At 52.4% G+C, this 97,917-nt stretch carries 92 protein-coding genes, 5 tRNA genes and 2 pseudogenes (1 of these 99 running past the window's edge); 50 read left to right on the top strand and 49 right to left on the bottom strand.

Annotated features, from left to right (window positions below; translation table 11 throughout):
* Window positions 1-374 precede the first annotated feature (374 nt).
* Complete coding sequence (gene blaCAR / locus L2097_RS22350; protein ID WP_502799317.1) at window positions 375-1,367, bottom strand: CAR family subclass B3 metallo-beta-lactamase; 993 nt, start codon at window positions 1,365-1,367, stop codon at window positions 375-377.
* Window positions 1,368-1,480: 113 nt separating this feature from the next.
* Between blaCAR and L2097_RS22345 the strand changes: the two genes are divergently transcribed.
* Window positions 1,481-2,377 carry a LysR family transcriptional regulator gene (locus L2097_RS22345; RefSeq protein ID WP_250353698.1) on the top strand — a complete coding sequence of 299 codons (897 nt, stop codon included), beginning with the start codon at window positions 1,481-1,483 and terminating at the stop codon, window positions 2,375-2,377.
* 267 nt (window positions 2,378-2,644) lie between these two features.
* Here the strand turns inward: L2097_RS22345 and L2097_RS22340 are convergent, their stop codons facing one another.
* Both L2097_RS22340 and silR read right to left on the bottom strand, forming a co-directional pair.
* Window positions 2,645-4,120, bottom strand: a complete 1,476-nt coding sequence (locus L2097_RS22340; RefSeq protein WP_250353697.1) for a Cu(+)/Ag(+) sensor histidine kinase — start codon at window positions 4,118-4,120, stop codon at window positions 2,645-2,647.
* A complete protein-coding gene (gene silR / locus L2097_RS22335; protein ID WP_074779067.1) occupies window positions 4,113-4,793 on the bottom strand; it encodes a copper/silver response regulator transcription factor SilR in 681 nt (226 codons plus the stop codon). The genes L2097_RS22340 and silR overlap by 8 nt, the downstream gene beginning before the upstream one ends.
* Window positions 4,794-4,982: 189 nt before the next feature.
* Here silR and L2097_RS22330 point away from each other — a divergent pair, with 189 nt between their 5' ends.
* The 4 genes from L2097_RS22330 to silA all read left to right on the top strand — a co-directional run bounded on the left by L2097_RS22330 (window position 4,983) and on the right by silA (window position 11,310).
* Window positions 4,983-6,368: an efflux transporter outer membrane subunit gene (locus L2097_RS22330; RefSeq protein ID WP_250353696.1), complete on the top strand. Its 1,386-nt coding sequence runs from the start codon at window positions 4,983-4,985 to the stop codon at window positions 6,366-6,368.
* 29 nt (window positions 6,369-6,397) lie between these two features.
* Window positions 6,398-6,751 carry a cation efflux system protein CusF gene (cusF, locus tag L2097_RS22325; RefSeq protein ID WP_250353695.1) on the top strand — a complete coding sequence of 118 codons (354 nt, stop codon included), beginning with the start codon at window positions 6,398-6,400 and terminating at the stop codon, window positions 6,749-6,751.
* A gap of 112 nt (window positions 6,752-6,863) precedes the next feature.
* Window positions 6,864-8,153 carry an efflux RND transporter periplasmic adaptor subunit gene (locus L2097_RS22320; RefSeq protein WP_142516066.1) on the top strand — a complete coding sequence of 430 codons (1,290 nt, stop codon included), beginning with the start codon at window positions 6,864-6,866 and terminating at the stop codon, window positions 8,151-8,153.
* Window positions 8,154-8,163: 10 nt separating this feature from the next.
* Complete coding sequence (silA, locus tag L2097_RS22315; RefSeq protein WP_250353694.1) at window positions 8,164-11,310, top strand: Cu(+)/Ag(+) efflux RND transporter permease subunit SilA; 3,147 nt, start codon at window positions 8,164-8,166, stop codon at window positions 11,308-11,310.
* 210 nt (window positions 11,311-11,520) lie between these two features.
* Here the strand turns inward: silA and L2097_RS22310 are convergent.
* Window positions 11,521-11,819: pseudogene (locus L2097_RS22310) on the bottom strand (peptidoglycan DD-metalloendopeptidase family protein); the annotation flags it as partial.
* Between the two features lie 265 nt (window positions 11,820-12,084).
* On the opposite strand from L2097_RS22310, the gene L2097_RS22305 reads away from it, so the two are divergent.
* Window positions 12,085-12,516: a PcoE/SilE family metal-binding protein gene (locus L2097_RS22305; RefSeq protein ID WP_250353693.1), complete on the top strand. Its 432-nt coding sequence runs from the start codon at window positions 12,085-12,087 to the stop codon at window positions 12,514-12,516.
* A 131-nt stretch (window positions 12,517-12,647) separates the two neighbouring features.
* A complete protein-coding gene (locus tag L2097_RS22300) occupies window positions 12,648-13,178 on the top strand; it encodes a thiolase family protein (protein WP_350029013.1) in 531 nt (176 codons plus the stop codon).
* A gap of 98 nt (window positions 13,179-13,276) precedes the next feature.
* On the opposite strand, the gene L2097_RS22295 is transcribed toward L2097_RS22300, so the two are convergent.
* The 4 genes from L2097_RS22295 to L2097_RS22280 all read right to left on the bottom strand — a co-directional run bounded on the left by L2097_RS22295 (window position 13,277) and on the right by L2097_RS22280 (window position 16,347).
* A complete protein-coding gene (locus L2097_RS22295) occupies window positions 13,277-14,668 on the bottom strand; it encodes an NAD-dependent succinate-semialdehyde dehydrogenase (RefSeq protein WP_250353692.1) in 1,392 nt (463 codons plus the stop codon).
* A 78-nt stretch (window positions 14,669-14,746) separates the two neighbouring features.
* A complete protein-coding gene (locus L2097_RS22290; protein WP_250353691.1) occupies window positions 14,747-15,091 on the bottom strand; it encodes a YdgH/BhsA/McbA-like domain containing protein in 345 nt (114 codons plus the stop codon).
* Window positions 15,092-15,111: 20 nt separating this feature from the next.
* On the bottom strand, window positions 15,112-15,690 hold the full coding sequence (locus L2097_RS22285; RefSeq protein ID WP_250353690.1) for an ester cyclase: 579 nt from the start codon (window positions 15,688-15,690) through the stop codon (window positions 15,112-15,114).
* Window positions 15,691-15,723: 33 nt separating this feature from the next.
* Complete coding sequence (locus L2097_RS22280; protein WP_250353689.1) at window positions 15,724-16,347, bottom strand: NADPH-dependent F420 reductase; 624 nt, start codon at window positions 16,345-16,347, stop codon at window positions 15,724-15,726.
* A gap of 137 nt (window positions 16,348-16,484) precedes the next feature.
* Between L2097_RS22280 and L2097_RS22275 the strand changes: the two genes are divergently transcribed.
* Window positions 16,485-17,384, top strand: coding sequence for a LysR family transcriptional regulator (locus L2097_RS22275; RefSeq protein ID WP_085006920.1), 900 nt, complete (start codon window positions 16,485-16,487; stop codon window positions 17,382-17,384).
* Between the two features lie 120 nt (window positions 17,385-17,504).
* Here the strand turns inward: L2097_RS22275 and L2097_RS22270 are convergent.
* The 4 genes and pseudogenes from L2097_RS22270 to L2097_RS22255 all read right to left on the bottom strand — a co-directional run.
* Window positions 17,505-17,639 (bottom strand): annotated as a pseudogene (locus L2097_RS22270) (carboxymuconolactone decarboxylase family protein); the annotation flags it as partial.
* Between the two features lie 314 nt (window positions 17,640-17,953).
* Complete coding sequence (locus tag L2097_RS22265; protein WP_250353688.1) at window positions 17,954-18,718, bottom strand: DeoR/GlpR family DNA-binding transcription regulator; 765 nt, start codon at window positions 18,716-18,718, stop codon at window positions 17,954-17,956.
* A gap of 103 nt (window positions 18,719-18,821) precedes the next feature.
* Window positions 18,822-20,165: an aspartate aminotransferase family protein gene (locus tag L2097_RS22260; protein WP_250353687.1), complete on the bottom strand. Its 1,344-nt coding sequence runs from the start codon at window positions 20,163-20,165 to the stop codon at window positions 18,822-18,824.
* Window positions 20,162-21,190, bottom strand: coding sequence for a phosphotransferase enzyme family protein (locus L2097_RS22255; RefSeq protein ID WP_250353686.1), 1,029 nt, complete (start codon window positions 21,188-21,190; stop codon window positions 20,162-20,164). The genes L2097_RS22260 and L2097_RS22255 overlap by 4 nt, the downstream gene beginning before the upstream one ends.
* Before the next feature lie 448 nt (window positions 21,191-21,638).
* On the opposite strand from L2097_RS22255, the gene fabG reads away from it, so the two are divergent.
* From fabG to L2097_RS22235, 4 genes are read left to right on the top strand one after another with little or no spacing between them, the layout of a single operon-like run.
* Complete coding sequence (gene fabG / locus L2097_RS22250) at window positions 21,639-22,412, top strand: 3-oxoacyl-ACP reductase FabG (RefSeq protein ID WP_250353685.1); 774 nt, start codon at window positions 21,639-21,641, stop codon at window positions 22,410-22,412.
* Between the two features lie 15 nt (window positions 22,413-22,427).
* Window positions 22,428-23,960 carry an APC family permease gene (locus L2097_RS22245; RefSeq protein WP_250353684.1) on the top strand — a complete coding sequence of 511 codons (1,533 nt, stop codon included), beginning with the start codon at window positions 22,428-22,430 and terminating at the stop codon, window positions 23,958-23,960.
* A gap of 11 nt (window positions 23,961-23,971) precedes the next feature.
* Complete coding sequence (locus L2097_RS22240; protein WP_250353683.1) at window positions 23,972-25,444, top strand: amidase; 1,473 nt, start codon at window positions 23,972-23,974, stop codon at window positions 25,442-25,444.
* 24 nt (window positions 25,445-25,468) lie between these two features.
* Complete coding sequence (locus L2097_RS22235; protein ID WP_250353682.1) at window positions 25,469-26,737, top strand: MFS transporter; 1,269 nt, start codon at window positions 25,469-25,471, stop codon at window positions 26,735-26,737.
* Window positions 26,738-26,771: 34 nt separating this feature from the next.
* Here the strand turns inward: L2097_RS22235 and L2097_RS22230 are convergent, their stop codons facing one another.
* A complete protein-coding gene (locus L2097_RS22230) occupies window positions 26,772-27,008 on the bottom strand; it encodes a hypothetical protein (RefSeq protein WP_250353681.1) in 237 nt (78 codons plus the stop codon).
* A gap of 56 nt (window positions 27,009-27,064) precedes the next feature.
* Window positions 27,065-27,463 (bottom strand): VOC family protein, encoded by a 399-nt coding sequence (locus L2097_RS22225; RefSeq protein WP_085006912.1) that lies wholly within the window; start codon window positions 27,461-27,463, stop codon window positions 27,065-27,067.
* Window positions 27,464-27,550: 87 nt separating this feature from the next.
* Here L2097_RS22225 and L2097_RS22220 point away from each other — a divergent pair, with 87 nt between their 5' ends.
* Window positions 27,551-28,267, top strand: coding sequence for a helix-turn-helix transcriptional regulator (locus L2097_RS22220; protein ID WP_085006911.1), 717 nt, complete (start codon window positions 27,551-27,553; stop codon window positions 28,265-28,267).
* 104 nt (window positions 28,268-28,371) lie between these two features.
* Here L2097_RS22220 and pdxR read toward each other — a convergent pair whose 3' ends face one another.
* Window positions 28,372-29,781: a MocR-like pyridoxine biosynthesis transcription factor PdxR gene (pdxR, locus tag L2097_RS22215; protein ID WP_250353703.1), complete on the bottom strand. Its 1,410-nt coding sequence runs from the start codon at window positions 29,779-29,781 to the stop codon at window positions 28,372-28,374.
* A 100-nt stretch (window positions 29,782-29,881) separates the two neighbouring features.
* Between pdxR and L2097_RS22210 the strand changes: the two genes are divergently transcribed.
* From L2097_RS22210 to L2097_RS22190, 5 genes are all read left to right on the top strand, one after another.
* Window positions 29,882-30,316 carry a GNAT family N-acetyltransferase gene (locus tag L2097_RS22210; protein WP_250353680.1) on the top strand — a complete coding sequence of 145 codons (435 nt, stop codon included), beginning with the start codon at window positions 29,882-29,884 and terminating at the stop codon, window positions 30,314-30,316.
* A gap of 27 nt (window positions 30,317-30,343) precedes the next feature.
* Window positions 30,344-30,778 carry a carboxymuconolactone decarboxylase family protein gene (locus L2097_RS22205; protein ID WP_047369092.1) on the top strand — a complete coding sequence of 145 codons (435 nt, stop codon included), beginning with the start codon at window positions 30,344-30,346 and terminating at the stop codon, window positions 30,776-30,778.
* A gap of 22 nt (window positions 30,779-30,800) precedes the next feature.
* A complete protein-coding gene (locus L2097_RS22200) occupies window positions 30,801-31,241 on the top strand; it encodes a hypothetical protein (protein WP_502799316.1) in 441 nt (146 codons plus the stop codon).
* Between the two features lie 61 nt (window positions 31,242-31,302).
* On the top strand, window positions 31,303-31,866 hold the full coding sequence (locus L2097_RS22195; protein WP_250353679.1) for a helix-turn-helix domain-containing protein: 564 nt from the start codon (window positions 31,303-31,305) through the stop codon (window positions 31,864-31,866).
* Window positions 31,863-32,390 carry a GNAT family N-acetyltransferase gene (locus tag L2097_RS22190; RefSeq protein WP_250353678.1) on the top strand — a complete coding sequence of 176 codons (528 nt, stop codon included), beginning with the start codon at window positions 31,863-31,865 and terminating at the stop codon, window positions 32,388-32,390. Before L2097_RS22195 ends, L2097_RS22190 begins: the two co-directional genes overlap by 4 nt.
* 245 nt (window positions 32,391-32,635) lie before the next feature.
* Here the strand turns inward: L2097_RS22190 and L2097_RS22185 are convergent, their stop codons facing one another.
* Window positions 32,636-33,115 carry a hypothetical protein gene (locus L2097_RS22185; protein WP_250353677.1) on the bottom strand — a complete coding sequence of 160 codons (480 nt, stop codon included), beginning with the start codon at window positions 33,113-33,115 and terminating at the stop codon, window positions 32,636-32,638.
* 696 nt (window positions 33,116-33,811) lie between these two features.
* Here L2097_RS22185 and L2097_RS22180 point away from each other — a divergent pair.
* On the top strand, window positions 33,812-35,251 hold the full coding sequence (locus tag L2097_RS22180; RefSeq protein WP_250353702.1) for an MFS transporter: 1,440 nt from the start codon (window positions 33,812-33,814) through the stop codon (window positions 35,249-35,251).
* Window positions 35,252-35,309: 58 nt separating this feature from the next.
* On the top strand, window positions 35,310-36,989 hold the full coding sequence (locus L2097_RS22175; protein WP_047369097.1) for a glycoside hydrolase family 43 protein: 1,680 nt from the start codon (window positions 35,310-35,312) through the stop codon (window positions 36,987-36,989).
* A 141-nt stretch (window positions 36,990-37,130) separates the two neighbouring features.
* Here the strand turns inward: L2097_RS22175 and L2097_RS22170 are convergent, their stop codons facing one another.
* The 9 genes from L2097_RS22170 to L2097_RS22130 form a co-directional block, all read right to left on the bottom strand.
* On the bottom strand, window positions 37,131-38,063 hold the full coding sequence (locus L2097_RS22170; RefSeq protein ID WP_047369098.1) for a nucleoside recognition domain-containing protein: 933 nt from the start codon (window positions 38,061-38,063) through the stop codon (window positions 37,131-37,133).
* 370 nt (window positions 38,064-38,433) lie between these two features.
* Window positions 38,434-39,351 (bottom strand): bestrophin family protein, encoded by a 918-nt coding sequence (locus tag L2097_RS22165; protein WP_229222746.1) that lies wholly within the window; start codon window positions 39,349-39,351, stop codon window positions 38,434-38,436.
* A gap of 215 nt (window positions 39,352-39,566) precedes the next feature.
* Window positions 39,567-40,262: a response regulator gene (locus L2097_RS22160; RefSeq protein ID WP_250353676.1), complete on the bottom strand. Its 696-nt coding sequence runs from the start codon at window positions 40,260-40,262 to the stop codon at window positions 39,567-39,569.
* Between the two features lie 85 nt (window positions 40,263-40,347).
* Window positions 40,348-41,046 carry a GNAT family N-acetyltransferase gene (locus tag L2097_RS22155; protein ID WP_250353675.1) on the bottom strand — a complete coding sequence of 233 codons (699 nt, stop codon included), beginning with the start codon at window positions 41,044-41,046 and terminating at the stop codon, window positions 40,348-40,350.
* Between the two features lie 361 nt (window positions 41,047-41,407).
* Window positions 41,408-41,827: a hypothetical protein gene (locus L2097_RS22150; RefSeq protein WP_047369102.1), complete on the bottom strand. Its 420-nt coding sequence runs from the start codon at window positions 41,825-41,827 to the stop codon at window positions 41,408-41,410.
* A gap of 36 nt (window positions 41,828-41,863) precedes the next feature.
* A complete protein-coding gene (locus L2097_RS22145) occupies window positions 41,864-42,595 on the bottom strand; it encodes a proteasome-type protease (protein WP_085006902.1) in 732 nt (243 codons plus the stop codon).
* 18 nt (window positions 42,596-42,613) lie between these two features.
* Entirely contained in the window at window positions 42,614-43,432 is an 819-nt protein-coding gene (locus tag L2097_RS22140; protein WP_250353674.1) for a transglutaminase family protein, read from the bottom strand.
* The gene (locus L2097_RS22135) at window positions 43,429-44,358 is read right to left on the bottom strand and encodes an alpha-E domain-containing protein (protein WP_039077654.1); all 930 of its coding nucleotides are present in this window, start codon (window positions 44,356-44,358) and stop codon (window positions 43,429-43,431) included. Before L2097_RS22135 ends, L2097_RS22140 begins: the two co-directional genes overlap by 4 nt.
* The gene (locus tag L2097_RS22130; protein ID WP_085006901.1) at window positions 44,358-45,791 is read right to left on the bottom strand and encodes a circularly permuted type 2 ATP-grasp protein; all 1,434 of its coding nucleotides are present in this window, start codon (window positions 45,789-45,791) and stop codon (window positions 44,358-44,360) included. The genes L2097_RS22135 and L2097_RS22130 overlap by 1 nt, the downstream gene beginning before the upstream one ends.
* 513 nt (window positions 45,792-46,304) lie before the next feature.
* On the opposite strand from L2097_RS22130, the gene L2097_RS22125 reads away from it, so the two are divergent.
* The gene (locus L2097_RS22125) at window positions 46,305-46,649 is read left to right on the top strand and encodes a nitrous oxide-stimulated promoter family protein (RefSeq protein WP_085006900.1); all 345 of its coding nucleotides are present in this window, start codon (window positions 46,305-46,307) and stop codon (window positions 46,647-46,649) included.
* 29 nt (window positions 46,650-46,678) lie between these two features.
* On the opposite strand, the gene L2097_RS22120 is transcribed toward L2097_RS22125, so the two are convergent.
* From L2097_RS22120 to hypA, 6 genes are all read right to left on the bottom strand, one after another.
* On the bottom strand, window positions 46,679-47,107 hold the full coding sequence (locus L2097_RS22120; protein WP_250353673.1) for a TOBE domain-containing protein: 429 nt from the start codon (window positions 47,105-47,107) through the stop codon (window positions 46,679-46,681).
* A 128-nt stretch (window positions 47,108-47,235) separates the two neighbouring features.
* Complete coding sequence (gene hypE, locus L2097_RS22115) at window positions 47,236-48,246, bottom strand: hydrogenase expression/formation protein HypE (RefSeq protein WP_047369109.1); 1,011 nt, start codon at window positions 48,244-48,246, stop codon at window positions 47,236-47,238.
* On the bottom strand, window positions 48,243-49,364 hold the full coding sequence (gene hypD / locus L2097_RS22110) for a hydrogenase formation protein HypD (RefSeq protein WP_250353672.1): 1,122 nt from the start codon (window positions 49,362-49,364) through the stop codon (window positions 48,243-48,245). Before hypD ends, hypE begins: the two co-directional genes overlap by 4 nt.
* The gene (locus tag L2097_RS22105; RefSeq protein ID WP_039077647.1) at window positions 49,364-49,636 is read right to left on the bottom strand and encodes a HypC/HybG/HupF family hydrogenase formation chaperone; all 273 of its coding nucleotides are present in this window, start codon (window positions 49,634-49,636) and stop codon (window positions 49,364-49,366) included. Before L2097_RS22105 ends, hypD begins: the two co-directional genes overlap by 1 nt.
* Window positions 49,627-50,499, bottom strand: a complete 873-nt coding sequence (hypB, locus tag L2097_RS22100; RefSeq protein WP_047369112.1) for a hydrogenase nickel incorporation protein HypB — start codon at window positions 50,497-50,499, stop codon at window positions 49,627-49,629. The genes L2097_RS22105 and hypB overlap by 10 nt, the downstream gene beginning before the upstream one ends.
* Before the next feature lie 3 nt (window positions 50,500-50,502).
* On the bottom strand, window positions 50,503-50,850 hold the full coding sequence (gene hypA / locus L2097_RS22095) for a hydrogenase maturation nickel metallochaperone HypA (RefSeq protein WP_047369113.1): 348 nt from the start codon (window positions 50,848-50,850) through the stop codon (window positions 50,503-50,505).
* 236 nt (window positions 50,851-51,086) lie between these two features.
* Between hypA and hycI the strand changes: the two genes are divergently transcribed.
* Complete coding sequence (hycI, locus tag L2097_RS22090) at window positions 51,087-51,560, top strand: hydrogenase maturation peptidase HycI (RefSeq protein ID WP_229222758.1); 474 nt, start codon at window positions 51,087-51,089, stop codon at window positions 51,558-51,560.
* 568 nt (window positions 51,561-52,128) lie between these two features.
* On the opposite strand, the gene L2097_RS22085 is transcribed toward hycI, so the two are convergent.
* Window positions 52,129-53,553, bottom strand: coding sequence for a 6-phospho-beta-glucosidase (locus tag L2097_RS22085; RefSeq protein WP_085006895.1), 1,425 nt, complete (start codon window positions 53,551-53,553; stop codon window positions 52,129-52,131).
* A 12-nt stretch (window positions 53,554-53,565) separates the two neighbouring features.
* The gene (gene ascF, locus L2097_RS22080) at window positions 53,566-55,014 is read right to left on the bottom strand and encodes a PTS cellobiose/arbutin/salicin transporter subunit IIBC (RefSeq protein ID WP_103281305.1); all 1,449 of its coding nucleotides are present in this window, start codon (window positions 55,012-55,014) and stop codon (window positions 53,566-53,568) included.
* Between the two features lie 253 nt (window positions 55,015-55,267).
* Between ascF and L2097_RS22075 the strand changes: the two genes are divergently transcribed.
* The 4 genes from L2097_RS22075 to hypF all read left to right on the top strand — a co-directional run bounded on the left by L2097_RS22075 (window position 55,268) and on the right by hypF (window position 61,465).
* A complete protein-coding gene (locus tag L2097_RS22075; RefSeq protein ID WP_085006893.1) occupies window positions 55,268-56,281 on the top strand; it encodes a LacI family DNA-binding transcriptional regulator in 1,014 nt (337 codons plus the stop codon).
* 133 nt (window positions 56,282-56,414) lie between these two features.
* Window positions 56,415-56,960: an electron transport protein HydN gene (hydN, locus tag L2097_RS22070; protein ID WP_047369118.1), complete on the top strand. Its 546-nt coding sequence runs from the start codon at window positions 56,415-56,417 to the stop codon at window positions 56,958-56,960.
* 115 nt (window positions 56,961-57,075) lie between these two features.
* Window positions 57,076-59,226 carry a formate dehydrogenase subunit alpha gene (gene fdhF / locus L2097_RS22065; RefSeq protein ID WP_085006892.1) on the top strand — a complete coding sequence of 717 codons (2,151 nt, stop codon included), beginning with the start codon at window positions 57,076-57,078 and terminating at the stop codon, window positions 59,224-59,226.
* A gap of 7 nt (window positions 59,227-59,233) precedes the next feature.
* Window positions 59,234-61,465 (top strand): carbamoyltransferase HypF, encoded by a 2,232-nt coding sequence (gene hypF / locus L2097_RS22060; protein ID WP_250353671.1) that lies wholly within the window; start codon window positions 59,234-59,236, stop codon window positions 61,463-61,465.
* Window positions 61,466-62,022: 557 nt separating this feature from the next.
* Here the strand turns inward: hypF and norW are convergent.
* Together norW and norV are read right to left on the bottom strand one after the other, a co-directional pair.
* The gene (norW, locus tag L2097_RS22055; protein ID WP_250353670.1) at window positions 62,023-63,156 is read right to left on the bottom strand and encodes an NADH:flavorubredoxin reductase NorW; all 1,134 of its coding nucleotides are present in this window, start codon (window positions 63,154-63,156) and stop codon (window positions 62,023-62,025) included.
* Window positions 63,153-64,601, bottom strand: a complete 1,449-nt coding sequence (norV, locus tag L2097_RS22050; RefSeq protein WP_250353669.1) for an anaerobic nitric oxide reductase flavorubredoxin — start codon at window positions 64,599-64,601, stop codon at window positions 63,153-63,155. Before norV ends, norW begins: the two co-directional genes overlap by 4 nt.
* A gap of 179 nt (window positions 64,602-64,780) precedes the next feature.
* Between norV and norR the strand changes: the two genes are divergently transcribed.
* Window positions 64,781-66,298 (top strand): nitric oxide reductase transcriptional regulator NorR, encoded by a 1,518-nt coding sequence (norR, locus tag L2097_RS22045; RefSeq protein ID WP_250353701.1) that lies wholly within the window; start codon window positions 64,781-64,783, stop codon window positions 66,296-66,298.
* Here the strand turns inward: norR and gutQ are convergent.
* From gutQ to gutM, 3 genes are all read right to left on the bottom strand, one after another.
* Window positions 66,295-67,257, bottom strand: coding sequence for an arabinose-5-phosphate isomerase GutQ (gene gutQ / locus L2097_RS22040; RefSeq protein ID WP_047369124.1), 963 nt, complete (start codon window positions 67,255-67,257; stop codon window positions 66,295-66,297). The genes norR and gutQ overlap by 4 nt on opposite strands.
* On the bottom strand, window positions 67,250-68,023 hold the full coding sequence (gene srlR / locus L2097_RS22035; protein WP_047369125.1) for a glucitol operon DNA-binding transcriptional repressor SrlR: 774 nt from the start codon (window positions 68,021-68,023) through the stop codon (window positions 67,250-67,252). Before srlR ends, gutQ begins: the two co-directional genes overlap by 8 nt.
* Window positions 68,024-68,090: 67 nt before the next feature.
* A complete protein-coding gene (gene gutM / locus L2097_RS22030; protein WP_047369126.1) occupies window positions 68,091-68,450 on the bottom strand; it encodes a transcriptional regulator GutM in 360 nt (119 codons plus the stop codon).
* Between the two features lie 170 nt (window positions 68,451-68,620).
* On the opposite strand from gutM, the gene L2097_RS22025 reads away from it, so the two are divergent.
* Window positions 68,621-68,959: a hypothetical protein gene (locus tag L2097_RS22025; protein ID WP_250353668.1), complete on the top strand. Its 339-nt coding sequence runs from the start codon at window positions 68,621-68,623 to the stop codon at window positions 68,957-68,959.
* Window positions 68,960-69,224: 265 nt separating this feature from the next.
* On the opposite strand, the gene srlD is transcribed toward L2097_RS22025, so the two are convergent.
* Genes srlD through srlA form a run of 4 tightly spaced genes read right to left on the bottom strand, consistent with a single transcriptional unit; the run spans window position 69,225 to window position 71,926 of the window.
* Entirely contained in the window at window positions 69,225-70,004 is a 780-nt protein-coding gene (srlD, locus tag L2097_RS22020) for a sorbitol-6-phosphate dehydrogenase (RefSeq protein WP_047369127.1), read from the bottom strand.
* 17 nt (window positions 70,005-70,021) lie between these two features.
* Window positions 70,022-70,384, bottom strand: a complete 363-nt coding sequence (srlB, locus tag L2097_RS22015) for a PTS glucitol/sorbitol transporter subunit IIA (protein WP_047369128.1) — start codon at window positions 70,382-70,384, stop codon at window positions 70,022-70,024.
* A gap of 10 nt (window positions 70,385-70,394) precedes the next feature.
* The gene (gene srlE / locus L2097_RS22010) at window positions 70,395-71,366 is read right to left on the bottom strand and encodes a PTS glucitol/sorbitol transporter subunit IIB (protein ID WP_085007590.1); all 972 of its coding nucleotides are present in this window, start codon (window positions 71,364-71,366) and stop codon (window positions 70,395-70,397) included.
* A complete protein-coding gene (srlA, locus tag L2097_RS22005) occupies window positions 71,363-71,926 on the bottom strand; it encodes a PTS glucitol/sorbitol transporter subunit IIC (RefSeq protein ID WP_047369130.1) in 564 nt (187 codons plus the stop codon). Before srlA ends, srlE begins: the two co-directional genes overlap by 4 nt.
* Before the next feature lie 268 nt (window positions 71,927-72,194).
* On the opposite strand from srlA, the gene mltB reads away from it, so the two are divergent.
* The 20 genes from mltB (at window position 72,195) to L2097_RS21905 (ending at window position 87,437) form a co-directional block, all read left to right on the top strand.
* Window positions 72,195-73,292 carry a lytic murein transglycosylase B gene (mltB, locus tag L2097_RS22000; RefSeq protein ID WP_047369131.1) on the top strand — a complete coding sequence of 366 codons (1,098 nt, stop codon included), beginning with the start codon at window positions 72,195-72,197 and terminating at the stop codon, window positions 73,290-73,292.
* 227 nt (window positions 73,293-73,519) lie between these two features.
* On the top strand, window positions 73,520-74,197 hold the full coding sequence (locus tag L2097_RS21995) for a metal ABC transporter ATP-binding protein (RefSeq protein ID WP_085007589.1): 678 nt from the start codon (window positions 73,520-73,522) through the stop codon (window positions 74,195-74,197).
* Window positions 74,194-75,057, top strand: coding sequence for a metal ABC transporter permease (locus L2097_RS21990; RefSeq protein WP_229222105.1), 864 nt, complete (start codon window positions 74,194-74,196; stop codon window positions 75,055-75,057). The genes L2097_RS21995 and L2097_RS21990 overlap by 4 nt, the downstream gene beginning before the upstream one ends.
* Entirely contained in the window at window positions 75,057-75,935 is an 879-nt protein-coding gene (locus tag L2097_RS21985; RefSeq protein WP_250353667.1) for a metal ABC transporter substrate-binding protein, read from the top strand. Before L2097_RS21990 ends, L2097_RS21985 begins: the two co-directional genes overlap by 1 nt.
* Before the next feature lie 124 nt (window positions 75,936-76,059).
* Complete coding sequence (gene pncC, locus L2097_RS21980; protein WP_250353666.1) at window positions 76,060-76,557, top strand: nicotinamide-nucleotide amidase; 498 nt, start codon at window positions 76,060-76,062, stop codon at window positions 76,555-76,557.
* 89 nt (window positions 76,558-76,646) lie between these two features.
* Complete coding sequence (gene recA / locus L2097_RS21975; RefSeq protein WP_039077622.1) at window positions 76,647-77,711, top strand: recombinase RecA; 1,065 nt, start codon at window positions 76,647-76,649, stop codon at window positions 77,709-77,711.
* A 69-nt stretch (window positions 77,712-77,780) separates the two neighbouring features.
* Window positions 77,781-78,281, top strand: a complete 501-nt coding sequence (gene recX, locus L2097_RS21970) for a recombination regulator RecX (protein WP_142516098.1) — start codon at window positions 77,781-77,783, stop codon at window positions 78,279-78,281.
* 129 nt (window positions 78,282-78,410) lie between these two features.
* The gene (gene alaS / locus L2097_RS21965; RefSeq protein WP_250353665.1) at window positions 78,411-81,038 is read left to right on the top strand and encodes an alanine--tRNA ligase; all 2,628 of its coding nucleotides are present in this window, start codon (window positions 78,411-78,413) and stop codon (window positions 81,036-81,038) included.
* Between the two features lie 243 nt (window positions 81,039-81,281).
* Window positions 81,282-81,467 carry a carbon storage regulator CsrA gene (gene csrA, locus L2097_RS21960; RefSeq protein WP_000906486.1) on the top strand — a complete coding sequence of 62 codons (186 nt, stop codon included), beginning with the start codon at window positions 81,282-81,284 and terminating at the stop codon, window positions 81,465-81,467.
* Window positions 81,468-81,789: 322 nt separating this feature from the next.
* Window positions 81,790-81,882, top strand: a tRNA-Ser gene (locus L2097_RS21955).
* Between the two features lie 3 nt (window positions 81,883-81,885).
* A tRNA-Arg gene (locus L2097_RS21950) sits at window positions 81,886-81,962 on the top strand.
* Between the two features lie 63 nt (window positions 81,963-82,025).
* Window positions 82,026-82,102: transfer RNA gene (locus L2097_RS21945), tRNA-Arg, on the top strand.
* Between the two features lie 185 nt (window positions 82,103-82,287).
* Window positions 82,288-82,364, top strand: a tRNA-Arg gene (locus L2097_RS21940).
* 185 nt (window positions 82,365-82,549) lie between these two features.
* Window positions 82,550-82,626: transfer RNA gene (locus L2097_RS21935), tRNA-Arg, on the top strand.
* Window positions 82,627-82,895: 269 nt separating this feature from the next.
* Window positions 82,896-83,210 (top strand): BON domain-containing protein, encoded by a 315-nt coding sequence (locus L2097_RS21930; RefSeq protein WP_047369138.1) that lies wholly within the window; start codon window positions 82,896-82,898, stop codon window positions 83,208-83,210.
* Window positions 83,211-83,326: 116 nt separating this feature from the next.
* Complete coding sequence (gene yqaB, locus L2097_RS21925) at window positions 83,327-83,893, top strand: fructose-1-phosphate/6-phosphogluconate phosphatase (protein ID WP_250353664.1); 567 nt, start codon at window positions 83,327-83,329, stop codon at window positions 83,891-83,893.
* Window positions 83,890-84,318 (top strand): YqaA family protein, encoded by a 429-nt coding sequence (locus L2097_RS21920; protein ID WP_085006824.1) that lies wholly within the window; start codon window positions 83,890-83,892, stop codon window positions 84,316-84,318. The genes yqaB and L2097_RS21920 overlap by 4 nt, the downstream gene beginning before the upstream one ends.
* A gap of 80 nt (window positions 84,319-84,398) precedes the next feature.
* Entirely contained in the window at window positions 84,399-85,943 is a 1,545-nt protein-coding gene (gene gshA / locus L2097_RS21915) for a glutamate--cysteine ligase (protein WP_085006823.1), read from the top strand.
* Between the two features lie 152 nt (window positions 85,944-86,095).
* Window positions 86,096-86,611 (top strand): S-ribosylhomocysteine lyase, encoded by a 516-nt coding sequence (gene luxS, locus L2097_RS21910; protein WP_039077615.1) that lies wholly within the window; start codon window positions 86,096-86,098, stop codon window positions 86,609-86,611.
* A 52-nt stretch (window positions 86,612-86,663) separates the two neighbouring features.
* A complete protein-coding gene (locus L2097_RS21905) occupies window positions 86,664-87,437 on the top strand; it encodes an AraC family transcriptional regulator (RefSeq protein ID WP_229222101.1) in 774 nt (257 codons plus the stop codon).
* 2 nt (window positions 87,438-87,439) lie between these two features.
* On the opposite strand, the gene leuA is transcribed toward L2097_RS21905, so the two are convergent.
* Window positions 87,440-89,089: a 2-isopropylmalate synthase gene (leuA, locus tag L2097_RS21900; protein ID WP_047369142.1), complete on the bottom strand. Its 1,650-nt coding sequence runs from the start codon at window positions 89,087-89,089 to the stop codon at window positions 87,440-87,442.
* Between the two features lie 432 nt (window positions 89,090-89,521).
* Between leuA and L2097_RS21895 the strand changes: the two genes are divergently transcribed.
* Both L2097_RS21895 and L2097_RS21890 read left to right on the top strand, forming a co-directional pair.
* Window positions 89,522-89,857 carry a YuaE family lipoprotein gene (locus L2097_RS21895; protein ID WP_223883576.1) on the top strand — a complete coding sequence of 112 codons (336 nt, stop codon included), beginning with the start codon at window positions 89,522-89,524 and terminating at the stop codon, window positions 89,855-89,857.
* The gene (locus tag L2097_RS21890) at window positions 89,854-91,521 is read left to right on the top strand and encodes an FKBP-type peptidyl-prolyl cis-trans isomerase N-terminal domain-containing protein (protein WP_082137008.1); all 1,668 of its coding nucleotides are present in this window, start codon (window positions 89,854-89,856) and stop codon (window positions 91,519-91,521) included. The genes L2097_RS21895 and L2097_RS21890 overlap by 4 nt, the downstream gene beginning before the upstream one ends.
* A 37-nt stretch (window positions 91,522-91,558) precedes the next feature.
* Here L2097_RS21890 and L2097_RS21885 read toward each other — a convergent pair whose 3' ends face one another.
* The 6 genes from L2097_RS21885 to L2097_RS21855 all read right to left on the bottom strand — a co-directional run.
* On the bottom strand, window positions 91,559-92,674 hold the full coding sequence (locus L2097_RS21885) for an AAA family ATPase (protein WP_250353663.1): 1,116 nt from the start codon (window positions 92,672-92,674) through the stop codon (window positions 91,559-91,561).
* Window positions 92,671-93,378 (bottom strand): RNA ligase family protein, encoded by a 708-nt coding sequence (locus tag L2097_RS21880; protein WP_142516107.1) that lies wholly within the window; start codon window positions 93,376-93,378, stop codon window positions 92,671-92,673. The genes L2097_RS21885 and L2097_RS21880 overlap by 4 nt, the downstream gene beginning before the upstream one ends.
* Window positions 93,379-93,676: 298 nt before the next feature.
* Window positions 93,677-95,215, bottom strand: a complete 1,539-nt coding sequence (gene emrB, locus L2097_RS21875) for a multidrug efflux MFS transporter permease subunit EmrB (protein WP_047369146.1) — start codon at window positions 95,213-95,215, stop codon at window positions 93,677-93,679.
* 15 nt (window positions 95,216-95,230) lie between these two features.
* Entirely contained in the window at window positions 95,231-96,403 is a 1,173-nt protein-coding gene (gene emrA / locus L2097_RS21870) for a multidrug efflux MFS transporter periplasmic adaptor subunit EmrA (RefSeq protein WP_047369147.1), read from the bottom strand.
* 127 nt (window positions 96,404-96,530) lie between these two features.
* A complete protein-coding gene (gene mprA, locus L2097_RS21865) occupies window positions 96,531-97,061 on the bottom strand; it encodes a transcriptional repressor MprA (RefSeq protein WP_047369148.1) in 531 nt (176 codons plus the stop codon).
* Between the two features lie 546 nt (window positions 97,062-97,607).
* Window positions 97,608-97,917, bottom strand: the final stretch of a protein-coding gene (locus L2097_RS21855) for an MFS transporter (RefSeq protein WP_250353700.1). The gene runs 875 nt beyond the window's last position; 310 of the gene's 1,185 nt are visible here — the last part of the coding sequence; its start codon lies off the right edge, out of view; its stop codon occupies window positions 97,608-97,610.

The raw sequence follows: 97,917 nt of genomic DNA, 5'->3' as shown, positions 1-97,917 counted from the left end.
GGCTACAGGCAAAACCGCGGCCCGAATGAGGGATCGTAGCCCGGATAAGGTGCGGCAAGCACCGCATCCGGGACATTCCCCGGTGGCGCATGCGCTTACCGGGGCTACAGGCAAAACCGCGGCCCGAATGAGGGATCGTAGTCCGGATAAGGTGCGGCAAGCACCGCATCCGGGACATTCCCCGGTGGCGCTTGCGCTTACCGGGGCTACAGGCAAAACCGCGGCCCGAATGAGGGATCGTAGATGTAAGGAAGGATGACCTCCGAATGCGGACACCAAAGGTCAGTTAGAAATCCGGCCCGTACAGGTGGTAAGGGCCGGAACTTATCTGAACGTGGCAAACTGCATTACACCATGCGTGTCTATGTTCAGATTTACTTCGCTGTTTTGGCCTGCTCAACTTTCAGGCGCTCGCTGGCACCGAGACGGAGCTGGTCGAGTTGTTTGATAATCCCTGCGGCATCGTCCATGGGATGAGGCTGGCCAGGCTGACGCTCTTTAAGGCGGGCAACCGTTTCAATCATGCCGTTGCTGAAAGGGTGTGCAGTGAGATGTACCCTGATCGGATGGCGCGGATCGTTCACCATTTTTTTGATGCGATCAATACTGCTGATGTAAGCCTCAACCTGCTTTGGTCCGTCTATTGCGTTTAAGCCAAGACCACCCACGGTAATGGCTTTATAGGTTTGTTTACCATCCTTAACATCATACACATAGGATGCCGTGCCCCAGGTGTGTCCGGGCGTTGCAAACGCCTGAATGCGTGTATCGCCTACGGTCAGTATTTCGCCATCCTTGATCTCAAGGTCGGCGGCAGGCGGCATCGTCCATGCACCTGGCTTACCCTGCGATTTTTGGGCATCCTGACGTGCTTCGATCCAGCCTTCACGGGTCATGGCGATCTTTGCTTTGGTCAGTGCCTTGAGGCGGGATATGCCTCCGGCGTGGTCAAAATGGCCGTGCGTCACCAGAATCAGTTTGATATCAGCAGGGTCAAAACCGAGTTTTTTGATATTCTCAAGCAGCCTGTCGGTGTATGGCTCATACAACGTATCGATTAATACCAGGCCATCATTTGTTTTCAGCAGCCACGCCGATACCCAGCATATGCCGACATAGTAAACATTATCAAAAACCTTAAAGGGAGGAATTGACTGGATTTCACTGTTATTCAGCCATTTACCTAACTCCTCTGGCATTTTTCCGGTTCGTCCAAACTCTGTGAACAAAGCATTAATGGTTGATGACGGACCACAGCCTGCCATAGGCGTTACCTCTGCTGCGGCGGTTTGGGATATCTGCGCGTTCGCAGTCCCTCCGGCCATCAGCAGGATTAAGGCAAGTAAAAGAGAGCGGGTATTCAGCATGTTGCATTCCGTTGTGGGTTGACCAGGCTTTGTACTATAGTTGCTTCATTCGAACGAATATACGGCTAAAAAAGCAATGAAACGTTGCATAAAACGGACATCAGGGTGAAGAAATGGACCGACTGACCGCCATGAAAGTCTTCATTAATGTGGTCGAACTGGGGAGTCTGACTGCTGCTGCAAACAGGATGGAGATTTCCCGTGCTATGGCGACCCGCTACATTGCTTCGCTCGAAAGCGAGCTTCGGGTACGGTTGTTACACAGAACCAGCCGCTGCCTCGGCCCGACCAGTGACGGTTGCAATATTCTTTCTTTTTGCCGACAAATCATCGCGTTGAATGAAGATATTGAGTTAGCCACAGCGGGCAGACACACGGAACCTCAGGGGCTCATTCGCGTGGCCAGCAGTATATCGTTCGGGCAGTCTTATCTGGCGGGAGCGATCGCGCGCTATGCTGAGCGGTTTCCCAAAACGTCAGTTGAAATGGTGCTGGGAGATCACGCGGTAAACCTGAATGAGGGATCTGTCGATCTGGCAATCATTGTGGGGAGTGAACCGGCACAGGGTATGATTTCACGTTTACTGACTCGCTGCCCGTCTGTCGTTTGCGCGGCTCCGGCGTATCTCGACCGTTGCGGAGTGCCGGAACATCCTGATGACTTGCGCCAGCACAACTGCCTGAATCACACCCGTTTTGGAAACACGTGGCGCTTCTGTCCTTCATCGGAAGAGCCGGACATGCCTGTTATCGAAGTAGAGGTTTCAGGCAGCATCGCGGCTAATGATTCCATGGTATTGCTCTCTGCAGCGCTGAGCGGAAAAGGGATCGTACATTTACCAGCTTTCACATGTTCAGCGGATATTCAATCCGGAGCACTGGTAGCCTTGTTTCCTGACTACCAGTTACCTCAACTGGATGTATATGCCGCATATGCCTCGCGTAAGTATTTACCCGCAACCACCCGGTCGCTGCTTGATTTCCTGTTAACCGATATCATCCGTTCTTAGGGCGATTTTTGTAATCACAGTCAGCTGGCCCACGATCTTGCGAGGCTGGCTTAAATGCAGCGCGTATATCATTATTTTGGCCACACTCCATTGCTGAATAAATACTGTCCGGAGCTTATTTTTCGCACGGCAGGCGGTATATTCATCTCATGGTGTTACTGTTAGTGACCTGTATCGATGAAGTCATTCAGCCTTACTAATAGGTGATTATATCGAATGGTCTCTGTTTACCCCCTGACAACCTAATGACATTTTTATTCCTGAAAATCAGTGCTGACTTGCCGGGTTTACACTCCTCACTCCGGGTACGGATAATATGAAGCGTGTCGAATGAGCATCGGATTCCACATGAACTTTTCCGTGATGTGCGGCCACGATTGATTTCACAATGGCAAGGCCTATACCACTGCCTTCGCCTTTTCGTTGTCTGGAGGGATCCACCCGATAAAAGCGGTCAAACAGCCTTGATAAATGTTCTTCAGGGATAGGTTTTCCTGGATTTTCAACGATGAGGTCAAAATAGTTTTCCTGTTCTCTAATCGAGACGGTCACCGCGTGTCCCTCTGGTGTATAGCGCAAGGCATTGGATAACAGGTTATTGATTGCTCTTCTGAACATCTGTGGATCCCCTTCTATCAGACAGGGTATGCCGTTGAGTTTCAGCATGATGTTGCGCTCTTCCGCCCAGGCTTCGAAGAAATCAAAGACTTTAATGACCTCCGAACTCAAATCAAAGATTACCCGGTCAGAGATCAACTGATTATTGTCAGCCTGGGCAAGGAAAAGCATATCGCTGACCATCTTTGTCATCCGGTTGTACTCTTCAAGGCTGGAGTACAGGACATCCTCGAGCTCTTTCTGCGTGCGGTCCTGACTCAGCGCAATTTCCGTTTGCGTCACCAGATTGGTGATAGGGGTTCTGATTTCGTGCGCGATATCTGCAGAGAAATTGGCCTGGCGGGTAAAAACATCCTCAATTTTTTCAATCATATGATTGAAGGAGATGACCAGTTGTTCCAGCTCAATGGGAACCCGTGACGGTTCAAGCCGGGCATCAAGATTCTCCGAGGTGATATTTTTAATGGCATTGCTGACGTTGCGCAGGGGGAGATGCCCCTGACGAACGGCAATGCGAATAATAAGAATAATGAGCAGGCTGATGACAGCGGCAATGGCAACCAGATTCTTTTTAAGCGCATCAAGATAGTGAAGATGAAAATTAATGGAGAGTCCGATCAGCATGACGTAGTTCTGGTTTTTCCCCTGAAATGCCGTTACCCCTGATGAGGCGATTATCCTGTACGTTTCCATTGTCATATCAGGGGTGGAGGGCATCGATCGGACAGGCGTCTCCACCGTCCAGAGAAACACATCCCGCGCGCGGCTGTGCTCGTTAAAGTCTGCCCTATTCACGGCCGGGCGTAATGCTGCGCCTTGTGCCGAACTGAACAAGACCTCTCCCTGGGAATTAAGAAGCAGAACGGCAACGTTGCGGTAACTGGCTATCGATTCCTTGATTTTACTTATCTTTTTCTCATCGCTATCCGCCGGGGATTGCAATAAACGCTGCATCGTGGTGCTAATTTGTTGCAGATCGCTGACATCCTGCTCGGCAAAATGATTTTCAACGGAATGCAACATAAACCAGGTAAACGCGATAAACGCCATTATCGTGGACAGGCTGATAAAAAAAGTCAGCCTCAGGGCAAGGGAGAACGGGCGTCTGGCGGGCGTGTTACGCATCCGGGATCTCCAGCATATAACCCACGCCGCGGACTGTCTGGATCAGTTTCGGCTCGTAATCATTGTCTATTTTAGCCCGCAGCCGCTTTACGGCGACGTCAATCGCGTTAGTGTCGCTATCAAAATTCATGTCCCAGACCTGGGAGGCTATCAGGGAGCGGGGCAACACTTCTCCCTGATGACGAATGAAAAACTCCAGTAAACTGAACTCCTTACTGGTCAACAGAATACGGTTTCCTGCCCTGTTAACCTTTCTCGATACCAGATCCAGCGTCAGATCGGCAACCTTGAACTGGCTTTCCGATATGACGGTATTGCCACGACGCAGGAGGGTTCTGACACGAGCGAGAAGTTCGGCAAAGGCAAAGGGTTTAACCAGATAATCATCTGCACCCAGTTCAAGCCCCTTGACCCGATGTTCGATCGTTCCGAGGGCAGAGAGCAATAAGACCGGCATACCCTTACCCGCTGTACGAAGCATACGGATAATATCCCAGCCATTCACATCGGGGAGCATGATATCCAGAATCAGCAAATCATATTCTGCCGTCATGGCGAGATGATATCCGGTCAGACCGTTGTCGGCGTGATCAACCACGAACCCGGCCTCAGTAAGCCCCTTGCTGAGATACTCACCTGTTTTGATTTCATCTTCAACGATCAGTATTTTCATCTTCCCCCCTATAGGTCTTCCCCAGCCATTCTAGTGAGCGTAAGTCCGTTATCAACGACTTAAAGTAAAAATGACAACATTGTCATTATCTTGTCACCGGCCAAACAGAGTGCCTTCGTTAAAGTGGCCTTATCTTTTTTACGGATAACATTCGAACCCTTTATCAGGGCTGCCTGGATGAGAAACGACATGTTCAAATTAAAACGACTCAGTATCAGCACGATATTCATTCTGGCAGGGTGCGTTTCACTGGCACCGGAGTATCAGCGCCCGGCAGCACCGGTACCACAGCAGTTTTCCCTTTCCCGCAACAGCATGACGCCAGCGGTCAATGGCTATCAGGACACCGGATGGCGTAACTTTTTTGTCGATCCCCAGGTGACCCGCTTGATCACTGAGGCACTGGATAATAACCGTGATGTAAGAATGGCCGCCCTGAAGGTTGAAGAGGCCCGGGCTCAGTTCAACGTGACGAATGCGGATCGTTATCCCCAACTGAATGCATCGTCAGATATCACTTACAGTGGTGGTCTTAAAGGTGACAAGCCGACAACCCGACAGTACGAAGCTGGAGGGGATCTCAGCTATGAGCTCGATTTTTTCGGCAAACTCAGGAATATGAGCGAATCGGACAGACAGAACTATTTTGCCAGCGAAGAAGCCCGTCTTGCCGTACATATCCTGCTCGTTTCTAACGTTTCACAAAGCTATTTCAGCCAGCAACTGGCTTATGAGCAACTCCGTATCGCGCGGGAAACGCTGAAAAATTATCAACAGTCCCTGGCTTTCGTCGAGCAACAACTGGTCACCGGGAGTACGAATGTTCTGGCGCTTGAACAGGCACGGGGACAAATTGAAAGCACCCGCGCAGAGATTGCAAAAAGAGAAGGCGATCTGGCGCAGGCAAATAATGCGTTGCAGCTTGTTCTGGGAACGTATCGTGCGCTGCCGTCAGAAAAAGGGATGAATGACAACGATATCAAGCCAGTAAATCTGCCGCCCAATCTTTCATCACAAATTCTGCTTCAGCGCCCTGATATTATGGCGGCGGAATATCAACTGAAAGCGGCTGACGCCAATATTGGCGCTGCGCGTGCGGCCTTTTTTCCGTCCATTACCCTGACCAGCGGTCTTTCAGCAAGCAGTACGGAGTTGTCCAGCCTCTTCACGTCTGCTGGTGGAATGTGGAATTTTATTCCTAAAATTGAAATCCCCATATTTAATGGCGGCAGGAACAAAGCCAATCTGAAACTGGCTGAAATTCGCCAGCAACAGTCGGTTGTTAATTACGAACAAAAAATTCAGTCAGCATTTAAGGAGGTTGCCGACACGCTCGCGCTGCGAGATAGCATCAGTCGGCAACTTGCCTCTCAACAGCGTTATCTTGACTCGCTACAGATAACCCTTCAGCGGGCCAGAGGATTATATTCCAGCGGTGCCGTTAGTTATATTGAAGTGCTTGATGCGGAACGCTCACTGTTCGCAACACAGCAAGCCATTCTCGATCTTATTTATTCCCGACAGGTCAATGAAATTAATCTGTTCACCGCTTTGGGTGGTGGTTGGGTAGAGTAAATTTATTTAATCAATCAGGAGATTTAAAAATGCGTAATTCACTTAAAGCGATTCTATTTGGTGCTCTTTCCGTGATCTTCTCCGCTGGCCTCCAGGCTGAGGAACATCAGCACGGTGAAATGAATATGGCGGGTGATGCCTCGTCACAGCAAATTATCAAAGGGACGGGGATTGTAAAAGACATTGATCTTAATAGTAAAAAAATCACCATTTCTCATGAGGCTATCCCTGCGATCGGCTGGCCTGCAATGACCATGCGTTTCACTTTTATTAATGCTGATGAAAGTATTACTACCCTGAAAACTGGCAGCCATGTTGATTTTTCTTTTATTCAGCAAGGAAATATCTCTTTGCTCAAAAGCATTAAAGATACGCAGTCCTGATGACAGTCTGGAACAAATACATCCTGTGTGTCTGAATATTCATAAATGCTTCTCAATGGATTAATCATCAGGTGCATATGCCAGGGGTTTTGATTTTTTAGCGGGAAATTGTATGGCTTCTTTAAAGATAAAATATGCTGCAATGATTATCAGCAGCCTCATCGCAGGAGGGCTGATATCGGTTACTGCTTATCATTATGTAAACGCATCTGAAAAAATAGTGAAAACCGAAAAAACAGAAAAGACGCCCCCGGAACGAAAGGTGCTTTTCTGGTATGACCCTATGAAACCAGATACCAAATTTGATAAACCCGGTAAATCACCCTTTATGGATATGGATCTGATTCCAAAATATGCTGATGAAAACGGTGAGAAAAACAGTGACGGTATTCGTATTGATCCGACGCAGGTCCAGAACCTTGGATTAAAAACGCAAAAAGTTACACGCGGAACGCTGAATTATTCCCAGATGATCCCGGCCAACGTGAGTTATAACGAATATCAATTTGTCATTGTACAGGCACGTTCTGACGGCTTCGTTGAAAAAGTGTATCCGCTGACGATTGGCGATCATGTGAAAAAAGGTACCCCGCTTATCGATATCACCATTCCGGAATGGGTGGAGGCACAAAGTGAGTATCTTCTGTTATCGGGTACCGGAGGGACGTCCACGCAAATTAAAGGGGTACTGGAACGGCTTCGTCTGGCGGGTATGCCGGAAGAGGATATTCAGAGGCTGCGTTCAACCCGGAGTATCCAGACCCGCTTTACCATTAAGGCGCCTATAGATGGCGTCATTACCGCGTTTGACCTGCGTAGCGGAATGAATATTTCGAAAGATAAAGTGGTGGCGCAGATACAGGGGATGGATCCGGTCTGGATAAGCGCGGCAGTCCCTGAATCCATCGCATACCTGCTAAAAGACACGTCACAGTTTGAAATTTCGGTACCGGCTTATCCGGATAAAACGTTCCAGGTCGAGAAATGGAACATTCTGCCCAGCGTGGATCAGACAACCCGTACGCTGCAGGTACGTCTGCAGGTCACTAACAAAGACGAGCTTCTTAAGCCGGGTATGAATGCCTGGCTGAAACTGAATACCCAGAGCCAGGAAATGCTGCTGATACCGAGCCAGGCCGTGATTGATACCGGTAAAGAACAGCGCGTGATTACGGTCAATGATGAAGGCCGGTTTGTGCCAAAAATGATCCAGGTTCTGCATGAATCACAGCAACAGTCTGGTATCGGTGCTGGGCTGAATGAAGGGGATACCGTGGTAGTCAGTGGTCTGTTCCTGATTGACTCCGAAGCCAATATTACCGGAGCACTGGAGCGTATGCGCCATCCTGAAACGATGCCGGATATGACTGCCCAGCCTGCAAACGCACATTCCGGTCATTGAGGAGACGACGATGATTGAATGGATTATCCGGCGGTCAGTCGCCAATCGTTTCCTGGTGATGATGGGAGCCCTGTTTCTGAGCATCTGGGGAACCTGGACTATTATCAATACCCCTGTGGATGCGTTGCCCGATCTGTCTGATGTGCAGGTGATTATTAAAACCAGCTATCCGGGCCAGGCCCCGCAGATTGTTGAAAACCAGGTCACGTATCCGCTCACCACCACCATGCTGTCGGTACCGGGCGCGAAGACCGTGCGCGGTTTTTCCCAGTTTGGTGATTCCTATGTGTATGTCATTTTTGAAGACGGAACCGATCTCTACTGGGCCCGCTCGCGTGTGCTGGAATACCTTAATCAGGTACAGGGGAAACTGCCTGCCGGCGTGAGCTCTGAAATTGGCCCTGATGCCACTGGTGTGGGCTGGATATTTGAATATGCCCTGGTCGATCACAGCGGGAAACACGACCTGTCGGAACTGCGCTCGCTACAGGACTGGTTCCTGAAATTTGAACTGAAAACCATTCCGAACGTCGCAGAAGTTGCGTCGGTTGGCGGCGTGGTGAAGCAGTATCAGATCCAGGTGAATCCGGTAAAACTGGCCCAGTATGGTATCAGTCTGCCTGAGGTGAAACAGGCGCTTGAATCTTCCAACCAGGAAGCCGGTGGCTCATCCGTAGAAATCGCGGAAGCCGAGTATATGGTTCGCGCCAGTGGTTATCTCCAGAGCATTGAAGATTTCAATAATATCGTCCTGAAAACCGGAGAAAACGGCGTACCCGTTTATCTGCGTGATGTTGCCCGCGTGCAGACGGGGCCGGAAATGCGACGTGGTATTGCAGAGTTTAACGGCCAGGGTGAAGTTGCCGGTGGGGTTGTGATCCTGAGATCGGGCAAAAATGCGCGAGAGGTTATCACGGCCGTAAAAGATAAACTGGAGACGCTAAAGGCCAGCCTGCCTGAAGGTGTAGAGGTGGTGACAACCTATGATCGCAGCCAGTTAATCGATCGCGCCATTGATAATCTGAGTCATAAGCTTCTTGAAGAATTTATTGTGGTTGCCATCGTCTGTGCGTTGTTCCTCTGGCATGTGCGTTCTGCGCTGGTGGCGATTATTTCTCTGCCACTTGGTCTTTGTATCGCTTTTATTGTCATGCACTTCCAGGGCCTGAACGCCAATATTATGTCGCTGGGAGGGATAGCCATTGCTGTAGGGGCGATGGTGGATGCCGCGATTGTCATGATTGAAAATGCGCATAAACGGCTGGAAGAGTGGGACCATCAGCATCCGGGTGAGCAGATTGACAACGCCAGCCGCTGGAAAGTCATTACCAACGCCTCTGTAGAAGTTGGCCCCGCGCTGTTCATCAGTCTGCTGATCATCACCTTATCCTTCATTCCAATCTTTACCCTGGAGGGGCAGGAAGGGCGGCTGTTTGGCCCGCTGGCGTTCACGAAAACGTATTCCATGGCGGGAGCGGCCGCGCTGGCAATCATCGTCATTCCGATCCTGATGGGATTCTGGATCCGGGGGAAAATTCCTGCTGAGACCAGCAACCCCCTGAACCGACTGTTGATTAAAGCCTATCATCCGTTGCTGCTGCGGGTACTCCACTGGCCAAAAACAACCCTGCTGGTTGCGGCCTTATCCATCTTCACGGTTATCTGGCCATTGAGTCAGGTTGGCGGCGAGTTTCTGCCGAAGATCAATGAAGGTGACCTGCTTTACATGCCGTCGACATTGCCTGGCGTCTCTCCGGCAGAGGCTGCAGCGCTCCTGCAGACCACGGATAAATTAATCAAAACCGTTCCGGAAGTGGCTTCTGTTTTTGGCAAGACCGGTAAAGCAGAGACAGCAACAGATTCCGCACCGCTCGAAATGGTGGAAACCACGATCCAGCTTAAACCTGAAGATCAGTGGCGACCCGGTATGACGATTGACAAAATTATTGACGAACTCGACAAGACAGTCCGTTTACCCGGTCTGGCTAATCTCTGGGTGCCGCCAATTCGTAACCGTATTGATATGCTCTCAACGGGGATCAAAAGCCCGATAGGCATTAAGGTGTCAGGGACCGTTCTGTCGGATATTGATGTGACAGCACAGAGTATCGAAGCGGCAGCCAAAACCGTGCCAGGCGTGGTGTCTGTTCTGGCTGAACGTCTGGAGGGCGGGCGCTATATTGATGTAGATATCAACCGTGAAAAGGCCTCCCGGTATGGGATGACGGTGGGCGATGTCCAGTTGTTCGTCACCTCAGCCATCGGCGGCGCGACGGTCGGCGAAACGGTTGAAGGCGTGGCCCGATACCCAATCAATATCCGTTATCCGCAGGATTACCGAAACAGCCCTAATGCGTTGAAACAGATGCCAATCCTGACGCCGATGAAGCAACAGATCACGCTGGGTGATGTGGCTGACGTTAAAGTGGTTTCCGGGCCAACCATGCTGAAAACGGAAAATGCCCGGCCAGCCAGCTGGATTTACATTGATGCCCGCGGCAGGGACATGGTGTCGGTGGTAAACGACATTAAGTTGGCTATCAGTCAGAAAGTCAAACTGAGACCGGGGACGAGTGTGTCATTCTCCGGGCAGTTTGAATTACTTGAGCACGCCAACAAGAAGCTCAAACTGATGGTGCCGATGACTGTGATGATCATTTTCATTCTGTTGTACCTGGCGTTCCGCCGTGTTGATGAGGCCTTACTCATTCTGATGAGTCTACCGTTCGCACTGGTGGGTGGAATATGGTTCCTGTACTGGCAGGGCTTCCATATGTCTGTAGCGACCGGAACCGGATTTATCGCCCTGGCGGGGGTGGCGGCAGAGTTTGGCGTGGTCATGCTGATGTACTTGCGTCATGCCATAGAAGCGCATCCGGAGTTATCCCGCAAAGAGGTGTTCACACCGGAAAGCCTTGATGAAGCTCTCTATCACGGCGCCGTGTTGCGTGTCCGACCAAAAGCCATGACCGTGGCGGTCATTATTGCGGGTCTGTTGCCCATACTTTGGGGAACCGGCGCAGGCTCAGAAGTCATGAGCCGTATTGCGGCGCCTATGATTGGCGGGATGATCACGGCTCCGTTGCTCTCCCTGTTCATTATTCCTGCTGCCTACAAATTAATCTGGCTGCGCAGACATAAAAAAAGCGTGTCATAAGACGGTAAGGACATCCCGAGCGGGTGTCCTTCTGCATACATTCGCCCGAACATCAGGATTTGTCGCGAAATACACTTCTTATGCAGTATGTCCATATTGTCGGAAAAGAGATCCCGCTCTTCTTTCCCATGGTCATGGAGGTCATCAATATAATGGAGAGCAGGGTGATAAAAAATTACACCTCGCAAACGGAGCCGCAAAGCGGCCCTGTTATTCGTCCAGATATTGCTCCCAGGCCCTGGCATGAGCAAAAGCGTGTTGTTCGAGTTTATTATCCGTTGGGGCTGAGGCTCTGAACGCCAGCGAATTCACAGGCGTATTATTAACGACCAACTCATAATGTAGGTGAGGGCCAGAAAAGCGCCCGCTGTTGACGGACAGCGCCATCGCCGTTCCCCGGGAAACCTGATCGCCGTTTTTGATCAGTATTTTATTCAGGTGCAGATAGCGTGTTTTAATCCCCGCGTTACTTCAACAAAGTACCCCATCGTGTTGTTATATTCGTGCCTGCATCTAATAAGTTTCAGCGCCTGAGTTATTGGCATGCTTATTGATAAAAGGGGCATCGTTTGCACATTCAGTTCGTTATTGCAGGTGACAGAAATGTCATCATTCAGTCATGCATTAAACAGAGCTTACTTTTTATAATTCATCATAAGTCAGGAACACAGTGAGAAAACGTTTCACTTGAACTCTTGAATATATCAAACAGTCCTTATTATTCATGTTAACGCATCGATTATATGTGTTAATTATTTTGCCGGAGATCAAATCATGAAAAAAATTCTTTTATCACTTGCCGCTGTTATGGTTTTTGCTTCGTCTTCGTGGGCCGCTGAAACAACTAACATACATGAACAGGTAAATAATGCCCAGGCTCCAGCCCATCAGATGCAATCGTCCTCTGAGAAAAGCGACATTCAGGGGGACAGTATGAAAATGATGGACATGGACGAACATGAGCAAGCTGCCGCGTCGCATGAAATGATGAAAAATAATAAATCAGCCGCGCATCAGAGCATGGCGGAAATGCATAGGAAAATGAAGAAAACCAAACCAGCCGCGACCACTGATACAACTAAGCCATTCTCTGAGATGAATGAACATGAAAAAGCGGCTGTTGTGCATGAGAGTACAAATAATGGCAAGGCAAATGCACATCAACAACAAGCTGAAGAGCATAATAGCAAGATACCTCAGAATTAACCCGCAGCTCCACTTCTCAGCCTCCACCTGGCGTCACTTTGACTGGCTTACGCTCCTCAAAAGGGAGCGTTTTTTCAATAACTCGTCGTAACTGTCCATCATGGCAATCTCCTGACGTACCGGATGAATAAATAATCGGTGTCTCCGGACTCTTTTCTGCACATAAACCTGTAGCCATTATTCGCTGCTTCCGTCTGGCCGGTACTTCCGCCGTTGAACTGGCGAGAGCGACCATCAAGGATTGCCACTCTTCTCTGCCGCAGGGCCTGAAAATCGATGAGGTGATGCTGGTCAACATGCAGAGCGGTGGTTTGAGGCAAAACCCGGCGCACCAGGTGGGGCAGACCGTCAGGATCGGCAGCGAAACGTCCTCTTTTACCACGAGAACAGTATGCGGCTCAGGCCTGAAAGCGGTGGCGCTCGACGCGCAATCCATCGTGGCCGGCGATAATCAGGTGTGCATCACCGGTGGGATGGAAAACATGAGCGCCGCCCCTTATCTGCTGGAAAAAGCACGTCAGGGTTATCGCATGGGCGACGGCATACTCGTTGCCTCGATGATTAAAGATGGCCTGTGGTGCGCAGTGCCTGGTGCGATTTGGTTCTGGACCCGGAAAAAGTCAACGTCAACGGCGGCGGTCAGGGGATCGCTAAGATTATAGAACGCTGTTAAGCAGAAACAGCTGATAACAGGCCCGGTACGCTTTTGTACCGGGCTTTTTTTCTACCGGGGCTGCAGGCCTTAAGCAACCGTTGCCACTTAGAATTCAGCATCAATATCGACGACAGAAATTAATTTGTGATTCACAAATTCTTTTATTCCCAATCCCGTCAGTTCACGTCCATAACCCGAACGACGAACGCCTCCGAATGGCAGATCCGCTTTTACCCTGGTAGGGTGGTTGATATAAACCATACCTGTTGAAATACGTTTCGCTATTTCAGCACCTTTCGCCGTATCAGCAGTGAATACCGATCCCCCCAGACCGAATGGCGAATCGTTAGCGATGTTAACCGCATCATGTTCGTCTTTGGCGCGGAATATCATCGATACCGGGCCGAAAAACTCCATGTGATAAGCAGGATTATCCGGCGTGACTTCCGTCAGGATCGTTGGCTGGACGAAAGCGCCTTGCTGGGGAACGCGTGGGCCAACTTCCAGCGCAACGGCTCCATGAGAAATGGCTAACTGAATTTTTTGTTTTACCTCATCAGCCGCTTCCTGGGAAGACAATGGGGCGAGAGTCGTATCTTTATCGAACGGGTCACCCGCGCGAAGTGCTGCGACACCCTGTGTATAACGTTCCAAAAATTCATCGTAAACATTATCAATGATGATCATACGCTTGGAGGAAACGCAAACCTGCCCACCGTTCCAGTGGCGACCAAACACCGCCCATTTCGCTGTTTTTTCTAAATCAGCATCGGCCAGAACGATGAAAGCATCCGCACCGCCAAGTTCCAGCGTCGATTTCTTCAGGGCTTTTGCAGCCTGCTGGGCGACGGTCGCGCCTGCGCCTTCTGAACCGGTTAAGGCGACTCCCTGAACGCGCGGATCGTTCAGAATCATTTCAATGTGCTTACGGGTGGCATACAGATTGGTAAATCCCCCCTCCGGTAGCCCGGCCTCTTTCATCAGTTGTTCGAAGCGTGCAGCACTTTGCGGCACATTAGACGCGTGTTTCAGGAGAATAGTATTTCCTGCGGAAAGCTGAGGAGCGATGATGCGGGCAATCTGGTAATACGGGAAGTTCCACGGTTCGATAGCCAGCAGTACACCCAGCGGCTCATGAACAATGATGGCCGATGCTTCTCGAGGATTGGCAACGGGCAGTGTTTCTGGTTCAAGAAGGCGCTCGGCATTGTGAACATAATATTCAAATATTTGTGCAGACAATTCGATCTCTGCATAGGCTTCGCCCACTAATTTCCCCATTTCCAGTGTCAAGAGATGCGCAAATTCATCTTTCTGGGCCCGTAACAGATCGGCTGCTTTTTGTAGAATGCGTACGCGGGTTGCAAAGGACGTACTTTTCCAGTCAAGAAACGCATGATGAGCTTTTGAAATAGCGTCAGAGACGTGCGAGTCTGTCGCATCCGGAAATGTTTTTATGACTTCGCCAGTGAACGGATTGATAGTGGCATATCCCATAGCATAACTCCTGAATAAAATGGTTAAAGCATAGCGCTGAGAAGTTCCCCCTCGGAGAGGGGGAAGCCTGATATTTATTTAATTATAAAATTTACCGCTAAAGGTAATATTATCACCACCACCTGATGGAGCCATGCTTTCAATTACATAGTAAGCAGCCCCCAATTTGTCGGCTTTTTTTGCCAGAGCACTTGTACAGGTAGTCACAGTTCTTTCCGTAACGGTTGCTTGACCAATTTCTTTATATTTCTGTGCGTCTGCTTTTGAAATTTCAGTTGAAGCGAATACCGATGTACTGGCTATCAATAGCAGAGATAAGACTAATGAACGAGTTTTCATATAATCACCATTAATAATTGATAAGTTTAAAAGTACAAGTTTGCAGATGAATGAACATAGCGATCTAAAAATAAAGATTTTCATTGTTAACTTCTGATTTTAAATCAGTGCGTTAATCCAATTTGTTGCATAAAGGAGGCGTTATCCCAGAAAAGAAACTCCTCATCCATAACGCCGTCTTTTGTCCAGTGCCCAATTGTCGCCATAGTTAATTTGAATGACTTACCTGTAGGTGCGATAGTTTTATTGCCTCCAACAGGCATTGGTTTAGTAAACGTACCTTCCATAACACCGATGACGCCGGTCCATTCATTTGAACCAAAGCGAACCGGGTGAACATCGATATGGGTATTTGGAGCAAATATAAAGGTTTTCTTTAACTCATCAATGTGAGCAGATAATCCCCGGGTTGTATGACCATCGGGGTAATGCACAAGGATATTTTCAGCGTGACTTTCATGCAGACGATCCCATTTTTGATGAGTGTATACAACAAAATCTAAGGTATCGAATGTTTTAAGGTTATCATTAACTTGCTTTTCCGCTGACTGATATTTAGACAACTCTTGCATCATCGGGGGAATAGCATCATTAGCACTAGAGGGTTTGTCAGCAGAAAATACGCTGGTAGACGTAAATAAAAGTGCCAATGCTGATTTAAGAATATAACGGGATATATTCATAAAAATGAATTCCTTTTTTATGGCGGAGAGAGGTTATTTTACGAAAAGCCAGCTCGGAGCAATCGATGTTCCCAGACCAGCCCCATAGCCCAGATAGATATTCAGCCCACCGAGTGGTTCAAGATAACGAGCATTTTTTAAACCGCCCGCGTCAATAACATCGAAGCCCAGTGAATTAACTAACAGGGAAACCGTCCCTTTTGCTGTTTCATCATCAGTGGCGATAAAAACAGGAATGTTGCTTCCCGCCAATTTCGGTCCTTCCGCTAACACCTGGGCGAATATCGTATTAAAGGCTTTTACCAGCTTCACGCCAGGAAATGCCTGGGAAATCTCTTCTGCGGCAGAGGTGTTGTGGCCGATAGTGAGCGCCATGTAATCAGCGGTAACAGGGTTAGTTATATCTACGACCAATTTTCCGCTCAGATTGCCGAGCGAACGTAACGCGCTGACGGCCTCGGCGTAGGCCGTGGCCAAAATAATGATGTCAGCTTCCGAACCATGAAGGGGGGAAATGACTTTCGCACCATATTTTTTTGCCAGCGCGTCAGATTTTTCAGCATTGCGGCCAACAATCTGTACCAGGTGCCCGTTCTTAGTCAACTGCTTGACGAAACTTGTTGCCATGTTACCGGTGCCAACAACGGTTATTTTCATCTAATTTTCCCTTGTGAGTATGAAAATGATGGTTTCGCTGTGAAAAGCTAATTCGTACGTTAATCATCTTTAATGCTGGGAGAAATGGTGCTGGAGGAATATGATTATTACGCAATTGGTAATAATAAGGTGGCAGGATGGACGTTGTTAAGGCGATGTCAGTCTTTGTGACGGTTGTGGAAGAGGGCAGTTTTTCAAAGGCAGCGGATAAACTTGACACTTCAGGTGCGGCAATTTCACGCCAAATATCGGCACTTGAGAATTATTTGGGCGCGCTTTTGATTCAGCGAACCACGCGGCGTCTCTCATTAACTGAACCCGGTGAGGCGCTTTATGAACGTGGAAAACAGATACTGGTTAATATTGCTGAAACCGAGGCTGTGGTGGGGCAGTATGCCATACGTCTTTCCGGGGCGTTCCGTATCAGCGCACCACTATCATTTGGAATCCATCAGTTAGCGCCCGTGTTACCTGAATTTCACCGGCGCCATCCTGATTTGGTGTTTGATATAGACCTTTCAGATCGGATTGTTGATCTCATTCATGAAGGATTTGATCTGGCCATTCGTATCACGCATGAACCCAGCCCAAATTTAATTGCTCGCAAAATAGCGCCCGTTGAAATGATAGTTTGTGCCTCGCCAGACTACCTTGCTAAGCAGGGCATCCCCCGGACGCCAGATGAACTGACAGAGCACGAAACCCTGGGATACTCTTATCTTAACTCAAATGATAGCTGGGTATTTTATGATGCCAACGGAATGGAAACCTCGGTAAAAATTCAGCCCACCGTACATTCAACGAATGGTGATTTATTACGCCATCTGGCGTTAGCACATGGAGGTATCATGGCTCAACCTGATTTTATTGTAGGCGATGATATTGCCAACGGGACGCTGGTACGCATTCTTCCTGAGTGGACTTTCGGGAAATTCAACCTGTATGTGGTCTACATCAGCCGTAGGTTTTTACCTGCTAAGATGCGGGTATTTATTGATTATCTTGTCGAGGTATGGGGGGAGAAGTATTCCACATAGGTTTTTGTTGTCATGAAATCAATAGATTAATTAAACCTGAAGATAGGTGTCCGCTTCTGGCGTAATATCGCTTACAAATATGGTTTTTAAACATTCATATCTTAAATAAGCAAATGGCAAATGTGCTGCCAGGCAGTAATCACATCCCGATACTTCACTCACCACAAGATGAATGGCTTCAACTTCCTGTTTATTCAACAGGCCTTTAGCCAGCGTGGCGTTGTACTGCAGAGCCTGACCCGAGATGTCCGGGGCGATAGGGGAATGTCCGCTCCTGGCACAGAGCTGCTGTTGCAGCCCTGACAACCTTAGACTTCAATCGATTCAGAGATCTCTAACGCATCATCGACTTCAATGCCCAAATAATGGACTGTGCTTTCCAGTTCAAGTCGGATTCGGATCCCCCAGATATGAGATATCTGAAGTGGTCTTTTTTGGCCGATGATACGGTCTTTGTTCCGTCGGCTGCGGATAAGCATTGATATACAGACGATCACCAAATGTGACAAAAAATACGGTACAAAGCGCTAGCTGAGCCGCATTTCCTTCTTTCAGCCGCCAGCAACACTTCACTCACACAGGGAAATATCTACGTTTTCTTTTTTTAGGGTATTAAGTATGCGATCCGCGGGTGGACTGTCCGTAATAATACGGTCAATAGCCTGCCAGGAAGCGTAATTGGAAGGAAATACCATATCGAATTTTGAGTGATCCGCCACAATTATGCTCTTGTTCGACCGTTGAATCATGGTGTTATAAATAATCCCGCAATCAATCAACGCTTCGCTTGGACCGTCAGCCGTCACGCCACTGGCACCGAGGATGGCATAATCTGCCGAATACTGGTGCAGGAAGTTCAGCGTTTGCGCGCCTGTCATAGCCCCTTCGGAAGCGACATAATCTCCTGGGGCCACAATGACTCTGATTGTAGGATTCATCGACAGTACGGTAGCGACTCCGAACGAGTGGGTAATCACGGTGATATCCCGCAGATCGGTCGCCATACGCCTGGCCACGTGCACTGTTGTCGCCCCCGATCCAATCATAAATATTTTCCCATCGCCCAGATGACGCACTGCTTCCCGGGCAATGTGTTCACGCTCTTCGGTAAACAACCGGTGGCGTTCTGTCACGGTAGGTTCAGTGTTCATTGTTCGCACTGCGCCGCCATAGGTGCGGTTCAACAAACCTTTTTGAGTGAGTTCATCCAGATCACGTCGAATCGTTTCTGTGGAAACCTCATAAGCCCGCGCCAGATCGACAATACGTAAGCTGGGTGACTCACTGATTGCTCTGAGTATATTCTGCTGACGTACTGCTTTTCTTTTTGACATTAACTACCACCTCTCCTGAAAGAACATCGCCGGTGCCCCAGTATATCTGGCGGGGCGGTGCAACAAAATGCAAAGCGCTGATTGTTGCACCCGGACACACAGCTTAATGCTGATGGCACCGGCTCATAACAGCCGCTAGTTTATCGATAAAAAAGTCTGCATTACTGATGCTAAAACAAAGCGGAGGCCGGATCTTCAAACTGTTGCCATACGCACCTGCCGCGCCAATCAGGATGCCTTCGCTTTTCAGTTCATTGATCACCTGCTGCGTCAGTGCTGTATCCGGTTCCTTGCTGTCCGGCCGGCGGAATTCAACCGCATTGAACAGCCCTGCGCCACGTACATCGCTTATCGCCGGGTATTGCCCGGCAAGGCTGCGTAACCCGGCTCTGAGATAGTGACCACAGTGTCCGGCGTTGGCAATTAACTCTTCTTCCCGGATAACCTGTAACACTGCCAGGCCCACCGCCGCTGCAACAGGGTTACCACCAAAGGTATTAAAGTATTCCGTTTCCTGACTAAACCTTTCGAGCAGCGCTGGCCGTGTGACAACCGCAGCCATCGGAAAGCCATTCCCCATCGGTTTGCCCAGCGTGACAATATCCGGCACCAGTTCATGGCGCTGGAAGCACCAGTAATGCGTACCCGTGCGGCCAAAACCGGGCTGGACCTCATCGGCAATGAATAAACCACCTCCCGCCCGCACGCGTGCTACGGCCAGACCGAGAAATCCGGGGGGATCGGCGTACACACCATCGCTTGAAAAAATGGTGTCCACCAGTAAGGCTGCACAGCCAAAACCTTCTGCGGCCAGCGAATCCATCGCCAATTGCACGGCATCGGCAAATACCTCTTCCACCCGCTGGCCTGGCTGCAGTGCGCTGGCATCGGGGGCCGGAACCGTGCGGACATAAGGCGGTAACTGTTGCCGTTTATGCCCGGATGGCGAAACCTCCATCACTGCCGTTGTATTGCCATGATAGGCGCTCTCGGTCACGATAATTCCCTGCCTGCCCGTCGCCATTCTGGCAATACGCAGAGCAATATCATTGCTTTCGCTGCCCGTACAGGTGAACACCACATTGGTGAGCGGCGCGGGAAAGGTGGCCAGCAGGGTTTCTGAATAACGCTCCAGTACCGGGAACAAATAGCGGGTGTTCGTGTTGAGCAGGCCAGCCTGCCTGTACATGGCTTCAACCACCTTCGGATGGCAATGGCCAACGCTTGGCACGTTGTTATACATATCCAGATATTTGTTGCCTGCAGCGTCGTACATCCAGACGCCCTGAGCACTGACCATTTCAATCGGCTGCTGATAGAACAAAACCGAAGACGCGCCCTGGGTGGTTTGACGGCGAACTATCTGATTCGCCAGCCCGGCATCCAGGGCAACACTCTCATTTTTCTCAAAGCGGTTCAGGCCAAGAATTTGTTTTTTTTCTTTCATAGTAGATTCTCCTGCTGCACAGCCTGCGCGACGTTTATGGCATGTTCACGCAGATACTGCCTGGCCAGTGCCACGGTTCCTGCGGGGTAATTTTCAGCCAGTTGCTGCGCCGTCGGCGTTTCCGCATGGCTGGCTATCCAGGCGCTGAGCTGAAGGCGGCGCAACATTACCAACACGGGTAACATTGCCTCATCCTGCCGACTAAGCGGGCGTACGCTGTGATAACCTTCCAGCCACGCGGCCTGGTAATTACCCAATAACGGGTCGTCTTCAATAAAACTCACCGCCGTTGCGAAATCCCAGCCAAACCAACAAAGACCGCAGTCATCAAAGTCGATAACGGTCATTTGCTCACCGTCCACCAGCAGGTTCGCCAGCCGCATATCACAATGCACCAGCCCAAAGCGCTCCGGGGAGCAACCATATTCGTCGAGCTGAGCTTTGAGCAATGTCTCCGTTTGTTCCAAAAGCGCGATCTCTTCTGGTGCAAACTGACTTAGGCTACGCCAGTCTCCCCAGAGCGCCTGTTTGCCGATGATGGTGTCAAACGTCCAAACCTTGCGGGTGAAAGTAGACGGGCGTTGCCAACTGAGGCTGTGCAGATGCAGATGAGCGGCGGTTTGCCCGAGCCTGCGATACCAGCAGGACAAATCGGATGCGCTATCCGGCTCAGCGCCGGCAATGAATTCAAATGCAACCACAAAAGTCACGGACGACTCATCTTCCAGCCGTGCTACCCGCTCTCCATTAAGCTGTGGAATCGGTGCCGCCACGTTGATAACGCCGCTGGTTTTCAGGGAGAGCAACCAATCCAGCTCCGAAATAATCTCTGCATGACGACAATAATCCGGCCGATGAACGCGCAGCACTAAACGCCGTTTGGTTTCGGCTTCGGTTACCAGAAAAGTGGCGTTCTCTGAAAAAGTGAGCAACGACAGTTCCGATCTTTCGCTCAACCCCCACTGGGGCAGTGCAGCACGTAACAATCCGCCGATTTTCTCTATGTACCCATCGTGATAAAGCATCGCAAAACTCCAAAAATGACACGAGTACCAACATTTTTATGTTGGTGTTGTCTTTTTTGCAAGATGAAAGGTGAATTTATTTGTCTGCCGATGGTTTGATGATTTTTTATTGTTTAATTTCAATTAATTAAGTTAAATTTCCCAATAATAACAGCCAAATGCTCCGTAACAGGGCAAACTCTGTTATCAGAAGAAAATGCATCCAGTAAATGCCAATGAAATTATAATTATATATATAAATATCAATAAATTAATTGATTTATGCCTGCACCATAATCGCTCACCATAAAGAAGCATTTTATTTAGTGGAAAAACCAACAAAATAATGTTGATCATTCAACATTTTAGTGATTATTCTTTGTCGAAAATAGAGGCGCGTTTCCAGGCAGCATCGGCGAAAACTGATGCGCTGACGATTTATGGCATGGCGTAAGTGGGGGAGAAACTCATGTACCAGGATCTACAAGGTAAAAGCATACTGATCACCGGTGGCAGCAGCGGCATTGGGCTGGGGCTGGCACTAAATTTTGCGCGCAATGGCGGCAAAGTTGCGATCACCGCCCGAAATGCAGCCAGGCTGGAAGCTGCTATCACAATGGCCAGCGCACAAGGCTTGACAATAAAAGGCTACGTCTGTGACGTCAGCATTGCTCAACAGGTAAAAGAGACTGTCGCGTTTTGCGCGGAACAACTTGGCGGCCTGGACGTACTGTGCTGCAACGCGGGTGTCTTTCCTTCCGCCGCTTTGAGCGATATGACGGAAAGTGAATGGGATGAGGTGCATGCGGTAAACAGCAAAGGCACATTCCTGTGCGTACAGTCGGCTATCCCCTGGCTGAAACAAGCCAGTCACGGCCGCATTATCTTTACTTCTTCTATTACTGGCCCTGTCACGGGCTACCCCGGCTGGGCGCATTATGCGTCAAGCAAAGCGTCACAACTGGGTTTCATGCGCACCGCCGCCCTGGAGCTGGCTAAATACAACATCACCGTCAATGCCATTCTTCCGGGCAACATTATCACTGAAGGGCTGACGGATATGGGGGACGACTACATTGCCACCATGGCGAAATCTGTCCCGCTACAGCGCCTCGGCAGTGTTGACGATATTGCTGCCGCCGCACTGTTTTTTGCCTCTCAGGCGGCCGGGTATATCACCGGGCAAACACTGATTGTGGATGGTGGTCAGATCCTTCCCGAATCATCTTCCTGCATTTCCTGACGGAGCGGTAATCGTATGAGCGAACAGATTATTAAAAACCCTGCTGGAGGCGAAACCAGCACGTCGACGATCCAGCGCCTGCGCCCAAACGCGGTGGGGTTAACCGGCGTACTGTTCATGACAGTAGCGACCGCCGCTCCCATTACCGCCATGCTGGGAAATGTCCCCATCGCGGTAGGCAGCGGTAACGGGCAGTATGCGCCGGCGGGCTTCATGGTGGCGACCATCATCCTGGCGCTGTTTGCCATCGGGTATGCACAGATGGCGAAGTACATTACCGCTACTGGCGCATTTTATGGCTTCATCTCTCATGGTCTGGGGCGCGTCATCGGCATGGCGGCCGGGGTTGCGGTCACATTGACCTATATTGTGTTTGAGGCCGCACTCGTGGGTATTTTCGCCTTCTTCTGCGAAGACTTAATCCATGGGCTTTCCGGTATGCATATCCACTGGATTGTCTTTGCGCTGGGGATGCTGATTGCCAACGGCGTGCTGAGTTATTTTGATATTTCACTGACGTCGAAAGTGCTGGGCTGTTGTCTGGTGCTGGAAATTATCATTCTTACCGTGGTTGCTGGCGCAGTGCTGGTGCATGGTGGTGGGCCGCAGGGGTTTGTCCCTGAGTCGATCAACCCCTTGCATGCCTTTACTCCTGCTGCGGGCGTGCCGGGCGCTAACGCGGGCATTGGTCTGTTTTTCGCCTTTTGGTCGTGGGTAGGGTTTGAATCCTCGGCGATGTACGGTGAAGAGTCCAGGAATCCAAAGAAAATCATTCCGCTGGCGACATTACTGGCTGTGATTGGTATTGGGCTTTTCTATGTATTTATATCCTGGATGGCTATTGCCGGGACCGGGCCAGAGAAGGCCATCGCACTGGCACAAGATCCCAACAAGGCCGCAGAAATCTTCTATGGCCCGGCGCGCCAGTATCTGGGCGAATGGGCGGTTGCGGTATTCAAAATTCTGGTGATCACCGGTTCCTTCGCTTGCGGGATGGCGTTCCACAACTGTGCCGCACGCTATATCTATGCCCTGGGCCGGGAGAACCTGTTCCCCTTGTCGGGTAAAACGCTGGGACTTACCCATCCCAAACATGGTTCCCCCCACATCGCCTCAACGGTTCAGACCCTGATTGCCTGCGCGATCGTCGTTCTTTTCCTGCTGGCAGGAAAAGACCCTTATGCTGATATTTACACACTGCTGGCAATTCTCGGCACGATGGGAATTATGATCGTCCAGGCATTGTGCGCCTTTGCTGTGATTTTTTATTTCCACGCAAATGCAGAAAACCGTAAAAACAGCCACTGGTTTAAAACATTCCTGGCACCTTTAATGGGTGGAATAGGCATGGTGTACGTCGTCTATTTGCTTTTTGCCAATATGGATTTCGCGGCAGGTTCAGCGGCAAATACACTGTTCTATAAAGCCATACCGTGGATTGTATTAGCCAGTTTTGTCATTGGTGCGGCTATCGCAACCTGGTTCAAGCTTTTTGATAATAAAAAATTCCAGGTGATTGGTCGCATTGTATTGAATGAAGAAAAATAGAAGGCCAGGCTATGTCTGATAAAAAAAGCATTGTTCTTCTCGAGGCTAACCAACTTTCACGTCTGATCAGGAATAAAGAAATATCCTGCCGTGAAGTGATGGAAATTTACCTCGACCATATTGAATCTTTTAATCCACGCGTTAATGCCATTATCAGCATGCGGGATAAAAACTCGCTATTAAAAGAGGCTGATGAAAAGGATATCGCATTAGAAAAAGGGGAATATCAGGGATGGCTGCATGGAATACCTTTTGCTGTTAAAGATTTGGCATTAACACAAGGAATTACGACCACCCGTGGTTCACCCATTTTCGCTGATAATGTTCCCGACAAGGACGCATTAATAGTAGAAAGAATCAAAAAGGCTGGTGCCATCATTATTGGCAAAACAAACACCCCTGAATTTGGGCTGGGCTCCCAGACGTATAATTCGGTTTTTGGTGCTACGGGCAATGCGTATAACCACCAACTCACCGCCGGGGGCAGCAGCGGCGGTGCTGCCGCTGCCCTGGCGATGTATCTGCTGCCGGTAGCGGATGGCAGCGACATGATGGGTTCTTTACGCAATCCTGCCGCCTTCAATAACGTGATTGGGTTTCGTCCATCCCAGGGCCGTGTTCCACTAACGGAAAGTGATGAGTTGTTCATTAACCAGATGGCGTATGAAGGCCCAATGGGGCGCTGCGTCAAGGATGTTGCGCTGCTGTTAGCCACGCAGGCCGGTCGGGATGACCGGGCGCCTCTTTCGCTTAACGAGACAGGCGATCAATTTACTGAATCGCTTGTCATGGACTGTACTGACGTGCGAGTCGGCTGGCTGGGGGATCTCCAGGGCCATTTACCCTTCGAAGAAGGTATTCTTTCCCTGTGTGAGAAAGCGCGAAATACGTTTTCAGCGATCGGCTGTGAAGTTAACACGGTAGCCATCGATATTGATTTTGAAACGGTGTGGAATGCGTGGCGTACCCTCCGGCATATTTCCGTCGCGCACAGCCTTGAGCCTCTTTATTCTGACCCCGGGAAACGGAAATGGCTTAAGCCAGAAGCTCTCTGGGAAATAGAAAATGGCTTAGGGTTAAGCGCAATGCAACTTATGCAAGCCTCTGCGGTAAGGACGTTGTTGTATAAGAAAATTATTGCGCTTTTTGAGGAGGTGGATTACCTGATATTACCCAGCGCGCAGGTTTTCCCTTTCGATAAAAATAGTCATTGGCCTGAAACAATATCAGGCCGGGAAATGGATACCTATCACCGCTGGATGGAGGTAACAATATTAGGCAGTCTGACGGGCTGCCCCATTGCCAATGTCCCGGCCGGTTTTAATGAATCAGGGTTACCAACAGGCATCCAGATAATAGGACGGCCCCAGCGTGATATGGCCGTACTTCGGCTGGCTCATGCTTATGAAAAAGCCACGCAATGGATCGCGAAAAATAAACCGGATGCAATCAAAGAAAGCGAATTAATTCGCTATTTACTTTAATTTATTCACCTGAAGGGGATATAAATGAGCAGCCATAAGAAAATTATAGCGGGTACCATTGGTAATATACTCGAATGGTATGACTTCCTTATTTATGGTTTTTTCGCTGCCATTATCGCCAGGCAGTTTTTTCCGGCCAATGACGAATACAGTTCACTGCTGATCTCATTGGCGACATTTGGCGTTGGCTTTTTCACCCGACCAATCGGTGGATTAATCATTGGCGTATATGCGGATAAATATGGCAGAAAGAAAGCCCTGCAATTGATTATCTGGTTGATGTTTATTGCGGTGGCAATTTTTGTGGTCACACCGTCTTACCAGCAGATAGGTATCACAGCCCCCATATTGATCGTCATAGCGCGCCTTATCCAGGGGTTTGCTACCGGTGGCGAATATGCCAGCTCAACCTCATATTTGGTGGAAGGATCGGACGATAGCAAGAAAACGTTTTATGGTTCATGGCAGCTATTCGGCCAATGCCTGGCAGTGGTACTGGCTTCGGTTATCTCTATGCTTATTTTCAATGTGTTTAACGATAGCCTGGAAAGCTGGGGGTGGCGAATTGCGTTCGCGGTCGGCCTGGTTATTTGCCCGGTAGGGCTATGGATAAGAAGTAATCTCTCTGAATCCGATGAGTTTATTAGTCAACAAACCGAGAAAAAACTGCCTGGCAATAAAACCGGGCTGGATTTCAGAAAGATCATCCTTGGCTTCAGCCTGGTGGTGAGTGGAACGGTGGGCTTCTACGTTTTATTGATTAATATGCCTGGCTTTGCCAGTAAACAATTAGCAATGCCGATAACCAGCGTGCTGACGATCCAAATCTGTATCGTCAGCCTGATGGCCATTATCATTCCTCTGTTCGGGATGCTGGCAGATAAAATAGGGCGGAAGTTAGTCTTTCTTATCGCAACCATCGGCTATTTTGTATTGGTGTTGCCGCTCTTTACCTGGGTTATCCATTTCCCAACAATTAGCCATATGTTCGTTATGCAGTTAGTTCTTGGCCTGTGCCTGGCGGCGCAGTTTGCAACCATGCCGACCATGCTGACATTACTGTTCCCGGTTGAGAACAGGGTGACCTCTTTGTCCATTAGTTATAACCTGGCCACCATGACCTTCGGCGGTTTCTCTCCCTTTATTGTTGCCTGGTTATCGCATGGCTGGGGTGCCCCTGCACCGGCGTATTATATGTTTGCTGTTTCGGCAATCAGCCTGGCTGCGGCAATTTGTTTCCCCCGCGATGCAAAAAAAACGTTGTCATTAATGGCAAAGCAGCCGTCACGCTAAAGATTTCTGGCTCCTTTGCTGCCCAGGGAATCACTCACGCCGTGGCGGCGCTATAAACAACTTTTCTTCCCCAAAGAAGATCCTCCCAAGGGATCTTCTGCTTTATCCGCCAATATTGACCTGCTCCCCATTGACTAAGACAAACCGTGGTAACAACTTCCGCTTCTGGCACACAGAGGATTTGCACGAAGGCCAAGGTCTGCTGTGAGCGATCATCAGCCATTGGTGCGGCATATGTAGCAGCAATGGCTTTAGCACATAATAAAGCCATTGCTGATGGGTACCCTCGATCAGGCCAGTAAAATCATGTCAAAGTGGATATTATCTTCATCGTTTAAAACGGCTGATAGCAGCATCCGTCACAGGCGTAAAGAAGGACACCAGCGTACCTTCAGGATCGCGAATCTGCATGGTTCTGTTTCCCCATGGCATATTTTTGGGTTCATGCACAAACTCCAGGTTATATTCTTTTAATCTAATGAACTCGTTATCAATATCATTGACCATAAATTCAAGAATTGCTGACTGATTGGATGCGGGTCGTGCGCAATTTTCTTTAAACAATGCGACTGTTTCTTCGCTCCCAATTGCTACTACCGCCCCAGGTGTGATGATTTCTGCAAATACTGGCGCAAGCCATTCAGCCTGATATCCTGTTATTAATTCATAAAAATTAACAACCTTTTTGATGTCTTTTACAATAAGTCGTGTTGATACTAATTCCATAAACTACTCCTTAATGCTGCGCGATGTGCAGCTGACTAAGATAATCACCCAGCTCTGCTGACAGCATGGTGGCAACAGGAAAAAAATATGAGGCGGGCAGACCGACTTTTCCAGATTATTCAGATCCTCAGACGAACAAAACTTCCGGTAACGGCAGCCAGGTTAGCTGATGAGCTTGAAGTATCTAAGCGCACCGTGTATAGGGATCTTGCTGATTTAGCAGGACAAAGGGTTCCGGTTGAAGGTGAGGCTGGTTCGGGCTATAGACTTAGTGAATATTATGATTTTCCCCCTTTAATGTTCACCCCAGATGAGCTTGATGCGTTACTGCTTGGTGTTGAACTAGTGCAGCGCCTGCCGGATGCGACACTAGCCAACAATGCAAGGGATGTATTATCAAAAATATCGTCAGTGGTTCCGAGTAGGTTGCAAAGTGTTTTAAACCCATCTGCCGTTCTTTTAAAACCAGAAGAACCCGTAACCAATAACATTGACACCCGACAAATCAGGGCGGCAATCCGTGACGGTAAAAAACTTTTGATCGAGTACCGTTCCGCTGATGGAACTATCTCCAAAAGAGTCATCTGGCCGATCGTACTAGGCTATAATCAGACTCATTGTCTCCTCATATCCTGGTGTGAAAAAAGAGAGAGTTTTAGACATTTTCGTACCGACCGATTATTAGACATTTTGTTGTTAAACGAACACATAAATTCTGATAGAGAAGCTCTCAGATCAAGATGGGAAGAATGGCGAGAACGGGAATTATCACGATTCAGAGGGGGTAATTATCAGGAAGATTAGAACAATAAATAAGAAGTTTTATACAAATGTGTTTTGCCCGTACCAGCCCGTCGGTTGACGATGGTGACAACGCTTGATGTGTTTAGCCCTGCCTGGAGACTCGGTTAGGGCGATAGCAGTGCTGACAATCGTTTCACCGCCGCTTGTGCTTCTTCTGCACGGGTAAAATTGGTAAATCCCATCAATAGTCCGTTTTGCGGCGGGGTGCCTGCATCCCATTCACTGAGCGCCTTGACACCCAGCCCTGCCGCCTGAGCCGCCGTTGCCAGCGCTTTATCGGATTGGTGTTCATTCAGGTAAACCAGAACCTGTATTCCCCCGGCCTGTGGCTGGATGTGCAGAGATGAGCCGAAAACACGTTCAAGTGCCTCCACAAGGTAACCGCGCCTGACGGCGTACAACTGGCGCATTTTGCGCAAATGGCGGGCAAAATGCCCCTCTTGCATAAACGCTGCCACCATCGCTTGCGGCAGAATCGATCCCGGCCCCGGCCAGCGGTTAACCGCCTCGTGAAAGGTCGATTGCAGAGAGGGGGGGACCACCAGATAGGCCAGACGTAAGCCGGGAAAAAGGACTTTACTGAAAGTACCGGTATAAAGCACACGTTGCTCATGGTCGAGGCTTTTCAGGGCCGGAAGTGGGTGGCCGTGGTAGCGGAACTCACTGTCGTAGTCATCTTCTATGATCCAGGCGTCTTTTTGGTTCGCCCACGCCAGCAACGCCAGACGTCGGGGTAAGGACAGCGCGACGCCTGTGGGGCTTTGGTGGGAAGGGGTGACGACGGCAAAGCGTGCGTTCGGTGCCCGTTGCTCCCCGGTGGCAACCTGTAGCCCTTCGTTATCCACCGGAACGGGTGTCAACGTCATTCCCATCTGCTGCAAAAAATATCTGCCGGGAAAGTAACCCGGGTTTTCATACCAGCCACCGTCGCCTGCCTGTAAAACGGTGCGGCACAACAGCTCAAGCGCCCCCTGATAGCCGATGGTAATAAATACCTGCTCCGGCGTGCAGGCGATACCACGAGAAATCCCCAGATAGGTGGCGATGGCTTCCCGAAGCGGCGCATATCCGGCCGGGTCGGGTTGATTCATCACCGTAGTTTCAATCATGCGCAGCGTTTGTCCCGCCAGGCGAGACCATATTTTCCGGGGGAACGCGTCCAGCGCCGGTACACCTGGCTGAAACGGTAAAATAGTCCCCGTCAGGCGCGCCTGATAAGGCTGCGTAGCGGCGGTTTTGCGTCGTTGTGACGGATTACCGACATTCGGTAACCTCGCCAGTTGAGGGGAAACTCGGGTTCCTGCCGCCCCCTTCGTCACAAGATAGCCTTCACTGACCAGCATCTGGTAAGCCATTTCTACCGTTCCCCGTGCGACGTGAAGCTCGCTGGCGAGATTGCGTATTGACGGGACACGGTCCCCCGGGCGTAACCGACCGGAGGAAATGGCCTCGCGATATCGCTGATACAGCTGCAAATAGAGCGGCGTGTCGGGTTGCCAGTCAGGTTTTGACATCAGTGCTTTCACGTTCTTGTCCTGGTCATTCAGGTAATTCTTGTCACTGTAGCATAGGTCATTGCGGCGATATATTGCCGCCATCAGACAGGAGAAACGTATGGCGACATATGAAGTACACAGAATTGATAGTGAACAGGCGCTCTATGCTGCTTACCTGGTCATGCGGGAGTTGCGACCACACCTGACCGATGCAGAGAACTTTATAGCCCGTGTTCACCGTCAGGCTGAACAGGGTTATTGCCTGCAGGGTGTCTGGCAGGATCAAGCGCTACTGGCACTGGCGGGCTACCGAATTTCGGAAAATCTCATCTACGGGCGCTTTCTGTATGTTGATGATCTTGTGACTGCTCCCCATGCCCGCAGCCACGGTCTGGGCGCGAAATTAATCGATGCTCTGCGCGAAGAGGCACGCTGTCAGAAGTGTACTCACCTGGTGCTTGATACCGGTTTAGGTAATGCGCTGGGCCAACGTTTCTACTATCGACAAGGCTTGCTGGCGGCAGGCATGCACTTTCGCCAGTGCTTAGTATGACGTTTTTTAATAACCGGAGATAACCTGATGACCACCCCACAACGTTTACCCTATTACACCCTTTCCCCGGAAGCCTATAACGGGTTTGCTGCGACCAAAAAGGCGCTGAGTAAGAGCAGTCTCGGGAAAGCGCTGATTGAATTAGTCTGGCTGCGGATCTCCCAGATTAACGGCTGTGCATTTTGCCTTGAGATGCACGCCAAAGCTCTGCGTGCCGACGGTGAAAGCGCTGCGCGACTGGATAGCCTGGCGGGCTGGCGCGTCAGCGAATTATTCAGCGAACGTGAACGCGCCGCCCTCGCGTGGGCAGAGTCTTTGACGCACGTAGATAAAACGCATGCGCCGGATGAGGATTATACCCCTCTGGAGGCCCATTTCAGCGACGTTGAAATTTCCGACCTGACCTTTGCGATTGCCCTGATGAGCGCATTTAACCGACTGGCGATCGGCATGCGTCAGTAATCCCTGTATTCGGCTCAGGGACGTGCCGGAATATAAGTATCCTGCATATCAATTATCTATCGGAGAACAGCATGCTGTGACCTTTGCTGCGGGCCTTGCGGCTGAAAGCCTAAAGCCGATTGTCGCTATCTATTCAACTTTCCTTCAGCGCGCATACGACCCGCTTATCCATGCTGTTGCGTTACAGAATCTGCTTGTTGTCTTTGCTATCGATCGGGCAGGGATTGTGGGTGCCGATGGCGTACCACACCTGGGTTGCGATGGCTCCGCGTTGCTTCGTTGTATTCCCGGCATGATCGTTATGGCTGCGTCGAATGAAAACGAGTGCCGTCAAATGCTTTACACCGCCCAGCAACCAACATCACTCACCGTGGTGCGCTATCCCCTTCGACAAAGGGGAAGCACTCTGACATGCGTTCCAGACGTCAAAGATACGCATCGCGATTCGTGCAATAGCGCTTGACAGGACTTCAGTAATCGGTAATCTCGTTTTCGGGAATAAATTCTCACATATGAGATTTGCCATGAATAATGAAGGTTACAGAGTACGATTAGCAGCACGTCTGGCGGCACTACGCTTACAACAGAACTGGTCGCTTGATGAGCTCTCCGTTGCATCAGGCATCAGCAGGGCCTCGTTGTCACGGATTGAACGCAGTGAAGTCAGCCCGACAGCAGAGGTTCTTAACCAACTCTGCATTGTATATGGAATGACGATGTCCCGGCTTCTTAGCGAGGTTGAACAGACCGCAGATAATCTGTTCAGGGCCGATCAACAATCCCTGTGGCAGGATGAGCTTAATGGATTTGAGCGACGCATGTTAATACCACCTTCTCATCAGTTCAGATGCGAGATGGTAGAGGGAAAATTGCGCCCGGGTGCTTTCATTGAATATTCAAATCCTCCCGTCCAGGGACTTGAACAATATATATGGTTATATTCCGGTGAATTAACCATTACGATGAACAGTGAAAAATGGACCTTGAAAGAAGGTGACAGTTTGCGTTTTCATTTATCCGGCTCTTCATCATTTAGCGCGCATGAAAGCCTCGGTGCACATTATATTTTGGTGGTATGTAAATCATGATTGAATATGAACTTCTCAGTGCGACACAGGCGCATCAGTGCTTACCCGAATTAGGTGACGTGTTACAGTCTTGTGTAAAGGATGGGGCAAGCGTAGGCTTTACCGATCCCAATGATCGTCGGGCAATTGATAGTTTCTGGAAAGATAAAATTTATAGCCTTGCCAGTCACGATTGTGAGTTATTAATCGCCCGTGATAATGGTTTTTTGGCTGCAACCGTCATCATAAACTATTGCAGGACGCCTAATGGCCGCCATCGCGCTGAAATCTCTAAACTGCTCGTTCATCCGCAGGCGCGTCGTCAGGGGATTGCCAGAGCGTTAATGAATCGGGCAGAGGAAATGGCCTGGGAAAAAGGGATCTCCTTGCTTGTGCTTGATACCCGCAGTGGCGATGTGGCCAGCGAGTTATATCTTTCCCTGGGCTGGCAGATAGCCGGGAAAATTCCCTGTTATGCCAGCTCGATTGATAATACTCTTCATGCCACTACATTTATGTACAAAATTAATAATCCAGGTAGCTGATTTATATTGTCTGGCACGATTGGCATTATTATCGCTAGCCATTAGACAGTCTATGTTTGTGTGCGTAAAAATAAGGGGCGCAGGTCTGCTTCGGGTGAGGCTCGTCTGGCGCTGGCGAGCTATTTACTGTTTAACCTGAAAACGAACGTAACATGCGGACGAGTAACATCGTGCCCTGATTAAGCACGCGTAGCCCGAAAAATGTGCCTGCACCGCCATCCGGGAATACCTTGATGGCGGTATCTTTAACGACGACCGTCTGCACGTGCCGGCGCAGGACTGGCGGTAATTTTAATGTAATGCCTCAATGCCAGAGGGCGCGAAACGCCGCGTGGATCGCCGACAAAAGGCAGACTCATAAAGGGCGCCGCAGGTATTTCAACTCGCCATGTGGTATCACCGATAAAGCGAAATTCAACGGCATTCGCCAGGATATGCAAATCTGCAAACGACCCGGTGAGATATGCTCCACCCAGCGTCAGTATCTCCTTCACTCCAACATTCAGTTCAATCAATGCAATATTCAGCATTTCCTCAAAGGGAGTATCATCAGTAAGAAATAACAACAGCCGGCTGTTATCTACCTGAACAGCCGCTTCCAGCACCTGAACCGGAACGGTAATACCGGTCTTTTTTGCTGCCAGCAGAACTTCGTATTTTCCCATCGCTGTCGCTGTTGGTTCTTCTCGGATTTGAAGCGTAACGTTATCGAGCTGCCTGAACATAGTTAATCCGGGTATCCGCTTATTTGCCGTACTGCTATTGCACTGCCAGCATATGCGCCTGTCGCATCAATATGCAAACCCAAAGCGGCATTGACCTCATTGTGAGTCGGGGGATTCTCAGCGCGTCGCAATGACGCGGCGAGTCAGGAATAAAACGACAATATTTCACCGGCACCCTTTCCCCAGTAGCTGAACATAAGGTGGTGAGGCCGTGTATTTCTCGTTGAAGGTCGACGGTAATATCGCAAGCATGGCGTGGGTATGTACCGGACCACGCGAGAATAAATAAAGCGATTGCCGCATACATCCTGTATTCTCCCGAACGGTAGTTCAATTACGTTATTTCACTCGAAGGTTAAGAGAATGCTTAAATGTGAGCAGTATCGCAAAAATAATACATTAATGTATTCAGAGCGCAGATAACAATCTGGCGCAGTCGCTTTTACAAGCGAGTTCGCTGGAATAAATGCCAGATTGGTCGGGAACGTTCATCTGTTGCAGGTATTCGTTGTGAATTGCCAGTCAGCATCGGGCTTGTGCGGCTTGTATAAGTCCTTTGCTCTAATGATCACAGTAGTAAAAAAACATAATTACTTAATCCAAAAACGTAATGGATTTTGCGGGCTTACCTGTGTCAGAAAGTATTCCTCATTTATAAAACAAACCGGAGATGTGATTAAAATGAGTGAAAACTTAATACAAAATCGGCATGATGAGTATCATAAGTTAACTCGTGTGGAACGCATTGGTTATGGGATGGGCGACTTTGCTCAAAACCTTGTTTTTGGTACGATAGGTGGTTTCCTTGCTCTTCACATGTTAACTGTGAATACAATCAGTACAGCAACTGCAGGGTTTATATTTCTTTTTGTCCGTATTATCAATGTCCTTTGGGACCCGATGGTAGGAACATACGTTGACAAACGAAGTTCAAAAGCTGGCAAATATCGCCCCTGGCTTTTAAGAGCAGGTATTCCGCTCGTTATTCTTTCTGCTTTACTCTTTGCCCCTATTCCAGGGGTGAGAGGTTCAGTTCCATTTGCATTTATTATTTACCTTGCCCTGGATTTGGTCTATTCCGTGGTAAATATTCCTTATGGTTCTCTTAATGCTTCATTAACAAGAGATCCTGAATCCATTGATAAACTTACAAGCACACGCATGATGCTGGCCAATAGCGCCAATCTGCTTGTCTACACGCTTTTCCCCATGTTTGTACAAATGGCTGCGCCAGCAGATCGAAGCCTCAAGGATACGGGTTTTTTCGGACTTAAGCTCAATATGGGGAATTATACCGATCCCTCAGCTAACTACGCCTGGTTTGGTGTTTACTCCATTTATATGGTTATTGGGGCAATTGCTCTATTCGTCTGCTATAAATTAACCAAAGAGCGCGTGGTCGCCACTGAAGAACAAACAGCAAACGTAAAAACGACAGATCTCTTCCTGGAACTCAAAAATAACCGGCCGCTTGTTATTCTTGGATTATTTTTCATGCTGGCCTTTACGTTCATGTTTGTCATGAACACGGCTAATGGCTTTTTTAATCAGTTTGTTGTCGGTCACTCAGAATGGATGGGGGCGGTTGGTCTTGTAGCCTCAATTCCGGGCATTCTATTTCCAGTGTTTTGGCCAAAACTTAAGAAAATTTTTGGTAAAAAAGGATTTTTCCATCTATTCCTCGGCATGTTTATTGTTGGCGAATTTCTGACTTACATTTGGTCACTTGAGGGAATGCATGATGCCCTCTGGCTTGCCTACATCGCAACCTTTATTAAACAGTGGGGATTAACATCGGCTACTGGCTTTATGTGGGCGCTTGTTCCGGAAGTCATTGCCTATGGGGAATTAAAATCAGGTAAGCGAAATGCCGCAATCATTAACGCAATTATGGGGATTTTCTTCAAGATCGGCTTTACGATTGGTGGTGCGCTTCCGTTGTGGTTGCTGGCAGGTTATGGCTTTAACGAAACGAGTGTATATCAGCACGCCAATGCTATCGCTGGAATAAACATGACGGCTATCTGGATCCCGGTGGTGTTAGCCATTATGTCGATGGTTGCCATTCACTTCTATCCAATATCTGATGACAATGTCAATGATATCAACCGTCAACTTGATGAGATTCGCGTATAGTTCAATAAATTAAAAATGATAATAAATACAATATGGACAATTTAAAAAGGTAAACGATATGTCAATTATTCAAAACCCTATTTTGCCTGGTTTTAACCCAGACCCAAGTATTATCCGCGTAGACGACACGTACTATATCGCAAATTCCACCTTTGAGTGGTTTCCAGGCGTTCGTTTACATGAATCAAAAGACCTGGAACACTGGAATCTTCTGCCGGCGCCACTGTCAACAACCGCGCTGTTAGATATGAAAGGGAATCCTTCCTCCGGTGGGATTTGGGCACCGGATCTCTCGTATGCTGACGGCAAATTCTGGTTAGTGTATACGGATGTCAAAGTCACAGAAGGCGCCTTTAAAGACATGACAAACTACCTGACCACGGCAACCGATATTCGTGGCCCCTGGTCTGATCCCATTAAACTGAATGGCGTCGGTTTTGACGCGTCACTTTTCCATGACGAAGATGGTCGTAAATATTTAGTTCAACAAACCTGGGACCATCGGGAATACCATCACCCCTTTGATGGCATTACCTTGACGGAGTTTGATACCCGGACTTTAAAATTAAAACCAGAAACCGCGCGTACGCTTTATCGGGGCACTGCCGTTGCACTTGTTGAGGGGCCGCACCTCTACAAAATAAACGGATATTATTATCTTTTCGCCGCGCAAGGTGGCACCGTTTTTACTCATCAGGAGGTGGTTGCGCGTTCGAAAACCTTAGAGGCCAATAGTTTTGAAACAGAGCCAGGCGACGTTTTCTTAACGAACGTCGATACGCCGGACAGCTATATCCAAAAACAGGGGCATGGTGCGTTGGTTTCAACGCCCAAAGGCGAATGGTATTACGCCTCGCTCTGCGCCCGTCCATGGAATCGTGCCGGTGAGTCCGTCTATGATCCTCGCGGTTGGTCAACACTGGGCAGGGAAACGTCTATTCAGAAAGTGTTTTGGGATGAAGATGGCTGGCCACGTATTGCAGGTGGCCACGGGGGCAAAACGTTTGTTGAAGGCCCCGTCGATGCTATTTATACCGAAAGCGCCAAAGACCACAGCCAGTATGATGAATTTAAAACCGCAACGCTCGATCCTAACTGGAACACACTGCGTGTCCCGTTCAGCGAAAAAATGGGAACAACGGGTGAGGGGAAATTAACGTTAGTCGGGCAAGGTTCTTTAGCAAATACGCACGATCTCTCGCTGATTGCGCGGCGCTGGCAGGCTTTTTATTTTGATGCCCAGGTTAAAATAAAATTTAATCCGTTTAATTATCAACAAATGGCTGGGTTGACGAATTACTATAATGATCGCCACTGGAGCTTTGTTTTCATTACCTGGAATGAAATTAATGGGGCAGTCATCGAAATAGGCGAGAATAATCGTGGGAAATATACCTCGTATCTGAAAGATGAGGCCATCAAGATCCCGCAAGATGTTGAATATGTCTGGTTCCGCACCAAAGTTCGCAAAGAAAGTTATACCTATGAATACAGTTTTGATGGGGTGAAATTCACTGAAATCCCGGTCAAACTGGATGCCGCCATTCTCTCTGATGATTATGTACTGCAAAGTTATGGCGGGTTCTTTACCGGCGCGTTCGTGGGGCTGGCGGTCGTCGACTACTCTGGCTATGGTGCCAGCGCAGAGTTTTACCAGTTCGCTTATCAGGAACGGGGGGATTCGTTAGTCGCAAACGACGCATACAGCTGGAAAGCCAGTGAATCACGCTTTGGTTAAGGGCTAATCACCGATTCAGTTAAATTCCGGCCATATTTCTGCGAAAAGAAAAAGTGAGCGATGACCCTGAAAGGATTACTGGACAGTGGGGTGCCAGTAATCCTTTTTATTTATCTCGCCTGGTAAATGCGCCGTTTGGCTTTAATACAACAGGGTATGGATAATGCTGCGCACCGCGATCCCAACGATCACGCCGGGGATGACATAGCGAAAAAGCCTGACAAATCGGCTGGCGATCCCAAGGTAAATCCCGATACCTGGCAGATCGAAGGTCTGGATCAGAAAGCCCGCCGAAGCGTTCATCTGTTCTGGCGTCACCAGCCCTTTTCGCAGAAGCTCTGACATCACCCCGAAGTAGGCTGTTCCTCCCGCCAGACATTTGGTCAGCGTTGGCAACACATACACCTCGGGAAGGCTGAAATAAGCCATCATTGGCGAGAGTAGCCGGGTCAGAACATCTATCGCTCCCGCTTCTTTTAGTATGCCGACGATGGTCAGCGAGAGCAGCAACATAGGGAGCGAGCCCAGCGCCAGGCGTATCGCATCGGCACCCGCACCGTTAATGATGCCAATCAGGCTGGATGACGATTTATCGTTAAACGCATCGGCAGGTGCTGCGTTCTGGACGGCGTTGGAAAGCTTCATGCCGAACAGGTGATAAGTGACCGCCGCTGCGGCCAGCCCACCTAAAATGGAAATGATGATGGCGTTTCCCCAGTGCAGCCCGTAAGGGATCAAAGGGTAAAAGACATTGCCCTGGCCCATCGCAAATAACATCGCCAGCGCTGCGGCAAGCTGACGCTCTGAGGTGCCTCTTTTTTCCATAATGGCCAGCGCGGCAATAGGCGCGGCAAAGCTGACGAAATTGAGTTGTATCAGGGCGAAGATGGCGATCCCGGAAATACCGAACGGTTTGAGTACTGGCGCGGTCAGCCGAACAACGGCATCGACAACGCCTTTTGCTTCCAGGTATTTCATCACGATGAGCATGACAACCATGACGGGAATAAGCGTGTAAAGCGCAACATCAACAGACGTCTTTCCTGCTGACATAATGACATCAATAATATTCATTAAGCTATCCAGTGAAGATCCACGCAAGGCAATCTACACCTCCTGGACAGTAAGTAAAATCCATGTCGTGCTTTTATAATTTAGTCAGATGGAAGCGATGCTTTGTCGGTTGACGGCCATAAGGATAACGTCTGACGCGCTGGGAAATATCATGCCAGGTGAGGTGAGTGGGTAGTTTTTTATTTTTATTATCCAGCCTTGATTGAAGTTTTAATCGTTAAATCTCCTTTAATGCACTACGTTCAATAATATTACTTTGGTGAGGAGAGCGGATGAAACGACGATCTCTTTTCATGTTAACAAACCTGGCGTTAGCGGGATCAAGCGCGTCAATCCTGTCGCGACCCCGGTCAGGTCGCGATATCTGGCTTTAAATCAGGTTGAAACGCTTGTCCGGTACTGGCAATGCAGGCAGCGGGCTTTGCCCGGTAATATCCATCAGATTGCGTTCGATCGAGGTACAGATAGCGTTGAGCGCCAGGTTATTGGGGTGTGTGCCAAACGGATGCTCCATCTCTTCGGCAATAGAATCCCATGACAGGAAAGCGTAGGAGATAAACGCTGAAACAAACGGGGTCATCAGGTGAAGGTCGGACACCAGTGCCAGCGGCAAAAGTGTGCAGAACAGGTAGACCGTGCGCTGCAAAATTAATGAGTAAGCAAAGGGCACCGGCGTGTTGGCGATACGCTCACAGCCACCCAGGCAACGCGACAGTTCGTTAAGATTCTCGTCAATGTTCTGCCAGACAAAATCATTGATTTTGCCTTCCCGGCGTAAGTTTGCGTATTCCTTGCCAATAAAAATCAGGATGCGATTACAGGCTGAGGTACTTTTCATCACCTCAGCCGCCGCGTCCGCAGGCAGCAAACGTTGCATATCCAGCGTTGCATCTTGTTGGCGAAGCTGGTGGTTCAGGCACCAGCTAAACGCGGTCAGGTAATGGGAAAGCTTTTGCTGGGTTGCTGTATCTTCCGGCAAGGCGCTAACGGTCTGTCGCATCAGGCTACGCGAGGTGATGGTCACCGAACCCCAGAGCATTCTTGCTTCGGTGTAACGGCTGTAGCTGGCGTTATTGCGAAAACCAAGAAAGATAGCGATGGCGATACCCAGCAGGCTAAACGGGGCCACGGTCAGGTGAATGTTCAGGTTTTCGTAGTACGGCCAGGCAATGATCGCCACGATAGACATGAACAGGTTCAATCCCAGCCGGAAGATAATCATGGAAAGAACGGAGCCATGCCAGTTAAAGAGCCGGACAAACCAGTTCTGGGGCGGACGTATGATCATACGGATTCCTTTACGGTCTTTTGTTTTATTGTGTGCAGGTGGCCGGTGTAAATCCGGCGCGGGAATTGTAGCCTGATCGGATTTTCCCGCAAGCGGCGCGGCCGCATACCGCAGGGCTGATGCGAAGGGAAGGGGGATAAAATGAGGGCCCCGGCGCGGCCTCAACAAACATCATGCACCCGCAGACCGGGTGTGATAACCGACATCCTCTGGCGTTAGGGCTGGCGGAACCTGTAACCTATGCCACGCACGTTCAACAGCACCTCTGTGATCCCAGCGGATTCGAGTTTCTTACGCAGATTATAAATATGAGTATCCACGACGCGCTCAAGGGCATCGCTTTCCGGAAGGCATTGTTCAAGCAGTGAAAGGCGCGACCAGGCGCGAACGGGTGAGCGCATAAGTAACGTTAACAATGAAAATTCGGTGGGCGTCAGCTCAAGCAAAATCGGTTTTTGCTGGTCAATCGTTACCCTGGCGGTCATTGCAGTGGTATCGACTTCCAGGCCTTGCCAGCGCAGGATCTCTTGCGATTCAGCCTGAGGCTGGCAGCGTCTCAATACAGCCTGGACCCGTACAACCACCTCTTTGGGATCGTAGGGTTTGACGATGTAATCATCCGCACCGTAGCGCAGGGCGCCAATTTTATCGGGAAGATCGCCCATGGCCGAAATCATAATGACAGGCGTAAGCCCGTCCCGGCGTACCGCTGCCAGCACCTCGCTTCCGTTCATTGACGGCAGCATGATATCAAGCAGAATAAGGTCCGGTTTCCACTGCCGCGCCATCTCCAGCCCGATGCGTCCGTCGCCGGAAATGGCAATGTCGAAATTTTCCCGCTTAAGATATGCCTCAAGAACGCTCGCCGCATCGGCATCATCTTCAATAATCAGTACCCGACGTTGACCCATCACCTCTTCCTGTTGCACAGAACGTATTAAGCAGGATGATACCCTGGGCAACGGCTTTGTGATATCAGAGTCAGCAGTGATTGACTCAGCGGAAATCCTTGAGTTTTTTCAATTGTCGGCCCAGTCCGTCGAAATTATTTTCCCTCAGCCAGGCTTTAATGGGGATCTCTAAATCCTGCCATTCACTGGCGGTGATGGAGAACAGCGCGAGGTCTTCCGAATGGCCTTTGGTCACTTTTTTATCGCGCAACACCCCTTCTTTGCGAAAGCCGATGCGTTCGGCGGCTTTGATCGCCCCGTCATTAAAAATATTGGTACGCCATTCGCATCGACGGTAGTGGAGCGCATCAATAAAATAAGCCAACACTAAATAGATGGCCTCTGTACTGATCCGTGTTTTTTTTAATGCCGGCGTCCAGTTGATATCCGTAAGCTCGAATGTACCGTGTACTGGATTAATCCTTGTAATGCAAAAAATGCCTTTCACGGTGCCGTCATTTTTATCAATCACCGACATGTGCATGCCATTTTTTGCGCCGATAAGTTCGCGAAAATAGTTATAACACGCCTCTTTCGTGGCAGGGCGCTGTCCCGGTAAATAGGTCCAGTCACGATCATCATCAATACTTTGCCAGGCATGAAATAAATCTTCGGCATGATCGACAGACAGTGGCGTAACCATGCAATAATTTCCGCTAAGGGAGAATTTTTCAGGGGTGCTTCTGGGTGCCCAGTCTTGCATTTCCTGCCCCAGACACTGGCCGTAGCTGTTTCTGTATTGCATAACACTCCCCCTTAAATGAATGTAATTCAGACTGAATTAAAGACCATTTCATCGTAATGCTAATTATATCAACGGTTGCTTATCGATAATACGATCATGATCGTGTTTCCCTGTAATGGAATAAATTTACGGCGCGGTGGTTAATTATTTTTCATCCGTTTATTTCGTCCGCCTGGTATTTTTTAACGCCCATAAGATAAATTTCCGCAATAACGATGTGACAAATCACACAAGTGAATATTCTCTTGGAAATTGGTTTAATCGCTATTATTGCGCCAGTGTAGTGCTTGTTAACAATAGCGAAAAGGTAAGGCTGATGTTCGAACTCAGCGGCTTTCACCGCTGGGATCGAAGAGATGTATTACTGGCTGGTTAAATTCAGGCACTCTGCGGAGGCATACTGCGCGGCGCTCAGCGGCACATTATCCAGCGCCTTTTTAATAGCAGAAGAGGAGGAAAACTGGTTTACCGCATCCCTTTGCATGATCTCGAAACTTTTTTGAATATTCGCGGTGATATCGTCGCAATTTGCCCCCTGGTTGAGGCCGCCAATCACAACGTTATTGAGGCGTTCAGACATTTCGGCCCCCATTTTTTGGCCCATTTTGGCCGGGTCTGCTTTGCCTTCTTCCGGCATAGCGCCGGTAAGCAGCGCAGATTTATACAGCGCCTGGCCCAGGGTGACTTTCGCTGCCGCGACCGTCTCTTCGTTCGATGTTGATGCCAGCGCGGATGTTGACGCTGTAAGCAAAAATAGGGTGCTAATGACTGCCAGTCTCATTGAGGCGCTCTTCGTTTATTTCAGGTATCGGCCAACTTAGCCCTGTGCCGGAAAAGGCGGCAACTGGCGGAATGTGTTAACCAGACCTTCCGACCAGGCTTTGCGGATACCGGTAAAATAGGGATCGTTTTCCGTGATGCGCCGCTGTTCGCTGGCATCATAGGTATTCGCGCGATAAATCATGACATCCAGCGGCATACCGACAGACAGATTACTGCGTAACGTCGAATCGATGGAGATCAAGGCGCAGCACATAGCGTGCTCCAGAGGGGTATCAACCGTCAACACCCGATCGATAATCGGCTTGCCGTATTTACTCTCGCCAATCTGAAAGTAGGGGGTATCATTTGTCGCTTCAATGAAATTGCCCTCGGGATAGATATGAAACAGGCGCGGAACCTCGCTGCCAATCTGCCCACCGAGCAGCATATTGCAGCCAAAAATGGTGCTGCTGTTTTGTTGCGCCGCACTGTCGCGGTGAATCACTTCGCGCACCGTCTCCCCGACCAGCGTGGCGGCATCATACATCGTCCCCATCTGCATCAGGTTCGGCGTATGCTGGCCCTGTATCCGTTCGTTAAGCAGGCTGACAATGCTCTGTGTTGTGGCCAGGTTCCCCGCCGACTGGATCACCAGCACCCGTTCCCCCTCCTTGCTGAATACATGGAGTTTTTTAAACGTTGCGATGTGGTCGACTCCCGCATTGGTGCGGGAGTCAGAAGCAAAAACCAGTCCGTCGGAAAGACGCATGGCCACACAGTAAGTCATTAAAATACCTTTATTAATTCATTGTTGCTGCTGTATCTGTTGTTGTCGCTCAAACAGGCTTACCTCAGCGGCGGAAAACATCTCTTCACAGCCGCCGCCAAGGCGGCTACCCCGCACCGGGCAGGCATCCAGATAATCCATTCCGACCGCCAGGCGAAGATGTTGGTTCAGGTCGCGCGTGTTATTGGTGATATCGAAACTCTGCCAACGGCCATCAAGCCAGGCCTCTGCCCAGGCATGCATTGCCACATGATCGGTATCCCGGCTATAAACATAGCCGCTCACGTAACGAGCCGGAATGCGCAGGCTACGGCAGCAGGCCAGGAACACGTGGGTATGATCCTGGCATACCCCTTTCCCTTTGGCAAAAGCGACGGCGGCAGTGTCATGTACCTGTGTGGCGCCAGGCGTATACGGCATTTTCAGGCGTAATTCCGCCATCAATTCCCCCAGGCTGCCAACCGCATCTTCTTCCCGGTAATAGCGTCGGGCAAATTCGCGAATCGGCGCGTCCGGGTCGGTTAACGGGGTCGTACGCAGGAACACCAGCGGAGAGAGCGATTCGCTGGCCTCTTCCTCTTCTTGTGCATTATCGGCGATCTCAACCACACCTTGAGCATGAATGATGATCTCTTGATGAGGGTGATCCAGGGTTAAGACATGCATCAGATTACCGTACGCATCGGTCGTCGCTACCGCCGAGGCGGGCAGCAGCAGATTCCATTCCTTAATATACTGACGGCCGGAGGTTTGCGGCGTCAGACGCAGATACTGCGTACTGAACTTCACCTCTTCATCGTAGTGATAATGCGTCAGGTGATTAATGGTCAGTTTCATAACGCCTCCAGATAGGTCTGGCGGATACTGTCAGCCAGCTCGTTGATTTTGGTAAGAAAACGGTTTAACCACTCCTGAAGGTCGTCGGCCAGAGCATCATCAAGCGAGCCGAAACGCAGCTCCACATGCAACTGATGGGCAAGACGCAGCGGAACGCGCGCCCGCTCGCTGCCAATCATCTCCAGCTGTTGGACCAGGTCGCCGACGCAGGCATGCAGTGAACGCGGTACGTCATTGCGAAACACCAGCAATTCGGTGACGGTTTCCCGACTGATCGGCTGGCGATAAATGCTGTGGTAGGCTTCACGGGCGCTCACCGCACGCAACAGTGTGTCGAGGCGGTAATATTCGCGTACCGGATCCGGATCGTTGCTGAGTTGCTGATCTTTGAGTGCCAGCAATTGCGCGGTGGCGAACGCACGTTCAATCAGGGTGCCGATACGGATAAAGCATTGGGCGTCGTTACGCAGCAGGGTGCCGAACATGGCGCCGCGGAACAGATGCGCTCGCTCTTTCACCCAGTCAAAAAAGGCGTCGATACCAATCTTATCCACTCCGGTCTGGCGCAGGTTGCGGATATCGATACGAGTGGTATTGATGCACTCCCACACTTCCGACGAAAGACTACCGCGCACGGCATGGGCGTTATTCCAGGCCATTTCAATACAGCTATAGATACTGCTCGGGTTCTGTCCATCAAGGGCAAAGAAATTCAGCAGATTATTCATACTGAACCGGGCATAACGCTCCTGAAACAGCTCATGCCCGAATGTCAGATTGAGCGGCAGGGCTAAATCATGCTGTTGCTGGCTGTGGCGCGGCATCATTGATAATTTGTAGGTCACGTCAAGGACGCGGGCAAAGCTCTCTGCCCGTTCCAGATAACGGGCCATCCAGTACAGTTCGCTGGCGGTGCGGCTTAACATTATTCATCCTCCTCCATCACCCAGGTGTCTTTCGTGCCACCCCCTTGCGAGGAGTTCACCACCAGCGAGCCTTCGGTCAGCGCCACGCGGGTCAGCCCGCCTGGCACCAGCCTTATCTCTTCGCCGTACAGCGCAAACGGGCGCAGGTCAATATGGCGTGGGGCCAGCCCTTCCTCGACAAAGGTCGGGCAGGTTGAGAGCGCCAGCGTGTTTTGCGCAATGTAATTACCGGGGTTCGCCAGCAGACGCTGACGGAAGGCATCGATTTGCGCCCGGGTTGAGCGGGGGCCGACCAGCATGCCGTAGCCGCCCGCGCCGTGGACCTCTTTCACCACCATCTCATCCAGATGGCCCAGTACGTAACTCAAATCTTCGGCTTTGCGACACTGCCAGGTGGGAATGTTGCCGAGGATGGGTTCCTCAGAAAGGTAAAAGCGAATCATGTCCGGCACGTACGGATAGATGGATTTGTCATCCGCCACGCCGGTGCCAATCGCATTGGCCAGCACCACGCCGCCCGCACGATAGACCGACAGCAAACCCGGTACCCCCAGCATTGAATCGGAACGAAATGCCAGTGGGTCGAGGAAGGCATCGTCAATACGGCGATAGATAACATCGACCCGACACGGACCTTCGGTGGTGCGCATATAAACGCCGCCTTCTTTGACGAACAGGTCAGCGCTTTCAACCAACTCCACCCCCATCTGCTGGGCAAGAAAACTGTGTTCAAAGTAGGCGCTGTTAAAACGTCCGGGTGTGAGTACCACCACACAGGGGTCATCAACGTAAGTGCTTTCACGCAGGGTTTGTAGCAGGTAACTGGGATAGCGCTCAACCGGCGCGATATGCGAACTGGCGAACAGATCCGGGTACAGACGCATCATCATCTTGCGGTTTTCCAGCATGTAAGAGACGCCGGATGGGGTGCGCAGATTATCTTCCAGCACGTAGTAGCCGCCATCACTGTCGCGGACCATATCGATGCCAGTGATATGGGCATAAATATTGTTGTGCAGATCGACGCCCTGCATACAGGGTTGATATTGCTCGTTGGCGAGCACCTGCTCACGGGGGACTATACCAGCATTGAGAATATGCTGGTGGTGGTAGATATCATACAAGAACGCGTTGAGCGCTTTTACCCGCTGGCGTATTCCTGCATCAAGCATCCGCCATTCATGGGCCGGAATGATGCGTGGCACGCTGTCGAATGGAATTAAACGCTCCGTTCCTCCTTCTTCACCGTAAACATTAAACGTAATGCCGACGCGGTGAAACAGCAGTTCCGCCTGCTCTTTCTTCTGGTGAATGGCATGCTGGTCAGTTTGCTGTAACCACTGCCACCAGGCGTCATAATGCTGGCGTTGCCGACCTTCTGCGGTGAGCATTTCATCGTAGTAAGGCGCGCTCGGAAGCGTCATTTTTATCATTGTCATCCCCTGCATTCCGCTTGATGAAGATAGAGTTAAAATGCAGAAAACATGCCAGCGCATCAAAAGCGCGGCTTATCACGCCATCGCGAGGCAGTGTGCACCGTTATGAGGAGTTACGGGCATAAAAACGCACCAGGATGACCTGGAGGCGGTAGAAAAAGAGGAAAGTTGGTGCAAGTGTAAAGATGGCTGCACCAGGTGGAAAAGGGCTGAGGGATTCCCGGTCATATTATGTTTTCAGCGATGACACCGCGTAATGAGAATAAAACCGTGACAGCAATGACTGGGCCCGGCTGAAAATCGATGAGGCGTTGACGGTTGACCGGGGCCGCCCGCAGGGACGCTGTACCGCGCCAGCGGCGATTTTCCTGGCCGGGAGCCCGGGTTGCCAGGGTGAGGGGACCGATCGTGCTCGCATTTTTGTGGGGATTCCTCTCGGAAAAGGGGGAATAAAGAGTTCGCCTGACTTGCTTAAAGATGTAAAATAAATACCTCTTTAAGGAGGCCGTCATGACGGGAAAACGCATTAACCGCGAAAAACTGACCATTCGCAAGATGATTGCGCTTTACCAGCAACACTGTCCGCAGGCTGTGGCGGATGATGCGCACTATCAGGCGTTGAATGATTTCGCCGATAAACGGCTGGATAAATGTGTTTTTGGCGAAGAAAAACCAGCCTGCAAACAATGCCCTGTGCACTGTTACCCGCCTGCTAAACGTGAAGAGATGAAACAGATTATGCGCTGGGCAGGGCCGCGGATGCTGTGGCGACACCCTGTTTTGACCATCCGTCATCTGATTGATGACAAACGTCCTGTTCCCGAACTGCCGGAAAAATACCGCCCTAAAAAATAACGCCGTGGCGGGCACGGCGTTATGACCTTTCAGGCGCGTGTGGCAATAAGAATGGAGGAGGCTTTAATGAGAGCAATCACCCGTTTGCCGGGAGACAGCTCCAGTGCTTCACAACTTTCATTGGTCACCACCGCCACCAGTTCAAAACCGGCGTCTGTTTTCACCTGCACCGTCGCGTTTACTGCACCTTCGGTCACCGCGTTAACCGCGCCAGCGAACTGATTGCGGGCGGAAAATTTCAGGCCGCAGTCTTCGGTCGCCAGTGTGACCCACGGCGCTTTTATCAGCGCGATGGCTTCTTTCCCGGGATTCAGGCCCAACGCTTCTTTACTGCTGGATGTGACGATAGCGACAAGTTTTGCACCCCCGTCCAGTATTAACTCCACCTCATCGTTCACCGCGCCGTGTGCGGTTACACTGACTTTACCGACGAGTTGATTACGTGCTGAAACAGCCATATTGCCTCCAGAAGAGTGAGAAAGAGTCAGTTATCTCAGGTCAGGGCCGGTTTATCCATAACCATTTTCTTATCATGGGTATTGTCGTGGCGCCGAAGTCTTTCCGTTCCTCCGGCGCGGACACGACATTAACAAATCCGGGGCAGGGGCTCGGCGTGCGGTAAGTCGAGAATTCGTTTCACCCCATACAAGCCTGCCAGCCGCACACCTTTTCGTTCGACCACTTCGCCGATGATCGCGGCATCCTGGCCGAGGGGATGCGCCCGTAACCGGGCAAGAACCTGCTGTGCCGCCTGGCGCTGTACGGCAATCACCAGCTTGCCTTCATTAGCAAAGTTCAGCGCGTCCAGTCCCAATAACTCGCAGACGCCGCGCACCGCCGTTTTCACCGGCAGGTCACGCTCATTGAGTTCGATACCATAACCGCTGGCGGCGGCGAATTCATGCACCACGGCGTTGACGCCGCCGCGCGTGGCATCACGCAACGCCTTCACGCCGGGAATATCGCGCAACTGCTGAATCAACGGGGTTAACACCGCGCAGTCGCTGGTCAGTTCTCCGTCCAGCCCCAGCTGTTCGCGCAAATTGAGAATGGTCGCTCCGTGATCGCCGAGCGTACCGCTAACCAGCAGCACATCACCGGCCTCAAGGGTGCTGGCACCCCAGCGAATATTGGCTGGAATGGCGCCAATGCCTGCCGTATTGATAAACAGTTTATCCGCCGCCCCGCGCTGCACGACCTTAGTATCGCCGGTAACAATGGCGATATCCGCACGACGCGCCGTTGCCGCCATGCTGGTGACCACGGCTTTCAGGGTCTCCATCGACAGGCCTTCTTCAAGAATAAAGCCGCAGGAGAGATAGCGGGGAATGGCGCCGCTTACCGCCACATCGTTCGCCGTGCCGCAAACCGAGAGCTTGCCGATGTCGCCGCCGGGGAAGAACAGCGGGTCGATAACGTAGCTGTCGGTGGAAAAAGCCAGTCGATCGCCGCTGGCGGCGAGGGCCGCAAGGTCAAGGCGCGCCTGATCTTCCTGTTCACTGAGCCATGGATTTGCGAAGGCGTCGATAAAAAGCTGACTGATAAGCTGTTGCATCGCCTGACCGCCGCTGCCGTGTGCCAGTTGGACTTCATTCATACTTCGCACTCCTGAGCACGATATTGATACCAGGCGGCGCAGGCGCCCTCGGAGGAGACCATCAGTGCGCCAAACGCGGTTTGTGGATTACAGGTATTACCGAAAAGCGGGCACTGGTGCGGTTTGCATTTACCGGTCAGCACTTCGCCGCAACGTGCGCGCGGGTCATCACAGGTTTGCTGAGGCGCTGGGTTAAAGTGGGCTTCGGCGTCAAAGCGCTGGTACGGCGCGGTTAAGCGCACCCCGGAATCGCCAATCAGCCCCAGCCCGCGCCATTCGCTGTCGCCCTGGACTGCAAATACCTCGCTGATGGCCTGCTGCGCCAGGCGGTTGCCTTCGTCCGGCACCACGCGGCGGTACTGGTTTTCTACCTGATGACGGGCGCTGATTTTCTGCTCCACCAGCATTAATACGCCTTGCAACAGGTCGAGTGGTTCGAAACCGGCCACTACCAGAGGACGCTGGAATTCCCCGGCGATAAAACCATAGGCATCGGTGCCGATGACCATGCTGACGTGGCCCGGCGCAAGAAACGCATCGATACCATTATCCGGCTCCTCCAGCAGGCTGCGCAGGGTGGGGATAATGGTGATGTGCTGGCAGAAAAAGAAAAAGTTACTGACATTCTGCCGCTTTGCCTGTTGCAGCGTGATAGCGGTGGCAGGCATGGTGGTTTCGAAGCCGAGGCCAAAAAAGACCACTTTCCGTTGCGGATTCTGTTTTGCCAGGGTCAGCGCATCCAGCGGGGAATAGACGATACGCACGTCCGCCCCGCGTGCTTTCGCCTGTAACAGGGAGCCGTTTTTTCCCGGTACCCGCATCGCGTCGCCAAAGGTGCAGAAGATCACCTCCGGATGGCTGGCGATCTCCACGCACGTATCAATGCGTCCCATTGGCAGGACACACACCGGGCAGCCCGGACCGTGGATAAATTCGATGTTTTCCGGCAATAACTGGTCGAGTCCGAACTTAAAGATGGCATGGGTGTGCCCGCCACAGACCTCCATCACGCGTAGCGGGCGCTTCGCGGTATAACTGAGCAGTGCGGCCCGCTCACGCAGGTGCGCGATAAGCTGCATGACCTGTTCCGGCGCGCGGTATTCATCCACAAAACGCATTATCTCTCCTCACCAAACAGCAGCGCGCCCACATCCGGCTCGACATCGTACATATTTTGCAGTGCCGCCAGCGTTTCGCGGGCCTCGTCTTCGTTTATCACGCTCATGGCGAAGCCCACGTGCACCAGCACCCACTGCCCAAGACGAGAATGCCCCGCTTCATCCGTGCTGCCCACCAGCGTTAAGTCGACATCGCGCTGTATGCCGCAGACATCGACTTTTGCCTGATTACCATCAATGGCGCTAATTTGTCCCGGAACGCCTATGCACATCGTTGGGTCTCCAGCCAGTCCAGCCATCTGTCCATCCCTTCGCCGCTGGTGGCGGAAACCAGGAAGACCTCAATCGACGGATTCACTTCGCGGGCATACGCGAGGCATTTTTCGACATCAAATTTGAGGTAAGGCAGCAGGTCGATTTTATTGAGAAGCATGATGGAGGCCGCAGCAAACATATGCGGGTATTTCAGCGGCTTGTCTTCGCCTTCGGTCACCGACAGCACGGCGACTTTGTGACGTTCGCCGAGATCAAAACTGGCCGGGCAAACCAGGTTGCCGACGTTTTCGATAAACAGAATGCCATTGTCCGCCAGCGGCAGGCGTGGTGCGGCGTCGGCAATCATTTGTGCATCCAGATGACACCCCTTGCCGGTATTCACCTGAATCGCCGGCGTGCCAGTCTCGCGGATACGCGCGGCATCGTTAACGGTTTGCTGATCCCCTTCGATAACCGCACAGGGCACACGGGCGTTCAGACGGGTCAGGGTTTCGGTCAGCAGGGTGGTTTTACCGGAACCGGGGCTGGAGACCAGATTCAACACTAGCTGGTGTCTGGCGGTGAAGCGGGCGCGGTTATGCGCGGCGATGCGATTGTTTTTATCTAACACATCGATTTCCACTTCCAGCATCCGCCGCTGGCTCATGCCTGGCGCGTGGGTTCCGGCTGCGCCGTGACCGTAATGTAAATCACCATTTTCTGCCGCCGTCGGGCTGAAATTGTCGGTCTTGACGCCTGTGATTTTCATTGTCGGACGAGCCGCAGGAGCAAAAGGCGCGCTGCGAAACGCGGAATGGGGATTATGCTCGTCGCCCTCGATGTAGAGGTTACCTTCCTGACAACCACATGTCGTACACATTGCTCACTCCTCGATTTCCAGCCGCTGGATCTGCATACCGTCGTCGGCGACGATGTGCAAATTATCGCTGCTGCATTGTGGGCAGCGACGCACGTGCTGGCTTAGTAAGGTCACGTATTGCTGGCAGCTTTCGCACCAGCATTCCGCCTGTTGTTCTTCGATGTGCAGTGTACAGCCCTCTGCCAGGGTGCCACGGCAGACCAGATCAAAACAAAACGTCAAGGCGGCAGGTTCCACACAGGAAAATGCGCCAACTTTGATCCAGACCTCAGTTACGCGTCGGGCGGCGTGCTGTTTTGCCTGTTGTTCAATAATTTCCAGCGCGCGCTGGCACAGGGTAATTTCATGCATACTGCCTCCTCATTAATCAGGCGCGTGTTGCAATAACAATGCCAGGGTTCTTCGCTTTATTACGGCGAGGATCAAGGCGTTAATACCTTGTTTTCCGGCAAAATGGCCGCCGCTGATGGTTCCGGATATTTCATTGATGACGAAAATGACGATCGCGAATTTCCCGGACGTCAAAAATGACCAGGCGACAATTTATTAACCGGGTAAATACCACCAGTGGGTGGCGAGGAGAGAAGGTGACGGACGTATTGCTCTGTGTAGGTAACAGCATGATGGGTGACGATGGCGCAGGCCCGTTACTGGCGGAGATGTGCACGGCGAACCCAGCCGGAAACTGGCAGGTGATTGATGGGGGGAGCGCGCCCGAAAACGACGTGGTGGCGATCCGCGAGCTTCGTCCCGACAGGCTGTTGATTGTCGATGCGACAGACATGGGGCTGAACCCCGGTGAGATTCGTATTGTCGATCCGGACGATATTGCCGAGATGTTCCTGATGACCACCCATAATATGCCACTCAATTATCTGATCGATCAGTTAAAAGAGGATGTGGGGGAGGTGATTTTCCTGGGCATTCAGCCGGATATCGTCGGTTTTTATTACCCGATGACGCCTCCGGTAAAAGAGGCGGTGGAAACTGTCTATGCGCGCCTTGCCACCTGGCAGGGTAATGGCGGGTTTGCGCAGCTGGAAGCTGAAGACGAGGAGTAGGCGTCGTTTGTACCCTCACCCCGACCCTCTCCCTGAAAGGGAGAGGGAGGAGAAAACCGCCACCCCAGCCTGCTCGATCGGTCCCCTCTCCACGGGTCTGAGGGATTCCCAGTAATATTACGTTTTACAGCGATAACACCGCGCCGTAAGAATACAAAAGTTACAGCGATGACAGGGTCCGGCTGAAAATCGATGAGGCGTTGACGGCTGACCGGGGCCGCCCGCAGGGAAGCGGGCGGAGGGGATAGCCTGCAAGGACGCAGGCTGGTCCCCGACCCGAAAGTCAGACGGCATAAGGCGAATGGACCGCGTCAGCGGCGATTTTCCTGGCCGGGAGCCCGGGTCGCCAGGGTGGTGGCGGTGAGCCACCCTGGCACGTTCACGGGTTCTGTCGCGATAGAAAAGCAAAGAACATAAAGTGAACGGAATGACCACCAGAGCCGCATTTTACCCCTCATCCCGGCCCTCTCCCTGAAAGGGAGAGGGAGAAAACCGCCACTTCCGGTCTGCTCGAACGATCCCCTCGCCCCTTCGGGGAGAGGATTAGGGTGAGGGGATACCTTGGCACTTAATCCAAATCGGCCCCGTTGCTGGCAATCACCTTCTTATACCACCAGAACGATTTTTTGCGTTTGCGCGCCAGCGTACCGTTACCCGCGTCATCACGGTCAACATAGATAAACCCGTAGCGCTTGCTCATCTCACCGGTGGAGGCCGCCACCAGGTCGATACATCCCCAGGTGGTATAACCCATCACCGGAATACCGTCTGCAATGGCATCTCCCATGGCGCGGATATGCTCGCGCAGGTAGCTAATACGGTAATCGTCTTCGATTTCACCTTCGGCATTAAATTCATCTTTTGCACCCAGCCCGTTTTCCACCAGAAACAGCGGCTTCTGATAACGGTCATACATCATATTCATGGTGATACGCAGGCCCAGCGGGTCTATCCCCCATCCCCATTCACTTACCTGAATATGCGGATTACGCAGGGATTTGACGATGTTGGCCGCCGAGGTGTTTTGCGCATTCATTTCGGCTGAGGCACAGCGCGAGGCGTAATAGCTGAACGACACAAAATCGACGGTATTTTTCAGGATCTCGTCGTCACCCGCTTCTTTCTCAATGGTGACGCCTTTTTCGCGGAACACTCGGGCCGCGTAGGCCGGATAGGTACCGCGCGCCTGTACATCAATAAAGAAGAGGTTTTCCCGGTCTTTTTCCAGCGCCGTCCACACATCTTCCGGCTTACAGGAGTAGGGATAGAAATTGCCGCCTGCCAGCATGCAGCCCACCTGATTTTCCGGGTTCACCTCATGGGCGATTTTGGTCGCCAGCGCGCTGGCAATCAGTTCGTGGTGCGCCGCCTGGTATTTCACCTGGTCCTGATTTTCACCCTCTTCAAACACCAGACCTGCACCAGAATACGGGCTATGCAGCATGATGTTGATTTCATTAAAGGTCAGCCAGTATTTCACCAGACCGTCAAACGCTTCAAAACAGGTGCGGGCGTAGCGGGTAAAAAATTCCACCATTTTGCGGTTACGCCAGGAGCCATATTCGGTAACCAGATGCATCGGCACATCAAAGTGGCACAGGGTGACCAGCGGCTCAATGCCATATTTTTTGCACTCGGCAAACATGTCGCGGTAAAACGCGATGCCCTCAGCGTTCGGCGTCAGCTCATCGCCGTGCGGGTAGAGGCGACTCCATGCGATAGAGGTGCGAAAGACGGTGAAGCCCATCTCCGCCATCAGCGCGATATCGTCCTTGTAACGATGGTAGAAATCGATCGCCTGATGGCTGGGGTAGTATTCGTCTTCACGCAACGTGAAGCGTTTTTCCAGACCGAGTTTCACCGGCAGACGGTTCGCGCCGTGGGGGATAGTATCGACGGTGGTTAACCCTTTACCGCCTTCCAGATACGCCCCTTCGGCCTGGTTGGCGGCAATGGCGCCGCCCCATAAAAATCCTTTCGGAAATACAGACATGCGTTACCTCGCTTATTGAGCCCGGGCTTCATGAACAACGGCGGTGTTTGCCGCCTGCGGTTTCTGTGCCTCTGCTTCTACCGGGATATCTTCAAAACCGAGAAGCAGCGTGAGAATAAAGGAGAGCACCACCGCCAGCGCCATGACGCCGAACACCCAGACAATGGTCATTGGATTCGCCGGATCGAAGAACTGTACGCTGGTGAACAGACCAGGTGCTGCCATTGAGTGGCTGGCAAGCCCGGCAATCCCCGCGACGGCCCCACAGATAAAGCCGCTTATCAGGCTCGCAATCAGCGGACGTTTCAGGCGAACGGCCACGCCGTACAGCGCCGGTTCGGAGATTCCGGCCAGGATAGCCGAAGCCGCCGCCGCAAGGGCCGTCTGGCGCAGTTCCGGGTTTTTGGTTTTCCACGCCACCGCCAGTGATGAGCCGCCCAGCGACAGGTTGGCACCAATTTCTGACGGCATGACCATGCCTTCTTTGCCGGTCTCGGCAATGGTTTGAATGATAGTGGGGGTAAATACGCGATGCATCCCGGTCATCACCAGTAGCGGCCACAGGGCGCCCATGATGGCAACGGACAGCCAGCCCAGGTAGCCATGAATGGTGTAGACCAGCGCGGAGATGGCGCTACCGATCCAGATACCCAGCGGACCAATCAGCACGATGGCCAGCGGCGCGGCAATCAGCACAATCAGCATCGGTTTAAGGAAGTTTTTCGTCACCGCCGGGGTAATTTTGTCCACCCAACGTTCGATATACGACAGACACCAGGTCATCACCAGCGCCGGGATCACGGTGTAGGTGTATTTCACCGCCGTCACTGGCACCAGTGCGAATTCCACATGTTCTCCCTGCGCGGCTTTTGCCATCAGGTCGATAAAGCTTGGGTGCACCAGCACCCCCGCAATGGCAATTGCCAGCGACATATTGGTTTTAAACTTCACGGCGGCAGAGGCGGCAACCATCAGAGGCAGGAAGAAGAACGCGCCGTCGCCAATCACCGTCAGAATAGTCAGCGTTGAAGAACCTTTTGGCAGCAGTCCGGACATCTCCAGCACCATCGCCAGCAGTTTGACCATCGAACCGCCGATGATCGCCGGGATCAGCGGTGACATGGTGCCGATCAGCGCATCGAGAATACCTGCGCCAATGCGCTTAAGCGTCAGCGTCTGTTTCCCGACTGGTTGAGCAGGCTGCATATCGCCGGGCAGCAACGCCACCACTTCACGATAGGCATGCGACACCGTATTGCCGATGATCACCTGGCACTGGCTATCGTTACGTACCACGCCCATAACGCCGCTAATGCCTTTTAACGTCGCACTGTCAATTTTGGCGTCGTCTTTCACCACGAAGCGCAGACGCGTCATGCAATGGGTGACGGCGGCGATGTTATCAACACCGCCCAACGCGTTCACCACCGAGCCGGCAAGCGCCGCATAATTCTTCGACATCGGGTTATATCCTGTTTTATCAATAGAGTACGGCTTCATTACCCGCTTTCAGGCGGCTAATGAAACATCACATAGGAAACCGGTTCCACAAAATGATGATGAGTTTCATGCATTCAAACAAGATCAAAAATTCATCTTTATTTATTTTTGTGATGACGATCGCTTAATATTTTTTGACCTGTTTTATCCCGTTGCGACATTCTTAAATGGGTGAAGTACACTGCATGGCATCGAAATCAAACGGATAAGTAACATGACCACAATGCTTGAGGTGGCTAAGCGGGCAGGGGTGTCAAAGGCGACAGTCTCCCGCGTGCTATCGGGCAACGGCTACGTCAGCCAGGAGACCAAAGACCGGGTGTTTCAGGCGATCGAAGAGAGCGGATATCGCCCAAACTTGCTGGCGCGCAGTCTGGCGACGAACAAAACGCAAACGCTGGGGCTGGTGGTTACCAACACGTTGTATCACGGCGTCTATTTTAGCGAGCTGTTGTTTCATGCCGCACGGATGACCGAAGATCAGGGGCGGCGTTTAATTCTGGCAGACGGTAAACACAGTGCGGAAGAAGAGCGGGAAGCGATTCAATATCTGCTCGATTTAAAATGCGATGCGATCATTATCTATCCGCGTTTCTTAAGCGTTGATGAAATGGATACCCTCGTCAAAAGCCACAGCCAGCCAATTATGGTGCTTAATCGTCGTTTGCGTAAAAACAGCAGCCACTGTGTCTGGTGCGACCAAAAAACATCAAGCTTTAACGCGGTGGCGACATTAATTGCGATGGGCCACCGGGATATTGCGTTTATTACCGGTTCGCTGGATTCTCCGACCGGCATTGAACGGCTTTCTGGCTATAAAGACGCCCTGGCGCAGCATGATATTCCGTTACGTAATGATCTGATTGTACAAGGAAAGTGGTCGCCAGAAAGCGGGGCGGCAGGTGTTGAGACACTACTGTCGAACGGCGTCAATTTTAGCGCACTGGTGGCGAGCAACGATGATATGGCCATTGGCGCCATGAAGAGACTGGATGAGCGGGGAATCACCGTACCCACTCAGGTTTCGGTTATTGGTTTTGATGACATTGCTATTGCCCCGTATGTGATCCCTGCTCTTTCCAGCGTAAAAATTCCGGTCACGGAGATGATTAAAGAAACCATCGAACGGTTAATCTTTATGCTTGATGGCGGTGAGTTTAATTACCACCAGCCCTTCCTTGGCGAATTAATGTTACGTGATTCACTTATTTCCGGCCCCGCACGCTAACCTCGTCAACTGTCATCGTCACTTCTGTCGATGACAGTGTTTTGCTTAATAAAAACCAATATATAACAATGAGATAATAACTGGCATGAAACGTGTATATCCGGCGTGATGAAACTCATTGCTGGAGAAGACGATGAACCGTTTTATTATGGCGGATGCCAGTAAATGTATTGGCTGTCGCACCTGTGAAGTCGCCTGTGTAGTCTCACATCAGGAACAACAGGACTGTGCGGCCCTTACCCCTGAAACCTTTTTACCCCGTATCCACGTTATTAAAGGCGTCAACGTATCGACGGCAACACTTTGCCGCCAGTGTGAAGACGCACCCTGCGCCAATGTCTGTCCGAATGGCGCTATCAGCCGCGACAAAGGGTTTGTCCATGTCATGCAGGAACGTTGCATTGGTTGCAAAACCTGCGTGGTGGCCTGTCCTTATGGTGCCATGGAGGTTGTGGTCCGCCCGGTGGTTCGCCATAACGGCATCGGCCTGAACATGTCAGGGCAGAAGGCCGAAGCCAACAAATGCGATTTATGCTACCAACGCGAAAGTGGCCCGGCCTGTATTTCGGTATGTCCGACCAAGGCGCTGGTCTGCGTTGACCGGGAAGTGCTGGAACACATGAGCGAAGAGAAACGTCGTCGCACTGCGCTGGAAAGTGCCGTGTCGCTGGGTTTTTAAAAGATACCCGTCATTCTTCACGTTGCATGTGCGTTGGCGACTTTGCCCACGTGCCGCCTTCCTGCAACGCGAATTATTCAGGGTATAACTTTCACTTTTAACAGGTCTGTTACTGATGAAAAAAATTACGAGCGTATGTCCCTATTGCGGCGCTGGCTGCAAACTGAAATTGGTCGTGGATAATGGCAAAATTATCCGCGCCGAAGCGGCGGACGGGGAAACCAACCAGAACGAACTTTGCCTGAAAGGCTATTACGGCTGGGATTTTCTTAACGATACCAAACTGCTGACGCCTCGCCTGACGCAACCCATGATCCGCTATGAGCGTGGCGGTAAACTCACTCCGGTAAGCTGGCAAGAGGCCATTCGCTATACGGCGAAACGGCTCAGTGAAATCAAAGCCAAGTTCGGCCCCCGCTCAATTATGACCACCGGTTCATCTCGCGGTACCGGCAATGAAACCAACTACGTGATGCAGAAATTTGCCCGTGGTGTCTTACATACCAATAACGTCGACTGCTGCGCGCGTGTCTGCCACGGTCCTTCTGTTGCCGGGTTACAGCAAACCCTCGGCAACGGCGCAATGAGTAACTCCATCGGCGATATCGAAAACTCTAAATGTCTGCTTGTCTTCGGCTATAACTGCGCCGATTCGCATCCGATCGTGGCGAGAAGGGTCATTAAAGCGAAGCAGAACGGTGCGAAAATTATCGTCTGCGACCCGCGCCGTATCGAAACCGCGCGCATTGCCGACCAGCATTTGCAGCTCAAAAATGGCTGCAACATGGCGCTGGTAAATGCCTTTGGTTATGTCCTGTTGGAAGAAAAACTCTACGACCAGCGCTATGTTGCGAACTTCACCACCGGGCTGGATGCCTATCGTGAAATCGTCAAAGACTATGCGCCGGAAGCGGTTGAACATCTGACGGGCGTTCCTGCACATCAGGTGCGCGAAGCAATGCGTACCTACGCCGCCGCGCCGACCGCTACCATCATGTGGGGGATGGGCGTTACACAATTTGGTCAGGCGGTGGATGTGGTGAAAGGGCTCTCAAGCCTGGCGCTGCTGACCGGTAACCTCGGGCGTGAAAACGTCGGCGTTGGGCCGGTTCGTGGACAGAACAACGTGCAGGGCGCCTGCGACATGGGGGTTATCCCGAACCAGTTCCCGGGCTACCAGGATGTGGTTGATCCGAATGTTCGCGCCAAATTCGCCAAAGCCTGGGGTATCGATCCGGCGGTGATGGATGACAAAGTTGGCGTGCGTATCACCGAGGTGCCGCATCTGGCGCTGGAAGGCAAGGTCAAAGCCTATTACATCATGGGTGAAGATCCATTGCAGACCGAAGCCGATCTCAGTCTGGTGCGCAAAGGTTTTGAGGCGCTGGATTTTGTGGTCGTGCAGGACATCTTTATGACCAAAACCGCTGAACAGGCGGATGTGCTGCTGCCAGCCACCTCCTGGGGCGAGCACGGCGGCGTCTTTACCTGCGCGGATCGCGGATTCCAGCGTTTCGAAAAAGCGATCGAACCGCAATACGACGTCAAGCGTGACTGGGAAATCATCAGCCTTATCGCCACCGAAATGGGCTACCCGATGCATTACGACAACAACCAGCAAATCTGGGACGAAATGCGCGAACTTTGCCCGCTGTTCTACGGCGTAACGTACGAAAAAATGGGCGATATGGGACACGTTCAGTGGCCATGCCCGACGCTGGATCATCCGGGAACGCGTTATCTGTATAAAGATAACAAGTTCGATACGCCGGACGGGAAAGGCCTGCTGTTTGCAGCGCCATGGCGTGCCCCTGCCGAAGTGCCGGATGCGGATTTCCCGCTGGTACTCAGTACCGTGCGCGAAGTTGGTCATTACTCCTGTCGCTCAATGACCGGTAACTGTGCGGCGTTGCAAACGCTCGCGGATGAACCGGGTTTTGTGCAGATAAATCCGCATGATGCCGCGCAGTTAGGGATTAAAAACCGGCAACTGGTGTGGGTGGAATCACGCAGGGGGAAAGTCATCAGCCGTGCTGACGTGAATGAGCGTGTTAATACCGGTTGCGTGTACATGACTTATCAATGGTGGATTGGCGCGTGTAATGAACTGACGCAGGATAATCTCGATCCCATCTCTAAAACACCGGAAACGAAATATTGCGCGGTGCGGGTGAGTGCGATCAACGATCAGGCCTGGGCCGAGGAGTACACTCAGTCAACCTACCAGCAGATGAAGACACGCTTGCGGCATGCAGCGTTGCAATAAATAAACGATGATCCACAACGGCGTTTGTATTCGCGTCTATGGAAAAGTACAAGGGGTGGGCTTCCGCCCCTTTGTCTGGCAACTGGCGCAACAGCTCAATCTTACCGGTGATGTCTGTAATGATGCCCAGGGCGTTGAAGTACGCTTGTGGGGCGATGAACGCCGTTTTCTCCCGTTGTTATATCAGCAGTGTCCGCCGCTGGCACGTATCGACGATACGCAGGTTACGCCGTATCAGTGGCCACAGGCACCGCTCAGTTTTACCATCCGCGAGAGCGCGGGGGGCACGATGAAGACGCAAATTGTGCCCGATGCCGCCACCTGTTCCGCCTGTCTGGCGGAGATGAATGACCCGGCAGAGCGCCGCTATCGCTATCCATTTATTAATTGTACCCACTGCGGCCCGCGTTTCACCATTATTCACGCCATGCCTTATGACCGCCCTTACACCGTGATGGCTGCGTTTCCGCTGTGTCCTGCCTGCGAGGCGGAGTATCGCCATCCAGCCGATCGCCGTTTTCACGCCCAGCCCGTTGCCTGCCCGGAGTGTGGCCCGCAGCTTGAGTGGCGGAGCGGGAAACAGCAGTTGACCGGAGAAGAAGCCCTGCAGGCAGCTATTGCGCTGCTCAAATCCGGCGGGATCGTCGCGGTAAAAGGTATTGGCGGTTTTCATCTGGCGTGTGACGCGCACCGGCAGACGGCGGTACAGCATCTGCGCGCCCGTAAGCATCGCCCGGCGAAGCCGTTGGCGGTGATGCTCCCATCCGCAGACGGCCTGAACGAGGCGGCCATCCGTTTGTTAACCACGCCCGCCGCGCCGATCGTGCTGGTGGCGAAAACGTTGCTGCCAGAACTGTGTCCGGCCATCGCTCCGGGGCTCGATGAGGTGGGGGTGATGCTGCCCGCGAATCCGTTACAACATCTGTTAGCCCAGGCGTTGCAGCGTCCACTGGTGATGACATCCGGCAACCTGAGCGGCAAGCCACCAGCGCTGACAAATGTCCAGGCCCTGGATGACCTGGCGGAGATAGCGGACGGGTTTCTGCTGCACAACCGCGATATCGTGCAGCGTATGGACGATTCGGTGGTGCGCGAGAGCGGCGAAATGTTACGCCGCTCGCGTGGCTATGTGCCGGATGCCGTGCAACTGCCGCCCGGATTTCGCGCTGTCCCGCCCACACTATGCCTGGGAGCGGATATGAAAAACACCTTCTGCCTGGTGCGGGATGACAGCGCCGTGTTAAGCCAGCATTTCGGGGATTTAACGGATGAAGGCGTCGAGACGCAGTGGCGTAACGCATTACGTCTGATGCAGGCGATCTATGACTTTACCCCCGAGCAGGTGGTCGCCGACGCGCATACGGGCTATCGTGCCAGCCAGTGGGCGCAGGAGACGGGACTTGCACGGCAAACGGTGTTGCACCACCACGCACATATCGCGGCTACGCTCGCAGAGCATGGCTGGCCGCGCGATGGAGGGGATGTGATTGCCCTGGCGCTGGACGGCATCGGCATGGGGGAAAAGGGGGCGCTGTGGGGGGGCGAATGCCTGCGCGTCAATTATCGCGAGGTTGAGCATCTGGGCGGTTTGCCCGCCGTGGCGCTCCCCGGCGGCGATCTGGCGGCAACTCAGCCGTGGCGCAACCTGCTGGCACAGATGCTGGCATTTGTCCCCGACTGGCCGTCGTTCCCGGAAACCGCTGTGCTGCAACGGCAGAACTGGCCGGTGCTGGCGCGGGCTATCGCGCGCAATATCAATGCGCCGCTGGCGTCGTCTGCCGGGCGACTGTTTGATGCCGTCGCCTGTGCGCTGGACTGTGCGCCGTTGCAGTTAAGTTATGAAGGGGAGGCGGCCTGTCGGCTGGAAGTGCTGGCCATGGGGGGCGAGGATGTCACGCATCCGGTTACGCTGCCGTTGAATGGCAACACGCTTGATTTAGCCACCTTCTGGCAGCAATGGCTGGCGTGGCAGGCGCCAGCTGCACAGCGTGCCTGGGCCTTTCACGATGCGCTGGCTCGCGGGCTTGCGCAGCTTGCCAGCCAGGAGGCCGATGCGCGGCAGATTACCACGCTCGCCTTTGGCGGCGGCGTGCTGCATAACCGACTGCTGAAAGCCCGTTTGTCGCGTTATCTGGCAGATTATACGTTGCTCTTCCCGCAGCGTTTTCCCGCAGGCGATGGCGCAATTGCGTTGGGGCAGGGCGTTATCGCCGCCGCGCGGAGTCTGGCGGGAGACTGAGACGACGTCCCCGGTGGCGCTGCGCTTACCGGGGCTACAAAACCAATCGGTGCCAGGAAACACCTTGCGGTCTGTTCCCCCTCACCCCAACCCTCTCCCTCAGGCAGAGGAATCCCCAGAAATATTACGTTTTACAGCGATAACACCCCGTCATGAGAATAAAACCGTGACAGCGATGACAGGGTCCGGCTGAAAATCGATGAGGCGTTGACGGCTGACCGGGGCCGCCCGCAGGGACGCGGGCGGAGGGGATAGCCTGCAAGGACGCAGGCTGGTCCCCGACCCGAAAGTCAGACGGCATAAGCCTCATGGACCGCGCCAGCGGCGATTTTCCTGGCCGGGAGCCCGGGTCGCCAGGGTGGTGGCGGTGAGCCACCCTGGCACGTTCACGGGTTCTGTCGCGATAGAAAAGCACAGAACATAAGGTGAACGGAATGACCACCAGAGCCGCATTTTCCCCTCACCCTGGCCCTCTCCCAGGGAGAGGGAGAAAATCGTTCTGTGTTCACAAGCCGGATAAGGCGTTTTGCGCCGCATCCGGGAAGGGCCACAGGCTCTCAAACGGGCAACGCTTTCAACAGCGCGAACGCCTCCTTCATTCGATCTTCGCTTACCACAAAGGCACGCAACTGGCCTTCATCGTTCAGGCCGCGGGCGACCATACCCTGTGCTTCGGTGGTGATATGCCAGTTCAAATCCCGGCGTGCGGTCTCGCCTGCCAGATGCAACGGCATCTCCGGCGTTTTGACTTTGACCAGCATGGCAGGCAGCTTAAGCGGTACCGTTACCCCGGATAGATTTTTCGCCAGATACATGGCGCTAAGCTGAATCGGCTGCAGGAACGGCAGCAGCTTACCGTCGATCGCCGCACAGTCGCCGAGCGCATAAATATCCGGATTGCTGGTTTGCAGGTAACTGTTCACGCAAACGCCACCATTAACTGCCAGCCCGGCGCTGCGGGCCAGTTCGGTTTCTGCGCGCAGCCCGGTGGCGGCAATCACCGCATCCACTGCAATACTGCGCTGCCTGTCGAGCGTGGCGCAGATGCCGTTCTCTGTTTTCTCAAGTGCCATAAGCTGTGATTTCAACAGAAGATGCACGCCCATCCCGGTCAGTCGATGTTGCAGGCGGCTACTCACTTCTGGCGGCATCAGCGAAGAGAGAATACTGGCTTCGCTGTCCACCAGCGTCACCGCTTTCCCCGCGCGACAAAAATCCATTGCCAGCTCGCTGCCAATCAATCCGCCGCCGATAATCAGCACCCGCTGCGCGTCACGCAGTTGCGTTTCGCAGGCCTGATACTCCTGCTGACTGTTAAGGGTAAGCATCAGCTCGCTGCCTGCGACGGGGGGGATAAACGCACGGGCGCCGGTTGCCAGCACCAGCTTATCGTACCGCCACTGGTTATCGGCACTTTTGATGACTTTCGCCTCAGCATCCAGTGCCGTCACCCGTGTATGCGGGAACAGGCGCAGGTTGAACTGCTCAGCGAAATCCCCCGCCGACTGGCGGGTAAGATCTCTGGCACGCTGTCCAAGGCTGATGACATGGCTCAGATCCGGCTTGTTGTACTCATCCATATTGTCACTGGCGATAAGCGTCAGCGGCGTGGTGGTATCTGTCTTACGGATGTTTTTGACCAGTTGTCTGGCGGCAAATCCCGAGCCAATAATCACGATACCTGCGCTCATACCGCCTCCGTTGCCAGCACATCGAAGACTTCTTTGCCCAGTGAACATTCCGGGCAAAGAAAAGTATCCGGCACATCGCACCAGGCGGTTCCTGGCGCCACATCCTGCAGTGGCTCGCCTTTTGCCGGATCGTAAACCCACTGGCAGACGCTGCATTGCATAGACGGACCTAAATCAGCGGCGGCTTTTGCGGCACAGGCACAGGCGGACTCCTCAACCGGGGTGGTTTTAAGCGGTGTTGGCAGCGGAGCGAGCGCCCACTGGCGGGCAATTTCCCGACCGTGTTGACGGCAGAGTTCCAGCGCGTCGATATCCGGACGCCATTTGGCTTTCAGGCTCAACGACATCTCAAATCCCGCATCCTGTAGACGGGTGGACAGACGATCCACCGCGCCGCCGCTCCAGCCGTGCGAGCCGAAGGCGCTGGCACGTTTGTTACGAAAACGCAGACCGGTTATCTCTTCGACCAGACCGGCGATTTTCGGCATCATCACGTTGTTCATGGTGGAGGTGCCAACCAGCACGCCTTTGGAGCGGAAGACGTTGGTCAGGATGTCGTTTTTGTCGCTGCGGGAGACGTTGAAAATTTTCACCGCCACGTTCGGGTCAACTTCGTTAATGCCCTGGGCAATCGCGTCCGCCATCATGCGGGTGTTATTCGACATGGTGTCGTAGAAGAGGGTGATACGGTCTTCCTGATAATCCGCTGCCCATTTCAGGTACAGCTCCACGATCTGCGTTGGGTTCTCACGCCATACCACGCCGTGCGAGGTGGCAATCATGTCCACCGGCAGGTTGAAGCCGAGGATCTCGGTGATTTTCGGCGTCACCAGGCGGCTGAACGGCGTGAGGATATTGGCGTAGTAACGCTGGCACTGCTCGAACAGTTCGGTCTGGTCCACTTCGTCGTTGAACAGGCGTTCATCGCAGTAGTGCTGGCCGAAGGCATCGTTACTGAACAGCACCGCATCGCCGGTCATATAGGTCATCATGCTGTCCGGCCAGTGCAGCATCGGGGTTTCGACGAAAATCAGTTGCTTGCCATTGCCGATATCCAGGCTGTCACCGGTTTTTACGGTGTGGAAATTCCACTCCGGATGGTGGTGGTGACCGTTGATGGAGTCGATGGCATTGGTGGTGCAATAAATTGGGGTGTTCGGAATGTAAGACATCAGCTCGGTGAGCGCGCCCGCATGGTCTTCTTCTGCGTGGTTGATAATGATGTAGTCAATGGCGTTGAGATCGATCTCCGCGCGCAGGTTCTGCACAAATTCGCGGCTGAATTTATGATCGACGGTATCAATCAGTACGTTTTTGCCTTCACGGATGAGATAGCTGTTGTAGCTGCTGCCGCGCAGCGTTTTGTATTCGGTCCCGTGGAAGTCACGCACTTCCCAGTCACGTTGCCCAACCCAATGAATGTTATTTTTTACGTGAATAGCCATTTTTGTTTACCTGTTCTGTATTAAAAAGATGTGATAGCTATTTCAAGATGCGTGCCAATTTTTATTTAATTGATTTGTATGTATTTATTTTTATTTAACCCCTGATGGGTAGTCGAAATGACTATGAAAAAGACTGTCATTATGACAACCTGCATTGTCAAAATGACTGCGAGGCGATGATGAGTTTTTCGGTAAATGTGCTGGCGGGTATCGCCATTGAATTACAGAGCGGCATTGGCCATGCCGACCGTTTTCAGCGTCTGATTACCACGCTGCGCCAGGTGCTGGAATGTGACGCTTCGGCACTGCTGCGCTATGACGTGCGACAATTTATCCCGCTGGCAATTGATGGCCTTGCGCAGGATGTGCTGGGACGGCGCTTTACGCTGGAAGGGCACCCGCGGCTGGAGGCGATTGCCCGTGCCGGGGATGTGGTGCGTTTCCCGGCAGACAGCACGTTGCCGGACCCGTATGACGGGCTGATCCCCGGCCAGGAGAGCCTGAAAGTGCACGCCTGTGTGGGGCTGCCCCTGTTTGCCGGACAGAGCCTGATTGGCGCGCTCACCCTTGATGGCATGGCGCCGGATCAGTTCGATAGCTTTAGCGATGAAGAACTGCGTCTGATTGCGGCGCTGGCGGCAGGGGCGCTCAACAATGCGCTGCTCATTGAAAAACTCGAAAGCCAGAATATGGCGCCCGGCCTGCCGACCATCTTTGAACAGGTCGCGCACACCGAAATGATCGGTCTTTCACAGGGCATGGCGCAGCTTAAAAAAGAGATAGAGATTGTCGCCGGTTCCGATTTGAACGTGCTGATAAGCGGCGAGACCGGCACTGGCAAAGAGTTGGTAGCAAAAGCCATCCATGAAAACTCGCCCCGTGCGACAGACGCGCTGGTCTATCTTAATTGTGCCGCGCTGCCGGAAAGCGTGGCGGAAAGCGAGCTGTTTGGCCATGTCAAAGGGGCGTTTACCGGGGCCATCAGCAACCGTAGCGGTAAATTTGAAATGGCCGATAACGGCACGTTGTTTCTGGATGAGATCGGCGAGCTGTCGCTGGCGCTGCAGGCAAAGCTACTGCGGGTGCTGCAATACGGCGATATTCAGCGTGTCGGGGACGATCGCAGCCTGCGGGTGGACGTACGCGTACTGGCCGCCACCAACCGTGATCTGCGTGAAGAGGTGCTGGCCGGGCGTTTTCGCGCCGATCTGTTTCACCGCCTGAGCGTGTTTCCGCTGGTTGTTCCGCCGCTGCGTGAACGCGGTGAGGATGTGGTGCTACTGGCAGGGTATTTCTGCGAGCAGTGCCGTCTGCGCCTTGGCCTGGAGCGTGTGGTGCTCAGCCCCGGCGCGCGGGCGCATCTGCTGGCCTACCGTTGGCCTGGAAATGTGCGGGAGCTGGAACATGCTATCCACCGTGCGATTGTGCTGGCGCGCGGTACGCGAAGCGGGGATGACATCGTACTGGAAACGCGCCATTTTGCGCTGAACGATGAGGCGGAACAGAGTATGGTGACCCGCCAGGCATTCTCCGTGGAGAGACAAAATTTGCGGGAAGCGACCGATAATTTTCAGCGTACCGCCATTCGTCAGGCGCTGGAACAAAGCCAGCATAACTGGGCCGCCAGCGCGCGGATGCTGGAGATGGACGTCGCCAACCTGCATCGGCTGGCGAAACGTCTGGGACTGAAGGATTAAATAATTCCGGCCTGATAGAAGGCCTGCAGGTTAATCGCGCCCACCAGCTTGCCGCTGTCATCCACTACCGGGGCAGCGGAGATCTTGCGTTTCATCAGCAACTCTTTGGCATCGATAGCGCGGCTGTCGGCATTAAGGGTGATGCCGCCTTTCGTCATCGCTTCACTGATGTTCGCATCCAGCGCACCGCCGGCAACCAGCCAGCGTCGCAGGTCGCCGTCGGAGAAAATGCCCAGAATCTCCTGTGCATCATCGCAGACGGCCACCATCCCCATCCCCGTATGGCTAAGTTCCAGCATCGCGTCCATCACCGTGGCGTCTATGCGCACATGGGGGATATCTTCTTTACGCATCAGATGATGCACTTTATTCAGCAGGCGTGCGCCGAGCGCCCCTGCCGGATGCGAGCGGGCAAAATCTTCCTCGTTAAACCCACGCGCCTGCATCACGGCCATCGCCAGCGCGTCACCGAGCATCAGCGTATTGACGGTGCTGGAGGTGGGTGCCAGTAACATTGGACAGGCTTCGCGTTCAACGGAAATATCCAGCACCGCGTCCGCCGCCAGCGCCAGCGGCGACAGGGATTTACCGGTCATTGCCAGCACGGTCACTGAGCGTTCCTGTAACTGCGGCAGGATCAGATCCAGCTCTTTGGCCGAGCCGGAATAGGAGATAAAGAGCAACACATCACGGCTTTCGATCATCCCTAAATCGCCGTGCAGGGCTTCTGCCGCATGGACAAAAAAGGCAGGCGTGCCGGTGCTGGCGAGGGTGGCGGCAATCTTTTTGCCAATATGGCCGGACTTGCCAATACCCGAGACAATCACTTTGCCCCGGCAATGAATAATGGCATTCGCGGCGCGTAAAAACGCCTCGCCCAGGCGCTCCGGCAGGCGGCTTGCTTCCTGCAGCTCCAGCAGTAGCGTCTGACGCGCGGTATTCAGTAAAAGCTCACTCATGTTTTTCTCCGGCTACGATCACTTCTATCCCTTTCTCTTCCAGTGCGGCACGAAAATCAGCCGGGATCCCGGCATCGGTGATTAATTTATCGACACTTTCCAGGCTGCATACAATGTTTGGGCTTTTGCGGCCAAACTTGGACGAATCCGCCATCAGGATCACTTCCCGCGCCGCGTTGCACATGGCTTTACTGACGGTAAAAACTTCATTAAAAGTGGTGACCCCCGCATTCAAATCGATGCCATCAGTACCCATAAAGAGTTTGTCGAAGCTGAAATGTTCGAAGGCATTTTCCGCCAGTTGCCCATGGAAAGAGGCGGATTTTTTACGAAAGGTTCCCCCCGGCATCAGGATGGTTTGCTCATTATCGAGTTCCGAAAGCGCATTGACGATATGCAGGCTATTGGTCATTACGGTGATGTTATTGAAATGGCTCAATAAAGGGACCATCTGCAGCACGGTGCTGCCCGCGTCGAGAATGATGGAATCGCCATCCTGAATAAAGCCCACGGCGGTTTCGGCAATCAGCCCTTTTTGCAGGGTGTTGATGAGGGTTTTATGGTCGATCGGTGGGTCGGCTTCGTCTTTATTGAGCACGACGCCGCCATAGGTGCGGATGACCGCGCCGGAGTGTTCCAGCACCACTAAATCTTTCCGTATGGTGGTGCCCGTGGTGTCGAAGTGTGCTGACAGCTCTTCAACAGAACATTTTCCCTGCTTTTGCAGATGCTCAAGAATGGCTGCCTGCCGCTGACGTGGTTTCATGGGCGCTTTTATCCTGCGTTAAGTTGCAAAATGATAATTTCGCAAGCTCATTGCGTTCACAACGAAATTATCCATGTTTCAATTTAAGCGCTAATAATAGAGCATTCTGACAGCCTGGATCATGGGGAAAGATCACATCAGGCTCTAATTCCTCCCGTTTGAGGCCGATTAAGGTATCGATTTTCGCGGGCCTGGCGAAAACAGTGAGTCCGCGCATCAGCAGGGTATCGACGACGCGGTCCTGTTTATCGAAGGCAACCGCAAGGACAACGCGTGGTTTGAAACGGCCGCCGGAGCGCCCGACACCAACGCGTCCTTGCTGGCAGAGGAGATCAAATGCGCGGTTAAACTGGCGGATCTGCCAGCCGCCCAGCGCCAGTTGGCTGAGCCAGGCGATGACAGCAACAGTAATCAGTGCAGAAACCATTATTTCTCCTTTTCCCGGATGGCGGCGCAAGCGCCTTGTCCGGGCTACGATCTGGTTACCCCGGTAAGCGCAGCGCCGCCGGGGAATCTCTCGGATGGCGGCGCAAGCGCCTTGTCCGGGCTACGATCTGGTTACCCCGGTAAGCGCAGCGCCGCCGGGGAATCTCCCGGATGGCGGCGCAAGCGCCTTGTCCGGGCTACGATCTGGTAGCCCCGGTAAGCGCAGCGCCGCCGGGGAATCTCCCGGATGGCGGCGTAAACGCCTTGTCCGGGCTACGATCTGGTAGCCCCGGTAAGCGCAGCGCCACCGGGGATCTCCCGGATGGCGGCGTAAACGCCTTGTCAGAGCTGCGATCTGGTAGCCCCGGTAAGCGCAGCGCCGCCGGGAATCTCCCGGATGGCGGCGTAAACGCCTTGTCCGGGCTACGATCTGGTAGCCCCGGTAAGCGCAGCGCCACCGGGGAATCTCCCGGATGGCGGCGTAAACGCCTTGTCCGGGCTACGATCTGATAGCCCCGGTAAGCGCAGCGCCGCCGGGAATCTCCCGGATGGCGGCGTAAGCGCCTTGTCCGGGCTACGATCTGGTAGCCCCGGTAAGCGCAGCGCCACCGGGGGATCTCCCGGATTGCGGCGTAAACGCTTTGTCCGGGCTACGATCTGGTAGCCCCGGTAAGCGCAGCGCCGCCGGGGAATCTCCTGGATGGCGGCGTAAACGCCTTGTCAGAGCTACGATCTGGTAGCCCCGGTAAGCGCAGCGCCACCGGGGATCCTTCTGTCAGAACATCACCTGCCCGCCGGTAATATTGATCGACTGCCCGGTACAGTAAGAGGCTCTTGCGCTTGCGTAAAACAGCAGCACATCCAGCACATCCTGATAATCGCAACCGCGTTTTAGCGGGACCTTATCGATGTAATGCTGCTCAACTTTCTCGGCGGCAATCCCCAGTTTGCTGGCATATTGCGGAATCAGGGACTGGAACATCGGTGATTTCAACAGGTTACCCAGCATCAACGAGTGAACGGTAATCCCGTATTCCGCGAGATCCAACGCCAGCGACTGTGTCAGGCCCACGCCGCCAAATTTTGCCGCGCTGTAGCCGGAGTTGTGCTTGCTGCCCACCTTACCGGACTTCGAGTTGATCTGAATAATGCGTCCCTTAATGCCGTCGCGGATCATCAGGCGTGAGAATTCGCGGGCGCAGAGAAAATATCCCACCAGATTAACCTGCAATGAGCGGTCAAAATCCCCGAGCTGCACATCGCTGATAAACGCCGCTTTGGCAATGCCCGCGCTATAAACCAGTAAATCCGTGCGGCCAAAGATCTCATCCACGCCGCGGGCGAGCGCCAGTACGCTCTGCTCGCTGGTGGCATCAGCGCCAAAACCGTAGGCCGCGCCTTCGCCGAACTCGGCGTTAATCTCTTGTGCCACGGTAGCGGCCTTATCACTTTGAATATCCACTACCGCCACGCGATAACCCTCTGCGGCCAGCCCACGGCTGAGGAACGCCCCGAGCGTTTGCCCCCCGCCAATGACAACGGCAACCTGTTTCATACTTTTCTCCTTACGACTTAAGCGACAAATTTCAGTGTGCAACCAGGATTAATGCTCTCCGGCACGTCACCTGCGACGTGCACCGTGCCGGGGTATTCGGCCTGCGTCTGTCCATCGAAGCGCAGGGTAATATGGCCAAGCTCACGCAGATTCAGCTCCGCCACCTCACCGACGGCGGTGACCGGATACTGCTTATCGCCCAGTTCGAAGCGGGCGCCAGGCTTAAGCTGTCCGCAAAAGTCGCCATGACAGTGGATAAAGCAAAACTCAGCCACATCGGCGGGTGCGCCTTCCCGGAAGGTAATCAACATGCGGTCGCTAAGCGCATCGCGCGCGCACTCGCCAATCTGCGTAATCGTGGTTTGGTAAATGACACTCATAAGCAACCTCTTATTGATAAATAAAGCCTGAGACAAACCAGGCGATGAGCACCGTTGGCGCACCGGTCAAAAAGCGGCTAACCAGTACGGACGGCACACCGACGCGCACGGTGTCCTGGCGTGCTTCTGCCAGTGACAGCCCAACGGGGATAAAATCACATGCCGCCTGGGCGTTAATGGCGAACAGGGCTGGCAGGGCAAGGTGTGGCGGGATATTCCCCTGGCCAATTTGCACGCCAATCAATACGCCGATCACCTGGGCAATGACGGCCCCTGGGCCGAGGAACGGCGACAGCAGAGGGAAAGAACAAATCAGCGCCAGCGTCACCAGCCCTAGCGGATGGCTGGCAAGGGGTGCCAGGCCGTGGGCTATCCAGTCCCCCAAACCGGACGCCATAATGATCCCGATAAGCGCCGAGACGAACGCCATGAACGGCAGGATGGTTTTCAGCACCGTATCGATGGTGTCGCGTCCGGCCTGGAAGAGTACGGCGACGGCAGAGCCCATGCCCATGCCGACTTTGGCCAGCAGGCCATCGCTCTGTTCGGTGATTTTTTTGCTACTGTCGTAATGGCGGGCGCTTGTTTCGCGTTGCGCCGGTTTCCCGGTGAGTTCGCCGTCCTGCCAGTAGATATTTTCTTCTCTTACGCCAGAGACATAGATATCTTCCAGGATGTACTGCGCCAGCGGTCCGGACTTGCCGGTGGCATGGATATTGATGGTGGGAATACGCCGTTTCGGGTAAATGCCGCAGCGTAATGTACCGCCGCAGTCGATGACGGCCACGCCGATTTCTGCTTCGGCAGGTTCCCCTTCTTTAAAGCCGTCAACCGCTTCCCAGCCGGTCATTTGTGCCAGTTTGTCGACGATCGCCGGACGCGTCCCAGCCGTGATGTAGACTATTTTTTTGTTCATGGAGGGATCGAGTGCCAGTGGGCCACCCCAGCCACCGGTCCCTTTTTCAATCACAATGCGGCTCATGATGTCGCTCCTGCCAGTTGTACTTTCTGTTCAAGCTCAATGCCCATTTTTTTCTCGAAAATCGCGGTCGTCAGATCGGTAATCCAGCCACGGAAGAAGTTGGTGACCAGGCCTACCAGCAGGTAACTGACGGCAAGCGGCCCCAGCGGCAGGCCGAGGGTGGTCAGGCCATTGGCAATGCCTAAATAGACGAACAACTCGCCGGGGTTAATGTGGGGGAAGAGGCCATTCATTGAGTGGCAACTGTAAGACGCGGCCGCGTAATAACTGGGTTTGTAACGTTCCGGCATAAAACGCCCAAGACTCAGGGTCATGGGGTTACAGAAAACAAATGTGCCCACGCACGGTAGCAACAGATAACGGGTTACCGGGTTGCCGGCGCAGCGCTGCGCCAACCGTTCAATACGATGCTGACCAATGAAATTGATCAGTGCGTTCATGATAACCAGCAGACTTATCAGCAGCGGCAGAATACCGGTCACCATTCCGGTAAACACAACCCCGCCTTTCTGAAACAGCCCGATGAACCATTCGGCACCATGAGTAATGGTTTCGATCATTGTTCTCTCCTGTAGGGTTTTCTCGTTGTTGCAAAACTGAGACTTATAATAATCACTATGAAAGGTTAAAAAGTGTTATTTAGATCTCAATATGAAAGATAAAATGATCATTGTGAAAGTTTTTGGCAGGTAAAAGATGAGAGGTGAAGAAAAACGCGGCATTTCAGATAAGAGGAGAGAGAAGAAACATGGAAGCCGCTTCCTTGTGGAAGCCCGCATGCTTTACCATAATTCCTCCTGGTTGAATGAATCGTTAAATGGATGTCCCATGTTTAAGCGTCGTTACGCAGCGCTCCTCCCTGCGCTCGTTTTACTTGCCGCCTGCAGCAGCAAACCTCATCAAACCGCAGCATCCACCGACGGTGTGATAACCGGTCAGCCCGCAGAACCCTCTGGCGGTTTCCTGCTCAAACCGCAACACAATGTGATGGCGATGGGCGGTGACTTCGCCAATAACCCGGCGGCGGAGCAGTTCATCAATGAGATGGTGAGCAAGCACGGCTTTGATCGTCAGCAGTTACACGAAATTCTCTCTCAGGCGAAGCGACTCGATTACGTGCTGCGCCTGATGGACAGGCAGGCGCCAACCGGCCCGGCACCGGTTGGACCGAATGGCGCATGGCTGCGTTATCGCAGCCAGTTCATCACCCCGGATAACGTGCAAAACGGCGTGGCGTTCTGGAACCAATATGAAGACGCGCTGAATCGCGCATGGATGGTGTACGGTGTACCGCCGGAAATTATCGTAGGCATTATCGGCGTCGAAACCCGATGGGGCCGCGTGATGGGCAAAACGCGTATCCTTGATGCGCTGGCGACGCTCTCCTTCGACTATCCACGCCGCGCCGCGTATTTCTCCAGCGAACTGGAAACGTTCCTGCTGATGGCGCGAGATGAAAGTGATGATCCGCTCGATTTGAAAGGTTCTTTCGCCGGTGCGATGGGCTACGGCCAGTTTATGCCGTCGTCTTACAAACAGTATGCCGTTGATTTTAATGGCGACGGGCATATCAATCTGTGGGACCCGGTCGATGCCATCGGCAGCGTGGCAAACTACTTCAAAGAACATGGCTGGGTGAAAGGCGATCTGGTGGCGGTGCCAGCGAATGGCCAGGCGCCGGGACTGGCGAATGGCTTTAAAACCAACTACAGCGTGGCGCAACTGGCGTCAGCGGGCTTAACACCGCAACAACCGTTGGGGAACCATCAACAGGCCAGCCTGTTGCGTCTGGATGTTGGCACCAGTTATGAGTACTGGTACGGCTTACCCAACTTCTACACCATCACCCGTTACAACAGCAGCACGCACTACGCGATGGCGGTCTGGCAGCTTGGTCAGGCGGTTGCGCTGGCGCGCGTTCGCTAATTGTCCGCCCCTTCCTGTGGGAGGGGCAGAAACATTTCGACGCACTCCCCCCTTAAATTCCCGTTTACTTCATTGCTGCTTCTGATTATTGTTATGTTATAACATATTAAAGGTTCAGTAATGATGGATTTAACCCTTTTCGCCTGCGCCAGCGTGGTGCGGCTTGGACTGGCTACGGCGCTGTTGGTTGCGCTTTGGTTGCTAACCGCATGGTCGGTGGCACTGGCATGATTACGCTTGATCATCTGGTGGCGGGCTACGGCTCGCAGGCCATTACCCCCTCCTTGTGTGGCGTGATTGAAGCCGGAAGCATGACCGCGATTGTCGGCGCCAATGGCTGCGGTAAATCGACGTTACTCAAAACGCTGGCAGGCATACTGCTGCCGGTCAGCGGCACGCTGCGCTGGTCTCCTTCGCGCCCGGTGATCGGCTGGCTGGCACAGCGGCAGACGCTGGACCCGCATTTCCCGATTACGGTTCAGGATGTGGTGAGCATGGGGGCCTGGCCGCGTATCTCGCTGTTTCGTGGTCTCAATCGCCAGGCAAGAGCACATGTCTGCGAAGCGCTGGAGCGAGTCGGGATGTTGAATATGGCCAAAACCACCGTTGAAGCGCTCTCCGGCGGCCAGTTTCAGCGCATGCTCTTTGCCCGCATGTGGCTGCAGCAGGCGCCGCTTGTCATGCTCGATGAACCCTTTACCGGCATTGATGAGGCCACAAGCCAGGTGCTTATGGAGCAGATTGTCGATATGCATCAGCAGGGGCAAACCATTCTCGCCGTGTTGCACGACAGCGAACGCGTCAAACGCTACTTCCCCCAGACGCTACGCCTGGACACGGAAAGCGCCCATTGGGGAGCAACCGCATTGACCTCAATGCAGAACAACGGAGCGTGCCTGGCATGATATGGCATCTCTTTTTCCAGCCGTTTATTGAGTTTGGTTTTATGCGTCGCGCGCTGGTGGTGTGCCTGGCGTTATCCGTCAGCACCACGGCGCTTGGCGTATTTCTGCAACTGCGGCGAATGAGCCTGATGGGTGATGCGCTCTCACACGCAATATTACCCGGCGTGGCGGCAGGTTATCTCCTCAACGGCATGTCATTACTGGCCATGAGTCTGGGCGGTTTTTTCGCCGGGATTATCGTGGCGCTGGTGGCCGGGATTATCAGCCGACGTACGCCATTGAAAGAAGATGCCAGCTTTGCCGGTTTGTATCTCGCCTCATTAGCGCTGGGCGTGACGCTGGTGTCGCTGCGCGGCTCAAGCGTTGATCTGCTGCATTTACTGTTTGGCTCGGTGCTGGCGGTCGATCGGGACGCGGCGCTGTTTGTCGCGGGCGTCGCCAGCCTGACGCTGCTCTGTCTGGCGCTGTTTTATCGCGGGCTGGTGAGCGAGGCCTTCGACAGCCGTTTTTTGCAGATAAACGCACCGCGGCTTCCCGCCCTGTTCCACAGCCTGTTTTTGGCATTACTGGTGCTAAACCTCGTCGCCGGGTTTCAGGTGCTGGGCACATTAATGGCGGTGGGGGTGATGATTTTACCGGCGGTAGCGGCACGCTGCTGGGCGAGGACATTACCTGGCCTGCTGTTATTTGCAGGCGTTAGCGGTGCGCTGTGCGCATGGTTTGGACTGAGTCTTTCGTGGATGGCAGGGTTGCCGGCAGGGCCGTCTATCGTCCTGACCGCGAGCGTCGTTTTTATTTTTTCCATCTTATTCGGCGTGCGCAGCACGTTACGCGCACAAAAACCAGGCAAGGAGACATAATGAAAAAGGCAGGTGTGGTTCTGGCATTAGCGCTTGGGCTGATGACGCAAAATGTAATGGCGAAAACATTGAACGTGGTCGCCAGTTTCTCGGTACTGGGGGATATCGCCGCCAAAACAGGGGGCGAGCACGTGAAAGTCACCACGCTGGTCGGGCCGGATGGCGACCCGCATACCTTCGAGCCGAGCGCCAAAGACAGCGCGCTGCTCAATAAGGCCGATGTGGTGGTGGTCAATGGTCTGGGGCTGGAAGGTTGGCTGGATCGACTGGTCAAAGCGTCAGGTTTCAAAGGCGTGGTCGTTGTCGCTTCTGAGGGCGTTTCAACGCACACGCTCGAAGAAGAGGGCAAAACCGTGACCGACCCGCATGCCTGGAACAGTGCGGCCAACGGCGCGCGCTATGCGAAAAATATCCTGGCGGCCTATGTCAAAGCCGACCCGCAGGATGAAGCGGCGCTGAAAGCCACCGGACAGCGTTATATTGACCAGATACAGCAGATGGATAGCTGGGCGAAAACCCAGTTTGACGCGGTACCGCAAGAGAAACGCAAAGTGCTGACCAGCCATGACGCCTTTGGTTACTTTGGCCGCGCATACGGCGTGACCTTCCTGGCGCCGCAGGGTATCTCTTCGGAAAGTGAAGCCAGTGCGCAGCAGGTGGCTGAGTTGATTAAGCAGATCAAAGCCGACGGCGTACATACCTGGTTTATGGAAAACCAGCTTGATCCGCGCCTGGTCAAACAGATTGCCAGCGCGACCGGTGCACAGCCTGGCGGGGAACTCTATCCTGAGGCTCTGAGCAAAAAAGGCGGCGTGGCGGACTCCTACGTCAAAGCGTTTCGCCATAACGTTGAAACTATCGCCAACAGCATGAAATAACCGCGCTAAGCCAGCGTAAGCTGGCTTTTTTCTGAAGCCTCCTCGTAAATTCGTCACCGCATCCCCACCTTTATCCTGAAAGTGGTATCTTTTCCGCCACGGTTTTTGCACGACAGGGGTCACTATGACTGACAGCGAATTAAGGGAACTGAGTGAGCGTGTGGGGCTGGCGCTCAAGGCACGCGGCGCAACCGTCACCACGGCGGAGTCCTGTACGGGCGGTTGGGTGGCAAAAGCCATTACCGATATCGCCGGGAGTTCCGCCTGGTTTGAGCGTGGCTTTGTCACCTACAGTAATGAGGCCAAGTCGCAGATGATTGGCGTTAAGGCAGAAACGCTCGCAGCACAGGGTGCAGTGAGTGAACCTGTAGTGGTGGAGATGGCAATTGGCGCGCTAAAAGCTGCACGGGCGGATTTCGCCATTTCTATAAGCGGCATTGCCGGGCCTGACGGGGGCAGCGACAGCAAGCCTGTCGGCACCGTGTGGTTTGGTTTTGCCAGCGTAAGCGGGCAGGGGATTACCCGTCGCGAGCGCTTCGATGGCGACCGCGAAGCGGTGCGTCGTCAGGCGACAGTGTATGCGTTGCAAACACTGTGGCAACATTTTCTACAAAATACTTGATACTGTATGACTATACAGTATAATTGCGACAACAGAACAGAAATTCACGGCGGAGCATAGTCGCTTCACCTTGCATGACAGGAGTAATAATGGCTATCGACGAAAACAAACAAAAGGCGCTTGCGGCAGCACTGGGTCAGATCGAAAAGCAATTCGGTAAAGGCTCCATCATGCGTCTGGGTGAAGACCGTTCTATGGATGTCGAAACGATCTCCACCGGTTCACTTTCGCTGGATATCGCACTGGGTGCGGGCGGTCTGCCAATGGGCCGTATTGTTGAAATTTATGGGCCAGAATCCTCCGGTAAAACGACGCTGACCCTGCAGGTTATCGCCGCAGCGCAGCGTGAAGGCAAAACCTGTGCGTTTATCGATGCCGAACATGCGCTGGACCCTGTATATGCACGCAAGCTGGGTGTTGATATCGATAACCTGCTGTGTTCTCAGCCGGATACCGGTGAGCAGGCGCTGGAAATCTGTGATGCGCTGGCCCGCTCTGGTGCCGTTGACGTTATCGTTGTCGACTCCGTTGCGGCGCTGACACCGAAAGCAGAAATCGAAGGTGAAATCGGCGACTCTCACATGGGCCTCGCGGCACGTATGATGAGCCAGGCGATGCGTAAACTGGCGGGTAACCTTAAACAGTCCAACACGCTGCTGATCTTTATCAACCAGATCCGTATGAAAATTGGTGTGATGTTCGGTAACCCGGAAACCACCACTGGTGGTAACGCGCTGAAATTCTACGCTTCTGTTCGTCTGGACATTCGTCGCGTTGGCGCGGTGAAAGAGGGCGACAACGTGGTGGGTAGCGAAACCCGTGTGAAAGTGGTGAAAAACAAAATCGCTGCACCGTTCAAACAGGCTGAGTTCCAGATCCTCTACGGCGAAGGTATCAACTTCTACGGCGAGCTGGTTGACCTGGGCGTGAAAGAGAAGCTGATTGAAAAGGCGGGCGCCTGGTACAGCTACAACGGCGAGAAAATCGGTCAGGGTAAAGCGAATGCGACAAACTGGCTGAAAGAAAACCCGGCAACGGCGAAAGAAATCGAGAAGAAAGTGCGTGAAATCCTGCTCAGCAATCCTTCTTCCGGTGCCGATTTCTCGGTGGACGACAGCGGTGAAGGTGTCGAAGAAACCAACGAAGATTTCTGATAATCTGAATGACAATCAAGGGCTGCGGATGCAGCCCTTTTGTTTTTCAGAGTCTGCCAGGATTTAACCATGTCTGACAACACGCCCCGACGCTCTGCCAGTGCCCGCTTGCTTGACCGTGCCTTACGCATTTTGGCTATGCGTGATCATGCGGAACAGGAACTTCGCAGAAAACTTACTGCCCCTGTAATGGGCAAAAATGGTCTGGAAAAAACGGACGCCACGCCGGAAGATGTCGACAAAGTTATTGCCTGGTGCATGGAAAATAACTACCTCGACGATGCGCGATTTGCCCGTCAGTTCATTGCCAGCCGCAGTCGCAAAGGCTATGGCCCTGCACGTATCCGCCAGGAGATGGGCCAGAAAGGGCTGACGCGGGATGTCAGCGAAAGCGCGATGCGAGAATGCGATATCGACTGGTGCGAACTTGCCCGGGAACAGGCGCAGCGTAAATTCGGCGAGCCGCTACCCGTGGCCTTTGCGGAAAAAGTAAAAGTGCAACGCTTTTTACTCTATCGCGGTTATTTACTGGAAGATATTCAGGAAATCTGGCGAAATTTTGCCGGTTGACCGCATACGGGATTTTACTTCGCAGTAAAGAAAACTTATCTTATTCCCACTTTTTCCAGTAGCGGGTTGCTGTCTGTCAAAGGGCAGTAATCCGTTACGACATTTCGTTAGCTTGATTTCAGGATAATTATGAGCAAGAGCACCGCTGAGATCCGTCAGGCGTTTCTCGATTTTTTCCATAGCAAGGGCCATCAGGTAGTTGCGAGCAGCTCCCTTGTGCCGAATAACGACCCGACTCTGCTGTTTACTAACGCCGGGATGAACCAGTTCAAGGATGTCTTCCTTGGGCTCGACAAGCGTAATTATTCCCGTGCAACGACCGCACAGCGCTGCGTGCGTGCGGGTGGTAAACACAACGACCTGGAAAACGTCGGTTACACCGCGCGTCACCATACCTTCTTCGAAATGCTGGGCAACTTCAGCTTCGGCGACTACTTCAAACACGATGCTATCCAGTACGCATGGGAGCTGTTGACCGGTGATAACTGGTTCAAACTGCCGAAAGAACGTCTGTGGGTGACGGTATACGAGACCGACGACGAAGCCTACGAAATCTGGGAAAAAGAAGTCGGAATTCCGCGCGAGCGTATTATCCGTATCGGAGACAACAAAGGCGCGCCTTATGCTTCCGATAACTTCTGGCAGATGGGCGATACCGGTCCATGCGGCCCTTGCACCGAGATTTTCTACGACCACGGCGACCACATCTGGGGTGGCCCTCCGGGAAGCCCGGAAGAAGACGGTGACCGTTACATTGAGATCTGGAACATCGTCTTTATGCAGTTCAACCGTCAGGCTGACGGTACCATGGAGCCACTGCCGAAACCGTCCGTTGATACGGGCATGGGTCTCGAACGTATCACCGCTGTGCTGCAACATGTGAATTCCAACTACGAAATCGATCTGTTCAGCAAACTTATCAAAGCGGTAGCTGAGGTGACCGGCGCAACCGATTTGAGTAACAAATCCCTGCGTGTGATCGCGGATCATATTCGTTCCTGTGCCTTCCTGATTGCTGATGGCGTAATCCCCTCGAATGAAAACCGTGGCTATGTGCTACGTCGTATCATTCGTCGTGCAATCCGTCACGGCAACATGCTGGGCGCGAAGGATACGTTCTTCTACAAACTGGTTGGTCCGCTGCTCGACGTAATGGGATCTGCTGGTGAAGAACTGAAACGCCAGCAAACGCAGGTTGAGCAAGTTCTGAAAACCGAAGAAGAACAGTTTGCCCGTACGCTGGAGCGTGGTCTGGCGCTGCTGGACGAAGAACTGGCGAAACTCAAAGGCGACACGCTGGACGGCGAAACCGCTTTCCGCCTGTACGATACCTATGGTTTCCCGGTGGATCTGACGGCCGACGTATGCCGCGAGCGTAATCTGAAAGTTGACGAAAAAGGCTTTGAAGCCGCAATGGAAGAACAGCGTCGTCGTGCGCGTGAATCCAGCGGTTTTGGCGCTGACTATAATGCGATGATCCGCGTCGACGGCAGCTCAGAATTTAAAGGCTATGACCATCTGGAACTGACCGGTAAAGTGACCGCGCTGTTTGTTGATGGTAAAGCCGTTGATGCGGTTAATGCCGGCCAGGAAGCCGTCGTGATTCTGGATCAGACCCCATTCTATGCCGAATCCGGTGGTCAGGTGGGTGACAAAGGCGAACTGAAAGGCAATGGCTTTACCTTCGCCGTCAACGACACGCAGAAATATGGCCAGGCCATTGGTCATCTGGGTCGCGTTACCGCAGGTTCGCTGAAAGTGGGCGACGGCGTTAAAGCTGAGGTGGATGAGGCGCGTCGTTTGCGTATTCGTCTGAACCACTCTGCAACGCATCTGATGCATGCCGCGTTGCGCGAAGTGTTGGGTACGCATGTAGCGCAGAAAGGCTCACTGGTTAACGATAAGGCGCTGCGTTTCGACTTCTCACATTTTGAAGCGATGAAGCCGTCTGAAATCCGTGCGGTAGAAGATCTGGTGAACGCGCAAATTCGTCGTAACCTGCCTGTCGAAACCAACATCATGGATATTGACGCGGCAAAAGCATCTGGCGCAATGGCGCTGTTTGGTGAGAAATATGATGACCGCGTGCGTGTTCTGCGCATGGGTGATTTCTCCACTGAACTGTGTGGTGGCACTCACGCGTCACGTACGGGCGATATCGGCTTGTTCCGTATTGTGTCTGAGTCAGGCACTGCCGCGGGCGTCCGTCGTATTGAAGCCGTGACCGGCGAAGGCGCAATTGCGGCATTGCATGCGCAAAGCGACCAGTTGCATGATATTGCACAGTTGTTGAAAGGCGATAGCGCCAATCTCGGTGACAAAGTGCGTTCCGCGCTGGAGCGTACCCGTCAGCTCGAAAAAGAGATACAACAGCTTAAAGAACAACAGGCTGCTCAGGAAAGCGCAAGCTTGATCGGGAAGGCTGAGGATATCAACGGCGTTAAACTCCTTGTCAGCGTGCTGGAGGGTGTTGAACCGAAGATGCTGCGTACCATGGTCGACGATCTCAAGAACCAATTAGGTTCTGCCGTAATCGTTCTGGCCACAGTGGCAGAAGGTAAGGTTTCTCTGATTGCGGGTGTGTCTAAGGATGTGACTGATCGCGTCAAAGCAGGGGAACTGGTTGGAATGGTTGCCCAGCAAGTGGGCGGTAAAGGCGGCGGGCGTCCGGATATGGCGCAAGCTGGCGGCACGGACGTGGCAGCGCTTCCTGCAGCAATGTCCAGCGTAAAAGGCTGGGTAGGCGCGAAACTGTAAAAATTACAAAGCGAATAGCAGTCGCCATGGCCTTGTCGCCATGGCGTTCTTGCCACTACGCTATTGAAAACGATAAAGTCAGGTTGAAGTTGTGTATATCGGCTAAACTTACGTCTAACAGAATGTGATGCCGTGACTGCTTACACTTTACGTGTTTGTCATCGCTTACTTTTTGGCGTTATATGATGGAGAATGCCGGGATACAGAGAGACCCGACTCTTTTAATCTTTCAAGGAGCAAAGAATGCTGATTCTGACTCGTCGAGTTGGTGAGACCCTCATGATTGGGGATGAGGTCACTGTGACTGTTTTAGGGGTTAAAGGTAACCAGGTACGTATTGGCGTTAACGCTCCTAAAGAAGTATCTGTTCATCGTGAAGAAATCTACCAGCGTATCCAGGCTGAAAAATCACAGCAGTCCAGTTATTGATATTACCGCGTCTCGCCTCCCCGGCGAGACGCAACATCTCTCCCCGATTCTCTCCTGTTCGCGTTACCTTTTTATTTCATTCCCTCTCTTGTCGCTCCTCTTTCTCAGGTTTTTGTCTCCGCTGACATCAGGTGCATAACATCTAATTTCTGCTGATAAAACATCCTTTTTGCGTTTTTATCCGGCTAATTGTCTGCGAAGTGTGCAAACGATTCAGGGGCTGGAAAAATTGTTTGACTTATAAGTCTCAGAAAGTAATATGTGCGCCACGCAGCGACGATGAGCAGAAACAAGTTCTTCGAAGCACTCGTAAGAGGCGTGTGGTGAGGTGGCCGAGAGGCTGAAGGCGCTCCCCTGCTAAGGGAGTATGCGGTCAAAAGCTGCATCCGGGGTTCGAATCCCCGCCTCACCGCCATTTGCATCCATAGCTCAGCTGGATAGAGTACTCGGCTACGAACCGAGCGGTCGGAGGTTCGAATCCTCCTGGATGCACCATCTTTCTCAGTGTTGCGGCGCGTTGAGCAACATTGAATCGGTAGTAAAGCAGTAAATTCTGATGCATCCATAGCTCAGCTGGATAGAGTACTCGGCTACGAACCGAGCGGTCGGAGGTTCGAATCCTCCTGGATGCACCATCTTCTCAGGAATAACATCAGTATTGTTGTTTCATGGTCTGCGAGTTAATCGCCAGTACCAGGGAAGATAACGTTGCGTCAGCAACGGCCCGCAGGGCGAACGAAGTGAGTCATCCTCCTGGATGCACAATCTTAATCAGTGTTGCGGCCTGTTAAGCAGCACCGAATTAGCAGTAAATCTCAATGCATCCATAGCTCAGCTGGATAGAGTACTCGGCTACGAACCGAGCGGTCGGAGGTTCGAATCCTCCTGGATGCACCATCTTCTCCGAAATAACATCAGCATCGTTGTTTCACGGTCTGCGAGATAATCGCCAGCACTAGGGAAGATAACGTTGCGTCAGCAACGGCCCGCAGGGCGAACGAAGTGAGTCATCCTCATGGATGCACCCTCTTTATCAGTGTTGCGGCCTGTTAAGCGGCATTGAATTAGCAGTAAATCCCAATGCATCCGTAGCTCAGCTGGATAGAGTACTCGGCTACGAACCGAGCGGTCGGAGGTTCGAATCCTCCCGGATGCACCATCTTCTCCAAAATAACATCAGCCTTGTTGTTTCATGGTCTGCGAAATAATCGCCAGCACCAGGGCGAGCAAAGTGAGTCATCCTCCCGGATGCGCTATCTTCTCCAGAACAGCACTCTCTTCATTGTCTCCTTATTTTTCGTATCCCCATTTCTCTGCAGATCCCTTTTCCTTCCGTAATGGATTTTTATTGGCAGTCTGTTCTTTCCTCTATAATTTATCTACTTATCACGATGTGAATTGAGTAAGGCAAAGGCAAGGAGAGAAATCATGAAAGGGTTCAACGCTATTTCTGCGTTTTGCGCAATGTTACTTGTCGCACTGACCCTGAGCGGTTGTGCGGGCTCATCTAAAAAGGAAAGCACTGGCGGCTATATAGACGACACCGTTGTGACGACCAAAGTCAAAACCGCGCTATTCAATGATAAAAACATTAAATCATCGGAAATCAGCGTTGAAACCTTTAAAGGGCGTGTGCAATTGAGTGGTTTTGTCTCATCTGCTGAAAGCGCGAAGCGCGCCGTGGAGGTCGCTCGCCGGGTTCCTGGAGTGCGCGTGGTTGAAAATGATTTGAGGATCAAATAATCCTTCGCAAAACACAAAGGCGCCACAGGGCGTCTTTGTTGTCTCTGCGTCTGACAGCGACAAAAATCTTTGTTTACGATAAAGTAACGTTTTGTTATCCGCTTTATGAGAACACGATGTACGAACGTTACGATGGTCTGATTTTCGATATGGATGGCACCATCCTGGATACCGAACCGACTCACCGTAAAGCCTGGCATGACGTGCTGGAGCATTATGGTCTGCGCTACGATATACAGGCGATGATCGCGCTGAACGGTTCTCCTACCTGGCGTATCGCCCAGTCGGTGATTGAGCTGAATCAGGCCGACCTGGACCCCTATGCGCTTGCACGTGAAAAAACAGAAGCGGTGAAAGCGATGCTGCTGGATACCGTCCGTCCGCTACCGCTGATTGATGTTGTCAAAGCGTGGTATGGTCGCCGTCCGTTATCGGTCGGGACGGGGAGCGAAAGCGCAATCGCCGAAGCACTGTTATCTCATCTTGGTTTGCGTCACTATTTCGCTGCTGTGGTCGCTGCCGATCATGTAAAAAATCATAAACCTGCGCCTGATACCTTTTTGCTTTGTGCGGAAAAAATGGGTGTCGCGCCGCAAAAATGCGTGGTTTTTGAGGATGCGGATTTTGGCCTGCAGGCAGCACGTTCCGCCGGGATGGATGCCGTGGATGTGCGCCTGTTGTGAGTGAAACGCTTTCTCTTGTTTCATTGTTTGCCAGCAGTTTTCTTAGCGCTACCTTGCTTCCAGGCAACTCTGAGGTGGTGCTGGTTGCTATGCTGCTGTCAGGCCTTAGTCAGCCGTGGCTACTCGTGTTAATAGCAACAATGGGTAATAGCCTTGGAGGGCTGACTAACGTTATTCTTGGGCGTTTCTTTCCATTGCGTGAAAAATCGCGCTGGCAGGAAAAAGCAACAGGTTGGCTAAGACGCTATGGCGCAGCCACACTGTTATTAAGCTGGATGCCTGTAATCGGCGATTTGCTGTGCCTGCTGGCGGGATGGATGCGCATCTCCTGGGGGCCAGTGGTATTTTTTTTGTGCCTTGGGAAGGCGATACGCTATGTGCTCCTGGCCATCGTAACGCTTCAGGGTATGACGTGGTGGCACTAATTGGACTGAGTGAGTGACCTTTAATCGTCAACCATTACAATTATGCTTAATAAAATGAATTTTACAGGCGGGAGGTCAATTTGATCCCGGACGTATCACAGGCATTGTCCTGGCTGGAAAAAAATCCTCAGGCTCTTAAGGGCATTCAACGTGGTCTTGAGCGCGAAACGTTGCGCGTCAATGCTGATGGCACGCTGGCAACCACCGGTCATCCGCACGCCCTTGGTTCCGCGTTGACCCATAAATGGATTACGACAGATTTTGCCGAAGCGTTGCTGGAGTTTATCACTCCGGTAGACGGTGATATTCAGCATATGCTGACCATCATGCGTGATATCCACCGTTTTACTGCGCGTGAAATTGGTGACGAGCGCATGTGGCCGCTGAGCATGCCGTGCTATATCGAAAACGGTCAGGAAATCGAACTGGCGCAGTACGGCTCGTCGAACATTGGCCGCCTGAAAACGCTCTACCGCGAAGGGTTGAAAAACCGTTACGGCGCATTGATGCAGACCATTTCAGGCGTGCATTACAACTTTTCTCTGCCGATGGCTTTCTGGGAAGCCAAATGCGGGGAAACCGACAAAGAATCCGTTTCAGACGGTTATTTCCGTCTGATTCGTAACTATTACCGCTTTGGTTGGGTCATTCCTTACCTGTTTGGCGCGTCCCCGGCGATTTGCCCCTCTTTTCTCCAGGGTAAACCGTCGACGCTGCCTTTCGAGAAGACGCCTGGCGGCATGTATTATCTGCCGTATGCCACTTCGCTGCGTTTGAGTGATCTGGGCTATACCAACAAATCGCAAAGCAACCTGGGCATCACCTTTAACAATCTGTCTGATTACGTCGTGGCCCTGAAACGCGCGATTAAAACGCCATCTGAGGAATACGCGAAGATTGGCCTGAAAAAAGACGGTAAGTATCTGCAGATCAATACCAATATTCTGCAGATTGAAAACGAACTTTATGCCCCGATACGCCCGAAACGCGTAACGCGTAGCGGTGAATCGCCGTCAGATGCGCTGTTGCGCGGCGGAATTGAATATATTGAAGTGCGTTCGCTGGACATCAACCCGTTCACCCCGATTGGCGTGGATGAGCAGCAGGTTCGTTTCCTCGATCTGTTTATGGTCTGGTGTGTACTGGCGGACGCGCCGGAAATGAGCAGCGATGAGCTGCTCTGTACGCGTAAAAACTGGAATCGTGTCATTCTGGAAGGTCGTAAACCGGGCCTGACGCTGGGAATGGGCTGCGAAGCAGCACAGTTCCCGCTGCCGCAGGTCGGCAAAGATCTGTTCCGTGACCTTAAACGTGTCGCGCAGACACTTGATGGGCTGTACGGCGGCAACGGATATGAACAGGTTTGCGATGAGCTGCTGGCTTGTTTTGATAACCCGGAACTGACATTCTCAGCGCGAATTTTGCGTTCTATGCTTGATAAAGGCATTGGCGGTACGGGCAAAGCGCTCTCAGAAGAGTATCGTTCGATGTTGCGCGAAGAACCGCTGGAAATTTTGCGCGAAGAGGATTTCAGAAAAGAGTGCGATGTTTCCTGGGCACGCCAGAAAGAGGTTGAGGCGTCGGATACGGAAACATTCGAGGCGCTTGTCGCAAGACACGCCTGACAGAAAAGAAAAAGGCCACATTACTGTGGCCGAAATATTCATCTCTGAAAACAGGGATGATGATAACAAATGCGCGTCTTTCATATACTCAGACTCGCATCTAAATGAAGAGTTCATTTTATTTTTAAAAAAATCACTGCGGAGGTGACTAAATGCCATTGTTGGATAGCTTCACTGTCGATCATACCCGTATGGAAGCGCCTGCGGTCCGTGTTGCAAAGAGCATGAACACTCCTCATGGCGACGCCATTACCGTTTTCGACCTGCGTTTCTGCGTGCCTAACAAAGAAGTCATGCCGGAAAAAGGCATCCATACGCTGGAACACCTGTTCGCGGGTTTCATGCGTGATCATCTCAATGGGAATGGTGTGGAGATTATCGACATCTCCCCGATGGGTTGCCGTACTGGCTTTTATATGAGCCTGATCGGTACGCCTGACGAGCAACGAGTGGCCGATGCCTGGAAAGCGGCAATGGCAGACGTTCTGAAAGTTCAGAACCAGAACCAGATTCCGGAACTTAACGTCTATCAGTGCGGTACCTATCAGATGCACTCGCTGAGCGAAGCGCAGGACATCGCGCGCCATATTCTCGAAAAAGACGTGCGTGTTAACAGCAACGAAGAGCTGGCGTTGCCGAAAGAGAAACTGCAGGAATTGCACATCTAGTGCGTATGCGCCCTCTCCCTCAGGGAGAGGGATGGGCAAAGGAGGTTAAGAGATGTCGACTACCTTAACCTTCTCTTTTGCCCATCGTCCTCTGGTCCCCTTTGCGCATGATTATGAACACGGAGAAAGTGAGCCGTGGCATCAGCATGATTGCGCGCAATTGCTGCATATCTTAAGTGGCGTCGTCCGGGTGGACACAGCATCAGGTTGCTGGGTCGTCCCGCCAGGGCGCGGCGTCTGGTTACCTGCCGGTACCCAACATGCGATTCGCATTACGGGCAAAGTTGCTGCACGAACGCTGTTTATTGACCCGCTTGCCCGCGCGGATTTACCCGCCTCCTGCCAGATTGTGCAAATCACACCGTTGCTGCGTGAATTGATTGTTGCCTCGTTTTCCCTTGCCGAAAAATATGCGCCTGCCAGTCGCGATGAGCATGTTTATGAACTGATACTGGATGAGATCCGCGGCATGCGTGTGTTGCCTTTTTTCTTGCCGGAACCGGAGAGCGAGGGGCTGAAAAATTTGTGTCGGCATATTCGCGAGTCGATAGCCGAGCCCTGGAGCAGCGCGCAGGCGGCGGCTTTGATGAGCATGAGTGAAAAGACCCTCAACCGTCATTTTCAACGGCAAACGGCGTTAACCTATGGCGAGTGGGTTCGGCGGGCAAAGCTGATGGAAGCGCTGGTCAGGCTGGCGCAAGGTCACTCGGTGCTACGTGTCGCGCTGGATCTGGGATACGGCAGCCACAGCGCATTTACGGCGATGTTTCGCCGGGTGATGGGGATATCACCCAGCGATTATTTCCGCGCTCAGGAAAACGAGTAGTGTTAGCTCAGCGCGTTCAGCAACGCCTGTAAAGATGCCCTCGCCACGTCATTATCGATACCGACCCCCCAGCTTCCGCTGCCGTCCGGATACAGGCAGTGAATGTAGGCCACAGAACGGCTGTCGCTACGTTCTCCGAGCGTATGCTCGTGATAATCCTTAATGCTGAAAGGCTTTTTAAGCAGGTGGCTTAAGGCACCGGCTGCCGCAGACAATAAGCCATTTCCCAGCGCTTCGATTTTCCGCTGGGTTCCTTCTTGCAGCAATGTGGCCTGCAAATGTAACTGACCATCCTGGCGGCTTTCGCTTTTGTAATCCACCAGGGCCAGCGCAGGCTGCGCAACCAGACCGTAGCGCTGACGAAAGAGCTGCCAGAGCGCATTTTGCGTCATCTCTTTGCCGTGACTGTCTGTTTCACGCTGTACATGCTGGCTAAAATCCTGCTGTAACGCGCGGGGCAATTTCAGTCCATGATTTTGCTCTATCAGCCACGCGCTGCCACTCTTACCGGACTGGCTGTTTACGCGGATTACTGCTTCGTAGGTACAACCAATGTCCTGCGGATCGACGGGCAGATAAGGCATCTCCCAGCGCTCGTCAGCCTTGCGGGCATCGAAGCCTTTTTTAATCGCATCCTGATGCGATCCGGAAAAAGCGGTATAGGCCAGGCGTCCGGCCCACGGGTGACGAGGGTGAACAGGCAATTGATTACAATTTTCTACGGTTTCGACCACGTACTGCATATTGCTGAAATCGAGTTGCGGTGAGATACCCTGGCTATAAAGGTTCATCGCCAGCGTGACCAGACAAACGTTGCCGGTACGTTCGCCATTGCCAAAAAGACAACCTTCAACGCGATCGGCTCCCGCCAGCAGGGCCAGCTCGGCACTTGCCACGCCAGTGCCGCGATCGTTGTGAGGATGGACGCTGATGCTCACCGCTTTACGACGGGTAAAGTGGCGGCAGAAATATTCAATCTGATCGGCGTAAACGTTCGGTGTGTTCACCTCCACCGTCGCGGGCAGATTAATGATCATGGGGCGTTCGGCGCAGGGCTCCCATACATCGGCCACGGCTTCACAGATTTCCAGCGCGAATTCCGGCTCGGTAAAACAGAAGGTTTCCGGGGAATATTCGTACTGCCACCGGGTTTGTGGGTGCTGTTCACAGAGCTGGCGAATGAGCCGCGTAGAACGTACGGCAAGAGCGATCACGTCTGCCTTTTCCATGCCAAACACCAGTTTGCGAAAAAGCGGTGCCGTTGCATTGTAGAGGTGAACGGTGGCGCTGCGTGCCCCCAGCAGCGATGCGAAGGTACGGTGAATCAGATCCTCGCGCGCCTGGGTCAATACCTGAATAGTCACATCCTGCGGAATACGGTTTTCTTCAATCAACTGACGTACAAAGTTGAAGTCGGTTTGCGATGCAGATGGAAATGCCACTTCGATCTCTTTGAAACCGCAGGCGAGGAGCAATTCCCAGAACTGCAACTTACGTTCACTGTCCATCGGTTCTGCTAACGCCTGGTTGCCATCGCGCAGATCTGTAGACAGCCAGCGTGGCGCCCGGGTCTGCTGCTTTTCAGGCCAGTGACGGTCGGGTAAGGAAATCGGTGTATAAGGGCGGTATTTTTCTGCCGGGTTTTTGAGCATGGTCTTCTCCTTGTGTCTGTGCATTATCCTGGTGGCAGAAAGGAAGTAATGCTTTAGCGCCGCGGACAGAAACTAGTGAGAAAGGGACACCGTTGCTACGATGCCCGATGTAAACATGCTGGAACCTGTACGCATATTTTGTTTATTACAATATGCATTAATTATATTCTGTGATTGCTTTATTTTGATAATAAATGTCATCCTGTTTTAAATTTCTTTTTTGAATGATTTGTTTGATGATGCTCTATTGGCTAATCAACTGCTTCATCTCTTTGTATTGTTATTTCTTTTCTCTCGTGGTAGTTTTTGTTTTTATTATTTTGGGGTTGGTAATTAATCGGGAATGAATGTATTCATATTGCGGATGCATTCACAGGGAATGTTAAGCTCAGGTATGAGGCTATTATGCGGTCATCGCACGTTGGACTAATAATGACACTCTCACTGCTGCTGGTCGGGTGCTCAGGAACAAAAACACCGGAACCCTTGCCTTTGACATTGGGAAAACAGAAAGAGACGCAGTGTTATCAAATGTTTACGGCGTTAAAATCACTTGATAACGCATCCTTTAAAAAGTTTCAGCACCAGTTCAGTGTTATCAATAATAACTACGCAATATATAAAAAGAATCAGAGCTTTATAGAGGGTAATTCTGCGGAAATCATTAAGCTTGAGCTTAATGATAAAGTCGATGTTGTTTGCGCTCGTGTACGCAGCGCCGTATTTGCCAATATGTCAAAACGTGCAAATGAATTGAATAAATTATGAGAAACTTATTATCTGTTGTCGTAATGATATTGGGGGCGGTATTCTCAGGCATAACTGAAGCTGACTCAACGTTATTAATTGAACGACTACAACGAGAAGGGCTGTTGGCTCCCGAACCGAATATTTTATTTAACGATGCTGACGATAAATCAGGCAGCGTTATACCTGCCGTTCCCCTGTTGACGCGCCCTGAACCTGTCACGCAGGCAAAAAGCACCGTTGTAGTCAAAAAGAGTGCTCTGCAACAAACAGAACTCAGTCAGCTTAAACGTAAACTTCGTACCTTACAGCATGAACTTCAGGCGCTTCGTAAGCAGAATGAGGCACTCAAAAATCGGCAACCAGACGTTGCGACGCAACAGGCCGAAGCATTCAGAGATGAAAATAAACAATTGCACCTGCAACTGTTGGCCAGCGAGAAACAGCTGGCTGAAAATGCGCGTCGCTATGAAAAACAGGTTGGCGTACTGACTGCGCGGGCAGAAGAATTACAGACGCAAATGACCCGCTTGCAGTTGGCTGCCAATGAGGCCGTCAGCCAGAAAGCGCTGCTGGAACAACAACTGGCGAAACAGCCTGACAGTGATAAAACAGTGGCGACGCAACGGGCGGAAGCCGAAAAACTGCGCACCCAACTGGCGGCGGCGAATCAGAAAACCACAGTGCTAAGTGAGAATATCGCAACACTTGAGAAAGCGGCGCAGGCGAATACCGCACGCACCGTCGCGCTCGAGCAGAGTCTGAATGAGGCCGCCAGTCAGAAAACGCTGCTGGAACAACAACTGGCTACGCAGGTCGGGAGTGAGAAAGCACTCACCACGCAACTTGCGCACTGCAGTAAACAAAACAGCGAACAGCTGGAACAACTGAATAGTGCGAACAACAAGATTGCAGAGCAGCTCGCGCGTCTTGGCGAGCTTGAGCAACAGACCAAAAAAGCCGACGAAGAGAAAAAGCAGGCTCTGGCCAGTCTGTCCACGTTACAAAAGGAGCATGATGCCGCTGCCCCTGAACTGGTTAAAGCAAAGCAGTCTGCCTATTCGCTGAAAACACACAAGTCTGAAGAGTCAAAAATAAACTACGCCTACGGTGCGTATTATGCTGTAAAAGTTCCACACGAATTCAAGGCGCTGGAGTACGCAGGGCACAAATTCTTGCCTCTGGCCTTCCAGCAGGGGTTTAAAGATAAACTCGCCAATACAATGCAACTGAGCGAAGAAGACGTTGGCCGCATCCTTACCCGCTTTGATCAGCAGGTAGCCGAAGTGCAAGGGCGTGAGCGGGAGCGCAATAAAAAACAGAGCATCCAGTTTGTTGAACGCGCTGCCAAAGCCAAAGGGGCTGAGCAGGCCCCAAATGGTGTGGTTTATCTCGTTGTCAAAAAAGGCAAAACACCACTGTTAACGGTAAACGATACGATTCGTTTCCGACTTGATGAAAAAATCAGTACCGGAAAGAAAATGTCTGGCGGGGAGATCCGAGTGGGTAGGGTAAGCAAGCTTCCGGAAGTAATGCAGCAAGGCGTGCTGCGCGTCGGCAGCGGTGGAAAGGTCAGGATCACTGTTCCCATTGAACTTGCCTATGGTGAGCAGGGGATACCCGGCACCGTGCCGCCAGGGGTGGCCTCGGAGATAACCATGGAAATTCTTGGTATTGTGAAATAACCCAAAAAAGCGCCTCCTGACTGGAGGCGCTTACAGGTCAGGCATCTACTATCCGATATTCAACGCAATGTGCTTCATCGGGCTGAGGAACTTCCAGCCTTGATGCCATGCGCAGAATCACCTCTTCCGGTACGGCATGCTGCCGACTGGCATTTTGCGCTTTCCATTGTGGCCAGGGCACTTCCAGATAAACGATTTTTACCTTCGCCCCATAAGCCGTGAACAGGCTGATAAGCTGAGTTCGGAGTTGTCGGCTGATGTTCGTGGCATTCCACACGAAGGGGATTTTTTGCCGCAGTAACACGCGGGCTTCCTCTTTCGCCTGTTGAACGACTTGCCCGGTTGCCGTGCGATCGGCGGGACTTACGCCCAGTTGCCTGCGAATATCATCCAGGCTGATGACGGCCATCCCCTGGCAATGTTCGCTGATATAGCGATCTTTTCCCATACCCGGCAGCGCACTAAGCAACGTCACTTCGAAACGCCCGGTGTCCCAGGGGATAAAATCTGCCGGACTGTTCTCATGCGTCAGGTAGTGCCAGCGAGCAATATCGGATACAAAGGGGCGCGCTTGCCCCCAGCAGTGCTGCTCCTGACAAAAGAGTTCAAACAAAGCAATGCGGTCGATCATCTCCTGTTTGTCCTCGCAATGACGTCCTTCCATATCGGCACGCGCCAGTAATGCCAGCAGGCGAGTGTCAATTCGCATCGCAGCACTCAGCAGTAAGCGCTCAGGCGACGGGCGTTCCAGCAGCCATAAGGGGAGGCCGTGCAGACGCACGAGTGCCGCAATCTGTTCGCGCAGGGCAAAGGGCGTCGGGATATCTCGCCACAAAATGTGCCGTGCAGTGAGTTCACCTTTGCGAGCATGGCCTGGTGAGTGGATACGCCCCTCATCGTCCTGATGCGTGGTACTGCGCTTTTCGACATCGTGCAGTAGCGCCGCGGCCCACACGATTTCCTGCTGCTGGTGGGGGAGTTGCTGGTATGCGTCCATTTTCGTCAATGCATTAAGGAGCATTTCGGTGTGGATACCGACATTGCCTTCCGCATGGTGAAAGGGATCCTGCGGAACCTGATGCATCTCCTCCACCCAGTTAAAGCGCTGACGCAGAGTAGGCCAGCGTTTGTCTTCGCTTAGTTGCCAGATCATCGTGTGCCTCCTGCTGCAAACTCATACGCCATACGGGCGCGCTGCCAGTTGCGTTTCCAGTGCTCGGTGGTTTTCACATGATTTTTGCGTACAAACTTGAAGACATTATGCGCAAATTCATCAACTGGAAATTCCTCACTGTTACGGCTGACCACGCCTTCAAGCGTACAGGGTTTGCCAGTCTGGGTATCCCAGGGCGCAAATGCGCCACTGCCGGTTGTTAGCGCCAGAAACTCACGCTGCCAGGCCTTTTCATCGTTTCCGGGCTGCGGGCCATTCATCTCTGGTACGCAGGGAAAATCAAAGAGTGCGGCATAAAATTTGACCTCTTCCCAACTGAGCCACATGTCCTGACAGCGGACGGCGAACAGAAAAAAGTCCTGTTCGAGGGCGTGATATTCGATGGAGTGAACCGCGTAAAGGTTCTCGCCAAAGAGTTCGAGATCGCCGAGATCGTTTTTCAGCAATTGCCAGCGCTGGCGAATTTTATGCGTCCATGCGGACTGGGTAGGCGTGGCGTGAGAGCGCGCAAAAACGCCGTAGCGGTTCAGGCAGTTATTCTCACCGTCCAGCTTTTCCGTATGGATCAGCGACGCGATCGACTGCATATCTCGCCAGTAACTGGCATTGATGCGGTCATCGCTGGTGGTGCCAGGGGAGAAAGGATAGTGCCAGGTTCTCCCGTATTTTCGTTGTGAATTCATGATAATCCATTATTTTTTTGTGTAATTATTGTTCGCCCGCGCGGCGTGCGAATGCCAGGTTGAGTGGGTTAAAAATGTGAGGATAAAAATCACCCGCAAAAGGGGTGGACGACGTCAGAGGGATAAACAACCTGAGCGCGTTGCTCAGAACCGGTTAGGGTGAATGGAAGATTTCGGGGCGGGCATAAAGATACACGCGTTATGATGATAAAACAACCACCTGCGCGTAGGGGGATAAGAAAGGGATCCGAAGATCCCTAATCAGGCAGGCCATTTTGGCTGTCAGAACAGACGGCGCTTAGTGCGCGCCGCCGCCTCCGCCGCCCGCGCCAAATGGCGGTCTGGCAAACCACACCAGGCCCAGCAAGACCAGAAATACCCCGGCCGACATCCAGAAAATCTCATTGGCGGATATAATCAGCCCCTGATTGGTGATTTGCTGAGCTATCCAGCCGGATGCCTGCTGTTGTGACATCCCTAACCCCTGCAGCTGGTTATACATCTCCTGCGCGTTCGGGTTGTAGGGGGTGACAGATTCGGTCAGTTGCGCGTGGTGCATCGATTCCCGGTTAGTCCACATGGTGGTGGTGATCGATGTGCCGATGGAGCCCGCCAGCGTTCGGGTAAAGTTCGACAGGCTCGACGCCGCAGCCAGGCGCTCTGGCGGCAGGCCGGACAGCGTAATCGTCGTCAGCGGCATAAAGAAGCAAGCCACGGCGAAGCCCTGAATAAATTGCGGCCATGCGGAAGCGCCAAAATCCATTCCCGGCTCAAACGTATATGCGCGCCAGTAGAAGCAGACGGCGTACATAATAAAGCTGAATGTGACCAGCCTGCGCATATCGAGCTTATGAGCAAAACGACCAATGATCGGCGATAAAAGAACCGGGATTACCCCAACTGGCGCAGAGGCCAGTCCCGCCCATGTTGCGGTGTAGCCATAAACCTCCTGCAACAGTTGCGGCAGCAGCACGATCGCGCCGAAATAGAGCATATAGGCGAGACTGATACATAAACAACCGATGGTAAAGTTTCGCGACTTAAAGAGCGACAGGTCGACTATCGGATTCTCATCCGTCAACTCCCACACCACCAGAAAGCTTATCGATACCACGGCGACAATCGTCAGGATGATGATTTCGCGGGAATTGAACCAGTCCAGCTCTTTCCCCTGGTCGAGCATCACCTGCAGGCTACCGATACCCACGATTAATAACGCCAGCCCCACACCGTCGATGCGGCGTTGTTCGGTACGCGTTTCACGACCACGCAGCGATTGCAGGGTTAGCAGCACCACCAGGGCACCGATAGGGACGTTGATAAAGAAGATCCAACCCCAGTGGTAGTTATCACTGATATAACCGCCGAGGATCGGGCCGCAAATGGGGGCGACGATCACCGTCATTGACCACAACGCCAGCGCAATCGAACGTTTAGCGGGCGGGTAGTTACTCAGCAACAGGCTCTGTGAGAGTGGAATCAACGGCCCGGCGACAATCCCCTGAATGACGCGGAAGAAGATCAGCATGCTGAGGCTACTGGAAACACCGCACGCCCAGGAGGCGATAGCAAAAGCAACGGTGGACCAGAGGAACAGTTTGACCTCGCCCACCCGTTTCGCCAGCCAGCCGGTTATCGGAATCGAGATGGCGTTTGCTACCCCGAAAGAGGTGATAACCCAGGTCCCCTGGCTCAGGGAGGAGCCAAGGTTACCGGCAATCGTGGGGATCGCGACGTTAGCGATGGTGGAGTCCAGCACCTGCATGAAGGTCGCCAGCGATAGCGCAATAGTCATAATGACCAGTTGCGCCCCTTCCAGCGGTTTTCTCTGTTGCATTACGCGTACCTCGGATTAACCCGCGTTGGCCTTCACGATATTTTCAATCAGGGTGTTGACCGGTTGCAGGTCAAGCTCACGTGCGCTGCTCTCATACGCCGGGCTGGTGCGAACCTGGCTTGACAGTACCTGGCCGTCACGGTTGGTGGTATCAACATTTACCAACGTGGAGAGGCCGATACGCAGCGGGTGATCGCTCAACTGCTTTGCATCGAGTTCTATACGTACCGGCAGACGCTGAACCACCTTGATCCAGTTACCGGTGGCATTTTGTGCCGGAAGCAGTGAGAAGGCGCTGCCTGTACCCATATCCAGACCCACCACTTTGCCTGTGTATTTCACTTCGTCACCGTAAAGATCGCTGACGACAGTCGCAGTCTGGCCGATACGCATATGCGCAAGCTGGGTTTCTTTGAAGTTTGCGTCCACCCACAAACCGGTCGCCGGAACCACGGCCATCAGTGATGTCGTCGGGCTTATTTGCGCGCCAGGCTGGACGGCACGGCGAGAAACATAACCGGTGATCGGGCTGACAATTTTGGTTCGTTGCAGCGCGAGCCAGGCGTTACGCAGTTCAGCGGCGGCCTGTTTTACCGCGGGTTGATCTTCCAGACGGGTATCCAGAATCATCGCCTGGTTGGCGTTATATTGCTGAATAGCAACATCCAACTGCGCCTGCGCAGTGGCGACGGCGTCACGGGCATGTTGCAGCTCTTCGCGACCAATCAAATTAGCATTACCCAGCGGCACTCGGCGATTTAAATCCGTTTGCGCCTGAGCCAGAGCGGTACGTTGTAATTCGATACTTGCCTGTAGTTGTTTGCCGTTGATCATCAACTGGCGGGTCTGGCGAACGCTTGAGGCCAGCGCGGTCTGTGCTTTTTCGAATGCTTGTTGGGCATCGGTGGCATCGAGGGTCACCAGCACATCCCCTTGTTTGACGTAGTCGGTATTGTCAGCCCAGACTTTTGTCACGCTGCCGGATACCTGCGCCATGATTTGAACCTGGTTCCCTGCCACGTAGGCGTCATCGGTTTCCTCAAAATGACGCAGTACTAAAAACCAATAAATCCCATATGCCACGGCAATAACAATAAAGAGCAAGGTCAACAGCAGAAGGGCGCCTTTGCGTTTGCCTTTCTTTTTGACCGGTTGCTGCGGGGTTTGACTCTCCGCATTTGCGCTCATGCTTTTCTCCACGATCTTATTATTTCATATCGGCAAGGCCGACCTGTTTTGTCAGAAAGGCCAGCAGTGTGACGTGCCGGCCTGACGGAATTCTTATTCAATCTGGATGTTCGAGCGGATCTCAGCGTTAGCGCAGCGCCTCAAGGATGGTGCCGTCTTCGTCCATTTGATCCAGGCGAGTGAGCAACTTGCGTGTGATGTGCTCGAGTTGGTCTTTTTCAGCGGTTGTCAGCGAAGACCAGAGTTGGTGCAGACAGTTGTGCTGCGGTGGCAGAACCTGACGCAGGAATTCATGCCCTTTATCGGTCAACTGCAGATGCAGGCAGCGACGGTCATTGTCGCTTTCACGGCGTTCAATCCAGCCGCGTTTTTCCAGCTCATCGGCGATACGGGTCGCATTGGTGCGAGAAGAGCCCAGCGCGCTGCTCAGTTCGGATGGCTGAATACTGTGATTTTCCTGAGACTCCAGGGTGATTAACGCCATAAATAATGTTTCGTTAATCCCTTGAGCTTTCAGCATTTTATTGCGATTTTCCAGCAGCTTACCCTGCATGTGCATACACAGGCGGGTGAGCAGAATTTCCTGGAACGGGAAATCTTCATAGCGGCTGGCGCGGAATTTAAGCATTTGTTCAATGGGCGTAAACGAACTATCCATTTGGGCATAACCTCATTAATTGCAGTCGATATAGTAACGACAGTGACAAATAAAGTAAATGTATTATTTTCTCTAATAAATTTGCTTTAGTGATGGGACTGTCAGTAATTTCCAGACGATTCCGTAAGCGAGCGCGCGCAATAATCCCGCAATACTCAGGCTGTACGTTTTCCAGAAACGCAGCCCCGGAGAGATAAATAAAACGTTAACGCAGCCCGTAAGGGGCGCGGCAGGGATGAAGAACAGAGTGATGCGGGAGAAGAACTTGCCGGATGGTGAAAAACCTGGCTCTGTGGCATGCAGGTCGAATGGGAATGCCACAGGAACGTAACTCAGTACGTCAGGAAGACGGTCTTTGATCCCTTTCCGAAATGTTGCAGGTGCAACGGGGAAAGGGTCGGTTGTCGTATCTGAACTATCCATAGTATGTGTTAAATATCACCCACGTTAAAATCACCGGGATAAATAAGTCGCATAACCATATCAGACTCAGGGGCACCTTAACACCCCGGTTTTTTGGTGTTTCGACGTAACGTGGGCGTGATTTTATTCTGCTTTTTGCGGGTTTTGATAGCCTCGCCACCAGACCAACAGGTTAAGGGCAGCGAAACTGGCGCCTGCAATACTTACCCCGGTCCAGCCTGCGTGCTGCCATGCTGATGCTGAGATAAGCGATCCGGCCGCGCCACCGACAAAATAACTGGTCATATAACCGGCAGTCAGACGGTTACGGGCTTCCGGTTTGAGGCGATAAATGACGGTCTGGTTAGTAATGTGTACACCCTGGACGGTCAAGTCCAGGAGCAGAATCCCGACGATCAGCGCCAGTACCGAATTTTGTCCCCAGGCGATAGCC

Origin of the sequence: Citrobacter sp. MNAZ 1397, assembly GCF_023613995.1 — a bacterium.
In the GTDB taxonomy this organism is placed as follows: Bacteria; Pseudomonadota; Gammaproteobacteria; order Enterobacterales; family Enterobacteriaceae; genus Phytobacter; species Phytobacter ursingii.
This window is presented reverse-complemented; position numbering and strand designations above follow the sequence as displayed.

What these genes read in the sequence shown, in the direction of transcription:
- blaCAR (WP_502799317.1), bottom strand. Translation starts at nt 1,367, where the DNA reads ATGCTGAATACCCGCTCTCTTTTACTTGCCTTAATCCTGCTGATGGCC.
- L2097_RS22345 (WP_250353698.1), top strand. Translation starts at nt 1,481, where the DNA reads ATGGACCGACTGACCGCCATGAAAGTCTTCATTAATGTGGTCGAACTG.
- L2097_RS22340 (WP_250353697.1), bottom strand. Translation starts at nt 4,120, where the DNA reads ATGCGTAACACGCCCGCCAGACGCCCGTTCTCCCTTGCCCTGAGGCTG.
- silR (WP_074779067.1), bottom strand. Translation starts at nt 4,793, where the DNA reads ATGAAAATACTGATCGTTGAAGATGAAATCAAAACAGGTGAGTATCTC.
- L2097_RS22330 (WP_250353696.1), top strand. Translation starts at nt 4,983, where the DNA reads ATGTTCAAATTAAAACGACTCAGTATCAGCACGATATTCATTCTGGCA.
- cusF (WP_250353695.1), top strand. Translation starts at nt 6,398, where the DNA reads ATGCGTAATTCACTTAAAGCGATTCTATTTGGTGCTCTTTCCGTGATC.
- L2097_RS22320 (WP_142516066.1), top strand. Translation starts at nt 6,864, where the DNA reads ATGGCTTCTTTAAAGATAAAATATGCTGCAATGATTATCAGCAGCCTC.
- silA (WP_250353694.1), top strand. Translation starts at nt 8,164, where the DNA reads ATGATTGAATGGATTATCCGGCGGTCAGTCGCCAATCGTTTCCTGGTG.
- L2097_RS22305 (WP_250353693.1), top strand. Translation starts at nt 12,085, where the DNA reads ATGAAAAAAATTCTTTTATCACTTGCCGCTGTTATGGTTTTTGCTTCG.
- L2097_RS22295 (WP_250353692.1), bottom strand. Translation starts at nt 14,668, where the DNA reads ATGGGATATGCCACTATCAATCCGTTCACTGGCGAAGTCATAAAAACA.
- L2097_RS22290 (WP_250353691.1), bottom strand. Translation starts at nt 15,091, where the DNA reads ATGAAAATCTTTATTTTTAGATCGCTATGTTCATTCATCTGCAAACTT.
- L2097_RS22285 (WP_250353690.1), bottom strand. Translation starts at nt 15,690, where the DNA reads ATGAATATATCCCGTTATATTCTTAAATCAGCATTGGCACTTTTATTT.
- L2097_RS22280 (WP_250353689.1), bottom strand. Translation starts at nt 16,347, where the DNA reads ATGAAAATAACCGTTGTTGGCACCGGTAACATGGCAACAAGTTTCGTC.
- L2097_RS22275 (WP_085006920.1), top strand. Translation starts at nt 16,485, where the DNA reads ATGGACGTTGTTAAGGCGATGTCAGTCTTTGTGACGGTTGTGGAAGAG.
- L2097_RS22265 (WP_250353688.1), bottom strand. Translation starts at nt 18,718, where the DNA reads ATGTCAAAAAGAAAAGCAGTACGTCAGCAGAATATACTCAGAGCAATC.
- L2097_RS22260 (WP_250353687.1), bottom strand. Translation starts at nt 20,165, where the DNA reads ATGAAAGAAAAAAAACAAATTCTTGGCCTGAACCGCTTTGAGAAAAAT.
- L2097_RS22255 (WP_250353686.1), bottom strand. Translation starts at nt 21,190, where the DNA reads ATGCTTTATCACGATGGGTACATAGAGAAAATCGGCGGATTGTTACGT.
- fabG (WP_250353685.1), top strand. Translation starts at nt 21,639, where the DNA reads ATGTACCAGGATCTACAAGGTAAAAGCATACTGATCACCGGTGGCAGC.
- L2097_RS22245 (WP_250353684.1), top strand. Translation starts at nt 22,428, where the DNA reads ATGAGCGAACAGATTATTAAAAACCCTGCTGGAGGCGAAACCAGCACG.
- L2097_RS22240 (WP_250353683.1), top strand. Translation starts at nt 23,972, where the DNA reads ATGTCTGATAAAAAAAGCATTGTTCTTCTCGAGGCTAACCAACTTTCA.
- L2097_RS22235 (WP_250353682.1), top strand. Translation starts at nt 25,469, where the DNA reads ATGAGCAGCCATAAGAAAATTATAGCGGGTACCATTGGTAATATACTC.
- L2097_RS22230 (WP_250353681.1), bottom strand. Translation starts at nt 27,008, where the DNA reads ATGGCTTTATTATGTGCTAAAGCCATTGCTGCTACATATGCCGCACCA.
- L2097_RS22225 (WP_085006912.1), bottom strand. Translation starts at nt 27,463, where the DNA reads ATGGAATTAGTATCAACACGACTTATTGTAAAAGACATCAAAAAGGTT.
- L2097_RS22220 (WP_085006911.1), top strand. Translation starts at nt 27,551, where the DNA reads ATGAGGCGGGCAGACCGACTTTTCCAGATTATTCAGATCCTCAGACGA.
- pdxR (WP_250353703.1), bottom strand. Translation starts at nt 29,781, where the DNA reads ATGTCAAAACCTGACTGGCAACCCGACACGCCGCTCTATTTGCAGCTG.
- L2097_RS22210 (WP_250353680.1), top strand. Translation starts at nt 29,882, where the DNA reads ATGGCGACATATGAAGTACACAGAATTGATAGTGAACAGGCGCTCTAT.
- L2097_RS22205 (WP_047369092.1), top strand. Translation starts at nt 30,344, where the DNA reads ATGACCACCCCACAACGTTTACCCTATTACACCCTTTCCCCGGAAGCC.
- L2097_RS22195 (WP_250353679.1), top strand. Translation starts at nt 31,303, where the DNA reads ATGAATAATGAAGGTTACAGAGTACGATTAGCAGCACGTCTGGCGGCA.
- L2097_RS22190 (WP_250353678.1), top strand. Translation starts at nt 31,863, where the DNA reads ATGATTGAATATGAACTTCTCAGTGCGACACAGGCGCATCAGTGCTTA.
- L2097_RS22185 (WP_250353677.1), bottom strand. Translation starts at nt 33,115, where the DNA reads ATGTTCAGGCAGCTCGATAACGTTACGCTTCAAATCCGAGAAGAACCA.
- L2097_RS22175 (WP_047369097.1), top strand. Translation starts at nt 35,310, where the DNA reads ATGTCAATTATTCAAAACCCTATTTTGCCTGGTTTTAACCCAGACCCA.
- L2097_RS22170 (WP_047369098.1), bottom strand. Translation starts at nt 38,063, where the DNA reads ATGAATATTATTGATGTCATTATGTCAGCAGGAAAGACGTCTGTTGAT.
- L2097_RS22165 (WP_229222746.1), bottom strand. Translation starts at nt 39,351, where the DNA reads ATGATCATACGTCCGCCCCAGAACTGGTTTGTCCGGCTCTTTAACTGG.
- L2097_RS22160 (WP_250353676.1), bottom strand. Translation starts at nt 40,262, where the DNA reads ATGGGTCAACGTCGGGTACTGATTATTGAAGATGATGCCGATGCGGCG.
- L2097_RS22155 (WP_250353675.1), bottom strand. Translation starts at nt 41,046, where the DNA reads ATGCAATACAGAAACAGCTACGGCCAGTGTCTGGGGCAGGAAATGCAA.
- L2097_RS22150 (WP_047369102.1), bottom strand. Translation starts at nt 41,827, where the DNA reads ATGAGACTGGCAGTCATTAGCACCCTATTTTTGCTTACAGCGTCAACA.
- L2097_RS22145 (WP_085006902.1), bottom strand. Translation starts at nt 42,595, where the DNA reads ATGACTTACTGTGTGGCCATGCGTCTTTCCGACGGACTGGTTTTTGCT.
- L2097_RS22140 (WP_250353674.1), bottom strand. Translation starts at nt 43,432, where the DNA reads ATGAAACTGACCATTAATCACCTGACGCATTATCACTACGATGAAGAG.
- L2097_RS22135 (WP_039077654.1), bottom strand. Translation starts at nt 44,358, where the DNA reads ATGTTAAGCCGCACCGCCAGCGAACTGTACTGGATGGCCCGTTATCTG.
- L2097_RS22130 (WP_085006901.1), bottom strand. Translation starts at nt 45,791, where the DNA reads ATGATAAAAATGACGCTTCCGAGCGCGCCTTACTACGATGAAATGCTC.
- L2097_RS22125 (WP_085006900.1), top strand. Translation starts at nt 46,305, where the DNA reads ATGACGGGAAAACGCATTAACCGCGAAAAACTGACCATTCGCAAGATG.
- L2097_RS22120 (WP_250353673.1), bottom strand. Translation starts at nt 47,107, where the DNA reads ATGGCTGTTTCAGCACGTAATCAACTCGTCGGTAAAGTCAGTGTAACC.
- hypE (WP_047369109.1), bottom strand. Translation starts at nt 48,246, where the DNA reads ATGAATGAAGTCCAACTGGCACACGGCAGCGGCGGTCAGGCGATGCAA.
- hypD (WP_250353672.1), bottom strand. Translation starts at nt 49,364, where the DNA reads ATGCGTTTTGTGGATGAATACCGCGCGCCGGAACAGGTCATGCAGCTT.
- L2097_RS22105 (WP_039077647.1), bottom strand. Translation starts at nt 49,636, where the DNA reads ATGTGCATAGGCGTTCCGGGACAAATTAGCGCCATTGATGGTAATCAG.
- hypB (WP_047369112.1), bottom strand. Translation starts at nt 50,499, where the DNA reads ATGTGTACGACATGTGGTTGTCAGGAAGGTAACCTCTACATCGAGGGC.
- hypA (WP_047369113.1), bottom strand. Translation starts at nt 50,850, where the DNA reads ATGCATGAAATTACCCTGTGCCAGCGCGCGCTGGAAATTATTGAACAA.
- L2097_RS22085 (WP_085006895.1), bottom strand. Translation starts at nt 53,553, where the DNA reads ATGTCTGTATTTCCGAAAGGATTTTTATGGGGCGGCGCCATTGCCGCC.
- ascF (WP_103281305.1), bottom strand. Translation starts at nt 55,014, where the DNA reads ATGTCGAAGAATTATGCGGCGCTTGCCGGCTCGGTGGTGAACGCGTTG.
- L2097_RS22075 (WP_085006893.1), top strand. Translation starts at nt 55,268, where the DNA reads ATGACCACAATGCTTGAGGTGGCTAAGCGGGCAGGGGTGTCAAAGGCG.
- hydN (WP_047369118.1), top strand. Translation starts at nt 56,415, where the DNA reads ATGAACCGTTTTATTATGGCGGATGCCAGTAAATGTATTGGCTGTCGC.
- fdhF (WP_085006892.1), top strand. Translation starts at nt 57,076, where the DNA reads ATGAAAAAAATTACGAGCGTATGTCCCTATTGCGGCGCTGGCTGCAAA.
- hypF (WP_250353671.1), top strand. Translation starts at nt 59,234, where the DNA reads ATGATCCACAACGGCGTTTGTATTCGCGTCTATGGAAAAGTACAAGGG.
- norW (WP_250353670.1), bottom strand. Translation starts at nt 63,156, where the DNA reads ATGAGCGCAGGTATCGTGATTATTGGCTCGGGATTTGCCGCCAGACAA.
- norV (WP_250353669.1), bottom strand. Translation starts at nt 64,601, where the DNA reads ATGGCTATTCACGTAAAAAATAACATTCATTGGGTTGGGCAACGTGAC.
- norR (WP_250353701.1), top strand. Translation starts at nt 64,781, where the DNA reads ATGAGTTTTTCGGTAAATGTGCTGGCGGGTATCGCCATTGAATTACAG.
- gutQ (WP_047369124.1), bottom strand. Translation starts at nt 67,257, where the DNA reads ATGAGTGAGCTTTTACTGAATACCGCGCGTCAGACGCTACTGCTGGAG.
- srlR (WP_047369125.1), bottom strand. Translation starts at nt 68,023, where the DNA reads ATGAAACCACGTCAGCGGCAGGCAGCCATTCTTGAGCATCTGCAAAAG.
- gutM (WP_047369126.1), bottom strand. Translation starts at nt 68,450, where the DNA reads ATGGTTTCTGCACTGATTACTGTTGCTGTCATCGCCTGGCTCAGCCAA.
- L2097_RS22025 (WP_250353668.1), top strand. Translation starts at nt 68,621, where the DNA reads ATGGCGGCGCAAGCGCCTTGTCCGGGCTACGATCTGGTAGCCCCGGTA.
- srlD (WP_047369127.1), bottom strand. Translation starts at nt 70,004, where the DNA reads ATGAAACAGGTTGCCGTTGTCATTGGCGGGGGGCAAACGCTCGGGGCG.
- srlB (WP_047369128.1), bottom strand. Translation starts at nt 70,384, where the DNA reads ATGAGTGTCATTTACCAAACCACGATTACGCAGATTGGCGAGTGCGCG.
- srlE (WP_085007590.1), bottom strand. Translation starts at nt 71,366, where the DNA reads ATGAGCCGCATTGTGATTGAAAAAGGGACCGGTGGCTGGGGTGGCCCA.
- srlA (WP_047369130.1), bottom strand. Translation starts at nt 71,926, where the DNA reads ATGATCGAAACCATTACTCATGGTGCCGAATGGTTCATCGGGCTGTTT.
- mltB (WP_047369131.1), top strand. Translation starts at nt 72,195, where the DNA reads ATGTTTAAGCGTCGTTACGCAGCGCTCCTCCCTGCGCTCGTTTTACTT.
- L2097_RS21995 (WP_085007589.1), top strand. Translation starts at nt 73,520, where the DNA reads ATGATTACGCTTGATCATCTGGTGGCGGGCTACGGCTCGCAGGCCATT.
- L2097_RS21990 (WP_229222105.1), top strand. Translation starts at nt 74,194, where the DNA reads ATGATATGGCATCTCTTTTTCCAGCCGTTTATTGAGTTTGGTTTTATG.
- L2097_RS21985 (WP_250353667.1), top strand. Translation starts at nt 75,057, where the DNA reads ATGAAAAAGGCAGGTGTGGTTCTGGCATTAGCGCTTGGGCTGATGACG.
- pncC (WP_250353666.1), top strand. Translation starts at nt 76,060, where the DNA reads ATGACTGACAGCGAATTAAGGGAACTGAGTGAGCGTGTGGGGCTGGCG.
- recA (WP_039077622.1), top strand. Translation starts at nt 76,647, where the DNA reads ATGGCTATCGACGAAAACAAACAAAAGGCGCTTGCGGCAGCACTGGGT.
- recX (WP_142516098.1), top strand. Translation starts at nt 77,781, where the DNA reads ATGTCTGACAACACGCCCCGACGCTCTGCCAGTGCCCGCTTGCTTGAC.
- alaS (WP_250353665.1), top strand. Translation starts at nt 78,411, where the DNA reads ATGAGCAAGAGCACCGCTGAGATCCGTCAGGCGTTTCTCGATTTTTTC.
- csrA (WP_000906486.1), top strand. Translation starts at nt 81,282, where the DNA reads ATGCTGATTCTGACTCGTCGAGTTGGTGAGACCCTCATGATTGGGGAT.
- L2097_RS21930 (WP_047369138.1), top strand. Translation starts at nt 82,896, where the DNA reads ATGAAAGGGTTCAACGCTATTTCTGCGTTTTGCGCAATGTTACTTGTC.
- yqaB (WP_250353664.1), top strand. Translation starts at nt 83,327, where the DNA reads ATGTACGAACGTTACGATGGTCTGATTTTCGATATGGATGGCACCATC.
- luxS (WP_039077615.1), top strand. Translation starts at nt 86,096, where the DNA reads ATGCCATTGTTGGATAGCTTCACTGTCGATCATACCCGTATGGAAGCG.
- L2097_RS21905 (WP_229222101.1), top strand. Translation starts at nt 86,664, where the DNA reads ATGTCGACTACCTTAACCTTCTCTTTTGCCCATCGTCCTCTGGTCCCC.
- leuA (WP_047369142.1), bottom strand. Translation starts at nt 89,089, where the DNA reads ATGCTCAAAAACCCGGCAGAAAAATACCGCCCTTATACACCGATTTCC.
- L2097_RS21895 (WP_223883576.1), top strand. Translation starts at nt 89,522, where the DNA reads ATGACACTCTCACTGCTGCTGGTCGGGTGCTCAGGAACAAAAACACCG.
- L2097_RS21890 (WP_082137008.1), top strand. Translation starts at nt 89,854, where the DNA reads ATGAGAAACTTATTATCTGTTGTCGTAATGATATTGGGGGCGGTATTC.
- L2097_RS21885 (WP_250353663.1), bottom strand. Translation starts at nt 92,674, where the DNA reads ATGATCTGGCAACTAAGCGAAGACAAACGCTGGCCTACTCTGCGTCAG.
- L2097_RS21880 (WP_142516107.1), bottom strand. Translation starts at nt 93,378, where the DNA reads ATGAATTCACAACGAAAATACGGGAGAACCTGGCACTATCCTTTCTCC.
- emrB (WP_047369146.1), bottom strand. Translation starts at nt 95,215, where the DNA reads ATGCAACAGAGAAAACCGCTGGAAGGGGCGCAACTGGTCATTATGACT.
- emrA (WP_047369147.1), bottom strand. Translation starts at nt 96,403, where the DNA reads ATGAGCGCAAATGCGGAGAGTCAAACCCCGCAGCAACCGGTCAAAAAG.
- mprA (WP_047369148.1), bottom strand. Translation starts at nt 97,061, where the DNA reads ATGGATAGTTCGTTTACGCCCATTGAACAAATGCTTAAATTCCGCGCC.